The sequence below is a fragment of the Flavobacterium sufflavum genome (assembly GCF_004016525.1).
GTDB lineage: Bacteria > Bacteroidota > Bacteroidia > Flavobacteriales > Flavobacteriaceae > Flavobacterium > Flavobacterium sufflavum.
Genome location: NZ_SACJ01000007.1, coordinates 1 through 115343 on the forward strand (window position 1 = coordinate 1; position 115343 = coordinate 115343).

Sequence of the window (115343 nt, forward strand, 5' to 3'; positions counted from 1 at the left end):
ACTTCAATAATATTTTTTCCGCTCTGATTGCTTACAACTTTGCAGACAAAAAACCGTCTTTGAAAAATAATTTCCTAGACACAAAACAATTAGTACTTTTTCAATAAGTTTATATCGAACTCACGTTCATTAGTATTTTAGCCCCATTTGGAATCTTGTTTTTTAGACTATACAATTGTAATATCGACCAAAACATTACATTGCCAATGACACCGCTAATCAACGAATCTTTATTGTCTATTATCCATTTCATTATGTTTTCAAACATAGTTTCTCAATTTTATTTTCGGTTTGTGGTCACTCCTACTAAACTGTATGACAACTTGTATATACTCGCTACTTTATAGCTTATTATTTTTTTTGCTAATGTATAAATAAATCTTACAAAACAAGCTATGGTTTTATTATTTCTGTATTATTTCTCTTAAGGTTTCGAGCTGGATTTCCAGTTTTTGGATATAGTCGTTTTTTTCAGCCAGTTCTTTTTTTAGGGCTTTTTCCTGTATGGTTTCAAAACGGTACGGCAGGTATTCACCCAGTTGCGCCAAAAAATTATGTTTCAGCACCAGGCTTAGTTTCCACAAAACGGCAAACTGTAGTGTGTCTCTCTTAAAATAAGCCCTTAATCCTTTAGGGGCTATGCCCATTGCTTTGGCAATTTCGCTTTTGGTTTGGGTTATGAATTATTTGTCTCAGAATTTTTTGGAGTAAATACTTTATTGTAAACCCGCTGTGCAAAATTGGTTTTTGATACTTTGCTGTCCTTAGCTTCCGCAATCGAGTGTCAAATGTTTGAAGAATGCGTAAAAAGAAAAGCTGTTTGAGTCCCGAAAGCTTTCGGGACGAGTTCTTTTCTTTTAGCATTCGAAAACTAATTTGACCGATGAGGAAGCGCAAGACTTGATTTTTTTGTTTCTTTTTTGATCAAGCAAAAAAGAAAATTAATAAATCTAAATTTTTACTTTTAATAAAAATATCAATGGTAGTGATCCTGCTTTTTGGGCGGGATTGTATCGGAAACAAGAAAATTTATCATCAAAAACGGTTCTCGATACCTGCCTGTGGCAGACAGGCATTTTTTGCTTCTCCCGATAGCTATCGGGACATTACGCAAAAAACACTCGAACTGACGTTTTTGATAATTTCATCCAACGGATTTAATTGGGCCACAATCCATTTTTCAGGCTCATCAAATGGATTTATTTACCATTCCTATACAAATAATCCATGTATTAGCATAAATAATCCATACCCGGCTTTGGTTTAGATTCTATTTTTGTATAGATACGTTTTAAGTATTAGCTATTTAACCAAAAATAAACCAACCAATTTATGAATCCATTACAACCCGCAGATTACATTGTTTTTCTTATTTATTTTGTGATAGTCACCTCTTATGGGATGTATATTTACAGAAGTAAGAAAAATGCAGTTACAAGTTCGAATGACTATTTTTTAGCTGAAGGTTCTCTTACCTGGTGGGCTATTGGAGCGTCATTGATTGCTTCTAATATTTCGGCGGAGCATTTCATAGGTATGAGTGGTTCGGGTTTTGCACTTGGATTGGCTATTTCTTCATACGAATGGATGTCGGCAGCGACATTGATTATCGTGGCGATGTTTATTCTTCCGGTATATCTTAAAAACAAGATTTTTACAATGCCACAATTTTTGGCAAAACGATATAATGATACCGTGAGTGCAATTATGGCCGTGATTTGGCTGTTGATTTATGTGTTTGTCAATCTTACTTCTATCATCTATTTGGGAGCTTTGGCCATTTCATCGATTGCCCCGGTAAGCTTTGAATTTTGTGTTATCGGATTGAGTTTGTTCTCTGTTATAGTTACTTTAGGAGGGATGAAAGTAATTGGTTATACCGATATGTTTCAGGTAATAGTATTGATATTGGGAGGTTTGGTTACCACTTATTTGGCACTAACCTTACTTTCAGAGCAGTTTGGATTTGGAAAAGATATTTTTAAAGGATTATCAATTATAGCCGACAAAGCACCCGGTCATTTACAAATGATATTTGATAAATCGAATCCGCATTATAAAGAATTACCGGGGATGTCTGTAATTGTAGGAGGGATGCTTATCAATAATCTGGCTTATTGGGGATGTAATCAGTACATTGTTCAAAGAGCTTTGGGTGCCGATTTAAAAACTGCCAGAAAAGGAATTTTGTTCGCGGCCTTTTTAAAATTATTAGTTCCGGTTATTGCAGTTTTGCCGGGTATTGCCATGTATGTAATGCATCAAAACGGAATGTTTCAACAGGAAATGCTGGATGCAGCAGGAGTTTTAAAACCGGATCGTGCTTATCCAACCTTGATGAATTTATTGCCAGCAGGTCTAAAAGGAATTGCCTTGGCTGCTTTAACGGCTGCAATTGTAGCTTCCTTGGCAGGAAAAGCCAACAGTATTTCGACTATTTTTTCGTTAGATATTTATAGAAAATATTTTAATAAAAATGCCTCTGAAAGAAAATTGGTGCGTGTAGGAAGATTAACTGTCGTAGTAGCTATGATTATCGGCGCTATTGTTGCTCCTTCGCTAAAAACCTTAGATCAGGCTTATCAGTTCATTCAGGAATATGTAGGTTTCTTTTCACCGGGAGTACTTGCTATTTTTCTGTTGGGAATGTTTTGGAAAAAGACTACCGCTAATGCCGGACTTGCCGGTGCATTGCTGACAGTGCCTATTGCTACGGTATTAAAGTTCCTGCCAGTATGGACAAACGGAGCTTTCCCGGATTTTCCTTTTTTGGACAGAATGACGATTGCTTTCTTTATGATCGTATTTATAATGGTAGGAGTTAGCCTTTTAAAACCTGAACCGGTAGTGCTACATGAAAAACACAAGATTGAAGTGGATACGTCAATGTTTAAAGTGTCTTCAGGGTTTATTATTGGATCATTTATTATCTGCAGCGTATTAGTGGCATTATATACCGTTTTTTGGTAATTATTAAGTTTAAAAAAAAAGAGTAAAAGAAAAGATTGCTTAGATTATAGTTTAGTTTTTTAATTGAAAAAGGGTTTCACTTTAAATGGTGAAATCCTTTTTTTTGTTTTTATTCGAAATTATTTATTCTGAATCTGTGGCGGGAATGGCTTTGAGTCTTTTCATAAAGGCTCCAAAGGCAGGAGCTAATTCCTCAAACAAAGGATCTTTTCGGTTTTTGAGCATCACTTCGCTAAATAGTTTCAGACCAATGGCAAATTCGGTGGCTTGCTGTTTGTCACCAAATAAGTTCTTGTTTTTTTGTCTTTCGATAATCGAGAAAATATCGTCGTGGTTGTTGAAAGTTAATTCGATAGGATCTGCTGAAATGGGTTCTCCTTTTGAATCTTTCAGGTATTCCAGTGTGAGTTTATATTGATGGGCTCTTTTTTCCATGATTTTATTGTTGTTTTATATTGTCTCCTATAAAAGTAAAACATACTGATGAAATACTAAAGTTAAATCGGCCAAATCAGGAATAGCATCTATTAAAACACTATTATTTCTAAGATCCAACTGTCCTTAGCTTCCGCAGTCGAGTGTCAAATGTTTGAAGAATGCGTAAAAAGAAAATCTGTTTGAGTCCCGAAAGCTTTCGGGACGAGTTATTTTCTTTTAGCATTCGAAAACTAATTTGACCGACGAGGAAGCGTAAGACTTGAAATCGAAGATTCATGAATTCCGAAAAACTATAAGAACGCATGAGTATTTTTTTGTTTCTTTTTTGATCAAGCAAAAAAGAAAGTTAAATGGGCTAAATCAGAAATAGCATCTAAGCTAATTTTTAATTTTCATCAGCTCTAAAAAGGGAAAAATAGAAAATAGTATTATCTTTAAACAGGATTTTACCAATTAGGTAAAGCCCACTTTTAAAATTTTATAGAATTATGATTTCGATTACAGCTATTATAAAAAGCAAAAAAGAAAATATTGAAGTAGTGAAGGAGATGGTTCACAATCTGGTTACCAACACCAGAAAAGAAGCAGCCTGTATTCGTTATGACTTACATTACTCCGAAAATGTTTTTATTATTTGGGAAGAGTGGAAAGATCAGCTAGGGCTTGATATACACAATAGCCAACAGTACTTAATCGATTTTATTGCCGATAGCGAAACTTTATTGGCTTCTCCTATTCAGGTTTATAAAACGACTCAGGTTTTGTAATTCACAAGTTCATTGTTTAGTCTTAGTTTTTATATTTTTTACGATATTCACGAGGCGAAATTTCCATTTCTTTACTAAATGATTTTGAAAAATGATAAGGGTCGTAGTACCCCAGATAATAGGCAATTTCATTTATTTTCATGTTGCTGAATTGCAATAATGAACAGGATTTCTGGATTTTTAATTTGTTTAAATATTCAATTGGTGTAAATGATGTTTTTTCTAAAAACAAATTTCGAAAATAAGAATCGGAATAACCTACATGTTTTGCGATTTGGCTTAGCGTTAATTTATTAGTCAAGTTATCTCTCATAAATATAATACTCATCGGAATTGTATCGAGATCTGAAGTATCAATTGATTTTGTTCTTATAAATTGATCTATGTATTTTATGCTGGATAAAAAATGTTTTAAGCAAATGCTTGAATATTCTAAGTTATCAGCATAAAATCCCATTTCTAAATTTTGGTACATTTCCTCAAACAGATCTAATCGGTTTGATATTCTCATATCATTTAAGCTTATTATTTTCTCAGCAGCAGGCGAATATACCGCAGATTTTGTTCCTCTAAAATGAATCCAATAGATGCTCCAAGGGTCTGAAATATCAGACTCATAAGAATGAGGTTTATTAGCAGGAATGATTAAGATTTGATTTTCTGTAAGTTTAAATTCTTCGTTTTCTATTGTTATCGTTCCTTTCCCTTTTTCACAATAGATTAAAATATCTTCAAGCGCTCCTTTTGAACGTTTTCGAAAATGGTTTTTTGCATTTGGATAATAACCAATATGGGTTATGTAAAGCGATTTAGTTAGTTCGTTATTTGTTTGGAAATTCCGAATACTATAAGGTAATACAATCGCTCTTTCTCCTTTAAAACCATCAGCTATATGTTCCATTTGTCTGAAATTTATATTTGTAGTAAATAAGTTAAAAAATACAGGTTTTTTATATTTTATTTTTATCTGTGTAATAATTGTTTTAAACAGTTCTTCGTTTAAAAATATGTTTTTTGAAATTATTATCGTTCAAAATTAGTTATTTATATCTAAAATCATTTAAAAAAAACACTATAAAAAATATTACTGGAAATTATTCAATACTGTATTTTAATTTAAGACAAACGATTACATAAGGTATAATAGTTGTTTTATACATCTTTTTATTTGTTTTTTGCATTTTTTGACTACTGTTATACCTCTAAATTTGTCTTAATAATATAAATTTTAAAATCATGAGTAAAAATAATTCTTCTTATTTGCTTTTCATCGCTTTAGTTTCTGCCTTAGGTGGTTTGTTATTTGGGTATGACTGGGTAGTTATTGGAGGTGCTAAGCCTTTTTATGAAGTTTTTTTCAATATAACTGACGCTCCTTCAATGCAGGGTTGGGTAATGGGAAGTGCTATTTTAGGTTGTTTATTAGGAGTGATGGTTTCAGGAAGTATGTCTGATAAATATGGGAGAAAACCATTGATGATTGTTGCTTCTATTTTATTCACATTAGCAGCTGTTGGAACAGGATGTGTGAATAGCATTAATATGTTTATTGTTTGGAGAATAATAGGAGGGATTGGTATCGGTATAGCGTCTAACCTTTCTCCGATGTATATTGCCGAAATAGCACCAAGTGAATCAAGAGGAAAATTTGTTTCGATAAATCAATTAACAATCGTTTTTGGTATTTTGGCCGCCCAAATTGTAAATATGTTATTAGCCGATCCTATTGTAGATGGCAGTATAGCATTAGATTCATGGAATGTACAATGGGGATGGAGATACATGTTTTGGGCAGGAGCGGTACCTTCAGTAGCTTTTTTTGCTTTAATATTAATTATTCCGGAAAGTCCAAGATGGTTAGCCAGTCAATATAATTACGAAAAAGCAAAATCTATTTTTACAAAAATAGGAGGAGTTCAATTTGCTTCAGAACAAATTGAAGAGTTGAAAGCGACAGCCACTTCTGTAAAAGAAACAGCTAGTTATAAAATGCTGTTTGAGGGTAAAATGCCTAAAATTCTTTTATTAGGTATTGTAATTGCTGCTTTTCAGCAATGGTGCGGAATTAATGTTGTTTTTAATTATGCCCAGGAAATATTTTCTGCAGCAGGTTATGGCGTTTCTGATATTCTGTTTAACATCGTTATCACAGGTTTGACTAACCTAATATTTACCTATGTTGGTATGTTGCTGGTTGATAAATTAGGCAGAAGAGCCCTGATGCTTTTTGGTGCTATGGGATTGGCATGTATTTATGCTCTTTTAGGTATCTGTTATTATTTTGCTGTAACAGGAGCTTCCGTTTTAATTCTTGTAATTCTAGCTATCGCTTGTTACGCTATGACATTGGCTCCGGTAACCTGGGTAGTTTTGTCAGAAATATTTCCCGTAAAAATCAGAGCTATGGCAATGGCTGTAAGTACCTTTTCACTCTGGACTGCCTGTTTTGTACTTACTTATACCTTTCCGTTATTAAATACTAGTTTGGGAGCTTACGGTACATTTTGGCTTTACGGAATAATTTGTTTGTTGGGGTATCTTTTTTTACGAGTTTATTTAACAGAAACGAAAGGGAAATCATTAGAACAAATTGAAATAGAATTAACTAAAGAGAAATCATTGGAACAAACAGAATTAGAATTAACAAAATAAATAATTGCATAATAAATTAAGATGGAAAAATTAACTTCAATTCGACCAAATAAAATAGAAGAAAGCGAATTACTTTCAAATTCTCAGCCTGTCACTATAGAAATACAAGACGAAGAAATTACTGCTTACCTGATTCAGTCAACTGTTAATGAGGATGGTGTTGTTCGCTCATGGGCAGAGGATATTATGCTGCCTACTTATGAAATTGGTAAAGAAGAAAAGAATCCAATATTTCTTGAAAAACGAGTATATCAGGGGAGTTCCGGTTCAGTATATCCTTATCCTGTGGTTGAAAAAATATCGGATATCAAACGTGATAAATTGTATCACGCCTTATTTGTAGAAAACAAATACATTAAAATCATGATTTTGCCGGAGTTGGGTGGTCGTATCCACATGGCTTATGATAAGGTAAAGCAACGTCATTTTGTATATTACAATCAAGTGGTTAAGCCAGCTCTTGTGGGACTTACTGGCCCATGGATTTCAGGAGGAATTGAGTTCAACTGGCCTCAGCATCACCGTCCGAGTACTTTTTTACCTACGGATTATAGCATTGAAGAAAATGCTGACGGAAGTAAAACGGTTTGGTGTAATGAAGTGGAAAGAATGTTTAGAACCAAAGGAATGCAAGGATTTACATTGCATCCTGATAAGGCTTATATTGAAATAAAAGTCAAAATTTATAATAGAACTGCTTTCCCGCAAACGTTTCTTTGGTGGGCAAATCCGGCTGTTGTGGTTAATGATGAATATAAGTCTGTTTTTCCACCAGATGTAAATTTTGTATTTGACCACGGAAAACGTGATGTATCAAATTTCCCAATAGCAACAGGAGAATATTACAAACAGGATTACTCAGCAGGTGTGGATATTTCAAAATATAAAAACATACCTGTACCTACATCGTATATGGCTGTTCATTCTAAATACAATTTTGTTGGAGGTTATGAAGATGGTGTACAAGCCGGTTTGCTGCACGTTGCCAATCATCATGTATCTCCTGGTAAAAAACAATGGACTTGGGGTAATGGTGATTTTGGTCTTGCCTGGGACAGAAATCTGACTGATAAAGACGGACCTTATATTGAATTAATGACAGGGGTTTTTACCGATAATCAACCTGATTTTTCTTGGTTACAAGCTTATGAAGAAAAGTCATGGGTACAATATTTCATGCCTTATACCGAAGTGGGTTATGTTAAAAATGCTACTAAAGATGCAATAATCAACATTGAAGTAGATGGAGATAAAGCAGATTTGATTTTGTTTACAACCAGTCTTTTTGATAATTTAAAATTAGAATTAAAAGATGTTCAGGGAAATGTATTGCATCAGGAAGTAATTAGCATTTCGCCATACAATCCGTATAAAAAGAGTGTATTAATAGATGATACTTTATCAGAAAATTTAATTTTTACCATCTATACCGAAGAAGGAAAAATTCTTGTTGATTATCAGGAGGAAAAACCGGAAATTAAACCTGCACCGGATCCGGCAAAAGCAGCTCTTGATCCTAAAGAAATAGCTTCGATCGAGCAATTATTTCTAACAGGTTTGCACCTTGAACAATACCGTCATGCTACTTATAATCCTTTAGATTATTACCAAGAGGCTTTAAGCAGAGATCCTAAGGATGTACGTTGTAATAATGCTGTTGGTTTATTGATGCTAAGACGCGGACAATTTAAAAGGGCAGAAGGGTATTTTAGAACTGCTGTTGAAGTACTAACAGAACGCAGTCCGAATCCTTATGATGGAGAGCCACATTATAATTTAGGGTTTTGTTTAAAAATTCAAGGGAAATTGGATGAGGCTTATACCGCTCTTTTTAAATCTACCTGGAATGCCGCCTGGCAAGATGCCGCCTTTTTTGCTTTGGCACAAATAGACTGTATTAGAGGAGAATGGAAAGAAGCCTTAGAACGCATAGATTCTTGTTTGATACGCAATTGGCACAATCACAAAGCACGTCAATTAAAAACTTCCATATTAAGAAGATTAGGAAAAACGAATGAAGCTTTGGCTTTGGCAGAAGAATCAATTGCTATTGATCGTTTTAACATGGGATGTCGTTTTGAGAAGTATTTGTTAACTGGTAACGAATCTGAACTTGATGAAATGAATACAATCATGCGTAAATGGTCGCATGGGTATATCGAATATGCACTTGATTTTGCCGGAGCAGGATTATATAATGAAGCCATTCAGTTTTTACAGGAATGTACTCAGGAAGTTGATGCTGTTTATCCAATGGTTTTCTACACAATAGGTTATTTTGAATCTATGAAAGGAAATAAAAATGAGGCTGTTAAATGGTATAAAAAAGCCTCAGTATTGTCTCCGGAAAAATGTTTTCCTAATCGAATAGAAGAAGTCAATGTTTTACAAGACGCCATTTTATTGAATCCAAATGATGCAAAAGCTCCTTTTTATTTAGGTAATTTTTGGTATGCGTTCCGTCAATATGACAATGCCATACAATGTTGGGAAAGTTCAGTGAAAATTGACAATCAATTCCCAACAGTTTTAAGAAATCTGGCTCTTGCTTATTATAATAAATTAGAAAATAAAGTTCGTGCTCAGGAAGTATTAGAGCAAGCATTTGAAATTGACACAACAGATTCCAGAATATTTATGGAGTTAGACCAGCTATATAAAAAAATCGGAAAATCTCCTATTGAAAGACTGGCTTTTTTTGAAAAGTATAGTAATTTAACAGAAGAAAGAGATGATTTGTGCATTGAGCGTATCGGCTTGTATTGTCAGATTGGTAAATATGAAGAGGCAAAAAAACATATAGCGGCCAGAAAATTTCATCCCTGGGAAGGCGGCGAAGGTAAAGTGACAGGCTTATATACTTTGTGCAGAGTTGAATTAGCTAAAATAGCTATTACAGAAAAACGTTTTTCGGATGCCATTCAATTATTGAAAGAAACAGAAGTATATCCTCATAATTTAGGCGAAGGAAAATTAAAGAATGCTGAAGAAAACGAAGTCCATTATTACAAAGGGCTAGCTTATAAAGGACTGGGTGATAAGGAAAATGCCAAAGCAAATTTTATGCAGGCGACACTTGGATCACCGGAACCGGTTCAGGCATTTTTCTATAACGATCAACAGCCGGACAAGATATTTTATCAGGGATTGGCATGGCGTGAATTGGGAGATGAAGACAAGGCTCGCAGTCGTTTTAATAAGTTAGTTGCACATGGTGAAAAGTATTTATTTGAAAAATGCCGTATCGATTATTTTGCAGTTTCGCTTCCGGATCTCGCTATTTGGGAAGATGATTTAAGTATTCGTAACCAGGTACATTGCAATTATGTAATGGCATTAGGGCATAGCGGTTTAGGGAATGAGGAACTTTCAGAAAGCTTTTATCAAAAAGTGAAGCAATTAGACATAAACAAATACACGTTTAGAAAATAATTATTTCTGCCGGCAATTTAAATTTTAATTATCAAAATATTCAAAATGAAAAATATTTTAGTGTTAGTCCTTGCGTCATTTTTGCTTTGTTCATGGAGTGTCATAGATAAAAAAGTAATTGATATTTCGGGTCAATGGACAGTACAATTAGACAGTACCGATATTGGGTTGCAAAACGGCTGGCAAAATACCATTTTTAAACAAATAGTAAATCTGCCGGGAACAACAGATGATTTTGGTATCGGAATTCCTAACAAACTAAAACCAGGACTGTCAAAACCTCAGTTAAGTCATTTAACCCGAAAAAACAGTTATATCGGAGCAGCCTGGTATACTCGCGAAATAGAAATTCCTAATGATTGGAAAGGAAAGGAATTGCTATTGAAACTGGAACGTGTGATTTGGAAAACTAATGTTTGGATAGATGGCAAAGAAGTCAAATCGGAACAAAATAGTTTGGTTTCCCCTCATTATTTTGACTTGTCCGGTTATTTAATTCCGGGTAAGAAGCAAAGAATTACAGTGCGTGTTGACAATAGAAAGCAGTTTGATATTAGCCTGGACAATATGGCACATGCTTATACCAATGAGACTCAGATTATTTGGAATGGTATCATTGGTCAAATGAATATTGAAGCTGTAGACCCGATTTGTATTTCTAATCTACAGGTCAATCCGGATATTGATTTAAAGAAAATTAAAGTAGCTGTTACTTTAAATAATGGCTCGAAAAGTGCTCAAAAAGGAGTGCTGAATATTATTGCTGTAAATAAAAAAAGTAATGAATCAATTACTGCTGTAACGCAAAAAGTTCATTTAGAGAAAGGGCAATCTGTTGTAAATCTTGATTATAATATGGGCAAGGATGTAAAGCTTTGGAGTGAATTTTCTCCGGAGCTGTATGAATTAAAAGTCCAATTGAAGGTAAAAAAATCCATATCAGAAAAAACAGTTGATTTTGGAATGCGAAAGTTTTCAAAAAATGGAACTGTTTTAACAATAAACAATAAAGCTGTTTTTTTAAGAGGAACCTTAGAATGCAATATTTTCCCGCTTACCGGGCATCCTCCAATGGACAAACAAGGATGGCAAAAAGTATTTAAAACCGCTAAGGAATGGGGTTTGAACCATCTTCGTTTTCATTCCTGGTGTCCTCCGGAAGCTGCTTTTGAAGTAGCAGACGAAATGGGTTTTTACTTGCAGGTAGAACTTCCGGTTTGGGTTTTAGATATTGGAAAAGATAAAAAAGTAACTGATTTTCTATATGCTGAAGCGCAACACATGATTGATGAGTATGGAAATCATCCTTCGTTTTGTCTTTGGTCTATGGGGAATGAATTACAAGGAGATATGGCGCTTTTAACCGAAATGGTTAAAAATATTAAAGCACAGGATTCAAGACATTTGTACACCAGTACTTCTTTTACTTTTGAAAAAGGACACGGTGCTTTACCGGAAGCACAAGATGATTTTTTTATTACACAATGGACTAACAAAGGCTGGGTGCGTGGGCAAGGGGTTTTTAATAGTGAATCTCCAACGTTCAATAAAGATTATAAGGTTGCTTTACAAGATGTTACTGTGCCTTTGATTACACATGAAATAGGTCAGTATGCGGTTTATCCTAAAATAGATGAAATTTCTAAATATACCGGAGTTTTAGAACCATTAAATTTCATGGCGGTAAAAGAAGATTTAGAAAGCAAAGGATTAATTAATAAAGCTGCTGATTATACTAAAGCTTCCGGAAAGCTGGCTGCGATACTTTATAAGGAAGAAATAGAAAGAGCGTTGAAAACTGCAGGAATTAGCGGATTTCAGTTGTTGGATTTACATGATTTTCCGGGTCAGGGAACTGCATTGGTAGGATTGTTAGATGCTTTTTGGGATAGTAAAAATTTAATTTCGGCAGCAGAATTCAGACAATTTTCTTCTCCGGTAGTTCCTTTGCTTCGTTTCCCTAAAGCGACCTATACTAACAACGAATCTTTTGTAGCAAGTTTAGACGTAAGTAATTTTTCAGGTGATGTTTTAGATAATAAAGTAATTGAATGGAGTATCATGGATGATGTTACTGTAATTGCTTCTGGAACTGTAAGCAAAACGATTACTTCAGGTTATAATCACGAGTTATTTACTATTAGTGAAAGTCTTCAAAAAATAAAGAAAGCTACTAAACTTACTTTCAAAGTAAGTATAAAAGATACCGATTATAAAAATCAATGGAATATTTGGGTTTATCCTCAGCAACAAAATATTAATTATGGAGAGGTAGTTTATACAAGAAGTCTTGAAGAAGCCTACAAATCATTAAAGGAAGGACGCAAAGTATTATTAAATCCTGATTGGAAAAAAATAAAAGGAATTGAAGGGAAATTTGTCCCTGTTTTTTGGAGTCCTGTTCATTTTCCAAAACAGGCAGGAACTATGGGAGTACTTTGTAATCCGACACACAAAGTTTTTACTGATTTTCCAACAGATATGAATACTGATTGGCAATGGTGGGATTTGAATGTAAATTCTACAACCCTAATTGTTGATAGTATTGATGGTGGTAGCCCTTTAGTCGAAATGGTAGATAATTTTGCAAATAATCGAAAATTAGCATCGCTTTTTGAAGGAAGTATAGGTTCGGGAAAACTGGTGATCGCTTCTTTTGATTTATCAAAGGATATAGAAAAACGCCCGGTTGCTAAACAAATGTTGATTTCGATCCTTAATTATATGAATAGTGATTTGTTTCAACCTGCAGCTATAACAAATCCTGATTCTTTAAAATTGATTTTATCTGAAGAAAAAGAAAAAGCCAAAGAATCAGCAACCAGTATTTATTAGAAAAACACAATCGTATATAGAATAAAATCCAAGCCATAAATTTAGTTCAGTAGCAAGTCGTTACTAGCAATCATTACGCTATTACTACCGCTAATCTATCACAAGATTAGTCAGCTAGTATATAAGCGCAGGGTACTTATTTACTAATTTTTAAATAAAAATTTCAAAATGAAAAAAGCATTTCGTTTCATTCTGTTATCAATTTGTATGTTCTTTTTGGCTTCTTTTTACAAAGCTGATAAAGAAATAGTACGAAAAACAATTTCTTTAAATGGAAATTGGAATTTTTCTGTTGATTCCTTGTCATTAGGAGAATCGAATCATTGGGAGACCATTGGATTGCCTAAAAATACTTCCAGAATTGTTAGTGTACCTCATGTTTGGAATGTTGAGAAAGGATTAGAAAAGTATTGGGGTAACTGTTGGTATGAGCGTGAATTTGAAGTTTCTGAAAGCGATTTACAAAAAACGGTTCGTATTCAGTTTGATGCCGTTTATCATGATGCTGTTGTGTATATCAATGGCAAAAAAGCGGGTGAACATATTGGTTCTGGTTACAATCGTTTTTTTATAAACATTTCGCCTTTTGTTAAAAAAGGAAAAAATACGCTTAGAGTTCGTGTAAACAATGATTTTTCACGCAATAATATTCCGTTTTTAAAGAGTTACGATTGGGCTAATGATGGCGGGATTTATAGAAATGTGTCTTTGGTTATTACCGAGCCTCAAGCTGTAAAAAATATAAAAGTAGTTGGAACACCCAATGGCAGCAAAGGGACAGCGGATATTAACGTTAGTTTTATTGATAACAGTAAAATAGATTTTTCTAAGCTGAAATTAATGGCTACAATAACCGAGGAAAATCAAACTACAAATAAAGTTATTTTCAATTCTGAGTTGAAAGGTAAATTAGAAAAAGATGATTTTAAAGCTTCATTAAACTTTGATAAAATTAATACTTGGCATTTTGATACACCTAATTTGTACAAATTGACTGTACAGTTATTTGTTGATGGAACTTTAAAAGATGAATACACAACGGTGTTTGGTTTCAGAAGTATTAAAGTTGAGAAAAACCGATATGTTTTAAACGGAGAACCTATTCGTTTGATGGGAGTAGAATGGATGCCGGGTTCTAATATGGAGCGTGGAATGGCTGAAACAACTGCTGATTTTGAAAGAAACCTAAAGTTGATGAAGAATGCCAACTGTATTTTTACCCGTTTTCATTGGCAGCAAGATGAAGCTGTTTTTGATTGGTGTGATAGAAACGGAATTTTGGTTCAGGAAGAAATACCATTTTGGGGTGGTGCTACAATGATTAATGACACTTTACTCGCATTAGGAAAAAAACATTTAGATGAAATGACTGAGAATCATTACAACCATCCTTCTATAATAAGTTGGGGAATAGGTAATGAATTAGAAAGCCATAATCCTGAGAATGTAAATAGGCTAAAAACACTCTACAATGAAGCTAAAACAATAGACGCTTCAAGGCTGGTTAATTTTGTTTCCAATAAATTACACAAGGGAAAACCAATTCAAAAAGACTATGTTCCTGATGCCTCGGGTGAGTTTGATATGTTGATGTTTAACGAATATTATAGCACTTGGTTTGGTAAAAGTCTGGATGTGATAGGAAGTGAATTAGATCGTATTTCAGCTGAATATAATAACAAACCCATGACTATTTCAGAGTGGGGATTGTGCGAGCCTGCTCATAAAGGAGGAGATCCACGTCGAATAAAAGAAATGGCTGAACAATTAAAAATCTACGGTTCAAAAGACTACGTTGCTGGAGCTATTTATTTTTGTCTCAATGATTACCGCACCCATATGGGCGAAGATTTTACCTATGCTTATCCTCTAAGAGTACATGGTGTTTGTGATATTTTTTCAAATCCAAAACCTTCTTACTACGCATTAAAAAAAGAAAGTTCTCCTGTTATTATTAAATCAGTTGAGGTAAAAAACGGGACTGCAACTATTACGCTATCCGGCAAAACTACAATCCCAAGTTACACTTTAAGAAATTATACAATTGTTTGTGGAAACCAAAAAATCACTATAGACAAACTGGAACCAGGCAGTGAAAAAACTTTTAAAATAAAGGCTAGCACCAATCAGTTTTCAATCTTAAGGCCAACAGGTTTTGAGGTGATTAATTATAAATTTTAAAAAATGAAATACAATTTTAATTAACCATTACACACTATTAACTAAAACTCTATTAATTATGAAAAAACTAAAATTATTACAATTACTAATCCTGTTTTCCGCCTTTGTAGGTTGTGAAAATAATGACCCGGAATTTCCAGCTTCGGATAATCCCAATATGGAATTAGCGACAAATGAAATATACGGAGGTCCAAATAGAAAATTTGAAATAAAAGCTGCATTAAATGACGACATAGGACTAAAAACAATTGAAATTAGAATTCCGGAATTAGATTTGATTAAGACAATTACATTCACTAAAGATCCATTAGTTACAGAATTTGATCTTAATTATAAATTTTTAGTACCAAGCGATAAAGCTATAACCGAAAAGTTTCAAATAGAATTGATACTTACGGATGTTTCTGAAAATGTAGTTACAAAAAATATCAACTTAAGACTTGATGGTGATTTTGTAGCTCCAAAATTAACGAACATAAAACCTGTAAATAATAGCGTGGTTTTTAAAACCAGCAATACTAAAGTGCCGGTTAGTTTTCATGCAGAAGATTATACAGGAATTGATAATATTGTTGTTAGTTGTCCTGAATTAGGAATTAACGATGTTGTTGCAGTAGGTGGTTTAAAATCATACGACTATAATAAAACATTCTCGATTCCTTCAGTTCTTAAATCTTATGATATATCAATAACGGTTAAAGATAATTTCTTGTCTCCAAATCAGGAAACAACAAAAGTTAGTTTTACTGTTGCCGATGGATTAACCTCTATGTTTTTAGCTGATGTACCGGTGGGTTCAAGTTTAACTAATGATGCTTTTGGAGTGCCAATGCTGTTTCATAAGAAAGTTGGAAATGTATTTACTTTTAAATATTATGCCGATTCTAATAATAAGAAAATCTTTTTCCTTGGTCAGGATGTTTCTTTTGAACCACATACATTTGGATTATCTTCAACAGGTACATTACAAAATAGTACTACTTCTAATCCTATCATTTTACCTACAAAAGGCTATTATGAAATTACAGTTAATCCAATTGATTTAGTTTATACGGTAACACCATATACACCAACTTCAACTCCTATTAATTTGAGTACAACACCTATAACTATATGTGGTAATGGTATTGTAAATGGCGGTTGGGATCCTAATTCTACGGCACTTGCGGTTTCTGCTGATCCGTCAAATCCATATCGATTGACAAGAGAGATTACATTAAATGGAACAACTGTGGCTATGACTATTACCGGTAATGGCTGGTATCCTTTCTGGAGGTTAGACAATTTTGCTGTAGCACCTTATTTAGGCGGAGGTAATGCTAACTATAGCGGAGTGGCTGCAGGTACCTATATTTTCACACTGGATACAGAATTAGAGCGAACTACATTGGTAAAAAAATAATTAAAAAATAGATTAAGATGAAATTAAAAACGATATGGTTTTTCACAATGCTTTTGTGTAGTGTAATGTCTATTGGACAAAACACAATTAAAGGTACTGTGTCTGACTCAAAGAAAGAACCCCTTATAGGTGTAAATGTTATTGTAAAAGGCACAAAGATTGGAACAGTCTCAGATGGTAATGGTAATTATTCTATTAATGTGTCTAATAAGCAAGCAGAAATAGAATTTTCTTATTTAGGCTTTACTACTAAATTAGTTAAAGTAGGAGAAAATACGACGATTAATGTGGTACTTGAAAGTTCTGATAATAAATTAGATGAGATTGTGGTTGTGGGTTTTGCCGCTATCAAGAAAAGTGATTTAACCAGTTCCATAGCTACCGTTAAAGGTAAGGAGTTAAAGACGATGACTGTAGGTAATGCATCTGAGTCTTTACAAGGAAAAGCAGCAGGTATTCAGGTTGTAAACAGTGGAGGACCAGGTTCAGTGCCTAAAGTTTTTATTCGAGGAATATCAACCATTAATTTAAGTACTGATCCACTTTATGTTGTTGATGGTATACCAATGGGAACCAATATTAACTTTCTAAATACAAATGAAATAGAAAGTATGGAAATCCTTAAAGACGCATCAGCAAGTGCAATTTATGGTAGTAGAGCTTCTAATGGTGTTATTTTAATTACAACTAAAAGAGGTAAATCGGGGGCAATTAAGTTTAATTTGGATACAAGTTATGGAGTTCAATTAATGAAAAATCCATACAATATGGCAAATGCCGAAGAGTATGCAACTATCTTTAATACAGCAGCAGTTCAATCGGGATTTCCGGCTGAGTTTGGAGATCCTGCTAGTTACAGAGGAAAATCAACTGACTGGTGGAATGCAGGGATTAAAGAAAGAGCTGCGGTTAGCAATGTAAGCTTTGGATTGCAAGGCGGAACTGACACTCACACTTTTGCTGTAAGTCTAAATTTTTACAAACAGGATTCTTTTTATGAAAAAGGAGGATGGGAAAAATTTACTTCACGTATCTCATCTGATTATAAATTTACAAAAAAAGTATCAGCAGGATTTTCATTGAATCCAAGATATGAATCATGGGGAAATCCTGGAAATTGGGCTGATTTTGACAGAATTGATCCTATTACACCAATTTACAAACCAGCAGATCAATTGACAGGAACGGAGAATGAATACAGTATCTATGCCAGGTCGCCTACTTATGTATGGAACCCTATTGCAGCTGTTAAACGATTCAATTCAAAGAACAAACAATACTCACTTGCTTCCAATGGATATATTCAATTAAGCCCTGTAAAAGGTTTGATTATACGTTCACAAGGTTCTTATGAGATAAATTCAACGATTTCAGATAATTTTAATCCTGATTTTATAATTGACGTAGCCCACGAGAGTTTGTTGATTAATAACATTTCCCGCAGTACTAATTTGACACGTTCATGGAGTTTACAAAATACTGCAACTTATAGCAATACTTTTGCTCAAAAGCATAATGTAAGTTTGATGGTTGGTAATACAGCTGAGGAGTATAATGGTGCTAATTTAAGCGGAACAAGATCAAAATTGCCTAACAATAGTGATGAATTAAGAGAGTTGAATGCAGGTACTTTAAATCCTCAAACTTCAGGTACTTCATATACTAATTCAATTGTGTCTTATCTAAGTCGTTTGACTTATAATTTTGATAACAAATATTACTTAACAGCTACTTACAGACGAGACGGTTCTTCTAAATTTTTAGCAAATAATAAGTGGGCTTCTTTCCCTTCTGCTTCTTTTGCATGGAAAGCTTCTAACGAGAGTTTCATGTCTAAATATTCAGATGTTTTGAGTGATCTTAAATTCAGAGTAGGTTGGGGTAAAGTTGGGAATCAAAATTTACCGGCAAGTGTTTATTTATCTAAGTTAGGACAAAACTATTACACTTTTGGAGATCTTGTAGTGAATACAACCTATCCAAGTGCTGTTCCTAATAAAGATATTAAATGGGAAACCGTTGAGGATTTAAATGCAGGTATTGATTTTGGTTTTTTCCAAAACAAACTTACGGGTACGGTAGAGTTTTATACTAAAACTACTGAGAATATGTTGTTCCAAAAATCATATCCTAATTATAGTGGTTATCCAAATGATGCCCGAATCTGGTCTAATGTAGGTTCTATGAAGGCTCAGGGTCTTGAATTTAGTTTGTCTTATAAAAACAAAGTAGGTGATTTTAATTATGGAGCTAATTTGAATTTTACAAAATCTAATGTAAAAATGACCAAGTTAAGTGTTGATAATGAGCAGTTATTTGGAAATGGAGAAAGAACATTGACCGTTGAAAACGATGAACCAGGTTATTTCTATGGTTATAAAGCGGATGGATTGTTTCAGAATAATGTGGAATTAAATGCCCATACAAATAATAGTGGCGATTTATTGCAACCTTATGCAAAAGCAGGTGATGTACGTTTTGTAGATGTAAATGGAGATGGTGTTCTTAATGCTGACGACAGAACTAAAATTGGTTCTCCTTGGGCAAAATATACTGTAGGTTTGAATTTAAATTGTTCTTATAAAAGATTTGATTTCATTGCTAACATCTATTCAAGTATTGGTAATGACATCGTAAATCAAAATAAAGATGAGCTTTATAATGCCTTATCGAGAACTAACAAAATTAGTGGTTTGTCTGATTTGGCGTGGCATGGCGAAGGAACTTCTAATTCAGTTCCGCGTTTGTCACAAACGGATAACAATCAAAATTTCTCAAAATTTTCATCCTACTATGTTGAAGATGGATCGTTTGCCCGTTTAAAGAATATTCAACTGGGATATACAATTGAAAACAAATTAGGGTTTGATAAAATTAGATGTTCTGTTTCAGGTCAAAACTTGTTGACTATAACAAAATATTCAGGAGTAGAACCTGAGGTGGGTGGTGATGTACTTGGATTTGGATTTGGAGGATGGAATTATCCGGTTCAAAAAACGGTTTTATTTGGCTTAAATCTAACATTTTAATTTAACAATCATGAAAAAAATATTTTTATCAATCATAACCTTATGTATTATTTCAAGCTCTTGCAGTGATGAATTTATAGTACATGATGAGAGAGGGACACAAACTCTCGACAATTACTTTTCAACCTCTGAAGAATGCCAGACTTTTGTAAATGATTTATACAAAAGAGCCTTTTTACACTACGATTGGTACCAATTGATTCCAGGGAGACTGGCTAACGAAACGGCGACAGATGATGCCTGGATGGGGAATACCGGACAAGATGCGTCAGGTTTTATACCGGCAGCGCAATACTTGATGACTCCCAATAGAATGGGATATCTTTCAGACTTGTTTAAAACACGTTACGAAAATATCGGAGCATGTAATGTTGCAATAGTGGGGATTGAGAAAGCTCCGATTAGTGATGCTTTAAAAAATCAATATTTAGGTGAAGCATTATTTCTACGTGCTTATAATTATTATGATTTAGTAAACAATTTTGGAGGAGTACCTTTGGTTTTAAATCCTTTGAGCACATCTGAATTAAAATTAGAAAGAGCGACTAAAGAAGCAGTTTATGCAAGCATTGAAGCTGATCTTTTAAAAGCTGCCGATTTATTAAAACCATCTTATTCCGGAGCCGACAAAGGTAGAGTAACTAAGTGGGCAAGTTATGCATTACTGGCTAGAGTTTCTTTATTTCAGGAGAAATGGGAAAATGCTAAAACGTATGCAAACAAGGTAATTACTGAAGGAGGATTTACTTTAGAAAGCAATTTTTTGAATATTTGGAGTGTAAACAATCATAATGGAGTAGAGACTATTTTAGAAGCTCAAACCAGCAGTGATTCCAGTAAACAATTAGGAAACATCATGTCTACATTCACTGGAGCCAGAGGAGAATCTAAAGATAATTTCCCAAGTCAAAGTGCAGCAGATGTAATGGATGGCTGGGGATGGTGTGTACCAACAAGTGACTTGGAGAATGTATATCTATCTGAAAATGATGTTATTCGTCGTCGTAGTACAATAACAAAAAGTGGTGATGCTGCTTATGGCGATGAAGTTAATAACCCTACTCATATCTGGGATTTAAAACAAAGTAAGTCAGGTCGTATCATACGTAAATATTATATTCCTATTGCAACCCGTCGTACACTGGTAAGTACTTATGGTAATGCTCCTCTTAATGTACCGGTACTACGTTTAGCTGAAATGTATTTGACCCGTGCTGAAGCAAATTTTCATTTAGGCAATTTGGCTTTAGCAATGGATGATGTCGATTTAATTCGTAATCGTGTTCATCTTACTCCAAAGAAAGGTTTAGTTTCTGGTAACAATATACTTAAAGCTATTTGGAAAGAGCGTCGTATGGAATTGGCTTTTGAAGGTCTTCGATTGTTTGATATCAGACGCGAAATAGATCCTGATACTAATAAGCCAGTAATTGCAACTCTCATGGGGCCTACAGGAAGTTTTGTGCTTTACAACACTACTTTGTCAACTGATAAGAATGAAACTTCTAATTTGAAAGAACTTCAGGACAAGGGAATTCATTTTGACATAAGCAAGAATCTTGTTTGGCCTATACCTCAATCTGAAATTGACAGAAGTGGGGGAGTAATCAAACAAAATCCAAATTATTAAAATTATGAGAAAATTAAAAATAACTTTAACAAGCCTGTTTTTTTCAGGCTTGTTATTTTTATCCTGTTCATCTGAAGTTAATTTAGATCCACCGCCAAAGGCTTCTGAAGTTAGGGACATAAATATTGATTTAAGTCAGGAGTTGCAAACCATGGATGGTTTTGGTGCTTCTGATGCCTGGCGAACGCAGATGGTAGGAAAGAATTGGCCCATTGACAAAAGAAATGCAATAGCCGATTTACTTTTTAGTAAAGAATTTGATGCTTCCGGTAATCCTAAAGGAATTGGACTTTCAATTTGGAGATTCTATTTAGGTGCCGGTAGTATGGAACAAGGAGGCAATAGTAATATTACAGATGAATGGAGAAGAGCCGAATGTTTTCAAAAAACGGATGGAAGTTACGATTGGACTAAACAAGCAGGACAACGATGGTTTTTACAAGCCGCTAAAAGTCGTGGGGTAGATAAATTCCTGGCTTTTACTGTTAGTCCACCAGTGCAAATGACAATAAACGGAAAAGCTTTTTCACCACAGAAAAACAATATGAACATCAAACCGGGAATGCTTACTAATTATGCTGATTTCCTTGTTGATTGTATTGATAATTTGCAACGTAATGAAGGGGTGACTTTTGATTATTTGAGTCCAATAAATGAGCCTCAATGGGATTGGATGGCAGGAAATAATGGACAGGCCAGTCAGGAAGGAACACCAGCGACTAATCAGGAAATGTTTGATTTTACTAAGTTGCTATCGGATAAAATGAAAGCCAAATCACTAAACACCGAAATTGTTCTTGGTGAAGCTGCTCAGGTTAATTATTTATATGAAAATGTGAATGGGGAAAATAGAGATGATCAGATAAATGCTTTTTTTGGTACTACTTCAACAAATATTGCACAACTCCCTAATGTTAAAAAAGTAATTTCGGGGCATAGTTATTTTACTTCCTGGCCCGTAAATGATATGATAAGCCATCGTGAAAAATTAAATTCCAGAGTGAAACAAATGGGGAATTTAAAATATTGGCAAACAGAATACTCTATATTAGAAAATCCGGGAGCTGCTGAAATTCCAGGTGGTTCAGGTAATCAACGCGATCTTGGAATGAAGACTGCATTATTTGTCGCGCGAACCATTCATAATGACATTTCAGTAGCGAATGCTTCCTCATGGCAATGGTGGACAGCCCTTAGCCGATATGATTATAAAGATGGATTGATTTATTTAGATAATGGTGCTAATAATGGTCTTAGTACCAGTGTTGCTGCTGATGCGAATTATTGTAAAACGGATGGTTTTTATCATGATTCAAAACTGCTGTGGGCTTTAGGGAATTATTCTCTTTTTGTTCGTCCTGGAATGATCCGATTGCAAATAGCGAACCAAAACGCTGTAGCTGCGGCTACTGATGTAATGTTGACTGCTTATAAAGATGTTTCTAAAAAGAAACTGGTAATTGTAGCGGTTAATTACAGTGATTCATCGCGATCGTATAAACTTAATTTGAATGGAACTACAGTAAAGAATAACGAATTAACTCCTTATGTTACTTCTGAAAATTCAAATTTAAAAAAAGCAACAAATGTTACTGCAGATAAGTTTGAAATTCCGGCTCGATCCATCGTTAGTTATACAGCGACTTATAATTAATTTGTTATTTGAAACAATACAAGAAAGTAAGCTAAAAAAACAGGGCTTTGATTTTATAATCAAAGTCCAGTTTTTTTTAAATGTCTTAAGTAATATTTATTCTAAAAAATAAAAAAGTGAGCTTTGGTTACTGTATTTCTTTCCATTCTAAAGGTGAGTTTGTTATCAGTAGTATTTATTTTCTCATATCATTTATTTCTTTATAAATGACAAATGTAAAAGTATTTTCTAATGGAAATCTGTAAGCTCCTTTTGCTTTCATTAAATAAGCAGAGATTGCGGTCATTTCCCAGCCATCATATTCATCACCAAACCATTTTCTCTTTGTCAAAGATTCTAAATTATTCACTTCACCATAGTTTTTCACAACTTCTATTTCAGTTTTTATTTTTGGATCTAAATGTTGATTAGCCCAACTCCAAAGCCAAGTTTGACTAATTTTAGAAATACTCCCAACTTCTTCATATTGTATTTCTACAATTTTATTTTGATTTTCTGAATTTGAAAATGTTAGTATTCCAGTTTCTTGATCATAAAACCAATTTTCGTAATCATGGATTCCATAAGTTTCTTCAACGATTTTTTGCTGTTCATTCAAATACTCGTATGCTCTTTTACTCAGTACTTCAAATTCTGGAGTTCTGTTTGGAGTTTCTAAATTTATATCTTCAACATTCATTTTGAATATTTTTTATAGTTTAATTAAATTTCACGGTTAAGGTTTAGAGCTTGGTAAAACTAAGTATTTAGGGCTAAACGGAAATATAAGTAAAAATGGCATTTCCACTAAATTTGCAAATATCTATAAACGTGTGTTGGTGTTAGTTTTTATACACTTACTTGTGTTTGTTCAATTTCATTTAAAGACTGACCATTTTTATCTTTCCATATATTCCTACCATTTGCTGAATATCCCAAAATAACTGCAGCGGCGGCAGAAGGACTTTCAAAAAGATAGTTTTTAGCGAAATAAAGATTTTCTTTTTCGTCTTTCAAGATAGTTTGTTCTTTAATTAATTTTTCTCTTAATGTACTGTATCCAAAAGGTTTTGTTTTGTCAGCAACTTTTGAGTTTTCAAGTACAACGATTCCTTCATCTGTTTGGACGGCTTTTGCCATAACACCTTTAACCTTTAGTTCTAATTTTAAATTCCCTAATGAATTTATAATTGTTGAACTTTCAGTCATTGCAGTCAATGCTAAATCAATAATTTTTGTCTCATTTACTGAAATCGGATTTTCTAAAAATTTATGTCCTAGAGTTCCATTCAGTAGCTTAAGATTTATAAGAAAATCTTCCATTGAATCTTGGTCTGGTAGAGGCAATGAACTTAAGCTTGGAAAGTTATAATTTTCAACCTTGTATCGGTTAGCATTAATAGCTATGTTGATTAACCTGCTTTCTAAATATTTGACATGTGATTTAGTTACATTATCATCTTTACTTGAAAATAATATTACTTCATTCCAAAAATCTTTTTTTGTATCATGAGTTTTTAATCGTTCCCAAACATTTTCTGCTTCACCAATATATACTTTGTTTTGATTGTTTTCATCTTCTCCAATTAAAAAATAAACTCCAGGTCGATTAACTTCTTTTGAAAAGAACCTATTCAAATCAGAAATCTTATTTCTAGGACAGGAAAGCGCCTGAATTGTATAATTTACGACTTCTCCTAATTTGATTCCTGATACATTACCGTCTTTTAAATATATTCTTACTGATTTTCCTAATGTCATTTTTAGATGTTTTTTCTATAAAAAAATTATCGCCAAATAGCTTATAATTGCTATAGGTAATACTATACGCCCAAATAATATGTCGATATTTGCTACATAGCATGTTTTTTCAAATGTAGTATTTTTACTTAATTAATTTTTATGAATTGAAAATAAAAAAAACAAACCCGACAGCTTTTTAAAAGCTGTCGGGTTTGAATTAAACTAAATAACCAGAATATAAAATTATAATACCAATTCGCTCAGAGCTTCTTTATTAAATCCTACCAATTCCTCTGTTTTACCAGCTTTTATTTTAGCAACCCAATTTGGGTCAGATAATAAAGGTCTTCCAACGGCAACCAAATCAAAATCGCCTCGGTCGAAACGTCTTGTTAGTTCATCTAAAGAGGCTGGTTGCGAACTTTCGCCTGCAAACGCTCCAAAGAAATCACTAGAAAGTCCAACAGAACCCACAGTAATTGTTGGAGCGCCCGTTAGTTTTTTAGCCCAGCCAGCAAAATTTAAATCAGAATTTTCAAATTCAGCTTCCCAGAAACGGCGTTGTGAACAATGCAAAATATCCACTCCGGCATCAACAAGTGGTGTAAGCCAGGCATCTAATTCCTGAGGCGTTTTCGCCAATTTATAATTGTAATCAGAAGGTTTAAATTGAGAGAAACGCATGATAACCGCAAAATCATTTCCTACTTGTCTTCTAATTTCTTTCACCACTTCAATTGCAAAACGGCTGCGTTCCTTCAATGTTTTTCCACCATAAATATCAGTACGTAAATTGGTTTCAGGGCTAAAGAATTGGTCAATCAAGTAACCGTGTGCACCGTGAATTTCGATAGTATCAAAACCCAATCTTTTCGCATCGGCAGCAGCTTTTCCAAAAGCAAGAATGGTGTTTTCAATGTCTTTTTCAGTCATTGTAGTTCCGTTATTGAAACCGGGACGGTTCAATCCGGACGGACCTTCAAAAGGAACTGGAGGAACCCAACCAGAATGATGATTGTCCATAATGCCCATGTGCCAGATTTGCGGTCCCATTTGCCCTCCGGCAGCATGAACTTCATTGATTACTTTTTCCCATCCTTTTAATGCCTGATCGCCATAAAAATGAGGAACATTTCCATCATTGGATGAAGAGGGTCTGTCGATAACCGTTCCTTCAGATAATATTAAACCCACTTCGCCTTCGGCTCTTTTTTGATAGTAAGAAGCAACTTCATCAGTTGGAATTCCGTTTGGAGAAAAGGAACGCGTCATAGGTGCCATTACAATTCTGTTTTTAAGATTTAATGTCTTAAAATTAAAGGGTGTAAATAAATTAGTGGTACTCATGCTATTTTATAATTTAGATTTTATTAAACTGTTTGTATTCGACTATATATCAAATGTTGTTGTTTTCAGATTATCCCGTCCTTAGCTTCCGCAGTCGAGTGTCAAATGTTTGAAGAATGCGTAAAAAGAAAATCTGTTTGAGCGTAGCGAGTTATTTTCTTTTAGCATTCGAAAACTAATTTGACCGACGAGGAAGTGTAAGACTTGATTTTTTTGTTTCTTTTTTGATCAAGCAAAAAAGAAAATGGATAATCTAATTTTTTCCTTTTATATCAATTGAATATATTATTTCCAACCACCCCCCAAAGCTCTATACAATTCAGTGTTAGCAGAAAGTTGTTCTCTTTTTATATTTGCCAGTTCCAATTCACTTTGCAATAAATTGGCCTGTGCCGATAAAACTTCAAGGTATTCCGCCATTCCGTTTTGGAATAACAAATTGGCATTTTTTATCGCTTGTTGCAAAGTTTTGACACGCTGTTGCAAAAACGATTCCTGTTGTTGTAATTTCTCCACTTTTACCAAAGCATCTGAAACTTCACTCACAGCCACCAAAACAGCCTGTCTGAAACTCAACACCGCTTTTTCTCTTTCGACTTTCGCAATATTGTATTGTGTTCGCACTTTTTTAGAGTTCAATAAGGGCTGGGTTAAACCTCCTGCCACTGTTCCAAATAAAGAAGCCGGAATGTTGAACCAATTGCTGGTTTCGAATGAATTTACGCCACCTTGCGCCGTAATTCTAAGTGCAGGATACAAGTCGGCTTTTGTGATTCCAACATTGGCATTGGCTACTTTTAAGGCTAGTTCTGCACTTTTTACATCCGGTCTTCGGCTTACTAAGGATGACGGAATTCCGGTTGATACATTGTTTTTTACTTCAACTGAACCCAAACGAATCGTTCTTTCTTTCGAATTAGGGAATGAACCCGTCAACACACTCAAAGCATTTTCCTGAATAGCAATGTTTTGTTCCAATAGCGGAATCAATTGTGCCGCGTTTAATTTTTGTGCTTCCGATTGTTGAATTGCCAATGAAGTTACCTGTCCCGCATCGTATTTTAACTTGATGATTTTGCTGGTACTATCGTTTAATTGTACATTTTTCTTTGCAATATCCAATTGCGCGTCCAGCATCAACAGATTGTAATATCCTTTGGAAACATTGGCTACAATAGTAGTTTGCAATGCTTTTTTCACTTCTTCGGATTGCAGGTAATTTGCATACGCACCTTTTTTCTGATTGCGGATTTTACCCCAAATATCAGCTTCCCACGAAAGGGAAACTCCGGCCGAATAATCATCAATGTGTTTTTGTCCCAAAGCCTGATTCAGATTCATTCCTGTGAAACTATTGTCAGAAGGATTGCTGGTACTGGCATTGACAAACAAATTTGCCTGAGGGATATTTCCCCATTTGGATTGCGTAAAACGAAATTGCGCAATTTCGATGTTTTTAGTGGCGATTTGCAAATCGTTATTTCTGGTCACCGCGCTATCGATTAACTGAATAATATCTTTTTCGGTAAAGAAGTTTTTCCACTCCAAATCGGCTATACTTTTTGTGTCAGTTGAAACCGATGCATTCCTGAAATTTTCAGGAAATGCATCTTTTGGAGTTTCAATATCCTTCGAAACCTTACAGGATACTAGGGTGGTGATCAAAATGGCGACCATCACTATTTTACTTATATGTTTTCTCATTTTATAGATTGTCATTAAATTTCTGTACAAGTATCTTTTCCCGCATCAAGATCTTTTGACACTTTATAGGCTATGTACGTGAGGCTGATGATTATTGTCAGCAGAATTGTTGTGATATAATTTTCCATTTTTATTTTCTTGATTATGAATTACGGCTACTGGTTTTCCAGAAAGCTTTTCCTGTAAATGTTGGAATACGATGAATAAAACCGGGATGATTAACAGCCCCAGAATTACTCCTGAAACCATTCCGCCCGCAGCTCCAATACTGATGGAGTGATTCCCTTGTGCCGAAGGCCCTTTGGCGCTCATCATCGGGATTAAACCAACAACAAAAGCCAGTGAGGTCATGATAATTGGTCGCAAACGCAGTTTGGCGGCATCAATCGAAGCTTTGACCAAATTCTGTCCTGATTTTCTTTTTTGCAATGCAAATTCGACAATCAGGATGGCATTTTTGGCGAGTAGTCCAATAAGCATTACTAAGGCAACCTGTACGTAAATGTTGTTTTCAATTCCGGTTAAACCAATGGCTGCAAATACTCCAAAGATTCCCGCAGGTATGGAGAAGATTACTGCCAAAGGCAAAATGTAACTTTCGTATTGCGCTGCCAGTAAGAAGTAAATGAATATCAAACACAGCAAGAATATCGTTGCCGACTGACCTCCTGACGAAATTTCTTCTCTCGTTTGTCCTGAGAATTCATAGCTGTAACCGGCTGGCAATTGTTGGGCTGCGACTTCTTCGATTGCTTTGATGGCATCTCCTGAACTAAATCCGGGTTTCGGAATAGCATTTATCGAAATAGAGTTGAACAAATTGTATCTCGATGCCGTTTCTGAACCATAAATACGAGTCAGTTTTACCAAGGTATTGATTGGAACCATTTCGCCACGATTATTTTTTACAAATACACGATCGATTGCAGATGGATTCGCTCTGTCGGCAATATCAGCCTGAACAATAACACGGTAGTATTTTCCAAATCGATTAAAATCGGAAGCTTGCGCACTACCAAAATAAGCCTGCATGGTTTGCAGAATGTCTTTGACTTTTACGCCCAATTGATCGGCTTTTTCATCATTGATATCCAATTGCAATTGCGGATAATCGGCTTTGAAAGAGGTAAAGGCCACCGCAATTTCGGGACGTTTCATTAATTCTCCAATGAAGGTTTGAGAAATGCCACTGAACTTATCCAGTTTGCCTCCGGTTTTATCCTGCAAGACTAAATCTAAGGCTTCAACGTTACTGAAACCGGGAACAGTTGGGAAACTAAATACGAAGAAGCTTCCGCCAGAAATAGCGCCTAATTTGCCACGAACCTCATTCATGATTTCGTCTATATTTTTCACCTCGCCACGTTCTTCATTTGGCTTAAGCAAAACAAAAACAACTGCCGATGATGGGCTTGTAGAATTTGTCAATAAGTTGAAACCTGAAATAGCAGTTACAAATCTTGAAGATTCCAAACCTCTTAAGGTATTTTCGGCTTCGGTCATTACTTTTTGAGTTCTGTCTAACGAAGTTCCCGATGGCGTGTTAACCGCAATGGCAATAAATCCCTGATCTTCTGTTGGGATAAATCCTGATGGAGTTGTTTTTACCATTACAATGGTTGCAACAGTTATTAAGGCCAATCCGCCTAAACTCAACCATTTTTTACGAATTAAAAATTGTAATCCACCCACATAACGATTAGTTAAAGAGTTGAAACTCGTGTTAAAGGCAGTGAAGAATTTTTCTTTAAATCCTTTTTTCTCGTAAGTCGCATTTTCATCATGTGCGGCGTGATTGTCTTTTAAGAACAAAGCGGCCAGGGCAGGGCTCAAAGTCAAAGCATTTACAGCCGAAATTACAATTGCAATTGCCATAGTAAAAGCAAACTGACGATAGAAAACCCCAGTTGAACCTTCCATGAAACCAACAGGCAGGAATACCGCGGCCATTACCAGGGTAATCGAAATAATTGCACCGGTAATTTCGTGCATCGCTTCGTGTGTGGCTACTTTTGGAGACAGATGTTTGTGTTCCATTTTGGCATGTACCGCTTCGACCACCACAATCGCATCATCGACCACAATACCAATCGCAAGAATTAAAGCGAATAAAGTCAATAAGTTTATCGAAAATCCGAATAACTGCATGAAGAAGAACGTACCCAAAATCGCTACCGGAACCGCAATTGCCGGAATTAAAGTCGATCTAAAATCTTGCAAGAAGATAAACACCACAATAAATACCAATATAAAAGCTTCCAATAAAGTGTGTTTTACCTGATCTATCGATTGGTCTAACGATACTTTTGTGCTATAAAAAATATTGTGTTTGATACCGGGAGGAAAATCTTTAGCAGCTTTAACCATCAATTTATTAATCGCAACCTGAATGTCATTCGAATTAGAACCAGCCAATTGGATTACACCAATTACAATTCCTTTTTTACCATTTAGACGGGTTAAACTGTTGTAAGAATAAGAACCAAGTTCGACTCTGGCAACATCTTTTACACGAAGTACTGAACCATCAGAATTAGAACGAATGGCAATATTTTGATAATCTTCGGGTTTGCTTAGTTTTCCTTTGTATTTGATTACGTATTCAAAAACTTCCTTACTTCTTTCCCCAAATTTACCCGGAGCAGCTTCTAAACTTTTGTCCTGAATGGCTGCCATTACTTCATTTGGCGTCACATTGTAAGCAGACATCTGGGTTGGATTTAACCAAACACGCATCGAATAATCTTTTACACCACCAAAAATACTGGCGGCACCCACTCCCGGAATACGTTTGATTTCAGGGATAATATTAATCTGGGCATAATTGGCAACAAAAGTTTGGTCGTATTTTGACTCGTCATCGGTGTACATTCCGATGGCCATGATAAAACTGTTTTGTTGTTTTGCGGTGATAACACCTTGCTGAACAACTTCGGCAGGCAACTGACTTGTAGCCTGAGCCACCCTGTTTTGAACGTTTACTGCAGCTCGGTCAGCATCGGTACCCAGTTTGAAGAAAACCGTAATGGCTAAAGTTCCGTCGTTACTGGCTGTTGAGCTCATGTAGGTCATATTCTCAACACCATTTATCGATTCTTCAAGAGAAGGGGCAACCGAACGCAAAACGGTTTCGGCATTCGCTCCCGGATAAACTGCCGTTACCAAAACCGATGGAGGCGCAATATCAGGAAACTGTTGTAAGGGCAATTTGGTAAGTCCCAGTATTCCCAAGATCACCAGTAAAATGGAGATAACGGTGGCGAGTACTGGTCTTTGTATAAATATTTTGAACATCTGTATAGAAATTATATTTAGTTAATGATTTGAGCAATTTGTGCTTTTGGTTTCTCAGGCTGGATCAGTTGCCCTTCCTGAAGTTTGTCGATACCGCTTAATACAATTTGGTCACCTGATTTTATTCCGTCTTTGATTAAATAATTTGTACCGCTTTTTCCGCTGATGTTAATCGGCATTTTGTTGATTTTGTTCTGTTTATTTACGGTGAAAACAAAAACTTTATCCTGCATTTCAATTGTAGCCGATTGTGGAATTAAAATCGCATCGTCATGTTGCACTCCTAATCGGATTTTCCCGGTATTTCCGGAACGTAATGTTCCGTTTTTGTTTGGGAAAGTAGCTCTAACTGTGATGGCTCCTGTGTTTTTATCAAACTGACCATCGACCATATCAATTTTTCCTGATTGTGGATAAGCTGAATTATCGGCAAGGACTAAAGTAACGGGAGGTAATTTTTTGATTTTATCGCCAAGGGTATTTCCGCTGTACGCTGATTTGAATTTGATAAAATCGGTTTCGCCTAATGAGAAGTAAGCATACACTTCATGTACATCGGATAAGTTCGTTAAAGGCTCAACATCAGTTGCAGCAACCAAACTTCCTTGTTTTTTAGGCAATCTTCCTATGTAACCGCTCACCGGGGCTGTAACATTGGTATATCCTAAATTAATTCTGGCCGAACCCACCATTGCTTTTGCTTGCTCAATATTGGCAACTGCAATTTTTTGTGTTGCTTTAGCGGTTTTCAATTGATAGTCTGAAACTACTTTGTTGTGTACCAAAGGAGTCAGTTTATCGACTTCCAATTGAGCGTTTAAGTAAGCCGCTTCTGCCGCGTGAAGATTAGCCAGGGCATTGTTTAATTGCTCACGAAAAGGACGCTCGTTTATTTTAAAAAGTGTTTGACCTTTAGTTACATAAGCTCCTTCATCAACATAAATCCTTTCCAGATTTCCGCTAACCTGCGGACGAATTTCAACATCTACAGCACCTTGCAGGGAAGCCGGGTATTCATTTTCTGTAGTAGCTTCCTGTGATTTAATGTTCATTACTGGAAGGCTAGGGGCTGCAGTTGCTGGGGGAGCGGCATTTTTATCGTTGCAACTGATAACGAATAATGCTAGTATGCTTATTAGGGTAATCTTTTTCATAGTTATTGTTTTCCTTAAATTAATATTTGATTTAGAACTTCTTTTTGAAATAAACGTTTCAGAATTCATGCTGTTTTTTATTAAATTAATGTTTGATTTTAGTATTCATTCTGGAATAATCGTTTCAGAATGAATACTGTAGTTTAAAAAATGGGTATGCGTAATAAATATTATATCTGAAATAAACGTTTCAGAATTGGTGTAAAAAAAATTACTTGAATATGTTTTTTATCAGGAATTCTGACATTTTTTTGATTTTGATAGGATTTCCATTAAGGATGTACGATTGCTTCCATCCTGTAAAAGAAGTGGCAATGTATTCAGCCATTAATGCTGCATCTTCCGAATCATCCATTTCTCCATCATCCATGGCTTTTTGAACTATAGTAGCTAAGAATTCAATGAATATATCATTGTTTTTACTCATTACATTTCGGACAGTGCAATCATCCGGAGCAATTTCGAAAATCGTTTTCATCCCCAGACATCCTTTATCACAGGATATAATCCAATCTGCTTTATCAGAAATAACCTTAATCAGCGCAGCTTTCGCCGATGTTTCGTTAGCCACTTTATCTTTTAATTCCTGCATAGCATTATCAAAATAATTGCTGATGCATTTCATAAAAAGCTGATGCTTGTCGCCAATGGTATTGTACAAACTACTTCTGTTGATCTGCATAGCATCCACAAGGTCCTGCATTGAAGTAGCATTATATCCTTTTTCCCAAAAGACATTCATTGCTTTTTCAATTTTTTCGACTTCGTTAAATTCTACACAGCGAGCCATAAGATTTAATTTGAAGGGCAAAGATATAGTTATTTTAATTCTGAAACAAGCGTTTCAAAATTATTTTTTTATTTTTTTAAATTCTAGCTGTATTATTTTAGTTATCATGTTACCAAAAGTGTTGAGGAAAATGATGAGCTTTTAAGCTTTTCTAATTCAGGTTTCTATATTCATTTGGCGTATAGCCTGTATTCTTTTTAAACATCCGGTTAAAATGCTGGGGATATTTAAAACCCAGTTCAAAGGCTATTTGGCTAACCGACTTCCCGGTGTCAAAAATGCGTTCTTTGGCCAAATCTATTAATTTCAATTGAATGTGTTCCTGAGCTGTTTTTCCGGTTTCTTTTTTGATTAAATCACCAAAATAATTTGGGGAAAGATGCAAACAATCTGCAAAATAACCAACAGAAGGAAGTCCCATATTCTGTGGTGTTTCAGACAGGAAATAGTCATTCAATAAGTTTTCAAATTTTGATAAAATATCAGTATTGATGTTCTCACGGGTTACAAATTGTCTGTCGTAAAATCGGACGCAGTAATTTAGCAGTAATTCGATATTATTGGTTATGATACTTTTACTGTGCTTATCAATAGACTGGCTTAGTTCATATTCCAGTTTACTGAATAAATCTTTTATAATTTGTTGTTCTTTTAAAGACAAATGTAGGGCTTCGTTCGATTCATAAGAAAAGAAGGAATACTGGCTCATTTGTTTTCCAAGTGTTGTTCCTTTAATTAAATCAGGGTGAAAAAGAAGCGCTAATCCGGTAGGTTTGTAATTATCGACATTGTTAACTTCCAGAACTTGTCCCGGTGCAACAAAAACCATCGTTCCCTCATCATAATCATAGTTGTTGCGGCCATATCTCAGCTCTCCACAGTGTCCGGCTTTTAAGAATATGGCATATAAACCAAAGTGTATACGGCTATTATTAGGTAGGTTTTCAGTACCTGTATTATCAAAAACACTGATTAAAGGATGCTGGGTTTCAATACCTTTCAGTTTATTGTATTGATCAATTTTTTCAAGTTTTATAATAGTATCCATCTTCGTATTCTTTAAATTTATAGGACAAATATACTACCCAGATTGTTAGGGTGTTAGCCTGAATGCCTAAATCAGTAATAATGGTACTAACATCCGTAATATGTATACCAAACAGCAGTGGTTCTTGCAGGAACTTTGTACCATTCTAAAGAAATCAGGAAACAAGATAGAATGAAGGAGTTTTAGGTTTATCTGAAGAATAATCAAAAAGTTACTATTATTAATCGAAACATTTATCTAACAAAAAAAATTATGAATCGTAGAAACCTATTAAAAACAGCAGGTTTGGCAATGGCCGGAAGTGCATTATTTCCTTTTGATTCTTTTGCTCAATCTACAAATTCAGAATCTAATCTTTTCGAAAACAATAATGCTTCGCAACGAATTTCTGGTAAACGAAAATTAGGTAATACTCTTGAAGTTTCCATTGTAGGTATTGGTGTTCAGAACATGAGCCGCACTTATCAAACGACAATTCCATCCCGACCTGAAATGTTCAATATCATCAGAACTGCTTTCGATAAAGGTGTTACTTTTTTTGACGCTGCCGAGGCTTATGGTCCTCATGAAGTGGAACGAATTCTTGGCGAAGGGATTGCCCCTTTCAGAGATAAAGTAGTCGTAGCAACAAAGTTCGGCTGGAATATTGACCAGGAAACAGGAAAGCGGTTACCAGGACTAAATAGCCAACCTGAACATATCAAAAAGGTAGTGGATGGAATGTTGAAACGCCTTCGCACCGACCGTATTGATTTGTTATATCAGCATCGTGTTGATCCAAATGTTCCAATTGAAGATGTTGTAGGAACTATAAAAGATTTGATTGCAGCGGGGAAAGTACTCCATTATGGACTTTCAGAACCGGGAGTACAAACCGTAAGAAGAGCACATGCCATTCATCCCGTTACAGCTATTCAAAACGAATATTCGTTGCTATGGCGCGGCCCGGAAAAGGAGATTATTCCGCTCTGTGAGGAACTCCATATTGGTCTCGTTCCGTGGAGTCCGCTGGGAGTGGGGTTTCTAACAGGAGCCATTGATGCCAATACACGATTCGCTCCTGGAGATATTCGTGCCATTGAGTCTAGGTTTTCGCCAGAGAACCTACCACACAACTTGGCACTTTTGGATTTATTGAAAAACTGGAGTGAAAAGAAGCAAGCTACTCCTGCCCAAATTTCGCTGGCTTGGTTACTATCTCAAAAACCGTGGATTGTGCCCATTCCTGGTACAACACAAATGCCTCACATGCTGGAAAATATTGGAGCAGAAAAGGTGAAATTTACTGCTGCTGAATTATTGGAATTCAATAAACAATTAGATGCGATTCAAATTATAGGAGAAAGATTGCCGGCTGGACTGTTAGCTTTTTCGGGAGTAGAAGCGCCAATGAAAAAGTAGAAAAACTAAAAATTATAATCACAATCTAACTTTAAATTATACCAAATGAAAACATTAATTATGAGTCTCATTGCTGTAGCAAGTTTCCAATATTCCTTTGCACAAGAAAATAAAACAACTACGGCGGCTACGAGTTATACAGCCGCTGAACAAGAAGTTATTCAACTATCTAAAGATAAATGGCAATGGATGGCCGATAAAAATGTAGACAAACTGAAGCTTCTCTTTGATAACAAATCAAAATTTGTTCACATGAGTGGTACTTGGAAAAAAGACGAGGAACTCGATATTATAAAAACAGGAAGAATTTGGTACAAGAATGCTAAAGTACATGATGTAGCAATAGAGCTTTTTGGAAAAACAGCCATTTTATGGAACCGAATTACACTAGAGGCTATAGTTCGAGGAAGTGAAGTAGTGACTGAATTTACTGTAACAGAAACGTATCAAAAACAAGGTAAAGAATGGAAATTATTAGCTTTAACATTCAGCAGTGTTCGAGATACTCATCAGATTCAGAAATAAGAAAAACAAAATATACTCAATACTAAATTATTACTACTATGAAAATGGATAATATAGAGGATGATAAATCACAAGTATTGGATGTAACTCGCCAATTGACACAGTTGATGATTGACATGAACACGGTAGTAATGAACAAGTTTTTGGATACACATTTCACGCTCACCCACATCACGGGTTATGTTCAGTCAAAAGCCGAATGGTTCGATGAGATTGAAAGCGAGCAAATGAAATATTATTCCTTTAAAGAGGTGAAAATATCCGTGAAAATAGAGGAAGATAAAGCCACATTTGTTGGTCAAAATCTTCTCGATGCCCGAATTTGGGGCACAAGAAACAACTGGCGTTTGCAACAAACGATGCAGCTTGAAAAACTCAACGGAAAATGGATTATCCTGAAATCGGTTGCCACCACATTTTAAAAAATAAAAAATTATGAAAACAAGAATATTAGGAAACAGCGGACTGGAAGTATCGGCTTTGGGTATGGGCTGTATGGGATTGAGTTTTGGTTACGGCCCAGCAACTGATAAACAAAAAGCGATACAACTAATCAGGGAAGCCTACGAACAAGGAGTTACTTTTTTTGACACGGCAGAAGCTTATGGCAAAGCAAATGAAGAATTGGTTGGTGAAGCCTTGGCACCGTTTAGAAAAGAAGTGGTTATTGCGACCAAATTTGGATTCAAAGAAGGGGATTCCAGCAAGGGACAAGACAGCAATCCAAAACGCATCAGGGCAGTTGCCGAAGAATCTTTAAGAAGATTAAAAACTGATGTGATTGATTTATTCTACCAACACAGGGTAGATCAAAATGTTCCAATGGAAGACGTTGCCGGAACCGTTAAAGATCTCATTCAAGAAGGAAAGGTAAAACACTTTGGACTTTCGGAAGCGGGAGTTGAATCCATTCGAAAAGCCCACGCAGTACAACCCGTAACGGCTTTACAAAGTGAATATTCCATTTGGTGGAGGGAACCTGAGTTAGAAATTTTACCAACATTGGAAGAACTGGGAATCGGTTTTGTGCCTTTCAGCCCATTGGGAAAAGGATTTTTGACGGGTGCCATCAATGAAAATACCCAATTTGACGCTTCCGATTTTAGAAATATCGTACCCCGTTTTACTGAAGAAAACCGAAGAGCCAATCAAAAACTGGTTGAACTTTTAGGCGTAATTGCTGCGCAAAAAGGAGCAACTCCGGCACAAATTGCCTTGGGATGGTTATTGGCACAAAAACCGTGGATTGTTCCTATTCCGGGAACTACAAAATCACATCGATTGACCGAAAATATTGATGGTGCTTCCATTATTTTATCTGCAGCTGACATTCAGGAAATCGATGAAGCATTTGCTAAAACTAATGTTCAAGGTGACCGTTATCCGGCGCATTTGCAACAAAGAGTTGGAAAATAAATTTTGAATTCGTGTCTATTCAATAATTTTACGAAAAAGTAAAATTTATATCTTTATCAAATGAAAATATTTAATGACTTCGCTTCATATAACGAATACATAGGCTTGCCCGAACCCTTGGACAATGATATTGATGTGGGGTATTACGACCCACCAAATATGCTTTTGAAGTCTGAAGCAGTTGCGGTAGATTTTTACAGAATTTCTATAAAAGTTGGGTATAGAGATAAATTTGTCTCAAATGCAAAACCAGTGAACGCTGTATTTTTCAATAGTCCAGATATGCCTGTTGGATGGGATGTTGATCCAACTTACACTGGAATGTATTTGCAACTTTCTAAAAAAATTATTGAAGAAAACAGATTCTTGTTTAAAACTTATCTGGATTATGGGCAACACGAAGCTTTGTATTTAACAGAGGGTGAAGTGGAAGAAGTGAGTGCTGTTTTTAAATTAATGATTAAATATTATGAAAGAGACAAAAAGCATTTTGGTGTTTTACTTTCGTATGTAAATGTATTGGTGTCATTGGTGGAAGCATTTTACAAAAGACAGTTTTCAACTGATCCCAAAGAGTACAATCGAATTGTATCTGATTTTCAACAAAGTCTAATTGATTATTACAACCAACCTGTTAAACAGCTTCCAAACGTTCAATATTTTGCCGATAAATTAGGATTGACAGCCAATTATTTGGGTGATATTGTAAAACATTTTACACAAAAATCGGCTCTTGAAAATATCCACGATTTTGTAATTAAGAAAGCAAAAGAACTATTGGTAGAAAATAAAACTTTAAACACTACCGGAGTGGCTTACGAATTGGGTTTTGAATACCCGAATTATTTTTCAAAATTCTTTAAAAAGCAAGTCAATCTCACTCCGAAAGAATATCGATTGCAAGCCATTCATAAAAATCAGATTCAATGAAACGCCTTTTAACAAGGCGTTTTTTTTTTATATCAGTAATTTGTATCTTTTTTTCTGGTAGAATGTTTCCTTTAGCTGTTATACTAGGTTTTACATTTGTCTTATCATTTAAAACATAAAACAATGAGAGCAAAAATCATTCTTATAACGTTACTAGCGATGTTGTCATTTGGATCAAAATTAACAGCGCAAACCTTTTCAAAGGTTACATTTAATAATAACAATTTAAAAATGGCAGGAAATCTATATATACCTAAAGATTTCAATGAAAACAAAAAATATCCAGTAATTATTACGGTTCATCCAGGTGGAGGAGTAAAGGAACAAACTTCGGGATTGTATGCTCAAAAAATGGCAGAGCAAGGTTATGTTGCATTAGCATTTGATGCTTCACACCAAGGTGAAAGTGAAGGCTTGCCAAGATTTTTAGAAGACCCTACCCAAAGAGTTGAAGACATCAGAAGTGCTGTTGACTATGTAACGACACTTAAATTTGTAGATGCTGAAAAAATTGGATTAATTGGAATTTGTGCTGGTGGTGGTTATTCTATAAATGCTGCTCAAACTGATAAAAGAATTAAAGCAATTGCTGTGGCAAGTCCTGTAAGCACAGGAAACAAAAAAGGTTGGGACGGAAAAACAGCTGTTATGGAGTCTTTAAAAACATTGGCAGCAGTAGCAAAACAGCGTACCGCAGAAGCAAATGGAGCTGAACCCATTTATGTGAATTATGTGCCTGAAAAACCAGATGCAACTACACCAAACGATTTGGTTGAAGCATACGATTATTACAGAACACCAAGAGCACAACATCCTAATTCTACTAATCTTTTGTTGTTTACAAGTTTAGATAAAATGATAGCATTTGAAGCATTTGCAAATGTTGAAACTTTTCTAACTCAGCCAACCCAAGTAATTGTTGGGAGCAAAGCAGGTTCACGCTGGCAAGGAGAAGAAGTCTATAAAAGGATAACTAGTCCAAAAGAATTAGTGGTTATAGACAATGCAACACATATGGATTTATATGATATACCCAAATTTGTAAAGCAAGTTTCAGAAAATATGACTGCTTTTTTTGGAAAAAAATTAAAATAATAAAAACATATCAAATATGGAAAAAACAAAAAAAGTATTGCTTATCAATACCCATTTAACTTATCCAAATTGGACCGAAGGAACGTTAAATAATTCCTTTATTCAAAAAGCAAAAGACTTTTTTGAAGCAAAAGACTTTGAAATTTTAGAAACAAAAATCGAAGAAGGTTACAATGCTGACGAGGAAGTAGAAAAACACCTCGAATCAGATATTGTGATGTTACAAACTCCTGTAAACTGGTTTGGTGCACCCTGGATTTACAAAAAATATGTGGACGAAGTTTTTAATTGTGGTTTGTTTAGCAAAAAGTTTCTTTCGGACGACGGAAGAACAAGAGATGATGCAACCAAACAATATGGAACAGGTGGCCATTTACAAGGTAAAAAGTTTATGATTTCGGCCACTTGGAATGCTCCAGCAGAAGCTTTTAATAATCCTGCACAACAATTGATGCAAGGAAAAGGAACAGCTGATCTTTTTCTTTCTATAACCAGTAATTACCGTTTTTGCGGTGTTGAAATTTTACCTGATTATAATTGTTTCGATATTTTTAAAAATGACAATATTGCTAAGGACCTTGAAAATTACCCGAAGCATTTAGAAAAAGTTTTCGGATTGTAAATAAAATCATTTTGTTCTAAGGAAGCTGGAGTAATTACTTCAGCTTTTTTTGTTTAATAAATTAAAGAACAAATTATCAATCCGTAAAAATGGTAAGTAACACAGTAATCTGTATCATGATGCATTTGTGAATTCATCAGACCTTTGCTAAAGAAATAAATTGGGTAAACATAAAATTAAACAATATGGCATCATTTACAGAAAAAGGAATAGCAGCATCTACATCCTATTTTACGGGAACGGTGTGGGTAAATATGAATGTAAAACCCGAAGAAGGTTATAATATCAATATGGGAACCATAACATTTGAACCCAAAGCAAGAACCAATTGGCATACCCATACCAGCGGACAAATATTATTCGTGATAGAAGGAATGGGCTATTATCAGGAAAAAGGCAAAGCTATTGAATTAATTCAAGAAGGCGATGTGGTTAAAATCCCTAAAAATGTAGAACATTGGCACGGAGCTTCGCACAGCAGTTCGATGCGCCATATTTCCCTTGTTCCGGAATTCGATAAAGATAAAACCGAATGGTTAGAACCTGTGAGTGAGGTGGAATACAATAGTTTTAAAGTCCCAGTGTATGCTGTAGAGAACAGTTTGACACCGGCAGCGATAATGAATCACGAAGAATTGTGGCCTAATTACATTTCTAAAGCCAAAGAAACTGATCCCGAATTGATAGAGATATTTGACAACTTTGCGTTTGATGAGGTGATTAACCATGATGCAATGGATACCAAAACCCGAGTGTTGTTCATTATGGCTTCCACTGTTGGCAGCCAGGCTTTAACTGAATATAGAATGTTTGTCAATGCCGCGTTAAACGTAGGAGTTGCACCAACAGCAATCAAAGAAGTAGTGTACCAAGCGGTACCTTATGTGGGAATTTCAAAAGTGATTGATTTTATACATGCGACCAATGAGATATTTATCGAACGAAATATTCCATTGCCTCTCGAAAATCAATCTACCACCGCAGCCGAAACCAGAATAGAAAAAGGTTTGGCAAAACAAAAGGAAATCATTGGTGACAGAGTGGACGAAATGTATAAAAATGCTCCTAAAGATTTGTTGCACATTCAACAGTATTTGTCAGCGAATTGTTTTGGGGATTATATCAGCCGCAATGGTTTGGATGTAAAAACAAGGGAAATGCTTACCCTTTCATTCCTGATTGCAATGGGTGGCGCCGAAAGTCAAATTAAAGGTCATATTACAGGGAATGCCAATGTTGGTAATGACAGACAAACACTCATTAATTTAATGACACAATTAATTCCTTATGTGGGTTATCCCCGAACATTGAATGCAATTGCTTGTTTGAATGAAGTATTACCTCTAAAAAATTAAAAAATAAAATAGTTATGGAAGCAACAACAGTAAAAGCTTTTGGGACAAAGGCTGCCGACCAGTCTTTAGAAACAATCAATATTAAACGCAGGAAATTGCAAGCTCATGATGTAGAAATGGAAATTTTGTATTGTGGAATATGTCACTCTGATTTACACCAAATCAAGAATGATTTCGGAATGACAGTTTACCCAATTGTTCCCGGACATGAAATCGTGGGAAGAGTAACCAGAGTAGGTAGTCACGTTAAAAATTTTAAAGTTGGAGATTTATCCGCAGTGGGTTGCATTGTCGATTCTTGTCAGGAATGCGAGAGTTGTCACGAAGGTTTGGAACAATTTTGTGATCAATTTCCAACTTTCTCCTTCAATTCTCCTGACAAATATCTGGGAGGAGTTACTTATGGTGGTTTTTCTGAAACCTATGTTTGCGAAGACAAATACGTGTTGCACGTTCCGGAAAGCTTGGATTTGGCTGCAGCCGCTCCCTTATTGTGTGCCGGAATCACGGTGTATTCCCCTTTAAGACATTGGAATGCAGGACCGGGGAAAAAAGTAGGTGTTTTGGGTATTGGCGGATTAGGTCATTTGGCCATTAAAATAGCCAAAGCCATGGGGGCTGAAGTAACGGTATTTACCACTACGCAATCAAAAGTGGAAGATGCCAAACGTCTAGGTGCTGATAATGCTGTTTTATCATCTGATCCAGAACAAATGAGTAAATATACAGGAAAACTGAATTTTATTATTGACACAGTATCGGCCAAACACGACATCAATTCGTATTTGAATCTTTTAAAATACGATGGAACGGTGGTTTTAGTTGGATTGCCACCTGAACCTTTAGAAGTAGGTGCTTTCAATGTGGTAATGGGCAGAAAAAGTTTTGCCGGTTCTAATATTGGAGGTATCGCAGAAACACAGGAAATGCTCGATTTTTGTGCAGAACATAATATTACTGCCGACATCGAATTAATCAAAGTGCAGGAAGTAAACGAGGCTTTGGAAAGACTGGAAAAAGGCGACGTAAAATACCGTTTTGTCATTGATATGGCTTCACTGAAAGAATAGATTTAAAATTGTAATAATCCCAAGCATAGAAAATATGTTTGGGATTATTTTATTTCCCGAAATGACATAAAAAAAGTCTAATTTGAAAAAATTAGGCTTTTTTGTCACTCAGAGATACAAATAATATGCTAGGTGAAATTTGTTTTGACGATAATTTCATTTAATGGATTATTTTATTTTTTTTTAAGAAAAAAAACAACCGATTGCACAAATATTATATATTTGTGGGATAGTATTATTGCTACACTTTTTTGGGATTAAAAATCAATAGTACTATTAATCTAATTTGTTTATAGATTCTTGCTTTACCTCAGAGATGTTAACGGTATTTCTCCAAGAAGTAAATTAGATTGACATTAATATATTGGAATAATAAAATTTAAAATATGAGATTTATTAAAAACTTTTTTGTTGTCCTTATTTCGTTTTGTTTATTGGTTTCCTGTGCTTCTTTGGGTAAAAAAGAAAATTTAAATAACATTAGTGAAAAATGGGTAGGGACTTGGGCGACAGCTCCACAATTGATAGAACCTAATAATCTGCCTCCTGATCCGGGTTTATCTAATAATACGCTGCGACAAATTATTCGGGTATCCTTGGGAGGAAATAAAATCCGTTTGAGGTTATCTAATATATATAGTAAAGATTCACTGTTCATAAATGCAGTTTCTATCGCTGAGCCTTCTGACAGTTGTCAAGTAATTCCAGCCAGTCTGAGCAAACTTACTTTTGGAGGAAAAAAGGGAGTTGTACTTTCTCCGGGATCTGACATATACACCGATCCGGTTAATTTCAAATTAAAAGCAAATTCGCTATTAGCCATAACTATCTTTTACGGTAAAACAACCAAATCACTCACAGGGCATCCAGGATCCAGAACTACATCTTATTTGCTAAAGGGAGATCAATCAGGAAATGCAGTATTTAAAAATTCTGTAAAGACAGATCACTGGTATTCTATTATGAATGTAGATGTAAGAACTGAAAAATCATCTGCAGTTGTTGCGGCATTGGGAAATTCAATTACAGATGGACGAGGATCGGGGACAAATAGGCAAAACAGATGGACGGATATTCTGTCTCAAAGGTTGTTGGCAAATTCTTCAACTGAAAATGTTGGAGTTTTAAATTTTGGTATTGGTGGCAATTGCGTTGTGAGAGGAGGATTAGGACCTACTGCTTTAGATCGTTTTGATTACAACATCCTTAACCAGAGCGGTGTGAAATGGCTTATTATACTTGAAGGTATTAACGACATAGGAGGAATTAAAAAAGCGGAAGATGCTCCAGTCATGGCAAAGGAATTGATTGATGCCTATCAGCTTATGATTGACAAAGCGCATGCCAGAGGAATTAAAGTATATGGTGCTACAATATTACCTTTTGCTAAATCTTTTTATGATGCACCTTTTAGACAGGAAGCACGCTCAATTGTAAATAAATGGATTAGAACCAGCGGGAAGTTTGATGCCGTTATTGATTTTGACCGTTTGATGGAAAGCAGCGAGTCTGGAGTGATATTGCCAGATATGCACGACAAGGATTATTTGCATCCCAATCAGGAAGGTTATAAAAAAATGGGAGAATTTGTGAATCTGGATTTGTTTAAAAATTAATAAGTTGTGTGATTTTATTAAAGCGAATTGTTACCACGATAAAGATGACGCTCCTGCAAAAGTCAGATGACGGGTGAATACCGACTTTTTATTACTATTGATAGAAATCAACTGGATTCATCGAGTAGTTGTATTGAAAATAAGCCAGATTTCTTGGTCTGAAAAAGATGCTTATTAAAAGAAAAGGAAAATATATATTTTGAATTACGATTGCCTCAATCCTTTATTTTATACAAACAGTTAATTTAATATTTCTTATTGTTATTTGTTTATAGTAGTTGATTGTTTAAAAAATAGTGAATATTTTTTTTAAAAATAAAATAAAAAATAAATTGCAACCGATTGTGTAATTTTTATATATTTGTCATGTAGAATTATTGTGACTCTTTTTTGATTTTAAAAAGGGCATTAATTAGATATTCTGATTTAAAGACAAATTAAGGAAATGGTATAGTAGAATTAGGTTTCCCAAATCTAAATAAATCAACCAAGTTTTCTAAGTATTATAATACGATTCATTCATTAATACACGACTTAATTATTGAATGAGTTTTTTTTGGCAGAATTTTTTAAGTGTGTTTTAGACACATGTAAAAAAATAATAAATAGTACATAAAATAATTTATTTAAATTGAATTAAGAATCAGACCAATCATCATAATGAAAAACTTTTTTTTAACATACTTGGTTTTAGTGTTTTCATTGGGATATTCCCAAGAGAATAATAGACTGAAACTTTGGTATAATCAACCTTCAGGTAAAACTTGGGAAAATGCTTTGCCTATTGGTAATGGTTTTTTAGGAGCTATGATTTATGGAAATGTGGAGAGTGAAATTATCCAACTGAATGAAAATACTGTATGGAGTGGTGGACCTAATAGAAACGATAATCCAAATGCTTTAGCTGCGTTGCCGGAAATTCGGAAAATGATTTTTGAGGGAAAGCATAAGGATGCTGAAAAATTAGCAAACCAGGCTTTTATTTCAAAAAAATCACAAGGGCAAATGTTTCAGCCGGTAGGGAATCTTAATTTGAGTTTTGAAGGGCATGAAAAGTATTCTAATTATAGGAGAGAACTAAACATAGAAAATGCAATTTCAAAAACCAGTTATGAGGTTGATGGTGTAACTTATATGAGAGAAGCTTTTGTTTCATTTTCAGAAAGAGTGATTATAATTCATCTTACATCGAATAAAAAAGGGAGTATTTCATTCACTGCTAATTATACTTCGCCCCATAAGATTAAGAATTTTGCAGTAAGCAATTCAAAAGATCTTGAAATTACAGGTACTACCAGTGATCATGAAGGAGTAAAGAGTTTTATTAACTTTAAAGGAATAAGCCGTATTAAATTAGATAGCGGAAAATTAGAACAAACTGATAACTCTCTTATTGTAAAAAATGCCAATGCTGCTACTATTTTTATATCGATAGCAACTAATTTTAATAACTATAATGATGTAAGTGGTAATGAAGCGAAACGTGCTGCTGATTATATGAATACCGCTTTTGGTAAATCTTATGAAACACTTAAGAAGAAACATATTGCTGCCTATCAAAAATATTTCAATCGGGTGAAATTAGATTTAGGGACAACTCCAGCAGCTGATTTGCCAACAGATGAACGTTTGAAAAATTTTAGAAATACAAATGACCCACAATTTGTAGCATTATATTATCAATATGGTCGTTATTTGCTTATATCATCTTCGCAGCCTGGAGGACAACCAGCTAATTTACAAGGGATTTGGAATAATAGTCTTACTCCGGCTTGGGACAGTAAATACACTATTAATATCAATGCTGAAATGAATTATTGGCCAGCTGAAAAAACCAATCTTTCAGAACTACACCAACCTTTTTTAGAAATGGTAAAAGATTTGGCTGTTACGGGACAAGAAACTGCCAAAACCATGTATGGTACAAGAGGATGGATGGCACATCATAATACTGATATTTGGCGAGCTACTGGTGCTGTAGACGGTGCTTTCTGGGGATTATGGACCGCTGGAGGCGGATGGGCGAGTCAGCATTTATGGGAACATTATCTTTATAAAGGGGATAAAGAATATTTAGCTTCTATATATCCTGTACTAAAAGGTGCAGCCTTATTTTATGTAGATTTTCTGGTAGAACATCCTAAATATAAATGGATGGTTGTAAATCCCGGGAATTCTCCGGAAAATGCACCACAGGCTCATAATGGTTCATCGCTTGATGCAGGAACAACAATGGATAATCAAATCGTTTATGATGTTTTTTCAACCACAATTCGGGCAGCACAAATTTTAAAAGAGGATGCTATTTTAATAGATACATTACAACAGTTACGCAGTCGATTGGCTCCAATGCATGTGGGGAAATACAATCAGCTCCAGGAATGGCTTGACGATATTGATGATCCTAAAGATAATCATCGACATGTGTCTCATCTTTATGGATTATTTCCTTCTAATCAAATTTCTGCCTATAGAACACCTGAATTATTTGCTGCTTCAAAAAATACCTTACTTCAGCGTGGCGATGTGTCCACGGGTTGGAGTATGGGCTGGAAAATTAATTGGTGGGCAAAATTGCAAGATGGGAATCATGCTTTTTCGCTTATAAAAAATCAACTCACTCCTTTAGGTGTAAATCCAGGAGGCGGGGGAACTTATAATAATCTTTTTGATGCACATCCTCCATTTCAGATTGATGGAAATTTTGGTTGTACTTCGGGAATTACAGAAATGTTAGTTCAAAGTTCTGACGGAGCTATTCATTTGCTTCCGGCATTAGCTGATGTTTGGCCAGATGGTAGTGTTGAAGGAATACGTGCTCGAGGTGGTTTCGAAATTGTAGAGATGAAATGGAAGAATTTTAAACTTACTAAATTAGTTGTAAAATCAACTTTAGGAGGGAATCTAAGGTTGCGTTTACCAAATAGTATTAAAGAAAAATCAGGTGCTGAATTAACAATTGCAAATGGAGAAAATCCGAATCCTTTTTATTTTGTTGATGAAACGGCAGCAGCTATTATATCTGAAAAATCCAATATAAAACCACTTGAACTTAAACCTACAATATTGGTTGATTTTGCAACAAAAAAAGGGAATGTTTACACATTCGTCAGTAAATAAAACAATTTTATAAAAATTAAAAATAGGACTAAAATGAAAAAAAAATTAAATCTACTTTTTGCTTTCACACTATTATTTTTTGGAACAAATACATTTGCCCAAAATCCTAAATTTCATATTTATCTCTGTTTAGGACAGTCTAATATGGAAGGCTATGCTAAAATTGAACCTCAGGATACTATAGTAAATAAGCGTTTTCAGGTTTTAGAAGCAGTAGATTGTGATAATTTGAACAGAAAAAAAGGACAATGGTATACTGCAGTTCCGCCTTTGAGTCGTTGTACTACAGGACTTACCCCGGCAGATTATTTTGGAAGAGAAATGATTGCTAATCTTCCTCAAGATGTAAAAGTTGGTGTTATCAATGTAGCTGTGGGAGGATGCAAAATTGAACTTTTTGACAAAGATAATTATGAAGCTTACGTGAGTACAGCACCACAATGGTTGAAATCAACAGTGGCTCAATATGACGGAAATCCTTATGCCAGATTGGTAGAAATGGCTAAAATTGCTCAGAAAGACGGAGTGATAAAAGGGATATTATTGCATCAGGGAGAATCGAATACTAATGATACCCTTTGGACAAAAAAAGTAAAAGTAGTTTACGATAATTTATTGAAAGATTTAAATCTTAAAGCTGAATCTACTCCTTTACTGGCTGGGGAAGTGGTTCATGCCGATCAGGGTGGAATTTGTGCCAGTATGAATAAAATCATTGCCACTTTGCCACAAACAATCCCCAATTCCTATGTGATTTCTTCCAGCGGATGTCAGGATGGCGAAGATAATCTTCATTTTACTGCCGAAGGATATAGAGTGTTAGGAAAACGATATGCTTCAAAGATGCTTGAGATAATGAAGAAATAAGAAATAAATTTTTCTTTGTCGCTAAGAATATCCGATTTCCAATAAAAAGAAGATTATAAAAAATGAATCATTTAAAATCATGAAGTTAAAAATTATTTTAGTGTCTTTTGCTGTACTTAGCTTTTGCCATGCATGGTCGCAACAAATAGTATTACTGTCACCCAATAAAAAAATTGTGGCAGCGCTGCATGCTATGGATGCTAAAAATAATGGGGAATGGTATTTGAAAGTATCTTATCAAACAGATAAAAATACATCTGAGATACTTCCAAAAGTAAATTTAGGATTATCAAGAAGTGACCAGGATTTTTCAAAAGAACTTCTTTTTTTAAAAGCAACTAAACCAAAATTGGTAAAGGAACATTATGAACTTCCTTTTGGTAAAAAGTTAGTGCGTGATAATGAAGCCAATGAAGTTGTTGTTTCGTTTGAGAATCCCGGTAAAGCTAAATTAAATTTAATTATAAGAGCTTATAATGATGGAGTTAGCTTTCGATATGAGTTTCCTGAAAAAAAAGGTTCTTATGTTGTTAATGATGAATTTACTGCTTATCAAATACCAAAAGAAAGTAAACGATGGTTAGAGAAATGGAATCCGGCCAATGAGGGTTTATATGCTGAGTCAAGCGAGGATAAAATACTTCAACAAGAGTGGTGCTATCCGGGATTATTTAATTCATCAGATAAATCATGTTGGTTTTTGTTACATGAGGCTGATTTAGACCGTAATTATTGTGGGACAAAATTGAGTAATACAAAAGACAGCAATACTTACAAACTTACTTTTCCCGATCCAAAAGATGGCAGAGGTACTGGAGAATCAAAACCAAGTATTTCACTTCCATGGCAATCGCCTTGGAGGGTAATTACTATTGGTAGCCTGTCTGATATTGTTGAGAGTACTTTGGTTGAAGATGTGTCAACTCCAACTCATTTTAAAACGACTGACTGGATTAAGCCGGGTAAAGTATCGTGGAATTACTGGTCCAATAATCATGGGACTAAAGATTATAAAACTGTATGTGAGTTTGCCGATTTAGCAGTAAAAATGAATTGGCCTTATACGCTGTTAGATTGGGAATGGGACGCTATGGCTAACGGTGGAAATCTAGAGGACGCCTTAAAATATATCCATTCAAAAGGAATAAAACCATTGATGTGGTATAATTCGGGAGGAGATCATACATGGGTATCTTCTACGCCAAAAGACCGAATGCTTACTCATAAAAATAGAGTTGAAGAATTTACAAAACTTAAAAAACTGGGTGTAGTTGGAGTTAAAGTTGACTTTTTCGAAAGTGAAAAACAAGATATGATAAAATATTATCTTGATATTTTGGAAGACGCTGCCCAGTTTGAGATGATGGTATATTTTCATGGTTGTATTGTACCCCGTGGCTGGTCACGTACTTATCCTAATTTAATGACTTACGAAGCAGTACGAGGTGCTGAATGGTATAATAATGGACCTGAATTTTCGACCACAGCGCCAGAGCATAATACGATTTTGCCTTTTACCCGAAATGTAGTGGGAGCAATGGATTATACCCCTGTTACTTTTACTAATTCTCAATATCCACATTCTACTTCTTATGGTCATGAATTAGCGCTATCTGTACTTTTTGAGTCTCCTTTGCAACATTTAGCAGACAGACCAGAAGGTTATTATGATTTACCAGAAGAAGCTAAAACTTTCTTAAAAGAAGTACACACAGCATGGGATGATACAAAGCTTCTTGATGGTTATCCAGGTCAGGAAGTAACTATGGCACGTCAAAAAGGAGATATTTGGTACATTGGAGGTATTAGCGCATCTGAGCGTAAAGAAATAACAAAAAAGCTTAAGCTGGAATTTTTAAAAGAAGGAGTTAATTATCGTGCGATTTTAATTGCTGATGGCAAACATGATAAGGCTTTTTCTTCACAAGTTATGGTAGTGAATAAAAATTCAACTATTGAGGTAAAATTACTTCGTAGAGGAGGTTTTGCAGTTTCTTTAATTCCAATGGAAAAATAGTTCCCCTTTTAAAAACATTAATATGCAAAGATTAGTTTACATTTTATTTTTAGGCTTGCTGTGTACTTCAATTAGTGCACAGCAGTACAAAAAATATGTTTTGACTAAAGATAAATTAGCTATCGATTTATCAGAAGGAGTGCTAAACATAATTCCTCTTACGGATAAATCAATACGGGTACAATATCAGATTGGAAATGCAAAAGAAACACAAGAATTTGTTTTGATTAATAAACCGAATGTACCCGGTTTTGCATTGAAAGAAACTGCAACAAGTTTAAAACTTAGCACAAAAGCAATAACAGTCGCATTCGATAAGAAGAGCGGAGTTATTCAGTATAGTGATAAATCCGGAAAAGTATTTCTTAGTGAAAAGGCAAATACCAGATTGATGAAACCTAGTTCTATTTTGGGAGAATCTTGCTTTGTAGCTGAACAAGGTTTTGAATCTCCTCAGGATGAATATTTGTTCGGGTTAGGACAATTTCAGGATGGTTTTTATAATTTAAAAAATATAACCCGAAAATTAATTCAGGTCAATACACAAATTGCAATTCCGTTTTTAGTGTCTAATAAAGGATATGGATTGTTGTGGCACCAGTACGGTTTGACTTATTTTAATCCAAGCAATCAAAATATTTCTTTGGTTAAAAATGCCGTAAACGAAGGAGAAAAACGAGAAGTGGAAGTGACAACTACTTCGGGTACGCAAAAAGTATCACAACAGCAATCAGTTTATTCGGGTAGCTTTTCAGTAGCTAAAGACGGTGAATATTCGTTGATGCTGGACCTTGGAGAGATGGATAGTCGTCATTTAGTACTGATTGACGGTATCGATGTAATCAATCAATCTAATTTATGGCTGCCACCGGCAGTGAGTCAATTAGTTCAATTAAAAGCAGGGGAACATACTGTAAAAGTAGTTTGCAAATCGAGTAATACACCATCTCTCAGTTTAAAGCTATCCAATAATGAAACGGTTTTTAATTCGCCTAATGCTAAATCACTTGATTATGTAGTTTTTGCAGGTAATGATACCGATGAAATTATCGCTAATTACCGAAACTTAACGGGTAATGTACCCATGTTGCCTAAATGGGCATTTGGGTTTTGGCAATGTCGTGAGCGATATACTTCAGGTGAACATTTGGTTTCTACAATTAAAGAATTTAGAAAACGCAATTTACCTGTAGATGTAATTGTGCAAGACTGGCAATATTGGGGAAAATATGGTTGGGGAGTACCTAAATTTGATGAAACACATTATCCTGAACCAGAAAAATTTATAAAAGAAATTCATGATTTGAATGCTCATTTTTCTGTTTCTGTTTGGGAAAATCTAAATAAAGAATCTGAAATTGCGAAGGAATATGTATCGAAAAATTTATTTATCCCCAATAGTCCCTGGATTGATATTTACAACCCGGAAACCCAAAAAACGCATTGGAATGCACTCAACAAAAACTTATTTACTCTTGGAGTAGATTCCTGGTGGATGGATGCGACTGAACCTGAAAATGATGCGCTAAAAGGCAAACAAACTTACTTTGGTTTAGGTGATTTTTATCGATTGACTTATCCTTTATTTGTTAGTAAAGCCGTTTATGAAGGTCAAAGAAGTACTAATCCAGAAAAAAGAGTAGCCATACTTACCCGTTCTGCTTTTTTAGGGCAGCAACGTTATGCTACGATTAATTGGTCGGGTGATATAGGTTGGAACTGGGATACTTACAAACGTCAAATAGTAGCAGGTTTAAATTATAATCTTACCGGAATGCCTTATTGGACTACCGATATTGGTGGATTTTTCCGTCCGGGATCAGGACAATATAAAGATGAAAAGTATCACGAAATACTGACTCGTTGGTTCCAATGGGCTGTTTTCAATCCCATATTCCGTATGCATGGATATCAAACGGAAACAGAGCCTTGGAAATATGGAGAAAAAGTAGAGAACAATATGCGTTCTATGATGAATCTTAGATATCAATTGTTGCCTTATATCTATTCAGAAGCCTGGCAAATTTCTAAGAATAATTCAACTTTAATGCGACCATTAATTATGGATTTCAATAAGGACGCAACTGCTGTAAGTCAAGCCTATCAATATATGTTTGGAAAAGCATTTTTAATTGCTCCGGTAACAGCAGCTAATGTTACGGAATGGAATGTTTATTTACCAAAAGAAAATGCATGGTTTGATTTCTGGACAGGTAAACGATTTGAAGGTGGGCAAACAATAGTTACGCCAGCTCCATTAGATAAAATTCCGGTTTTTGTAAAAGAAGGTTCAATCGTACCTATGGGAAATATAATTCAGAGTACTCAAGCTAAACAGGAAGAACTAGAAATTCGGGTGTATACAGGTAAAGATGCCACGTTTACACTTTACAATGATGAAGGGGACAATTACAATTATGAGAAAGGGAAATATGTTGAGATTCCTATTATTTGGAATGAAAAAAATCAAACCCTAACTCTGGCGAATCAAATAGGAAATTATAAAGATCAAACAACTACTTACACGGTGAATATTAAATGGATATCAGGGAATGAAAATGATACTGATACTGTTGTAAAAACAATAAAATATACTGGTAAAAGAGTAGTAATAAAAAAGTAAATAAACTGAATTTGAAATAGATATAAAACTATTATCCAAGAATTAAAATAACCAACCAAAAAACTATAAATATGAAATTGAATACCAAGATTCTATTGGCATTTTGTTGTTTGTCGATGATTGAAATTACAGCACAAAATCCCATTATAAAACACATTTTTACTGCTGATCCTTCGCCTATTGTACATAAAGACACTCTGTTTTTATATACAGGGCACGATGTCGCTACCGAAGCTGATACAAATTATAAAATGGCCGATTGGCATGTGTTTTCTACAACCGATATGGCAACCTGGAAAGACCACGGTGCACCACTTTCGCCGAGTACTTTTTCGTGGGCTACGGGTGATGCCTATGCAGCACAGTGTATCGAAAGAAACGGCAAATTTTACTGGTTTGTTTCGACCTTTCATAAAAAAGATGCCGTTAGCGGGGGCGGTGCAGCCATAGGTGTTGCCGTTTCAGATACGCCTACAGGTCCTTTTAAAGACGCCATTGGTAAAGCTCTTGTGATAAACGAAATGACCAAAGATTTACCTCACGCTTGGGATGATATTGATCCTACCGTATTTGTGGATGATGACGGACAGGCTTATATGTTTTGGGGTAATGGAAGTTGTAAATGGGTGAAATTGAAAGAGAACATGACCGAAATAGATGGCCCTATTACCACTTTCAATCCTAAAAATTATATCGAAGGTCCTTGGGTATATAAAAGAAAGGGACTTTATTATTTGGTATATGCCAGTGCAGGAACTAAACCAGAAATGATAGAATATTGTACCGCAACAAATCCCGCTGGACCATGGACCTACCAGGGTATTATTCAGGAAAATGTACCTAACAGTTTTACGACACATCCGGGGATTATTGATTATAAAGGAAAATCATACTTCTTTTACCATAACGGAACTTTGCCTACAGGAGGTAGTTACAGACGCTCTGTTTGTGTAGACTATATGTATTATAATGAAGATGGAACTATTCAAAAAATAGTCCAAACTACTGAAGGTGTAAAGGCTATAAAATAAAAATTAAGATGAAAATAACAGATACTTTTTTTTATATTGTTTTGCTAGTTGGTTTAACAACGATTAATAATTATGCACAGGAAAATAAAGCTAAAAATCCATTGATTTATGCAGATGTTCCTGATTTATCAATGATTAGAGTGGGTGATACCTACTATATGAGCAGTACTACAATGCACGTTAATCCAGGAGTTCCAATTATGAAATCTACTGATTTAGTAAATTGGAAACTTGTTAATTATGCTTATGAAACATTAGAAGATAATGATGATAGACTCAATTTGGATAATGGAAAAAATGATTATGGTAGAGGTTCATGGGCCAGTAGTTTGCGTTATCATAATGGTATTTATTATGTCAGTACCTTTTCTGGAACAACAGGCAAAACATATATTTTTTCTACAAAAAATTTAGAAAAAGGACCTTGGAAAAAAAATGTCTTAAATGCTTCTTACCACGATCACTCCATTTTTTTCGATGATGATGGAAAAGTGTATATGGTTTGGGGAGCAGGAAAACTTCAAATTACAGAGCTAAACAAGGATCTTTCAGGTGTAAAAGAAGAAACCAAAAGAGTCTTAATAGAAAATGCGAGTGCCCCTGCAGGAAACAATATTATGTTACAATCTGAAGGTTCTCAACTTTTCAAGGTTAATGGGAAATATTATTTATTTAATATTTGCTGGCCAAGTGGAGGAATGCGAACTGTAGTTATCCACAGAGCTGATAATATCAATGGTCCTTGGGAAGGAAAAGTAGGTTTTCAGGATTTAGGAGTGGCTCAGGGAGGACTTATAGATACACCTGATGGACGTTGGTTCTCTTATCTTTTCCGTGATTTTGGAGCGGTTGGTAGAATTCCTTATTTAGTTCCTGTAAAATGGGAAAATGGATGGCCTGTATTAGGTGAAAATGGTAAAGTTCCTGAGACTTTAGATTTACCAGCTAATAAAAGTTTAATTCCAAATTTAGTTGATTCTGACGAATTTAATAGAAAAAAAGGAGAACCAGCACTACCGTTAGCATGGCAATGGAACCATAATCCCGATAATTCTCTTTGGACAATAAATGACAGAAAAGGATACTTGCGTCTTAAAACAGGTAGAATTGATACTGATTTTCTTTTAGCAAGAAATACATTAACACAACGTACTATTGGGCCAACAAGTACTGCTTCCACTTTATTAGATGTTTCTAAAATGCAAGAAGGTGATTTTGCAGGATTAAGCGCTTTACAAAAAGATTACGGATTAGTAGGAGTGAAAATTGAAAATGGTCAAAAATCAATAGTGATGATTGGGGCAAATAAAGGAAAGTCTACTGAGGAGCAACGTATTGATTTAAAACAAAATCAGGTTTATTTAAAAATTGATTGTGATTTTACAAACAAAAAGGATGAAGCTAATTTCTACTATAGTTTAGATGGTAAGAAATGGGAAGTTATTGGAAAAACTTTAAAAATGTCCTACACAATTCCTCATTTTATGGGTTACCGTTTTGGCTTGTTTAATTATGCAACAAAAGAAGTGGGAGGATATGCTGATTTTGATTGGTTCAAAATTAAATAGTTGATTTAATATTATGATTAGAAAAAGTAAAAATTTAAACGATTAAAAAATTATGAAACGGTATTCAATTTTGTTATTAGTATTATTAATGCTTAATATTTCTTTAAGCATAGCACAAACAGCTCAGGCAACAATTGTAGAAGATTTTAAGCCTTCAACAGTCAATCAACCAGGACAGGAATATCCACAAGTTAATTCTCAGGGATATGCTCGATTTAAAATTTTAGCTCCAGAAGCACAATCGGTTGTTGTAAGTCTTGGATTAGGAGGAGCAAAGGGAGGTACTGTTCTTACCAAAGGAGAGAATGGTTTTTGGATGGGAACTACAGCAGGCGCAATGGATGAAGGATTTCACTATTATCATGTAACGGTTGATGGAGGAGTTTTTAATGATTCTGGAGCCTTAAATTTTTATGGTTCTACTCGTTGGGAAAGTGGAATAGAAATCCCAGCTCATGATCAGGATTTTTATGCGTTAAAAGCTGTTCCTCATGGTAATGTACAGCAAATTCTTTTTCCTTCAAAAAGTACCAATACCTCACGCCGTGCTTATGTTTATACACCGCCGAGCTATTCTAAAGAACAATCTAAACGTTTTCCTGTGTTGTATTTGCAACATGGTTGGGGCGAAGATGAAACAGCCTGGAGTAATCAGGGACGTGTCAATTTAATTATGGATAATTTAATTGCCGAAGGGAAAATAAAACCATTCATTATTGTAATGACTTATGGAATGACCAATGAAGTTAAATGGGGAGGTATGGCTAGTTTCAAAATTGATGGTTTTCAAACTGTTCTTGTAGACGAATTAATTCCTTATGTGGATTCAAATTTCCGTACGGCAGCCAATCAGGCTCATCGGGCAATGGGTGGTTTATCAATGGGAGGAATGGAAACACATAGTATTACACTTAATAAGCCTGATGTTTTCTCCCATTTTGCACTGCTTAGTGGTGGAACTTATAAACCAGAAGAAATTAAAGATAAATCTAAGGTGAAACTTATCTTTTTAAGTTGTGGAAGCAAAGAACGTCCTGATGGTGTAAAAAATGCAGTAACTAGCCTAAAAGAAGCAGGATTTAATGCCGTTTCCTATGTTTCTGAAGGAACTGGTCACGAATTCCAAACTTGGAGACGTAGTTTTAAAGAATTAGCACCATTACTTTTTAAGGATTAAAAAAAGATTTATATGAATTACAAATCTATTATTTATTTGGCGTGTGTTTTGACAACAACAATTGGTATTGCTCAAACTAAGTCGCTTAATGTTGTTGAAGATTTTAAACCATCGTCTGTAAATCAGCAGGGGAAATTATATCCACAAGTCAATTCAGAAGGTCGGGTGAGAGCAAGTATTCTGGCACCTCAGGCAAGTAAGGTTCAGCTTGATCTTGACGGTATAAAATATGACATGGTTAAAGATGAGAAAGGGATCTGGACAGGAGTATCTGAACCTCAGGATGAGGGATTCCATTATTATCAACTCAATATTGACGGAGCATCAGTTCCTGACCCCGGAACAGTATATTTTTACGGTGCTGGAAGGTTGGGAAGCGGTATAGAAATTCCAGCTGCTGATCAGGAGTTTTTTGCTATGAAAGATGTTCCACATGGACTTGTTAGCGAAAATATCTATTTCTCTAAATTAACGAATTCGTTTAGACGCTGTTTTGTTTATACGCCTGCAAATTATAATGAAGATTCAAAAACTCGTTTTCCAGTACTTTATTTACAACACGGAAGTTTTGAGGACGAAACAGGATGGGCAGTTCAAGGAAAAGCCAATTTAATATTGGATAATTTGATTGCTTCAAAAAAAGCAAATCCTATGATTATAGTTATGGATAATGGTTATGCTTATAAACCTCAAAACAATAGTGCTCGTCCAGAATCAATATTCGAAGAGGTTGTAATAAATGAAATAATTCCTATGATTGATGCTAAGTTTCGCACCATTGCAAACAGAGAAAATAGAGCAATTGCAGGACTTTCTATGGGAGCCAATCAAACTATGAGAATCATGATGAATAATTTAAATACTTTTTCTCATTATGGAGGATTTAGCGGAACTTCCAATTATCCAAGTACAGATGCAATTGATGCGTCCACATTTATGAATGGAAAATATAAAGATGGGGCATCAATCAATAAAAAAATAAAGCTTTTTTGGCTTGGATTAGGAACGAAAGAGCCTATCCCATTTCCAGCATCCGTAGGTGCATTTAGAACGATGCTAGAAAAACAAGGAATTAAATATGCCTATTATGAATCTATTGGAACTGCTCATGAATGGCTCACCTGGCGCAGGTGTTTAAATCAGTTTGCAACTCAATTATTTAAATAAAGAACGAATTATCAACCAACCTAAAAATAAAATAATGAAAAAAATTATTGTTACAGCAACAATGCTTTTTATGTGTAATCTAATTGTTGTTGCACAAAAAATAGAAAAAGAAGGTCCAAAAGGATTTGATCAGCTAAGAGCAGCTATTGCTCACGGTAAAATAGATACAATATCGTATGCTTCAAAAACAGTAGGTACGACCAGAAAAGCTTTAGTCTATACGACTCCGGGGTTTTCAAAAGACAAAAAATATCCTGTACTTTATTTACTGCATGGTATTGGAGGTGATGAAAAAGAGTGGTTAAAAGGAGGTACTCCACAAATAATTCTGGATAATTTATTTGCCGAAGGAAAAATTAAGCCAATGATAGTAGTGTTGCCAAACGGACGTGCCATTAAAGATGACAGGGCTACTGGAAATATTATGGCTCCGGACAAAGTTCAGGGTTTTGCCGTTTTTGAAAGAGACCTGTTGGATGATTTAATTCCGTTTATCGAAAAAACATATCCAACTCTGACTGATCGAGAGAACCGCGCTATTGCAGGACTTTCTATGGGAGGTGGACAATCACTTAATTTTGGCTTGGGGAATTTAGACAAATTTGCCTGGGTTGGAGGTTTTTCTTCTGCGCCAAATACCAAATTACCAGAAGTTTTGGTACCCAATCCGGAAGAAGCAAAGAAAAAATTAAAATTGCTTTGGATTTCCTGTGGAGACAAGGATGGCTTAATTACTTACGGCAAGCGTTTACATGATTATTTATTGGAAAAAAACGTACCACATGTATATTATTTAGAGCCAGGCGGACATGATTTTAAAGTTTGGAAAAATGGTTTGTACATGTTATCACAGTTTTTGTTTAAGCCTGTTGATGTAGCTTCTTTAAGCCAATATACAGTATTGGATACGGCTTCTGTTGAGAAGTAAAAATAATCAGATATTGGATTAACAACAGTCTATAAAAAACAATTATGACCAATTATTTAAAATTGCAGAATACAAAGACATTATTGGCTTTTGGGATATTTTTTCTTTTGAATCTTTCAACTGTAAAAGCTCAAAAACCAATAATCCAAACAAAATATACGGCTGATCCCGCACCAATGGTGCATAATGACACCATATTTCTTTATACTTCACATGATGAAGACGATGCAAAAGGTTTTAAAATGCTCAATTGGTTGCTTTATACATCAACCGATATGGTCAATTGGACGGAGCATGGAGTAGTTGCCTCTTTAAAAGATTTTAGTTGGGCTAAACAGGATAATGGAGCCTGGGCAGTTCAGTGTATTGAGCGTAATGGCAAATTTTATTTATACTGTCCTATGCATGGTGGAGGTATAGGAGTTTTAGTTTCAGATAGTCCGTATGGTTCATTTAAAGATCCTCTGGGTAAGAAATTAATTAATTCAGATCATGTTTGGAATGATATTGATCCAACTCCATTTATTGATGATGACGGTCAGGCGTATTTGTATTGGGGGAATCCCGATTTATATTATGTGAAACTTAATGAGGACATGATATCTTATTCAGGTGAAATTGTTAAAGAGCCTACTAAACCTAAAAATTATCAGGAAGGACCATGGGTTTGGAAAAAAAATAATCATTATTATTTGTCTTATGCTTCTACCTGTTGCCCGGAGGGAATTGGTTATGCGATGAGTAATTCGCCTTTAGGACCTTGGGAATACAAAGGAATGATTGTAGATGCGAGTGAAAAGACAAGAGGAAATCATCCGGGAATTATTGACTATAAGGGGAAATCCTATGTTTTTGGACATACTTATGATTTGCTTAAAAGCGAAACTTCTACATTTTATGAAAGACGTTCTGTAGATGCTGAGCGTATGGTTTATAACGAAGATGGAACAATCCAAAATTATAGTTATTTCACAAAAGATGGGCCGGAACAGATAGAAACATTAAATCCTTTTAGGCGTATCGAAGCAGAAACTATGGCTTGGAGTAAAGGTGTTAAATCAGATAAAAGCAAAGAAACAGGAGTTTATGTAACTCAAATTCACAATGGTGATTTTATTCAGCTTAGAGGAGTTGATTTTGCAAAAGGCGCTAAAAATATTGACCTTATTGCTGCGTCTTTAAACGGGGGAACAGTTGAGATACGCTTGGATAATGTTGACGGTGCTATTATTAGTACCAGTAAAATAGAAAACACCGGTGGATGGCAAAATTGGAAAACATTTAAAACTAAAGTAAAAAAAGTAAATGGCGTACATGATTTGTTTTTCGTTTTTAAGGGAGAACAAGGAGAGTTATTCAATTTTGACGCATGGAAATTCAGTAAATAAATGAAACAGACTTATAAAATAGTAGCAATACTTATTACCATCTTAAATTATTCAATAGGAGAAGCACAAAATCCTATTATACAAACCAATTATACAGCCGATCCGGCTCCAATGGTATATAATGGGAAAGTGTATTTATATACGAGTCATGATGAAGATGATTCTACCTGGTTTACCATGAACGATTGGAGATTATACACTACAGAAGATATGGTCAATTGGACTGATCATGGAGCGGTATTGTCGTATAAAGAGTTTGCCTGGGCAAAAATGAATGCCTGGGCACCTCAATGTATAGAACGAAAAGGGAAATTTTATATGTATGTACCCATAACCACTAAAGAAGGAAAAGGATCAATAGGAGTTGCGGTTGCCGATAGCCCGTATGGACCATTTATTGACCCGTTAGGGAAGCCTTTAATTTCGAATAGCAATGCTGATATAGATCCAACCGTTTTTATAGATGATGATGGTCAGGCTTATTTAGTTTGGGGGAATCCAGTATGCTATTATGTCAAGTTGAATGAAGACATGATTTCTATTGAAGGAGAAATTAAACAATTTCCTAATACAGAAGAAGCTTTTGGTAAACGTACAGGAGAAAAAAATGATTTAAGACCTACCACTTATGAAGAAGGACCGTGGTTATACAAACGCAATAATCTCTACTATTTATTATTTGCTGCAGGACCTATATCAGAGCATATTGGATATTCAACCAGTAAAAGTCCACTTGGACCCTGGAAATACCAAGGTGTTGTGATGCCTACACAAGGAGGTTCTTTTACCAATCACCCTGGAATTATTGATTTTAAAGGGAAAAGTTATTTTTTCTATCATAACGGTGCATTGCCAGGAGGCGGAGGTTTTACGCGTTCCGTTAGTGTAGAAGAAGCTAAGTTTAATAAAGACGGTTCGATTGTACAGATGAATATGACTGAAGGCATAAAAAAGAGTTTAGCTCCATTGAATCCTTATGTGAAAACTGAGGCAGAAACTATTGCCTGGTCTGAAGGCGTGAAGTCGATGAAGAATAATGTGGTTGGTAATTTTATTACAGCAAAATATAATAATGCCTATACCAAAGTTAAAGAGGTGGATTTCCGTCAAGAGGGAGCTTCTAAATTTACAGCCCGAATAGGTACAACGCATAATAGTAATGTAACTATGGAGGTACGATTGGATAGTAAAGAGGGAGAGTTAGTTGGAACTGTAAATGTACCAATGACTGGAGGAAATGACAGATGGGCAATACAGACAATTGATGTAAAAAAGGTTTCCGGAATTCACGATCTATATTTCGTTTTTAAAGGGAGAGCTAAAAATGATATTATGTATTTTGATTATTGGAAATTCTCAAAATAAATTTATTTTTTTTTACGGAAAAAGCAATCGGTTGTCTAAAAGTTTTTAATTTAGGATTCGAAAGATTCATTAATAAAAAATGGATGTAAGTTGATTTTCTGAGTATCCTAAATTAAGCCTAGAAATAAAATAATTAACCAATAAAAAATAAACAATTAAAAAATAAACAATTAAAAAATAAACAATTAAAAAATAAACAATTAAAAAATAAACAATTAAAAAATAAACAATTAAAAAATAAACAATTAAAAAATAAACAATTAAAATTTAAACTAATGAAAAAAACACAAGTGCTACTGTTATTAAGTATCGTTTTGTTCCCATTTACTGGAGCAAACAGCCAAAGTAAGCAAAAAAATAATCCTCCTTTATTTTCTAATTTCAGTTATCAGGGTAATGATCAGGTATATACAGATAATCCATTAAAATCAGATGAGTTTTATACTCCAATTTTACAAGGATGTTATCCTGATCCTGCTATCACAAGAAAAGGGGATGATTATTATATGGTATGTTCTTCGTTTGCCATGTTTCCCGGAGTGCCTATTTTTCACTCTAAAGATTTGGTCAATTGGACTGATCTGGGAGGAGTATTAAATGATGTTACACAATTTAATCCTCATGACACCGGTATTAGTGCAGGAGTTTATGCGCCAGGAATTACTTATAATCCTCATAATGATACATTCTATATGATTGTAACAGCATTTTCAGGAGGCTTAAACAATATTATTGTAAAGACAAAAGATCCTAAAAAAGGCTGGGGAAATCCAATAAAACTAGGTTTTGGGGGTATCGATCCTTCTATTTTCTTTGATGATAACGGTAAAGGTTATATCGTTCATAATGATGCTCCTGATAATGGAAAAGAGCGTTACAATGGTCACCGTGTTATTAAAATTTGGGAATATGACGTGGAAAATGATAAAGTAATTCCTGGTTCAGATAAAATTGTAGTTGATGGAGGAGTAGATCCTGCTAAAAACCCAATTTGGATTGAAGCTCCTCATTTGTATAAAAAAGACGGAAAATATTTTTTAATGTGTGCTGAAGGAGGTACAGGAGGCAATCATACAGAAGTTATCTTTAAAAGTGATAGTCCAAAAGGACCTTTTATTCCTGCACCAAGCAATCCAATTTTAACACAAAAGTATTTTGGAAGAGATAGAAAAAACAAAGTAGATTGGGCTGGTCATGCCGATTTGGTTAAAGGACCTGGGGATAAATATTATGGTGTTTTCTTAGCGGTTAGACCAAACGAAAAAAATAGGGTAAATACAGGTCGTGAAACTTTTATTCTTCCTGTAGATTGGTCTGGTGAATTTCCAGTTTTCGAAAATGGATTGATTCCATTGGAACCAAAAATGAAAATGCCACAAGGAGCTACTGAAAACAAAACAGGTAAAGAAGGATTCTTCCCAAATGGGAATTTTACTTTCAATGATAATTTTACTTCAAACAAATTGGATAATCGTTGGATTGGTCTAAGAGGACCTCGTGAAAAATTTATAGCAATTACCAAAAAAGGATTGCAAATTAATCCTTTTGAAACCAATATAAAAGATTTAAAACCAACATCTACTTTGTTTTATCGCCAACAACATAATAGATTTTCATTGACAACTACTATTGATTACAAACCAAAATCAGATAAAGATTTAGCAGGGGTTGTAGCCTTACAAAATGAAGGTTCCAATTATGTTTTTGGAATCACAATGAAAGATAAAGACTATTATGTAGTGCTGCAAAAAAATCAAAAAACAAGAAGAGATGCAGCAATAAACTCAACAATTGTAGCAAGTGCTAAAATAGATATTAAAAAGCCAGTTCAACTTCAAATGAAAGCCAATGGGGATAATTATGAATTTGCTTATTCTGTAAACGGAAATGATTTTGTTAATGTAGGAGGAATTGTTTCTGGAGATATTTTATCTACCGATGTAGCAGGAGGATTTACAGGTTGTTTATTAGGATTGTATGCAACTGAAAATAATGATGCCCGACCTTAATTAAAGTAATAGACATCATTTGATAAACAGATATACTTATAAAATAATGGAGTTGTAAAGCTCCATTATTTTTTCATCCAAAGAAAATAAGTTATCTTTTTTGAGCTATTCGAGTGGTTTTAAAGAATTTCAGATTAATAAAGGTATTCAATACGGTGGAGAAAGCAATGTCAAGTATTAATTAAAGTGGAAGTTATTGACTTAAAATAGGAAAGTAGCTGTTTATTTCATTAGAGAATTCAACTGCTTATTTTAATTTAATTGCTTTTTCAGTAATTAAATAAGAGTATAAATACTTAATGTGAATTTTAATTCACATTTTTTTATAAAATAAATACGCAATCGGTTGTGTGTAACATTATTTTATTATATATTTGTTTAGTTCTTAATCTTTTGTTAAATAAAAAGTGTGTTGTTTTTATTTCATAAGTTTTATTCGGTAGAATATTTCAAAGAATTTTTAGTTAGTGTGGTTTTTTATATTTAAGCCGAGAATTGGTTACTCTCGGCTTTTTAAAAATTATACAATTAAAAAGCAAAATCAATTTCCATTTATATATAAGTTAACAATAAATTATGCGGCTTAATTTGCTTATTTTTCGCAATCGGTTGCTTTTTTTAAGATTTTTCATAATAAGTTTCTTTTTAAGAAAACTAAACATTTAATGAATGACAAGTAAAACAATCAATTTTAAAAAATATAGTACCCTATTTTGGGGTCTATTAAAATCTAAAAGGATGTCCCGTAACTTCCGTTAGATATAATTTTTAAAAAATAGTAATAATAAGTTCAAAAACTAAAAAATAACCAAACAATAAACTATTAACTAACAACTAAATAAACCAATAAAGCCTATGAAATAACCATTCTTTTTTAAAAAATTTCACTGTTTATTTTTTGATTTAGTGTGATTTTTTATAAATAAAGCCATAAAATTGAATTCACTATAAATAGGATTAATTATATCAGGAAGTCTTTGAGATATGATGATTTATTAAAAATTCTTTGTAATGATAAAGTTATATGGTAAAAAAGTTAAGTTCTAATTTGTAACAAATTAAAAAATGTCAAAATATTAATATGAAAATACAATTAATAAAAATTCCACGAAAAGCTAAGTTCGTGGTAATGGGAGTTTTGTTTCAGTTTCTGTTTTCGAATGTATTGTTGGCTAGTGAAAAAAGCCAATATAGTCAACAAATAACTGTTTCAGGAACAATTACTTCAGCAGAAGATAAAATGCCAGTTCCCGGTGTCAGCGTATCGGTTAAGGGGAATCCTAAAATTGGTGTGGTAGCCGATTTTGATGGAAAATATAAAATTAATTTACCGTCTCCCAATGCTGTATTAATCTTTAGTAGTATTGGTTTTAAAACCATTGAGAAACAAGTAAATGGACAATCAACAATTAATGTTGTTATGACTTCTGATCAGACTTCTCTAGAAGAGGTTGTTGTTGTAGGTTATGGAAAACAGAAAAAGGAGAGTTTAGTTGCTGCAATTTCTCAAGTTTCTGGAGCAACATTAGAGCGCGCAGGTGGTGTTTCAAGCATTGGTGCGGCTTTAACAGGTAATGCACCTGGTTTAATTACTTCTGCCAGTACTGGTATGCCTGGAGAAGAAGATCCCCGTATTGTAATACGTGGAGCTAGTACTTGGAATGATTCATCACCTCTTATATTGGTTGATGGTATAGAACGTCCAATGAATAGTGTAGATATTGGATCTGTAGAGTCAGTTTCTGTTTTAAAAGATGCTTCGGCAACTGCAGTATATGGTGTTAGAGGGGCAAACGGCGTAATTCTTATCACTACTAAGCGTGGAAGTATAGGGAAAGCATTAATTAGAGCTAGAGTTAATACAACCATGAAAGTTCCTTCTCAATTGCCTAATAAGTTTGATGCATACGATGCGTTGATGGTTAGAAATCAAGCTATTGAAAATGAGTTAGCATTAGCGCCAGCAGGCTGGAATGATTATCTTCCACAGGCTATCATTGATAAATATAGATATCCTGCAAATCAAGAAGAAAGAGAGCGTTATCCAAATGTGGATTGGGCAAAGACTTTATTTAAGGATTATACAATGTCTCATAATGCCAGTTTGAATATAAGTGGTGGTACTGAATTTGTTAAGTATTTTACCAGTGCAGATTTTTTACATGAAGGCGATCTTTTTAGAAAATATAGTAATAATAGAGGATATGACCCTGGTTATGGTTTCAACCGTTTAAATGTTAGAACTAATTTAGATTTTCAATTTTCTCCATCTACAACTTTTAAAGTAAATCTTTCAGGTTCTCATGGTGTTAAGAAAAGTCCTTGGGGAGCTTCAGGTGGTGAATATACAATGTGGGATGCAGCTTATTCAACAGCACCCGATGTGTTTTTACCTTATTATGAGTCTGATGGTTCATGGGGGTATTTTGCACCAAATGAAGGTAAGGCATCTAATTCGGTTCGTAATTTAGCTATTAGTGGTGTGCAATATAAAACTACAACAAGAATTACTACTGATTTTACATTAGATCAAAATCTAGATATGTTTGTTAAAGGTCTTAATTTTAAAGGGACAATAGCATTAGATAACACTTTTATAGAAGGAGATCGAGGAGTTAATGATTTATTTAATGATAATCAACAGAAATGGATTGATCCGGTGACTGGAATAGTTACTTATAAAAAGAGTTACGATTCTAATAATAGGTTTGATTTTCAGGAAGGAGTGAAATGGTCTCCAAGTGCAGGAACGGTTCAGGATGGGGCAACAAATAGAAGAATTTTCTATCAAACTCAATTGAATTATAGTGTAAAACTAAATTCTAAACATGATATTACAGCCATGGGACTTTTTAATCGTAATCAAAGTGCTTCTGGAAGTGAGGTTCCGCATTATAGAGAAGACTGGGTATTTCGTACTACTTATGGTTATGGAGGAAAATATTTTGCTGAATATAATGGAGCATATAATGGTTCTGAAAAATTTAGCAAGGATAATCGTTTTGCTTTCTTTTCATCAGGAGGTATTAGCTGGATAGTCTCTAAAGAAGGTTTTATGAAAAAAACGGAGTCTTTCCTAGACTTGCTTAAAATTAGAGCAAATTATGGTGAGATTGGTGATGATAATGTTAGCGGTAGATGGCTTTATCTAACCCGTTGGGGTTATGGAGGGCAATCTCAATTAGGAACAAGTGGTGAAGGAGGAGAGTTAAGTCCTTATACATGGTATAAAGAGAGTGCTGTTGGAAATCCGGATGTACATTGGGAAAAGGTAAAGAAATCTAATTTAGGTGTTGATTTTGGATTTTTCAAAGGTTTTGTAAAGGGATCTTTGGATTTCTTTAAAGAAGATCGATCTGATATTTTGTTATCAGGGGGGAGTAGAGCAATCCCGTCTTATTTTGGAACTACAGCTCCTGTCGCAAATTTAGGAAGAGTTACAAACCAAGGTTATGAATTTGAGATTAAATTCAATTATACCTTTGCTAATGGTTTGAATTTGTGGTCTGATATGAATATGACTCATTCCAAAAATAAAATTATTGATGCTAATGTTCCGGCATTATTGCCAGATTATCAAAAATCTGAAAACAAACCAATTGGGCAAGCTTATTCTTATGTAGCTCAAGGTTATTATAATACTTGGGATCAATTGTATGCAAGTACTATTCAGAATACAAACGATAATCAAAAATTACCGGGTAGCTACAATGTACTTGATTATAATGCAGATGGTGTAATCAATTCTTATGATAATATTCCTTATGGTTATTCTGGTACACCACAAAATACTTATAATGCTACAGTTGGTTTTAATTGGAAAAATTTTAGTGGGTTTGTTCAGTTTTATGGAGTTAATAATGTTACAAGACAAGTAGTCTTAGGTAGTTTAGGTTCCCAAAATCACGTAGTGTATGATCAGGGAACATTATGGTCTAAAGACAATATTAATGCCGATGTTCCTATGCCTCGTTGGCTTTCTACGCCAAGTGGTTATAATGATGCTCAGCGTCATATGTATGATGGATCTTATGTGCGTTTAAAGAATGCTGAAATAGCTTATACTTTTGATGGAAGCAATTCTTTAATAAAATCGTTGGGTCTTCAAAATATAAGAGTATTTATAAATGGTGATAATCTTTGTTTTTGGTCAAAAATGCCAGATGATAGAGAAAGTAATTATGCAGGAACTGGTTGGGCATCTCAGGGTGCATATCCAACAGTGAAACGTTTTAATGTAGGAGCAAATATTATTTTTTAAATTAAGAATTATGAAAAATTATTTCAAAACAATAGTAAAGTATAGTCTTTTATTTGGCTTGTTTGTTAGTTCAATATCCTGCGAAAATTATCTTGATGTGTCAGATGATACTTTGATTTCGGAAACTGAAGCATTTGAGAATTTTACTAAATTTCAGGGATTCACTGAAGAGTTATATCAATCTATTCCAGATTTCACTAATGCATATTGGACAAATTCTTGGAATTGGGGAGAAGATGAGATTCAGTCTTCAGCTCGTGATTTTCATTTTGTATGTAAAATTGATAATGGAGATTTATGGGGTTGGCAGTCTGAATATGATGGTTGGCAAGCAGGATGGATGAATCGAAGAGGTGTGTCTACAAATAACGACCGTTTTGGTAAAGATTTATGGACTTTAGGTTGGGCTGGTATCCGTAAAGCAAATATTGGTTTAGCCAATATTGATCAATTAAAAGATGCTACTCAGGAAGAAAAAGATTTAATAAAAGGGCAGCTTTTGTTTTTTAGAGGATGGTTTCATTTTCAGTTTATGCAGTATTTTGGGGGACTTCCGTATATTGACAGTGTACTTCCTAGTGATCAGGCATTGACTTTACCTAGGCTTACTTATGCCGAATGTGCTGAGAAAGCAGCGGCCGATTTTAGATTAGCTGCTGATTTATTACCTGTTGATTGGGATAATACCACTGTAGGTAAAAGAACTTTAGGTAAAAATGCTTTGCGTATCAACAAAATTATGGCCTTAGGCTACTTGGGTAAAAATTATCTTTGGGCAGGAAGTCCGTTGATGAATAAAGTATCTACGGGTAGCGCGACTTATAATATAGAGTTCTGTAAAAAAGCAGCAAAAGCTTTTGCTGAATTACTAACCAATACAGAGAGTGGTGATTCTAAATACGCTTTACTACCATTTGCTAATTATAGTGATAATTTTTATACAACGGGGAAAAACTGGGCAATACCTGGAGGGTCTGAAGCTATTTTTAGAGGACCTTATTTTGGAGCTAATGGATCTAATTGGGGTACAAGTAAACAATACCAACCTTCGCCTGTACTAGCAGATGGAGATGTTAAATTTTTACCAACTGCTAACTATGTTGATAATTACGGTATGGCAAATGGTTTTCCTATAACAGATATTACTAAAGCAGATGCAGAATCTGGTTATGATCCAACTCATCCTTGGCAAGGTCGTGATCCTCGTTTTTATAATGATATAGTTTATGATGGTGTAAAATGTGTCAAAGGAACTTTGCCTGCTAATATTGAGTCAGATCGCTATGCTAATTTGTTTACCGGAGGAAGTTATCGCAATATAAGTACAGGAAGTAGAACAGGTTATTTGCTTTATAAGTTTATTCCAATAACTGCTAATAAATATGATGGTGGGTATGATTGGGGTAATAATTTAAATATTCATATTCCATGGATGCGTTTATCAGACATTTATTTGATGTATGCCGAATCAGCTGCTGTAGGTTATAATTCTCCTACAGGTAAAGACCCATCATATAGCAGAACTGCTGTGGATGCTATAAATGTTGTTAGAGATAGAGCTAGTGTAGGTCATGTTGCTAGCAAATTCTTAGGTTCAGTCGATTCCTTTATGAATGAAGTGAGACGTGAACGTGCAGTTGAATTAGCTTTTGAAGGTCACCGTTTTAATGATCTTCGTAGATGGATGTTATTTATTCAAAGTCCATATACTTTAAAGAAATCAATTGAATTTAATCGTGATGCAAGTTTTAATACCGCAAATCCTAAAACTAATAAAGTGCTTAATATTCGTGAAACTGTTATTCTGGAACGAAATTTTAGTGAAAAGCATTATTGGTTACCATTGAAAAATGCCGATGTAAATATGTATTTGGAATTTCAGCAAAATCCAGGATGGTAATTATTCAGATTATTTTAAAAATTATAAATACAAATTAGAAAATAATGAGATATATACAACTAAAAATAGTGTTATGTTTTTTAATTATTGCTTTTTCTCCCACAATTTTAATTGCTCAAGTTGTTCGTAAAATTGATGTCAATGGTATTGTTAAGAGTACTGAAGGGAAGCCTGTTATTGGTGCAACTCTGGTTAGTGAAAAAGACAATGTTTCCACAAATACGGATTTTGAGGGTAAGTTTTCACTTAATGTACCTGTAAATTCAAATTTATTGATTAATGCAAAGGGTTATATTACAAAATCAGTTGTAGTTACATCAGGATCTACTGAAATTAATCTGATTTTGGATAAGGATCAATCAGTACAGGTTGCTTTTAAGAAAGTACAAGAAAGTGAACTTTTAGGTGGGGTATCGTATGTTAACTTACCAGAAATTTTGAAAAAGAATTATTCAACATATAGTTTGGATGGTTTGCAAGCTTTTGTAGGTGGTTTTAATGGTAATATATGGGGATCAGGTGGATACCTAGTATTAGTTGATGGTATTCCTCGTGATGCTGGTACTATTTTACCTGTAGAGATTGAACAAGTTTCATTCTTGAAAGGAGTTGCTGCAGTAGCATTGTATGGAAGCCGAGCTGCTAAAGGTGTAATCTATATCACTTCTAAAAAAGGTAGTATTCAAAAACAACAAATTAGTGTTAGAGTTGACGCAGGTATTGATGTTGCAAAAAGCTTCCCTAAGTATTTAGGTTCTGCAGAGTACATGCGCTATTATAATCAAGCTCGTGCTAATGATGGTCTATCACCATTATATTCAGATGAGACTATTTATAATTATGCTTCCGGAGTTAATCCTTATAGATATGCCGATGTAGATTACTATTCATCTAAATATTTAAAAGATTTTTCTAAAAGATATGATGCTAATGTTGAAATTAAAGGGGGGAATAATGTAGCCCAATATTACACAGTAGTTAATTTCTCTAATTCAGGAGATTTATTAAATTTTGGTGAAGCTAAGAATAATAACACTAATCGTTTTAGTATAAGAGGAAATGTAGATCTTGCAATTAATGATTTTATTTCTTGTACAATTGGTACAAATGCAATCTATTACAATGGAAGAGGTGTAAATACAAATTATTGGAATAGTGCAGCAACTACAAGACCAAATCGCTTTACTCCTTTATTGCCAATAGATTTGATTGAACAAAATGACGATACTTCTCAAGCTATGGTAAATAATAGTAACTATCTTATTGATGGTAAATATTTATTAGGGGGTACGCAATTAGATTTAAATAATTCTTTTGCTGCTATTTATGCAGGAGGTTATAATACCTATACTAATCGTCAGTTTCAATTTAATACAGGTATAGATGCAAAGTTAAATAGTTTTATTGACGGATTGTCTTTTCACTCTAAATTTGCTGTAGATTATGAAACTTCATATAATCAAGCCTATAATAATACCTATGCAGTATATCAAGCTGATTGGAATACCTATGCTGGATTTGACCAAATAACTTCTTTGACTAAATTTGGAGAAGATGCTAAATCAGGAGTTCAGAATATTTCTAATAGTGCTTACAAACAAACGATAGCTTTTTCGAGTCAGTTTGATTATGTGAAAAAGATTAATGGAGTTCATAACTTTTCGGGTATGTTGATAGCAAATGGATTTCAACAGTCACTTTCGGAAGTTTATCATAAGGTAAGTAATGCTAATTTAGGACTTAACTTAAGTTATAATTATGCAGGTAAATATTATGCAGAATTTAATGAGGCTTTAGTTCACTCTGCTAAATTTGCTGAAACCAAAAGAAATGAAACTTCACCTACATTATCTTTAGGTTGGAGACTTAGTCAAGAGAATTTCTTAAAAAACTGGACAGCCTTAGATAATTTAAAACTTACAGTATCTGCAGGTATATTGAATACAGATTTAGATGTTTCAAACTATTATTTGTATGAAAGTATTTATTCACAAACTGATGGGGCTTGGTTTAGTTGGAGAGATGGGTCTTTAAATAGAAGTACTGACTCTCGCAGAGGTGAGAATTTAGGTCTTACTTATGCTAAAAAACATGAAATAAACGTAGGCTTAGAAGCATCATTTTTAAATAAGTTAATAACTTTTAATGGTTCATTCTTTGCTAACAAAATTAAGGGTAATGTAATACAAGCTAATGTTTTATATCCTAATTATTTCACAACAGGTTTCCCAAATTCTTCTTTTATACCTTATATCAATTATAATGATGATAAGCGTATTGGTCTTGATTTCAATGTTAGAGTAAATAAAAGAGTTGGGCAAGTAGATTTGTCTCTAGGAATTACAGGTAACTATTATGATACTAAGGCTTCTAAAAGAGCAGAACAGTTTGAAGACCAATACCAAAATAGACAAGGAAAACCATTAGACGCTCTTTGGGGCCTTAAAAATGAAGGTTTCTTTATGGATAATGCTGATATTGCTAATCATGCTTCACAAACATTTGGTCAGGTTAAGCCTGGGGATATTAAATACAAAGATCAAAATGGTGATGGTATTATTAATTCTCAAGATGAAGTGTACTTAGGTAAAGGAGGTTGGAGTGGTGCTCCATTTACAGGAGGTGTTAATTTTACAGCAAAATGGAAAAATCTAACATTTTTTGCATTAGCTACTGGGCAGTTTGGTGCTTATGGTATGAAGAACAGTTCTTATTTTTGGATAGATGGAGAAGATAAATATTCAGTTATGGTTAGAAATAGCTGGACTGTTGAAAATCAAGCTACCGCAACTTATCCTAGGCTTACTACAAATACAAATGACAATAATTACCGTTCTTCAGACTTCTGGATTTATAGTACCAATAGAATTGATTTATCCAGAGTTCAAATTACCTATGATTTCCCAAAAAAAATGATTCAAAATTCATTTATTAATGAATTAGGAGTTTATGTAAATGGAGCTAATTTGTTAACAATATCTCCAGAACGTGAAACTATGGAGCTAAATGTAGGTGGTTCTCCACAAACTAGATTTTTCAATTTAGGCGTAAAAGCTTTATTTTAAATTAACAAATCATTAAAAAATAAATGATATGAATAAAAGATTTTTAATAGTATTATCAGTCATCTTTATGTGTATTAGTTGTGATGATCTCATCGAACCAGCTATAGAAAATAACAGAGGACTTAGTGATATGTATGCGGAAGCAGAATATGCACAGGGAATCTTACTGAATGCTTATACTAGGCTACCCGGTAATGGATGGACATTTAGTGATGTAGCAACCGATGATGCTGTATCAAATGACGTTTCTAATAATTATCGTAAAGTTGCTACAGGACAATGGGCAGCTAATTTTAATCCATTAGATCAATGGACAAATTCTAAAGCAGCCATTCAATATTTGAATATTTTTCTGGCAGAAGCCGATAAAGTAAAATGGGCAAAAGATGAGAATGTTAGTTTGCTATTTAGAAAACGACTTAAAGGGGAAGCTTATGGATTAAGAGCACTTTATATGTATTATTTATTACAGGCTCATTCAGGTGTGACAGAAAAGAATGGGTTATTAGGTGTTCCTATAGTATTAGAACCTGAAGTAGCAAATTCAAATTTTAATATACCTCGTAATACATTTGAAGAGTGTATGACTCAAATTTATAGTGATGTAGCAAAAGCTAAAGAACTACTTCCTTTAGATTTTGAAGAAGCAATTAGTTTACCTCCGGGTTATGACAACTTGAATGATTATAATCGAGTTTTTGGGGATTATGCTAGACAAAGAATGAGTGGTAGAATTGTAATGTTTGTAAAAGCACAAGCTGCTTTATTAGCTGCAAGTCCCGCTTTTAGTAATGGTAATTCAACAACTTGGAGCAATGCAGCTGATTATGCAGGGCAATTATTGGTTCTCAATGGAGGTATTACAGGATTAGATGCAAATGGTCTAACGTGGTATAAAAACACTGCAGAAATTGAAGCATTAGGCTCTGGAAAAAACCCAAAAGAAGTGCTTTGGAGAACAGATATAGCTAATAGTAATAATTTAGAAGCAGATAATTTTCCTCCTACACTTTATGGTAGAGGACGTGTTAATCCCACGCAAAATTTAGTAGATGCCTTTCCTGCAGCTAATGGATATCCTATTACAAACGCATCAAGTAATTATGCGGCATCTAATCCTTATGCGAATCGTGATCCTCGTTTAAAGGCTTTTATTTTGGTTAACCAAGATGTAGCGGGTGTTAGTTCAACCGTTATTACTACTGCTAGTAATGGAACTACAAATGATGGGCTTAATAAGACAGCAACTTCTACAAGGACTGGCTATTATATGAAAAAATTACTAAGACAAGACGTGAATTTGAATCCTTCGTCAACGAGTACCCAAAGACATTATAGACCACGTATGCGTTACACAGAATTATATTTAAATTATGCCGAGGCTGCTAATGAGGCTTGGGGACCTTTAGCTGCTGGGAGCTATGGTTTTTCAGCATACGATGTGATAAAAGCGATAAGAAAACGTGCGGGTATAACCCAACCAGATAATTACCTGGAATCTATCAAATCAAGCAAAGACGCCATGCGTGATTTAATTAGAAATGAACGCCGATTAGAATTATGTTTTGAAGGGTATCGTTTTTGGGATTTGCGTAGATGGAAATCAAGCTTAGTTGAATCAGCTCAAGGTATGAACATTCAGGGAACTACTGCAGCACCTACATATACTAAAATCCCTTCTGTTGAGGATAGACTTTTTACGAGTGATATGTACTATGGTCCAATACCATATAGTGAAACGCTTAAGTTTAATGCATTGATTCAGAACAAAGGATGGTAAGTTTTGTAAGACTTATATATAGTGCTATTTATTTTTAATATAATATCAAAAAAAATGAAAAATAAGATATTTTTAATGTTCGCAATTTTATTTATCACTTTAACATCTTGTTCAAATGAAGATGTAGTGTTTGATAATTTTGATTACCAGTCTGTTTACTTTGCTTATCAATTTCCTGTTAGAACAATAACTTTGGGAGAAGATGTTTTTGACACATCTTTAGATAATGAACATAAATGCAGAATAATGGCTACTTTGGGAGGTGTTTATAGTAATGATAAAAATGTTACTATTGATGTGCAAGTAGCTAATCCGCTAACTACAGGATTGTTGTTTAAAGCAGCAGGTGATAATATTCTTCCAATGCCTAGCAATTATTATACATTATTGTCTGATAAAATTGTTATTTCCAATGGACAGATAACAGGTGGTGTTGATGTTCAACTGACAGATGCTTTTTTTGCAGATCCACTTGCTGTAAAAAACACTTATGTGATTCCTCTTAAGATGACTAATGTTATCAATGCTGATACTATTTTATCAGGCAAGGCATTAGTTGCTAATCCTAATAGAGCTATTGCTGGTGATTGGGCTGTTGCTCCGAAGGATTTTATATTTTATGCTGTAAAATATGTTAATCCTTGGGATGGTTTTTATTTGCGTAGAGGAAAAGATGTTATTGTAGGCAACAATGGAAATACTTCGTTGAATAAAACAATTGTTAGACATAAAACCTATGTTGAGAATGATGAGGTATTCAAAATTAATACCCTTTCGTTGACTAATATAGATTTTCCGGTTGTCTACAAAGACGCCAGTGGCAATAATATCAATTGTAAATTAATACTTTCTTTTGATGGGACTGGTAATTGTACAGTTTCTTCTTCTAGTCCGAGTAGTTATACAGCAACCGGTACGGGTAAATTTGTAAAAAGAGGAGAGAAAAATAGCTGGGGTTCTAAAGACCGTGATGCACTTTATCTTAATTATACGGTTAATTTACCGAGTTTTAATGTTGCAACAAATGATACATTGGTATTAAGAGATAGAGGTGTTAAGGTGGAGACATTTAACCCTGTTCTTAAATAATTTATTATGATAATTTTTATCTATTAAAAAATTAAACGATATGAGAAAAATATACAAAATTGTACCATTTGCTGCGTTTTTAGTAACCTTAGCATCATGTACAGAATCACATCTGCTTTCATACGATGTTGAAAAACCTATAACTATTGCTAACCAGGAACAAATTAATGCTTATTCCGATTTAAAGACTTACGTTGATAGAGCGACTAATCCTGATTTTAAATTAGGTGCTGGAATTTCTTTATCTGATTATACAACTAAAAGTTTGATGTATAGGTTAGTCAATAGAAATTTTGATGAGATTACTTTGGGGTATGAGATGAAACATGGTGCAATAGTTCAATCGGATGGGAGTCTTTCCCTTGATAATGTCAATAAATTATTAAAAACTGCTCAAGAGGCTAATGTGTCGGTTTTTGGTCATACCCTTTGTTGGCACGCCAATCAGAATGCGACTTATTTAAAAAAATTGATTGCCCCTGATGTTCTATCAACAACAGGTCCAGGTTGGGATTTGATAATGGAAAATAATTTTGAGACCGATAATAGTTCAAATTATCAGGTTAATTCAAATGTAACTACTGGTTATACTACAGTTGGTCAAGGGGCAAACGGAACAGGAAGAGCACTTAAATTAACTAATGCCAGCGTTCGTGCTAATGAGTGGGATGCACAGCTTTACATAAAGTTTTCTCCGGCTGTACAAGTGGGCGAGAAATACAAACTTACTATGGATGTGCGTGCTGATGCTGTAGGATCTTCCCCTACTCAGGCACAATTAAACCCTGGTGGTTATAAGCATTGGGATTTCTTTGGCTCTGTTCCCTATACTTCCTCTTGGGCAACTTATGTTAAAGAGATTACGGTTACCGAACAAATGAAAGACTGTAATACAATTGCCTTTAATCTTGGAAAAACTGCCACTAGTTTTTATTATGATAATGTCAAAATAGAAAAGTATAATGCAACGGGTAGTATTCAAACAAAGGAGAAAACGCCTGAGCAGAAGAAGACTATCATTGGTCAAGCCCTTGATAAATGGATAACAGCTATGGTTACTAATTGTGCTCCTTATGTAAAAGCTTGGGATGTTGTCAATGAGCCAATGGATGATGGACAACCGTATGAGTTAAAAACAGCTGTAGGTAGAACAAATATGGCTGCTGATGAATTCTACTGGCAAGATTATTTAGGAAAAGATTATGCTGTAGAGGCTTTTAGACTTGCCAGATTACATGGTAATTCAACGGATAAGTTGTTTATAAATGACTATAATCTAGAGTACAGTACGGATAAATGTAAAGGTCTTATTCAGTATGTGAATTATATTGAAAGTAAAGGACAAAAAGTTGATGGTATAGGTACTCAGATGCATATTAGTATAAGTTCTAACAAAGATAAAATTGAAACGATGTTCCAATTACTTGCCGCTACTGGTAAACTTATAAAAGTTTCAGAACTGGATGTAGCAGCAGGGCTTAGTCCTACAGAATATGATCTTCAAAAGCAAGCAGAGATGTATAAATTTGTTGTGGATATGTATATGAAATATATCCCAGCAACTAAGAGATACGGAATTACTGTTTGGGGATTAACCGATAGTAAGGCAAATTCTTCTTGGTTACCAGGTCAGAATCAAGGTTTATGGGATGTTAATTTTACTCGTAAACTTTCTTATACTAGTTTTTCAGAAGGACTTAAATCCCTGAAATAAATTATATAATAGTTGATAATCTATTCAATTATTTACAATCAAGCTTAAATATCTAACTTGAGTTTACCCTTTGGGCGTACTTATTTTTTTAATTACGTTCAAAGGGTTTATTAATTTTAAAATCAGTCAAAATGAAATTATATAAATTATTTAGCATACAATTTGCTTTTTTGTTTTTGTTTTCCTGTTCTAAGGACGATACTCCTACTAAATCAGAACCTAAAGATGTACCAGTTGTAGAAACTATTGCCTGGCCATTAGCTACACCTAAGCTAAAAGTTGTTGGTAAATACCTAAAAGATCCTTGTGGTAATATAGTTAAATTACATGGTGTTGCAATGACTCCTAGTCCTTGGTTCAATGGTGGAGCTGTTGGCGAATGGCGTTGGAATAATTATGATGTGGCTGCATGTTTAGCCTATAATAAAGCTGTAATGAATAAGTTATCTGATGCCAATCAAGGTTGGTATCTAAACTATGTGCGATTGCATATAGATCCTTATTGGACAAACAATTTAGGGGTTTCAGGTATTCAAGAAAATGATATTTCACAATTCAATTTTGAAAGGTTTAAATCGGCCATTGATAATGTTATTCTACCACTTATTGCACATGCAAAAACCAGAGGAATGTACATTATTTTGCGTCCGCCTGGTGTTTGCCCTGAGCAAATAGCAGTAGGAGGTGCTTATCATGATTACTTAAAATTAATTTGGGATTATATATCGAAACATCCATCATTGAAAAATTCAGACCATGTGATGTTTGAATTAGCCAATGAACCTATAAGAATAAAACTTCCCGATGGTACTTATGGAGCCAATACCCAAGCTCATTTTGATCAGTTGAAATTATTTTTTCAACCAATAGTTGATTTAATTCGTGCCAATGGTGCCAATAATATTCTTTGGATTCCAGGTTCAGGATGGCAATCACAATATAAAGGCTATGCCGTTAATCCTATTGCAGGAGAGAATATAGGTTATTCAGTGCATATTTATCCAGGTTATTGGGGTAAGGATAATAATGATCCAGCCTTATTTAGAGCCAATTGGAATGAAAATATAAAACCTGTTGCTGATATAGCGCCAATCGCCATTACAGAAATTGATTGGGGACCAGACAAGTATGCTGTTTGGGGAAAAGGAGGAGTAACCGGAACTGCAGGCGGATGGGGATTTGGAGCTAATTTTAAACTTCTAACTGATGAATCAGCTAACGTAAGCTGGAATGTTTTATCTCCAGAAAACCTTATAGATAAAGGATCTGTAAATGGAGGTATCGCATATAATAATGATCCGCAAGCTTGTGCAAATCCAGTTTACAAATGGTTTAAAGAGTATGCTAAAAAAACGGTTATTTGCAATTAATGTTAATTTGTGTTATAACGAATCTTGTAGTAAAAGAGAATCCGTTTTTATTGAGGCTGCCCTTTTCGGGCAGCCTTTTTTAGGCTTATGTAGTACCTTGTAATTTATCCATAAAAAAACCGTCAAAAGTAAATTTTGACGGTTTCGTTTTATATTTCAGAATCGAATTATTTTCTAGCAATAACTCTTTCTACAGCTTCAACAATTGCTTGATTGTTTAATTTGTATTTTTCCATTAATTGCTCAGGAGTTCCAGATTCACCAAAACTATCTCTAACAGCTACAAATTCTTGTGGAGTAGGATTGTTTACGGCTAATACACCTGCAATACTTTCTCCAAGACCACCAAGGTAGTTGTGCTCTTCAGCTGTAACGATACATTTAGTTTTAGCTACCGATTTCAAAATAGCTTCTGCATCTAATGGTTTAATCGTGTGGATGTTGATTACTTCAGCAGAAATTCCTTTTTCTTCTAATTTTTCAGCAGCAATTAAAGCTTCCCAAACCAAGTGACCTGTAGCAACAATAGTTACATTAGTACCTTCGTTTAATAGGATTGCTTTACCGATGATGAAAGGTTCGTCAGTAGGAGTAAAGTTAGGTACAACCGGACGTCCAAAACGCAGGTAAGCAGGACCGTGGTGATCAGCTAATGCAATTGTAGCGGCTTTTGTTTGGTTGTGGTCACAAGTGTTGATTACAGTCATTCCTGGTAACATTTTCATCAAACCGATATCTTCAAGGATTTGGTGAGTTGCCCCATCTTCTCCTAAAGTTAATCCGGCGTGAGAAGCACAGATTTTTACGTTTTTGTCAGAGTAAGCAACTGATTGACGAATTTGGTCATAAACCCTTCCTGTAGAAAAGTTAGCAAAAGTTCCTGTGAAAGGAATTTTTCCACCAATAGTTAAACCTGCAGCAATTCCAATCATGTTTGCTTCAGCAATACCGATTTGGAAAAAACGCTCCGGGTGATTTTTCTTGAAATCATCAAATTTTAATGATCCAATTAAATCCGCACAAAGTGCTACTACATTTTCATTTTTCTGACCTAATTCAGTCATTCCCACTCCAAAACCTGAACGGGTATCTTTACTTCCTGTATTTATATATTTTTTCATTTTTTAATTTAGATTTTTGCTAGCATTCTACTGAATACTAAATTACTGAATACTGAACACTTATTAGTAATCTGAATTGCCTCCAGTATTATAATTTTGTCCTAAAGCGTTTTCAAGTTGAGCATCGTTAGGTGCTTTACCATGCCAAGCATGACTGTACATCATATAGTCAACTCCATTACCCATTTCAGTATGCAACAATACACAAACTGGTTTCCCTTTTCCAGTTCTTGCTTTTGCTTCATTCATTCCAGCAATGATTGCTTCAACATCATTTCCTTTAGTGATTTCAACCACTTCCCAATCAAAAGCTTCAAATTTAGCACGGATACTTCCTATACATAAAACTTCGTCAGTAGTTCCGTCAATTTGTTTTCCGTTTAAATCTACTGTAGCGATAAGGTTGTCAACATTTTTAGCAGAAGCATACATGATAGCTTCCCAGTTTTGACCTTCCTGCAATTCACCATCACCGTGAAGTGTATAAACGATATGATTGTCTTTGTTTAATTTTTTAGCTTGCGCTGCTCCAATTGCTACTGATAATCCTTGACCTAGAGAACCAGATGCAATACGTACTCCCGGCAAATTGTCGTGAGTAGTTGGGTGTCCTTGTAATCTTGAATTTAACAAACGGAAAGTTGCTAATTCAGCTACTGGAAAATACCCGCTTCTTGCCAGAACACTATAAAAAACAGGAGAGATATGACCGTTTGATAAGAAGAACAAATCTTCTCCAGCTCCGTCCATGTCCCAACCTTCTTTGCGGTTCATTATATTTTGATACAAGGCTACCAAAAATTCGGTACAACCTAGAGAACCTCCTGGATGACCTGAATTAACAGCGTGTACCATTCGAAGGATGTCTCTTCTTACTTGGATAATTAAATCGTTTAATTGTTGAGTGTTAGGTTTCATTTTATGTTTTTAGGATTAATCTCTTTAGATTTATTTTACCCAAACGCTACTTTTTTGCAATAGAAAGTTTCAAACATCAATTTTTTTATAAATTGATGTTTAATGGAATCCATTATATTAAGATTATTTACTTTGAGAAAGTAGTGATACAAAAAAAAAGGTAAAACAATAATAAACAGAAAACTAGTGTTTTTATTTTTTTGGAAATTTAGAAGTTTATTCTCGATAGGGATTTATAGGAACTATTGTACCGTCTTCATTGTAAGTAATTTTAGTCACTTTAATAGATCTCAAATGAGTTACTCCTTTAGAAAGGCTGGAATCATGATAAAATAAATACCATTTTCCTTCCACTTGACAAATAGAGTGATGTGAGGTCCATCCAATTACGGGTTTAAGAATTATTCCTTGGTAAGTGAACGGTCCGTAAGGAGAATCACCGGTTGCATAACAAATAAAATGAGTATCACCGGTAGAGTAGGAGAAGTAATATTTTCCGTTGTATTTATGCACCCATGAAGCTTCAAAAAAGCGACGTTTATTATCTCCAGCTAAAATTTCTTTTCCGTTTTCATCCAGAATTTTGATTTCTTTAGGTTCTTCGGCAAATTCCTTCATGTTATCTGTCAATAAGGCTACAATTGGTCCCAGAGCAGCTTCATTGGCTGAAGGTTCTTCGTTTTCTTCAGCATATTTGTTGTTTCTGTATTTTTGAAGTTGACCTCCCCAAATTCCGCCAAAGTACATGTAATATTTACCATCTTCATCTTCAAAAACGGCTGGGTCAATAGTATAACTTCCTTTGATAGCTTCGGGTTCTGGAAGAAAGGGACCTATTGGCGAATCACTGATGGCAACACCAATTTGGAAAATTCCATTGGCACGTTTGGCTGGGAAATACAGATAGTATTTTCCGTCTTTATGCGCGGCATCAGGAGCCCACATTTGTCTTTCGGCCCAAGGAACATCTTGTACGTGTAATGCCACTCCGTTATCTATAGCTTCTGAGGTAACGCTGTCCATTGATATGACATGATAATCTTCCATTCCAAAATGATCTCCATTATCATTGAAAGGAATTCCTGCATCTATATCATGTGATGGATAAATATAAATTTTATCATTAAATACATGAGCCGATGGATCTGCGGTGTATATATTGGATACTAATGGCTGCGATATAGCTGTTTTTGCTAATTCTTGAAAGTCTATATGTTTTATAGTTTCTTCTGACATTTTATTTAATTTTATTGTGATGTAAAATGATTAAGCTCTTCTTCTTTTTAAATCTGATTCTATTTGGACTTCCATTTTTTTATTGATTTCATAGAAAAATAATAGCCCAACTCCTATCATAAAAGGGATTGCAGGGAAAATGCTTACTAATAATTTTATTCCGTTTATAGCTGTTGTTGATTGTTCTGCAGCGGTTGGGATATAGTTGAAATAACCCAATAATGAAGTGGTCAAGGCCCCACCAATACTTAATCCCGCTTTTAATCCAACCATCATTGCAGAGAAAATTATGGCAGTGGCACGGCGATTGTTTTTCCATTCTGAATAATCGGCAACATCAGCAATCATAGCCCAAAGAATAGGTATGGTGATGCCGTAGAAAAAGCCATGAAAGATTTGGGAAATAAACATCAAACTCACTGATTTTGGCGAAAAGAAATAGAAGGCAATAATGAATAGGGTAGAGATAAAAAGGAAAAATCCAAAAATGTCTCTTTTACCATATTTGTCGGCTAATCTTTTTGATAAAGTAATTCCAACGATCATAAAAATAATACCACCGGCATTAAACAATCCGAAACCGGCAGAAATAGGATCTTCCCCAAATTGATTCAATCCAATGGAGTTTAAAACGTCCAAAATAGGTTGGATGACAATGGCCAATTCTTGTTTATCTACATAATTTTCAAAATAATAAACATAGGCTCCACCTTTCATCGCGAGAGTGATAAATACTAAAGTGGTTAGTGATAGCATAATTAACCATGGCTTATTTTTAACTAAATCAGCTAAATCTTCACGAACACTTGATTTTTGTTCCGGCTTTGGGATAATTCGCTCTTTGGTTGTTAAAAAGGTAATTAGAAGCATAATAGTACCAACAATGGCTAATACAGTCATGACTTTTTCGATACCAATTGCCTTATCTCCATTTCCAGCGCTTTTAATGATTCCGAGCATAAAAACCTGCACAAAAAATTGGGCAAACATTACTGCAACAAAACGGTAAGAAGAAAGACTGTTGCGTTCTCCCATATCACCGGTAATAACGCCACTCAATGCCGAATAGGGAAGATTATTACCAGCATAGAATAATAATAATAGGGTATAAGTTATAACGGCATAAATCACTTTGCCTTTGTATGAAAAATCAGGAGTGGTAAAAGCCAATAAAGCAATGACTCCTAAAGGAACTGCAGTCCACAGAATCCAAGGGCGAAATTTTCCCCATTTTGAGCTGGTTCTATCGGCTATAGCTCCAATAATCGGATTAAAAATGAAGGCTGCTACTAATCCAACACTTAACATGATTATCGAAGAATCTGCCGGAGATAGGCCATATATATCAGTATAAAAGTAAGCAAGATAGGTCATCAAGGTTTGGAAAACCAAGTTGGCAGCAAGGTCTCCCAGGCTGTATCCAATTTTTTCTTTTATGGATAATTTTTGTGAAATAGATGTCATTTAATTTTTTGTTTTAGTAGGTGGATTTAATTTTTTGCTTTCAAAGAGATAACACTTTCATAGGCTTTCTTTGGTTGTAAATTGGAATCGAATAATAAAGGATAATCAGTTCTTCCTTTAATAGGGAAATCGTTTAACCAAGATTGTGTATCATTAACACCCCAAAATGTTACTCTACTTATTTTATCTTTGTGTTTTAAAAATAATTTAAAGATATCGTTATAACGTTGAGCGAGTTTAACTTGCATAGAATCCGGTAAAGTTTTAGGATATGGATTCATCTTTTCATTATTTGCAAATCTTTGGCTTATTTCAGCACCTTGTAATCCATAAGGACTTGGAAGTACAGAAATATCTAATTCTGAAAAAGCTACTTTTACTCCAAGGGCAGAAAAATCCAGAATGGTTTTTTCTATTTCTTCAAGAGTTGGTGTATCTAAATGCCAATGCCCTTGTTCTCCAACTCCGTCAATTTTAGCTCCGTTTTTTTGAAGATTTTTTACAAGTTCAACAGCTCCTTTTCTTTTTTTAGCATTGCATAGGTTGTAATCATTATAGTATAAATCGACTTTTGAATCAATTTTTGCGGCTGTTTTAAAAGCCAGCGTTAGAAAGTCTTTTCCGTAAGTATTTAAAAAGACTGATTTTCTTAAAGTTCCATCCTCATTAAGGGCTTCATTAACAACATCCCAGGAATCAATTTTTCCTTGATATTTTTTTACTACAGTAGTAATATGATTAGTTAGCATTTTAGCCATACTCACACTATCTTTTATTTTTGACATCCAAGGTGCCAATTGGCTATGCCATACTAAAGTGTGTCCGTGAATGAACATATTGTGTTTCTGTCCAAAAGCCACATATTTATCACTCAAATTGAAATCAAACTTATTTTCTTCAGGTTGAAGAAACATTGATTTCATGATGTTTTCGGGAGTGATAGCATTGAATTCTTTCGAAATAAGTTGGGTTACTTTTGCATTTTTTTCTTCAATTTGATTAACATCTAATGCCGTTCCTATGTAAAAGTCACCGTTGTAGGCACTTTTAAGGGAATTTTTTGCTGTAGATTGTGAATTGATTTTATTATTGCAACTACTTAATACAAGTACTGCCGAGAACAAGAATAAAAAGGATTTGGTTGGTTTCATATTTTTTGATTTTATATTTTTTTGATTAATTTTTTATGTTGGAACTCTCAGAAGGACCGAGTAGGGTTGGTTTTAATTCGCTTTTTTCTGTTTCGATAATAATTTTTTGAAGTACTAAACCTTCATCAATTCGATAATAATTCAAAGTATGATTTCCTGCTTTATCGATTTTAAATTCAGTTGTTATAACTTTGATATTATCCGTAACATTTTTGTCCCAATTCTTTGTCACCTTCCCATTATAATCAAAAATAACAGGGTCTGATGCATAGTTTACTTTGGTTGGACTTTCGTTATCGAATGATAATCCATAATGCATGCCTTCTCTCGTAGAGTAATTAATTGTAGGGGAAAAATGCATCTGAACTTTTATTGTTCCTGTGTTCTTGAAATGGACATTGTAAGATAGTTTGGGAGAGTTTTCATTTAATTCTACTCTTCCTTTTTTGATAGGCGATGAAATTACTGCTCCATCGGTTTTTCCTAAATTATCAACTACTTTCCATTTAAAAGAGTCAGGTTCATATTTATTGGAAAAATTTACGGCTTTGATGGCTATATATCCATTGTTTTCAACAAAACCTTTAGCGTTGTCTGTTTTTGTATTGTTTATTTTGATATTGATTGGAATTTCTTTTCCAGCTCCTGATATCATTACAGCAGTTGTTTGGCTGCCTTGAGGTGCTTTTTTCCAATCTATTGTTACCAAAATTCTTTCCTGTTTGTCAATGCTTTCTTTGGTTTTAGAAAATTTTATCCAATTTGATTTTGATGTAATTTTAAAATCAAAAGGGATAGTTCCTCGGTTAAAAACATCAATATAAGAAGTATTGTTTTCAGAAGAATTAAAGCTTGGTAAAGTAGCTTGTTCGTTAGCTTCTGGCCACCATTTTGTTGATCCTTCAATTGCAACGCCTAATTCAGCTTTAGCAGGAACTTCAATAGTTTTAGTGTTAGTAATAATATTTGTTTTTGGATCTTGCCAATTTTTATATCCAATATGCGTTTGGGACATCATATGATTCCATTTTCCATTCGCCATTGTTTTATGATAATATGTCGAAAATTCAGCATCCTTATCGAATAATATTTTTACTTTCTCAGCATATTCATTGGTTGCAGCCCTTCCTTGACTGGCAAATAAATTATTTTTTGCTGTAGTAACATACAATTCATTTAAATTGGCGCTGGCCAAAACAGGATATAAAATCAATTGATAAAAAGCATCTTTATATTCCGCTTTAAGCTGTGCATTGATTTCCTGGGCTTTTTGAGCCAATTTATTGTAGTCTGAAACTACGTTTTCAGCTTCGTTGTAATTAATTAAACTATAACTGGAAGGATCTAAAAGTTCCGGTTTTCTATTCGCATTGTATTTAGAATACATTTTTAATAGAGTAGCAATTTCTTCGGTATTTTGTCCTCCAAAATTAGCTGCAGCCCATTGGTAATAATAATCATTAAGATTACTTTCATTCCAATATTCCGGATTCCAGGCATAATCCAGGAAGAATTCTATAGGGAATTCCATTGGTTTAATATCACCCACATTTACAATCCATACTTTATCGACACCATGTTCATAGGCCAAATGCATTTGTTCCCAGGTACGTTCTATTTGGTTAGAGTTAATCCATTTGTAACTTCTTGGACCTCCCACATAATCAAAATGATAGTAAATGCCATAACCTCCTTTTCTAGGTTTTGCATCCAACGCAGGTAATTTTCTTAAGTTTCCCCAGTTGTCATCACATAGCAATAAAGTAACATCATCAGGAACTTTCATTCCTTTATCATAATATTCCTGAACTTCTTTGTACAAAGCCCAAATTTGAGGAGTTTCTTCCGCTGGTTTTTTAGTGACAGCGGTTATAATTTCACGTTGTGTTTTAACAATATTTTCTAATAAATCAATAGCTGTTCCTTCAGTCATTGGTTCGTCACCATCGCCCCGCATACCTATAGTTACCAAGGTTTCCTTATTTCCCATTCGCTCGATTCCAGCTGTCCAGAATTTCTTTAAACCTTCAGGGTTTTTATTAAAATCCCATTCTCCATTAACAGACTTATTCCATTCTCCATGCGCTTTTGCTAAAGGTTCATGATGAGAAGTTCCCATAACAATTCCATATTCGTCAGCCAGAATTCCGTTTTGAGGATCATCTGCATAAAACTTTTCGCTCCACATGGCTGGCCATAAATAATTGCCTTTCATTCTAAGGATTAACTCAAAAACTTTATCATAGAATTTAGCATTAAATTTTCCATAATTTTCGCGAACCCAACCCGTAAGGGCAGGGGCTTCATCATTGATAAAAATGCCTCGGTATTTCACCTTTGGTTCTCCCAAAGTATGAATGCCTGGAAGAACATGCAACTCTGATTGTTTTTTTGAAGGAACATCAGCCCAAAATCCCCAAGGAGAAACGCCAATTTGATTTGAAAGATCATAAATTCCATAAATAGTTCCTCTTTTATCTGAACCAGCAATAACTAATGCTTTTTGCACTCCTGCAATAGGATTTTTGACAATTTGGGTTGTGAATTTTTCCCATTTTCCTTGCAGTTGACTGGCATCAATTTTCCCTTCTCTGGCTAGTTGATCAATAATAGGACTTTTACCTAAAGTACCAATAATTACAAGGTAGTTTTCACTAGCAATTTTATTTATAATATTTGGTGAAATAGTTGTCACCAAACGAATGTCATTTTGAAGATGATTCACCACACGCAAAACTCCCGAAAAATCCACATCACTTACCAATAGAGAAGCTACTTTTCCATTGCAAGCCAAAGGAAAACTTTCTTTAGAAGCTTTATTGGTTACATATTTATTTGGATTTATGGCATAGCCAATGTCCATTATTGAAATCAATAATAATAGCGTTAAAAATGTATTTTTTCGGATTGAAAGTTTCATTATTATTAATTCTTTTTTTCTTTCGATGACAAAGATTTGGATTCTATTATTAATATTTTTTTGCTGTTTTAGGGTTTAAATTTGTATGTTAAATTCCCGGTGCAAACGGAAATTTTAAGGATTTAAAAAAGTTCAATGTTTGTATTGGTTTTTCAACTTCTTTTGGTAATTCTTTACCAGAGTATTGTTGAAAATACAATAGACAGGCATCACGCCACCATTTTGCTTCTTTATACTGTATGTTGAGTAGCATCTGAACTTCTTTAAATCTCGCTTCATCTACATAATTTTCCATTTTGTTCCAAGTTGAATTCATTGACGCCACTTGATTTACACCTTCCTGGTATTTCAATGCTAAAGAATTCCAAAGGGTTTTTCCATTTTTCAATTTGTAATCCCAAGGTAGGTGATGAAACCATAACAAATCTTTTTCCGGGCACGTGGTTGCATCATCAAATATGTTTGCTACTTCAGGAGCGTACTGTGCGGTTGCATTGCTTCCAGTTTTAGATCGGTCAAATCCTATTCCTTTGGTATCAGCTTTATGATAATAAGTTGGATTCCATTCAGGTCTGGATAAATTGCTTACCCAAGGTCCTGGACCATAATGATGACCGGTATCCATAATATGGTGTAAGCCCAAAGGAGTCATGTAATTAACTACTGCTTCTCTCGATTCCAGCATCATTTCTTTTACAGCTTTGATAAATTTTTTTTCGTTAGAAAAAGTCATTCGCAACCAGTCTTCAGCGATAGTTTCCGAATCCTGATACGGATTCCAGGCCAGTCGGCCAAATCCATACCAGTTGGCTTGTGCAAAAGGGTGCCCTGTCCAGTTAATATCATTTCCAATGTTAGCCACTCCGGCTATTCCGGTAATTTTATGATTGTCTAATGTTCCGTCAATTATTTTGGCAACAGTAGAACCTTTGCCTTTACTGTACGTATCAGATTCTAAAACTTCCTGATATAATTTAGGCAGATAAACTAAGTGAGAGCTAAAACCTAAATATTCCTGAGTTATTTGGAATTCCATCATCAACGGAGTTTTGGGCATGGCGCCAAATATCGGATGAAAAGGTTCTCTAGGTTGAAAATCAATCGCTCCATTTTTTACCTGAACAATTACGTTATCTCTGAATTGTCCATCATAGGGAACAAATTCGCTGTAAGCCTGTTTTGCCCTGTCATTAACATCGTGCTCAGAATAAACAAAGGCTCTCCACATCACAATTCCTCCAAAAGGAGCAACAGCATCGGCAAGCATATTGGCACCATCAACATGGTTTCGACCATAATTTTGTGGTCCTGGTTGTCCTTCTGAATTTGCTTTTACCAGGAATCCACCGAAATCGGGAATCCTTTGGTAAATTTCTTTTGCTTTTTCTTTCCACCAATTTTTGACATCTGTATTGAAAGGATCAGCTGTTTTCAATCCCCCAATTTCTATTGGTGCCGAAAAACGAGCCGTTAAATATACTTTTATTCCATAAGGTTTGAACGTTTTGGCTAAAGCCTCTACTTTTTCCAAATATTGAGGTGTTAATATCAAAGCATTGGCATTTACATTATTAATAACTGTACCATTTATACCAATAGAAGTATTGGCACGGGCATAATCTACATAACGTTGGTCAATAAAATCAGGTAATTTATGCCAATTCCAAAGTGAAAAACCTGCATAGCCTCGTTCTACTGTTCTGTCTAAATTATCCCAATGATTTAGTATTCGGATGTTTATTCGTGGAGAATCAGTAATTGCTAGATTTTCAATAGATTGATTGGTCTGGAGTAATTTTAAAAAATTATAAACACCATATAAAACTCCTATATCTGTTTTTCCAGTAATTAGGATGTGTTTTTTGTTTTTTAATTGAATGGTTTTGATAATATATCCTTCTTCATTAATTAAGTCAAATTCGTTTTTTATGTTTTTAAGGATATTTTCATCAAGTAATAATTTATTACCTAAAATCAGCATATTCTCCTTATCAGTATTTTGTTGAAGAGCGATTGTACTATCTAATAAACCAGAAAGTCCCAATTGTATTTCTTTTGTTGCAACTTGAATAGTTTCGGAATTTCCTAAGGCAACAATTCCATTAATTTTTGACTGATAGTTTGACGCTATTTTAGTGTGTTGAACTTTTTTATACTGAAGCCACAATTTATAATCCTCTTGTGCAGACATATTAAATGGAGCTATCAAAAAAGATAGTTGCAATAGGATATATAGAAATAGAGGGTGGTTCATGGGTATTAATTTTTGGCTGTCCAGAATTTTTTATTAAACTCTTCTTTAAAAATGTTTAGATATAGATTTTTGTATGTATGTTTTTCAGTAAAGTTTGCAATCGGTTGCGTAAAAGTAAAACATTGTATCATATAAAAAAAAAAATCTTGTATTTTTTTTTATATTCGTCAAAAAAATTTGTAAAACCTAAGATATGTCTATAAATAGGAGCAGTTTTTTAAAAATATCAGATGCTTATTAATAGCATTTGTTGTTCTGCCTGCCAGAGTGAGATGTTTTCTTTTTATTAAAATCGCTTTATAATTAATTCAAAGAATTTTGAGGTGAATCTTTAATTAATTTTAGAAGAAAAGTACAGTAAATGAAGGATGTTTGTACCTCAAATAAAAGATATTAGATTATATCTTAATTATTTAAAAATAGGTCATAAATTACATCAATGTTTTTTTTGAGGTAAAAAATACCTTAGGTGATTTACACTCAACGTGGTTTTTAGGGGTAATTGTTTTTAAATTCTTTTTGAAGATTCCCGAACAAGTACTTCGGTATTTAAAAAAGTAATTTCTTTGACTTCGTCTTTTTTATTGGATTTTATATTTTTTAATATTATCTCTGCCGATGCTTTTCCCATTTTGGCTGCGGGATGTGTAATAGTTGATAAATTAGGATCTATAATTTGTGAGATAGGGTCGTTATTAAAACCGATAATGGCTAATTCTTCAGGAATTTTAATTCCTCTTTTTTTGGCGCTTTGAATAGCACTTACAGCTATAATATCTCCAGAAGCAAAAATACCATCTGGTGGAAGATCTAAATCAAATAGCTTATTACTTGCTTTAGCTCCTTCTTCATAAGTAACTGTTTTTAAATTCACTATTAATTCTTCAATTATAGGTAAATTATGGTCTTTTAATGCATCTATATATCCTCTTTTTCTTTCGCTATACAAATTGCCAAATTCAGAACCAGCGGTAAGATGTGCAATACGGGTACAGCCTTGTTCTATAAGGTGTTTTGTGGCCTTGTATCCAGCTGCATGGTTGTCAATTATAACTCGAAAGGTATTGAAGTCTTTGGGTACACGGTCAACAAAAACCAAAGGAATGTTATTGCTAACAAACTGTTGGAAGTGTGAAGTATCGCGGGTTTCCATAGCAAGAGAACTAATTACTCCACTTACTCTACTGCTATACAAAGATTTAGCCATACTAACTTCTTCGTCATAAGAATCATGCGATTGCATGATAATTACGTTGTACCCCGATTTTTGGGCTGTGATTTCTATACCACTAATTAATGAAGAAAGGAAAGGTTGTGTGACAGTTGGTATCAATACTCCAATAGTATTGGTTTTGTTACCACGAAGTCCAGCCGCAAGAGTATTGGGTACATAACCCATTTCTTCGGCAGTTTTTTTTACTTTTTTTATCGTTTTATCGCTAATTGATGGATGATCTTTTAACGCTCTTGAAATCGTAGAGGTTGCAAGATTTAATTTTTCTGCAATATCATAGATAGTAATGTCTTTATTTTCTTCCATAAATTAAAGAGTGTGAATCACAAATATACATTTTTTTGGTTAATTGTGTTATGTGTTATTTAGGAGATATTTTGTTGAATTTATATTAAAAAAATAATTCATTGCAAATATACTATCTATTGCGTAATTTGATTTAGAGGAGGAAACATCAAAATTGGATTAAAGATGATTATTATCTCAAGGTATGTTTACTGTTTTGAAATTTAAACGGATTGAATCCTGTTAAGTTAACTCTACAGGACATCCAAACCGCTCTATTTTTATATGCTTATAGAGATGTAAAACATAGTGAAAAGGCATAAAAAAAAGCCCATTTCGTGAGAAATGGGCTTTTAATCTGTGACCTCGACTGGATTCAAACCAGTAACCTTCTGAGCCGTAATCAGATGCGCTATTCAGTTGCGCCACGAGGCCTTTTTTGCAGTCGCTTTGTAAGCGTGATTGCGGGTGCAAATATAGGGATAAATGTGTAACTTGCAAGCATAAATTTCAATAAATACTAAAAAAAATGAAGTTAGAAAATTATATCCGTGATATTCAGGGTTTTCCAAAAGAAGGGATTTTGTTTAAAGATATCACTCCACTGTTAAATGATGCCCAAGCAAGGAAAGAATGCCTTCAAACTTTAGTAAAATCACTCAACGGACAAAAAATTGATAAGGTTGTAGGGGCTGAAAGCAGAGGTTTTTTGTTTGGGATGTTATTGGCACAAGAATTAAATGCTGGTTTTGTACCGGTACGTAAACCTAACAAATTGCCTTATGAAACTATTTCGGCTTCTTATGATTTAGAATACGGAACTGATACTTTAGAAATTCATAAAGATGCTATCCAAAAAGGGGATAAGGTATTAATTCACGATGATGTTTTGGCAACGGGAGGAACGGCTAAGGCGGTTTGTGAATTAGTAGAAAAATTAGGTGGCGAAATTGTACAGTTAAATTTCCTGATGGAGCTGACTTTCCTGAATGGAAGAGAAAAATTAAATGGTTATGATATTTTTGCTGCGGTAAGCTATTAGTCCAATGCTCTTGAAGTAATATAGTAACGATACCCAATAATTGCCAATTGCCATTTCTTGGCTTTAGCCAAATCAAGTCCTTGTTTGGTAAAACTAGGAAAAATGAGTTTGTTGATTCGAGCCAGAATTTTAAACATCAGTGCTTTTTATTCAAAGATACAAAAAAGACGGTCTTGATAAGGGACCGTCTTTTGTTACTTTAGTTGTTTATTTGATATTTTTTGTATGAATCTCAACGACACCATTAATTGCATTCTCTCCATATTTTTGGATGACTGCTTCTTTCTCTTTTTGTGATGCATCTGTTATTTTTCGAACACTTATCGAAGCAATTTCATTAGGATTTAATTTGTTCAAAACCTTTGAAGTACTAACTTTTCCATCGATAATGACAACCGCTTTGTTATAGTCTGTATTTTTATCTTCAATAATGAATTTCTTCAGATTAGTTGTTACGGGGATTGCTTCAACTTTCGAATCATTAACTTTCGGGTCTTGTTTTAATATTTGAAATCCTTTGACAGTTTTGTGAGGAAGAGATTTTAATTCGTTTACATCATACTTATTATAAGTATAAGCTTCTAAAACTCCGTTTCGAGCTTTTTCCCCATATTTAGCGAGAATGTTTTTTTTCATTTCTTCGGATGCACTCTCAAAAGGGCCAACATTTACTATTTTAATTTTTTCGGTTTTCATTTGTAGAAAAGTTTCATAATCGCTTTCTTTTCCATCAATTAGAATTAGGGCTTTCTTGTAATCAAAAGCTGGAGTTGTATAACCTATCGTATTTTCTTCAACAACTTTATTTTTACCATTTTCTTTATTTTTATTAGTTGATTTGAATTCCTTTGTTTTTTTGGTTGAATCTATTGATTTGGTTTTATCACTAAAAGGAGATATGTTATTTTCGGTTGTAATTTCAAAAGCACCATTTTTTCCTAAAGTTCCGTATTTAGTAATTGCTTGTTCTTTGTTTAATTCTTTTATTGAGCTAATACGATCTATATAAAGATCTCTTGGGTCTCTATTTGTTGGTGTTCCATTTACTACGAGAAGTTCATCTCTAAACTCAAATTTTCGGTTAAAAATTTTGCTTTCTTTTGCACCACTTATGGTTAATTTTAATCTCCCTGTTTTTGTGTTTATTTTATCTTGCGTTTCTTGTTTTGGAGTTTCTTTCTCCTGTGCAACTACTTCAATTTGGAATAAAAATACAAAGGCAACAAGTGCTGGAAATACTGTAATATACTTCCACGAATTCCATTTTTTTGATTGATTTTTGTTTAACATAATAATTCGTTTTTTGATTAAAGATTGATAGAAATGATTGGTAAGCGCTACACAGTTTTCCTGTGTGGTTATTTTTAGTAAGGTAAACTGATAGGCTTTTTTGTCGGTTATTTTTTTAGCTGCTTCGCTATCGGCAATGAATTCCAGATTTTGAGCAATGGCTTTTTTGTACAACCAAATCAGTGGATTGAACCAAAAAATGATACAAAACAACCTCGAAATCAATACATCAACACTGTGTTTTTGCTGGCTGTGTACTTTTTCGTGTTCTAAAATATTTTCCAGTTCGGTAGTACTATATAAGGAGGAATTATACACGATGTAATTGAAATAGGAGAAAGGAGCAATATTCTCAGTAATATCAATCAGTTTAAAGTTTCCTTGTTGCTGAATTGTTTTTCCTTTTAATAAGCTGATTAAACTTTTCAAATCAAATACTAGTTTTAGAAATAAAATGGCAATTCCAGTAAAATAAACATAGGTCAGAATTAAATACCAGTCGATTTGAGGTTTTGGAGTAACTACAGAAGTCGTCACAGGAATATTGGACCAATCAATGTTGGTTGGTGTTGGTTCGACCCAAATTATTTTTGTGATGAAAAATAATGGCAGAACACTAGAGCTCATTAATCCCAACAGTAAAAACCATCGATTTCCCGAAAAAAAAGTCTCTTTTCGTAACAGTAATACATAAGCGAAATAAAATACGCCAATTAAGCCACTTGCTTTGATGAAGTAAATAAACAGATTTTCCATAGCTATTGCTTTTTTTCAATCATGGCTAAAATTTCCCGTAGTTCTTCGGCAGATATTTTCTCTTCTTTGGCAAAAAAGCTAACCATATTTTTATAAGAACTATTAAAATAGGTGTCAATGGCGGTATTCATGAATTTTTTACGATAGTCTTCCATTTTTACAATCGGAAAATATTGGTGTGTTTTCCCAAAGGCATTATAGGAAACATATCCCTTTTCTTCTAGATTTCTAATAATGGTAGAAAGTGTGTTGTAATGCGGCTTTTCGTCTTTGATTTCGGCCATTACTTCTTTTACAAAAGCTTTTTCCAGCTTCCATAAAATTTGCATTATTTCTTCTTCTTTGTTGGTAAGCTTTTCCATAGTAGTTTAATTTTAAATCAAAACTACAACTACGTTTCTAGTTTTGCAACTATTTTTATAGTTATTTAACTAAATTTTTAGTTTTAAAAATTTAGAGCTTGAAATATTATCCACTTTTGCCTTTGTGGCTTTATAACTTTTAAGCTATTTTTGCATAAAATTTTGAAGATGAGGTATATTCTATTATTAGTTGTTTTGTTGCAAAGTAGTTTTGGCTTTAGTCAGGAAAAATTTAATTGGGCTGCATCCCAAAAGTTTCAGCAAGAATTAAATAAGGAATATGCCAATCGTGATAGTAGTCCTTTGATGGCTGAGGATTTAGCAACTTTTAAAGGTTTGGATTTTTATCCTATAAGTAAAAAGTTTTTTGTTAATGCCCATTTTGTGAGAACTCCAAATGAGAAGCCGTTCAAGATGAAAACCTCGACAAACAGGACGCCAGTTTATGTTAAATATGGAGAAGTACATTTTGAAATTGACGGACAAAAATGCAAATTGAATGTGTATCAGGATCTTGAATTAATTCAAAACCCAAAATACAAAGACGATTTGTTTTTGCCTTTTTTTGATAAAACATCCGGCAAAGAAAGTTACATCGGTGGGAAATACATCGATTTAAAAATCCCGAAAGGAAATACAATTGCGATTGATTTTAATACTTCGTACAATCCGTATTGTGCTTATAGCTACCGTTATTCCTGTCCTAAAGTTCCTTTGGAGAACGATTTGAAAGTGGCTATTCGCGCAGGAGTTAAAAAATTTCATGATTGATGCAGTATTTTAATTTACATACGCATCAGTTTGAAAATCAGGAAACTATTCTGGAATTAGTTAATCAATATCCCTGGGAGTTTGATGATACAATTCCGTATTATTCTATTGGAATTCACCCTTTATTTATCAATATTAAAAGATTAGAAAGCGATTTTGAAATTCTGGAGCAAAAAGTTGGTTTGTCAGGATGTTTGGCTATTGGAGAATGTGGTTTGGACAAACGCAGCGAAACAGCCTTTGAAATTCAATTGAAAGTTTTAGAAAAACAATTAGTTTTAGCCGAAAAGCTTCAAAAAGCGGTTGTGATACATTGTGTTCATGCTTTTCAGGAATTGGTAGAAATGAAAAACCGATTGAAACTGACAACACCTATTATCATTCATGGATTTTCCAAAAAAGTGCAATTGGCCAAACAATTGTTAGATAACGGATTTTATCTTTCTTTTGGAAGATATTTACTGATGAATCCCGAATTGGAATCGGTTTTTAATAGTATTCCTGAGAATCGGTTTTTTTTAGAAACTGATACTTCAGACTATACTATCGAAGAAGTATATGCCTTGGCAGCAAAATATAAAAAAATAACAGTGACGGAATTGCAACAAATTATTTCTAATAATTTCAATACCGTTTTTAATAAATAAATTACCAAAATTAACGAATACCTTTATTATGGCTGAATGGACAGAAAGAGCGGAATTATTATTTAGAAAAGAAGGATTAGAAAAATTGCAAAATGCACACATACTTGTAGTAGGATTAGGTGGTGTGGGCTCTTTTGCAGCCGAATTTTTAGCAAGAGCAGGAGTGGGTAAAATGACTATTGTTGACGGAGATGTCGTTGATATTACCAATATTAACAGACAGTTACCGGCTTTGCATTCTACTGTAGGTCAGCCAAAAATTACCATTGTTGGTGATCGATTGATGGATATTAATCCTGAATTAAAACTAACACGCATACAGGAGTTTCTTTCTCCCGAGCGTGCTTTCGAAATTGTAACTCCCGATTTTGATTACGTTTTAGATTGTATTGACAGTATTACTCCAAAATTAAACCTGATTGTAGGAGCTAAGAAAAAAGGAGTGAAAATTATTTCAAACATGGGCGCCGGTGGAAAAATGGTAGCCAGTAAAGTGGTTGTAAAAGACATCAGCAAAACCGATGTGTGTCCATTAGCCAAAGTGGTGCGTAAGCGTTTGAAAAAAATGGGTGTTAGCCGTGGAGTGAAAGCGGTATTTTCTATTGAAAAACCAGATGAAGGCAGCGTGAAGAGAACCGATGGAACTAATTTTAAAAAATCTTTTTATGGAACGAATAGTTATATGCCATGTTTGTTTGGGTTACATGCAGGCGAAACTGTAATTCGATATATCCTTAAAAAAGAATCACAAAACTAAAACAAACAAAATGATAAAAACTGTAATTTTTGATATGGACGGTGTAATTGTGGATACTGAACCGGTACACCGTTATGCATATTACAAACAATTTTCGGAATTAAATATAGAAGTTAGCGAAGATTTATACACTTCTTTTACCGGAAATTCAACCCGGAATATTTTTCAAAAGCTAAAAGATATTTTTCAGCTGGAACAAGAGGTTGAAGATTTAATTCAAAGAAAAAGAAGCATTTTTAATGATGCTTTTGATACCAAAAAGGATTTGGAATTATTGGCTGGAGTTCGAAATTTAATTGAAGATTTACATCACAATGGAGTTCAGCTAATTTTAGCTTCATCGGCTTCAAAGGTAACTATCGAGCGTATTTTTAACCGATTTGAGTTACACGATTATTTTACACATAAGGTAAGTGGCGAAGATTTCCCAAAGTCAAAACCACATCCTGCTATTTTTGAGCATGCTGCCAGTTTATCAGTAGCTCCAAAAGAGAATTGTATTGTTATTGAAGACAGTACAAATGGAATTATTGCAGCAAAAGCGGCAGGGATTTTGTGTATAGGATACAATAGCGAGCATTCAAAAAACCAGGATTTGTCTGAGGCAGACAGTGTTGTGAATCATTTTGATGAATTAAATTACGCTACAGTTAGAGATATGGATTCTAAATTATGCAATAATTAACAGTTCTAGGGAGTTAGAAGTTGTAAATTTGGAAACCAATAAAAATACAGAGTTTATGAAAAGATTATTGATTGTTTTGTTCCTTGTTATTTCTCATTTTGCCGTTGAAGCTCAGGTAAGAATTCCTGAAACGAGTCCAAAAGCTGTTATAAAACAAGTGGTGGGTTTAACGGATGTTGAAATTGTGTATTCACGTCCTTCTGCCAGAGGAAGATCAGTTTTAGGTAATTTAGTTCCTTTTGGTCAGTTGTGGCGAACAGGAGCTAATGATAATTCGACAATATCTTTTAGTGATGATGTAGTGATTAATGGTAAAACTTTAAAGAAAGGTAAATATGCCTTATTTACTATTCCGAATATTCAAAGTTGGGATGTATTGTTCTATACCGCAACAGATAATTGGGGAACCCCTAAGGAATTTGATGAGTCTAAGGTTGCTTTGAAAACTACTGTAAATGAAGAAGCTTTGGTTAAACCGGTTGAAACATTTACATTGGCAATAGGTAATTTAGATAGCGGTTCGGCTACTTTAGATATTTCCTGGGAGAATTCGTTTGTTTCTTTAAAATTTGAAGTGCCTACAAAAAAAATAGCAATTGCCAGTATCGAAAAAACATTAGCAGGCCCTACACCGGAAGAATTTTATACTGCTGCCCAATATTATTATCAGTCTAATAGTGATATTGAAAAAGGAAGAGCTTATATTGATAAAGCGGTTGAATTGTCTAAAGATGTTCCGTTTTATTATTTGAGATTAAAATCTTTGATTCAAGCCAAACAAGGAGATAAAAAAGGAGCTATAGAAACTGCAAAATGGTCTATCGCGGCTTCGGAAGCTGCAGGAAATAAGGAATATGTTGAAATGAATAAAGCCAGTATTGAAGAGTGGAGTAAGTAATATTTCCAATCTTTAATAAATAAAAATCCCATTTGTCCGAAAGAGATAAATGGGATTTTTGTTTTTTATTTAATCGTTGCTTTCTTAAAGATAGTTACTTGCAGTATTGCCGAAAGTATAATTGTCATTAAAGCTCCAATAAAATTCAGCCACAAATAACCTAATTTTTCATCGCCACTTGGGTAGATGTAAATAGCAAAATAATAAATAACAAAGATGGTTAACTGGCTAATAAAAGCAGCATAAAAAATAGCTTTGGCTTTTACAAATTTGAAGTAAAAACCAACTAAGAAAATCCCTAATACGGTTCCGTAAAATATAGACCCGATGATGTTTACTAATTGAATCAAATTTTCAAAAAGAGTTCCCACACAAGCAAAAAGAATGGCTATGATTCCCCAAAACAAGGTAAAAAACTTAGTAGCATTCAAATAATGTTTTTCTGTTTTAGGGTCTTTTAAATTTCGTTTATAAATGTCTATAGCCGTTGTAGAAGCTAAGGCGGTGAGTCCCGAAGCCGTTGAAGACATGGCTGCCGAAATAATTACCGCAAGCAATAATCCAATTAAGCCTTTGGGTAAATAATGCAGGATAAAATGGAAGAAAACATAATCTTTGTCGTTTGTTTCACTTCCGCTATCAACTTTTAAAATAATATCTTTCGCATGATCTCTTAGATCTTTTTCTTTGGTCGAAATGGCAACTAATTCTTTTCTAAGAATCGGATTATCGTAGTCCTGATTCAACTGATCGATATACAAGAGGTTGATTACTTTTTTGTCTTCTGAGAGAAGTGCAAGTTTTTTTTCTAAGGCGTGGTATTCGTTTTTATATTTAGATTTTTCAATCAGTGTTTTATTATTAGGATTGAAATTTAAAGGAACAGGATTGAATTGGAAGAAAACAAAAACCATAACACCTGTCAGTAATATAAAGAACTGCATTGGAACTTTTAAGAAACCATTCATGATTAATCCCATCTGACTTTCACGAACTGATTTCCCCGATAAATAACGGCCTACCTGAGATTGATCGGTTCCAAAATAAGCCAAAGCCAGGAAAAAACCACCTGTTATTCCGCTCCAAATGGTGTATTTTTCTTCAGGATCGGTAGAAAAGTCAACAATGTCCATCTTACCATTCGCTCCAGCAATGTGTAGCGCATTAGTGAAAGTCATATCGTTAGGTAAGAAGTGGAGTATGAGAAAAAAAGTAATAAACATTCCGGACATAATCACAAACATCTGTTGTTTTTGGGTTACGTTTACCGCTTTAGTTCCTCCTGAAACCGTGTAAATGATAACTAAAATACCAATTACAATATTCATATAAGTTAGATTCCAACCCAATAATGCCGATAAAATAATGGCGGGAGCATAAATGGTTAATCCTGTTCCTAATCCTCTTTGAACTAAGAAAAGTATAGCTGCCAGAGAGCGGGTTCTTAAATCAAATCGTTTTTCGAGGTATTCATAAGCTGTAAAAACTTTGTATTTATGGTAAATAGGAATAAAAGTTACACAAATAACAATCATGGCAATTGGGAGTCCAAAATAAAATTGCACAAAGCCCATTCCGTCATGATAGGCCTGTCCCGGTGTGGAAAGAAAGGTAATGGCACTTGCTTGGGTAGCCATTACCGAAAGACCTACAGTATGCCAGGGAGTTTCATTACTTCCCAGGATAAAATCTTCCACGTTTTTACTTCCTTTGGTTTTCCAAGCACCATAAACTACAATAAAGAGCAAGGTTATAATAAGTACAATCCAGTCAAATAATTGCATGGCTTAAGAGTATAATTTCATTATTAAATAAAAAATCATGATGTATATTGCATTTGCAACTAGTACCCAGGTATAATTTATTTTCCAGTTTTTTTCTTTTTTTAGTCCCATTTTATTTCTTTATTATTCAGGGTTAACGGATTCAGGAGTTTTTAACGCAATCATGTTTGCCATTAATCGATAGGCTCCTGAGACTCCCATTGGCAATTCTCGAAATAAACTCAAACCGGTATAAATGTATTGTCCCTTTCCATAAGTTGCAATTAATAAAGCTCCTTTTTTAGGAGTTTCCCCTTTGTCATGAGAAGAGAAAATAGGAGTGAAGGCAGCATCGAATTCATTTGGGTAATACAAACCCTGTTCCTGTGTCCATCCTTTAAAATCTTTTGGTGTAATTTGATTTGGATAATTTAAAACAGTATGATTCGGTACAAGGAATTCCACTGCTGCATTTTCATCAGTGACTCTGTCTTGAGAGATAGTCAAAGGGTAGGGAGCAATGTTAGTAGGAATGTTTCCATCTGGCGTATTGTATTGTACAATCATGGTTTTTCCTTTTTTTACAAATTCAAGCAACAAATGTTGTCTGTTTTTTAAGCCAGGCAAGGTATTATAAGCTCGGATTCCAGTTATGATTACATCAAAATTAGTTAAACTTCTGGAGTTGATTTCTTCTGAAGTCAGTAAGCTAACAGTGTAGCCCATCTGGTTTAAACATTCAGGAACTTCATCGCCGGCTCCCATAATGTAGCCAATTCTTTCGTTAGTGGTTTTTAAATCCAGTTTTTTAAATTTGGCTTCGGCAGGCATCAAAACCTGTTGTTTTGAAATATGATCGTAATTGATAATAATTTGTTCTTTTTCGAGCTTTTTGTTATTGATAGTCACACTGCTTTTAGCTGTTATTTCCGATGGATTTTCAGGAGGAGTAACGTCAAAATATACCGTTTTTTCACTTTCTTTTTTGTCTAATTTTACAGCAATTGTTGCGGGAGATACTTGCCAATTATCCGCTAATTCTAATTGTACACTACCATCAATATTGTCTTTTCCCGCTTTGACCTGAACGGCCATTTTTTTTGTTTTTCCATCATTAAAAAAGGAAATCTGATCCAGAATTCGGGTGCTTACCTCAGGAATAATATCGAGGTAGTTATACATTTCTCCTTTTACTTTGTCATTGTATTTATAGACAATATCGCGCTCAAAAGGAATGTTTACATCGTTTATTTTAATGTTAAATTGTAGTTTAACATCTCTTATAATATCAGGAATTCCAATGTTTTGTTGTTCCGAAACCTGATACATTCCTGTTGTTCCTTTGTGTTTTAGCCAATAAGGTTGGCTGTATTCTAAATTTTCAGGTAATTCTAAATCGATAGAATTTTTTTCTGCAATATTGTTGTTTAATGGTTTGTTTAAAACGCTGTTTTTTTGATTCGGAAAAATGTCTATGCTGCTTAATTCCATCGGAACAGCACTTCGGTTAATAGCTTCTAATCGTAGTTTAATAGTACTTCCCGGCGTTGCTTGTTGTACATTGGAGACAGCTTCAAGATACAATCCGGTACAGCTGGCAATAATGGTTTTAAGTTCTTCGAGTTTTATTGGTTTCCAATGATTTTCGTCTAAAGAGGAAATCATTTGGTAGACTTTGATTAAATCAGGAATAGAAGCCGATGGATTAGAAAAATTGAATTGGGATTCAATTTGGCTAAGTAATTCACCAATTGCTTTCCCATCTTTTACGCGATTCCAGCTCGTGTCAATACCATCAAAAATATTTGATTTATCGTTTAATTTTTCTCCGTTAATGAGCTCTAAATATTCGGTTTCTTTACCGCGATTTCCGGTACTTCCAAAGCCCTGTGATTTATGACTGCTCCGACTTAAAGCGGCAATTTCTTGATTGGATTTTCCTAATTCAGGATAATAGGCACCAGTTTCGAGACTAATTAATTTAGATTTATCAGCCTGGTCAAATTTTTCCTGACTTCCGTAAAAGTTTATAGACGCATTAAAGAATAAGCGTTTGGGTTGCCACGGACTGTACCATTTTAATTGTTCTGGAAAACGTTTTGGATTATTGGATAATTTAAAACTTTCATAACTTAAAATTGCCGAAGCGGTATGATGTCCATGTGTGGTTCCTGAAGTGCGATGGTCAAAGCGATTGATAATTACATCAGGTTGGAATTTTCTAATTGTCCAAACTACGTCGGCTAAAACTTTTTCTCTATCCCAAATTTCGAAAGTCTCATCTGGGTTTTTAGAAAAACCAAAATCATTGGCACGTGAAAAAAACTGTTCTCCACCATCTATTTTTCTCGCTTCTATAAGTTCCTGAGTGCGAATAACTCCTAATAATTCTCTTAATTCAGGGCCTATTAAATTTTGCCCTCCATCACCACGAGTCAATGACAAATAAGCGGTTCTTGCCTTTTTTTCATTTGATAAATAAGAAATCAATCGGGTGTTTTCGTCATCGGGATGGGCTGCAATATAAAGTACACTTCCTAAAAAATTCAACTTCTGAATTTGGTTGTAAATTTCAACAGCATTCAATTTTTGAGGTTTTTGTGCTGATGTGAACTGAAAGAACAATAGGGATATGAAGATAAATAGAATTCTATTTTTAAGTGTTTTTTGCATAATTTATCACAATAAGCTCAAATGTAGTAATTATTTTTTTGGAATAAAATCATTCTTATTTTCTTTATAGAATGTCTTATCAAAGTAGAAAGGCGAATTCCAAATTGAAATTCGCCTTTTTTTGTTTTATAAGAATCGATTAGTGATTTCTGTGACCGTTGTGATTTCCTCTATCATGTCTGTCATCTCTGTCGTATCTATCATTTCTGTCATCTCTTCTATCATAGGATCTGTAGTTGTCAGCATAACGGTTGTTGTTATAACGACGACCCTCTACATATCTTGTATTGTAATTTCTGTTATCATAATATCTAACGTTGTGATTGTTGTAGTAAGTATAAGGTCTGCTTCCGTGGTAACCTCTTAATTCAATTCGACGTGCGTTATTTAAATCACAACCTCTGTATCGTACTGGAACGTATCTTGTACGACACCAGTTTCCGTTGTCTAAATAAACATATAATCCGGCACTTACATCATAATAAGATTCGATTTCAGGGATGTAATAAAAATCTACGTTTACGTGGTTTTGAGGTACCCAGGCTGGTCTAACTACTACTGCAGGTGTTCCTATGTTTACGTTAATTGAAACTTGTGCTTGAGAAGTACTAGCTGCAAATAAAATGATTCCTGTTGCGATTAATTTTAAAGTTTTCATGATTTCTGTATTTTAGAGTTATTTGGGGGATTTTAAATTATTTTATAAATATGTTAGTTGAATATCAATTACTGTGCCGAAAATATTTTATTAACTTTATTTTAACTTTTTTAATTAAAAGGATAAAATACTGTATCGAGTTTTTTTAGAATTTAAAACAATAAAAGTTAGTGTTTTTTGTTGCCTTTTTCATGTTTTTGATTTTCTTTATAATACTTTTTATATTCCTTGTCTTTTTTGTTGTCGTAATGGAAATCTTCTTTTTGTCCTATTGATTTTTGAGGTTTTCCTTTATAGCCTTTATAGTATTTTGCCTTGTGAATTTTATAATATACGTAAGGAGTTCTTCCGTGATAATCAGTTAAAACTACTTTGTAACCATGATACAAATCATAATTTCTGTAGTGTTTTGGAAGATATTGGGCGTGTATCCATCTTCCATTGTCAAAATAAATAAATTGTTCCAAACGAATATCATAATAAGATTCTATATCCGGGATATAATAAAAATCGACATCTGAATAGCCTACAGGACCCCAGGCCGGAGGAGTTCCTATATTGACATTTACCGATACCTGTGCTTGTATATTACTGTTTAATAAGAGAATAATTCCTGCGGCTAATAATTTTAAAGTTTTCATATTTTCTGCTTTTTTAAATTTATTCTGTGTTTTAAAATTTAATTCCAATTTGTGTGCCAATGTTGTTTTTGTTAACTTTTTTTTAACATTTACAAAAGGACTAAAAAAAAGAAACGCAATTAGCGTTTCTTTAGTATTTAGGGATTAAAATTTAATGTTTTCCTTTTCCGTTTCCATTACCATTTCCGCGGTCGTGGTTGTTGTTTCCTGAATTGTGTTTGTTATAATTGTTTCCTCTGTCGTTTCCTCTGTCGAAATCACGTCTATTGTCGTGTCCATAATCATTTCTATAAACGCCAATCGATTTTTGTGGTTTTCCTTTGTAACCTCTATAGTATTTTGCTTTATGGGTTTTATAATATACATAAGGTGTTCTTCCGTGATAATCATTTAAAACTACTTTATAACCACGGTATAGGTCATAGTCACGGTATCTTACTGGTAAGTATCTTGAATGTATCCATCTTCCGTTGCCAAAATAAATAAATTGTGCCAGACGAATATCATAATAGGCTTCGATGTCCGGGATATAGTAAAAATCTACATTAGAATATCCTACTGGTCCCCATGCTGGAGGAGTTCCAATATTTACATTTACTGAAACTTGAGCTTGAGTTGTTGTACTCGTCACTAATAATATAATTCCTGCTGCGATTAATTTTAACGTTTTCATAATTCTATGTTTTTAAAGTTATTTAAAATGTATTGCTATTAGCTAAAAGCCAATTATTGTGCCAAAAAAGCCTTTTAATGTTTAATTTTGAGTTAAACAAAACAGCTCATCCTTTTGGAATGAGCTGTTTTGTTGTTGTATTTTGTTGATTTTTAAAGTAATAGAATTAATAAAAGAACAATGATAATAATAGCGCCAACAGATAAATAAACCCCTTGACCAGATGATCTTAAATTCTTTTTAATGGTTTTAACCTCGGTTCTTAATTCTTTTTTTTCAGAAGAAGACAAGTTAGACTTGTCCATTTCTTTAATTTCATTCAATCGATTAAGCATTGTTTTAACTTCAGCAGGCATTTCTTTCGGAGTATCAGAAGAGTTTTTTTCTGCTGCATAAGTGCTTGTAGGGAGTACACATATTGATAGTATCATGACCATCAAATAAAAACTTAGTTTTCTCATACTTAAAATTTTTAAATTAAAAATTAGGATTCTTTTGTATAAATATACTGATTAATTAACTAATAATCAATTAATAAAATTTTATTTTGTTTTATTTGAAAGGAACTATTTTAGGTTTTGCTAACTCAAAATTTTGAAACCCAAAATCAGTAGTTTCAAACGCATTAGTTTTGAAAATATTATCTCCCTGAAATGGAATTTTGGGATAATAGGCTAATGATAACTGAAAAGCACTAAATACTAAAAAATCATTATTAATAAGGACTCCAATTCCAATTTTCGAATAGGTTTTGTTCGTGTGGATTTGGTTATTCTTATTTCCTAAAATGGCAAGCGTGTAATTAAAATAAGGATTGAATCGAAATCCCCAAATTGCTTTTGGTGAATACGATTGTGTTTGTAAGGTCAATATCATTTTTTGAGTACCATAAACTGGGCTGTTGAAGCCTTGGATGCCATTGTTTTCGTTAATTGTCAATAAATCGCCTAAGCTTTTTTCTCTATTAAAGCCAATGATTACTTGAGGTTTGATAAATTGTCTGAATTTCCAATTTCCAATTTCGATGAGATTGGTAAAATAATTGGCTTGAAAACTGATGGCACTTTGTTCTGTTTTAGATTGTTTAAAAAAACTGCCTATCTCAAAATTGGTGCTTAGAAATCCCCAAGGATGGTAATTACCAAAAGAAATTTGTGCCCCAAAATAAGGACGCCATTTGGAGTTTTTGTATTGATAACCTCCCGTAATTCCGTAGATTCTGCCTATGGGAACGTCTTCTGTTTGTCCGTTTTTAAAAATGTAACGGTCTTCAACAAATTGTCTGGTGTTGATTCCTATTCCCGTTAAAAGTAATTTTTCAGTATCGTAAAAATGTATGGGATCTAATGTTTCTGAAGGTTTAATTAGATAGTCCATGTTTAAGAATCGTGCAGAAACAATCAAATTGGTTGTACGCTCCGTAATCGTATCTGCTTTGATAATACGAAAAGCTCTTCCGCCCCAAAAATCATGAGTGCTGTATTTAAAATTTTGCGAAATATAGGTTTCGTCTACATCTTGAATACTGTCTTTTAGGTAATTTTGATTAAGTGCAATTCCGGCTGCCCATTTAGACAATGGAGAATAAAAAGGCCGCTCGATAGTGATGCCTTTCGAATAATAACGATCAAAATCGACACTGTATTTAAATTCGGTTCGAATGAATGTATTTTTGATATTGGGAATCAGATAACTCATGTTATTAGCATCTTTTCCATCACTTTTTCGGTTGGAGTAGTAATAATCCAATTGATGTCCTAATCCAAAAAAATTGCGCTCTTTGAGTCCGAGGCCTGTTTTTGAATTCGAAATATTGAATTTAGGAATTGAACTCCAGGAGTCCAGAACCCGAACAAAAACATCGACTGAATCTGATTTTGGAGCCGTTAGTTTTTCAGTAATACTTACTCTGTTTATAAAGTTTTGACTTCTTAAAATACGTTCCGATTCTTTTATTTCCAGTAAGCTGTAAGGCTTGTTTTTCGAAAAAAGCAACATGTTTTTGATTGATATTCTTTTTGATTTCAGGTGTGCCCAGTTTCCTGTTTTTTCTGACCATTGCGTAGGTATTCTATTAGTATCAATTTCAGAATACCCAAAAGGATCGAGTGTAGTAATAATAATATTTCTAATAATTTTACCTTCTACCTTTAAATGCTTGGGAACAATAATCTTTTTACTAACTTTTTTAGACTTTGCAGGTTTGAATATTAAGCGATGGAAAAACTTAGCCGTTTTGTTTTTTGGCGTAGTTAATACGCTGGTAAGTACAGCGCTACTGTCTTTCTGCGTTGTTTTATCTTGTGAAAAAGAAAGTTGACAACAGAGAAGAATTATGACAAAAACAATTATTTTATTACTAAATAGCATGATATAATTGTTTAAAAGGTTTTGTGAAGAATAGCCTATTCTATAAAGTTACTATAAAATAATAAATGAACCATTCTTTTTATAGGAATTAATCCACGAATTCTTTTTCGTCATAATGGTTTGGTAATATAGAAACCCCTTTTTGAAAAAATAGATTGTTAGGGTAAATAATCGTTTCGCCTTCTTTGTTTTTTAAGGTTACATGAAAAGCTCCAATATCTTCAATTTCGCCAATAATAGGAAAGTCTTTGTCCAGAATTTGGATCACATCGCCTATTTTAAAGGGAAAGGAAAAGAATAAAAGAACCCCTGAGGTAATATTACTCAAAATAGACCATTGGGCAATCATGACAACACCGGCTACACCTATCACAGTAGCGACCGAAGCAATGCCTGAAATAATTTCTTTTGGGCGTACTCCCCAAATAATAATCAAAGCAATAACTACCAGAATGTTTATCAGCAGGTGAAAGTATTTAATAACTAAATTAGTTCTGTTTTCAATGATGTGAGTGCTTTTGGCAAATTTGCGTACTAATTTCGTAGACATAATTCGTGAAATAATCAGAATTAATACTACTATACCGGTCGCAATTGATTCGTTTGTAAAATTATTAAAGAAATTCATGTGTTTTGTTTTAAGCTAAATTACTCAAATATTGGTATACTTTGTCTACTGGAAGTCCGATAACATTGGCATAAGAGCCTTCAATTTTTCTAACTCCAATAAAGCCAATCCATTCCTGAATTCCATAAGCTCCGGCTTTGTCAAAAGGTTTGTAATTTTCGATATAATAAGCAATCGCTTCGTCGCTTAATTCGTTGAAAGTAACTTTGGTTATTTCGTATATAACCTCTGTTTTAGTGCTGGTTTTAAAGCAAACCGAGGTAATTACTTCGTGAGTGGCATTCGATAATGATTTTAAAATTTCAAAAGCATCCTGACTGTCTTTTGGTTTTCCTAAAGCTTTTTCGTTGTGCCAAACCAGGGTATCGCTGGTAACTAAAATTTCGTTGTCTTTTATTTGGCCTTCGAAAGCTGCGGCTTTTAGTTCTGCCAAATAATTAGTGATTTCCTCTCTTTTTAATTCCGGGGGAAAAACTTCTTCAATTTCTTTTAATCGAATTTCGAAATCCAAATCCAAATCCTTGAAAAATTGTTGCCTTCTGGGAGAACCCGAAGCTAAGATGATTTGGTATGATTTTAATTTATTTCGAAGCATGGTATTTTATGTTTAAGGTGATAAATAGAATCGATAGAATTCCGAAGAATAAGATCCATTTTAGGACTTTGCTCAATGCGTGAAAGTCGGTTTTTGATTGTGCAGTCCAAATTTTAATGCTAAAATAGAGCATTGGCCCTAAAATAAAAATAAAACTATAAATAGTAGCTGCTATCAAATTATGAGCAACCAGATAATTGTTGATATAAATAAGCAATGCAATTATGGGAATAAAACTCAAAACGAAAACTAATTTTGCTGTTCTTGGGACACCAAAAACAATCGCTAATGTGCTCATTCCCTGTTTGAAATCACCGTCGAAATCTTCTAAATCTTTAACGATTTCGCGTAGCAAATTAATCATAAAAGCAAAAATGGCATAATCTAAAAGTATCGAAAACATACTGGCCATTACTTCCTGATTAGCAGTATCGGTTGCCGGAAAAAGGTCGAAAATTCCAATGATAATTACACTTAACGACAATAATAAAGCCACAACAATATTTCCCAAAAGCAACATTTGTTTTAAACTCGTAGCATAAATGTAAAGGGTTGCAGCTATCAAAACAAAGATGGCGGCAAAATTAGGCCTCATAATCACATTGGATAAATAAAATCCAATGGCAACTCCGCTAACATTTAACAAGGCATAAATATTATAGGCTTTGGCTTCTGAAATAGATTTGCCTACAATTACCTTATCGGGTTTGTTTTCTCTGTCGGTTTCCTGATCAAAAATATCATTGATTACATAACCCGCCGCAGCGATTAAAACCGTACTTAATACCAATAAAGCATATTGCCAATCGGCCAGAGCCAAATCAATATTTTGTAATTTCAAAAAACCATATCTGAAAATGATTTGCATCAAAGCGAGCATCAGTAGGTTTTTATATCTAATGAGATTTAGGAAGGACATTCTGTGAGTTGTGGGTTATGGGTTATGGGTTATGGGTTTTTGAAATCTGCAATCTATCCCGATAGCTATCGGGACTGCAATCTAAAATCTAGTCGTATTTTGCGTCAAAACTTTCCATCCATTTACCCTGTACTTTCATGACCTGTTCAATCACATCACGAACGGCGCCTTTTCCTCCATTTTTATGTGAAATGTATTTGGAAATCCCTTTGATTTCGGGGCAGGCATCTTGAGGGCAAGTAGGTAAAGCTACTAATTTCATCACATGATAATCAGGAATATCATCGCCCATGTATAAAATGTGTTCCTGTTTAATTTGGTGAATATCGATGTATTCGTCAAAGGTTTCCACCTTGTCCGGTGTGCCTAAATGAATATTGGTAATTCCCAGATTACGCAAACGCACACGCACGCCTTCGTTGCTTCCGCCCGATATGATGCAAACATTATAGCCGCTGTCTACAGCTGCTTTCAGCGCATAACCATCGCGAATATTCATGGTTCTCAACATTTCGCCATCAGGGTTTACAAATACGGAACCATCGGTAAGTACGCCATCGACATCAAAAATAAAAGTAGTGATGTCGTTCATTATTTCTTTATAACTTTTTGCCATTATCTTGTATGGATTGGGTTAGGATTTTATATATAGTTAATTGATTTTCATTGGTTAAAAAGGCTTCGTGAGCTGCAATTGTTTTCTGATCCTTGCGAATTGCCGGTCCTGTTTGTGCCTCATAGGGAGAAAGCGTCATTATTTTTTCAACTGTTTCCTGTATCAAGGGTTTTAAAATATCAAATGGGATTCGGTTTTCCTGGCAAATGTTATTCCCAATCGAATAAAGGTGATTGGCAAAATTATTGACAAAAACGGCTGCTACATGCAAGGCCTTTCGTTGTTCTGAATTTATTGCGTGTACTTTGTCCGAAATGCTTTTAGCTACCTTGTCTAATAGCTGATAATCAGTTGGATTTTCAGCTTCCAGGCAAATAGGAATGTTCTTGAAATTGACTGCTTTTCCTTTGGTAAAAGTTTGTAAAGGATAAAAAACGCCTTTTCGATTATTGTCATGTAAAGCTGTTAAAGGCATGCTGCCGGAAGTATGCACCACCAAACGATTTTTAAATGGAAGTTGGCTGGCAACACTGTCGATAGCATCATCAGAAACGGCAATGATATACAAATCAGCTTCCTGTAAATTGTTGTAATCGGTGATAATTTGTTCCGGGCTGAGTAAGTGTGTCAGTGCTTCCTGTTTTCTGGAAAACACCTGTGCCAACTCGATTTCGCTACCCGATTTTTCAAGGTTTTGAAATGTAGTGATAAGATGTTGGGCTACATTTCCGGAGCCAATAATACTTACTTTAATCATGTGGTAAAATTAACAAAAAAACTCGTTTTTCAAATCAATTAAAAAAGGAGCACAGATACCACGGATTAAACAGATTATCACAGTTTTAAATTAATAAGTACCGCAAATTCGCAAATTATTTTTTGTGCTTTGTGAACTTTGCGAAAAGCTTTATAATCTTTGCGTTTAAAATTTTACCGCAAAGAACACAAAGATTAGTTTTTTTATTCAACGCAAAGACCGCAAAGCTTTGCGAATCTTATGAAATAATCATTGTGCCCTTTGCGAAAAACTTTGTGGACTTTGTGTTTAAATTTTTTTGCGGTTAAAATCATTACAATCCATTTTGAACCATTTCTCTAATTTTGACTGCTTTTTCAAAATGATCCAGTTGGTGTTTCATGATCCACCACTCGGCAACTTCCATTAAAAGCTTGGGATTATCGTTTTTATTAGCAAAAAAAGCATAAAATGAAAGTCCTACGTTTTCTCCTTTCTTTTCAATTTTTTCGTTACAAATGGCTATTATCTTTTGGCTTATTGAGGCGTTCATTTTTACAGGAGTTTGTTTTGGTTATTTGCGTTGCAAAGGCTGTGAATTATCCTTTAACTTAAGTAGGTATTTGATGTAATTGAGCTAGAAAGGATGAAAACCAATTTTTCATTAAGCCGATTGCCCAAATCCGTTGTAGCTGTTGTGTCTAGTGTTTTATTAATTTTTCAATGATTTTATAGACATGTGAACCTAATAATGTTGGAAACTCTTCATTCTTTGAATCTAAATTTTTAGCTTGTTCAATAGCATTTTTTAAGTGAGGAATAAATTGTTCTGGTTTTGGATTACTTTTATTATAAGCCCCAAGTATTTCAGTTAGTTTAATATCTATATAATTCTTTTTTGAAGTTACTTTGAGATTTTTTAGGATTAATTCCAATTCTTCTTCAGTATAATCTGAAATATTCTTAACGTGAAGTAATAACCAAAGTTCGAAACATGGATTACTTACCGCAACAAACATATTGTCTAGTTTCTTACATTCATTAATGATTTCAGGAATGTTTTTCCATCTGTCAGTATCAATAATCATCCACAATTCATCATGTTCATTAAAACTATACTCATCTTTAGCTTCTTTTTTTAATTTCTTAAAGACATGATTAGGTGCGCTGTTTGTATTCCTTTTTGGTCTTTTTAGTAAATGTAAATAGATTAACTCGTCATTAAATTTTTCCGAATCTTTAAATTCTTCAAAATATATTTGCTCTGTATCATTACCTTCAAAAGCTAAAACTATAATTTTTTCTTTTTCAATGGTATTACTTTGTCTAAATAATTCTACTCTTTCTCTTGGCATAATTTTAAGACTGATTTGGTAATACAGTAAGTTTATTTCTATTTCCTATTTTTGGAATTGCCTTAAATCTTCCGAGTAGGTAATCTTTTCGTATTTCTTTATCAAATCTAATATTGTATTCTTCAAGAGAATGTAATTTACTTGATCCATTAAAATCTTTAACAACAAACCATACTTCGTCTTTTCTTAATAATTTTTGCGTCAACAAAGATGACTCATGACTTGCAAGGATTAACTGGCTATTAACATTTTTGCCTTTTGACATAAATAAGTCAATTAAATCATAAATAAGATTAGGATGAAGGCTTCTTTCCATTTCATCTATAATAAAAACATTGTCACCTTTTAATAAATCCATCATTAATGGAATAAAGTCCATTATTCTATTTGTTCCATCTGATTCATCACTGGTGTCGAACTTTTCAAATTCTTCATTACCTAAGACTTTATGCTTTGTCATAAATTTGTGCACAATCAAATCTTCATCTTTAATAGTTAAAAAGTATGTAGTGTTTTTATTTGATAATATAGATGCTCTAAAGTTTTCTGATTTTTTATTTAATAACTCTTCTTTAATTTTATTTAGAATTAATTTTGGTATATCAACACTTTCATAATCAATTTTTTCTAAACAAACACCATTTATTCCCGTGTCAAAATATTTTAAAAACTCTTCGAAAGTTGTTAAAAGTGTTTCATCTTCTTTTAGTTCAAACTTTAATCCTTCATTGTATTTATCATCTGGAAAAATTATTTTTAATGAATTTTGAAACCAATCAATTACATTTAAAATATCATCAATTTTAGAAACATTTTCTTTTACTTTTCTCGTTCTAATCTCGTTTAAAAAAAGCTGATTGTTTGGTGTTCCTTTAGCTATAAATTTTATAAATTGTTTTTCTTCAATTTTTTTATTGCCTTTTAATAAATAATCAAGGTCAAAAACTTCTTTAGAATCTTTATTCCTTTCAAATATTTTTATGTCAGATTTGATTCCAATTTCATACAACCATTCTTCTGTAATTTCATTATTGTTAAATACAAAACCATATGCATAGTTTTTTCCACTATGCTGAATTTCATATTCAATTCTACTATTCTTATCTTTTAAATTACTATCTAATCTAAATTTTTGAAAATCAATTTTTGTATCAATTTTTGTACCTCTCAAAACTAACTTCTTGCCAAAATCGATAGCTTTTATTAGATTTGATTTTCCGGAAGCATTAGCTCCAAATAAAACAGCAGTTTTCAATGCCGAAACACCTTTGACTTTTTTTGATTTGTGTTCACTTTTAAGTGTACCTTTTCCTGGTAAAAGTGAAAAATATTGTTTGTCACTAAATGACAAAAAATTCTCAACTGAAAATCTGATTAGCATAATTCTATTCTTTTAGTTATGCAAATGTAGTGATTTTTTCACATCTCTAGTTGTTTTGCGCTTTTTTAATATTAGGCATAACTAGTGTATAGTTGCTACAAAGTATCGAGAATATACCCAAAAGGAGGTTGGTTCTCGCCATCAACTAGCACATTTTCTTCAAATATAGAAATAATATTTTTATTATAAATTATTGAACAAAACTTTCCTTTGAGTAGAGTTTGCGTGAGGGGGAGGAGCGGCATCTTTTTTATTTTGTCTTTCGGCAAGCTTAGTAGGACAAAATAAAAAAATAGAGCGTATCACCCGACCTTGTTGCTGAAAAATAGAGCAGTTTTCCAGAAATAGTTCCGCGACAAGGGCACGCCCAAAAAAAGAAAATTAAAAGCGATTTTCAGGGGTTAATTTTGGATATAATTAACAATTGCACGGCGGTAGAAGTCAACATTTTTAAGTACTTTTGTGGCGCTTTTATAAAATGTAATCCCTTACAAATGGATAAAAAAATCTACGCTTTTTTATTTTCTACTCGCTTAATGGCTTTTCTTTTCCTGGCTTTTGCAGTGGCAATGGCAACCGGAACTTTCATCGAAAGTAAATACAATACTGATACGGCTCGAATTTGGGTTTATAATACCTGGTGGTTTGAGGGAATTATGGTGTTTTTCATGATTAACTTCATCGGGAATATCAAACGTTATCATTTGTTGAAAAAGGAAAAATGGGCTACTTTATTGCTGCATTTGGCTTTTATCCTGATTCTTTTAGGTGCTTTTATTACCCGTTATATCAGTTATGAGGGCGTGATGCCTATTCGCGAAGGTGCTGCCGAAAATAAGTTTTATTCTGATAAAACCTTTCTGACTGTTTTTGTGGATGGAGAATATAAGGGCGAAATGAAACGCAGGACTTTTGAACAAAAAGTATTGTTGTCGCCTGTAACCAATAATGATTTTTCTGTTTCGGGAGAATTTGACAAAACGCCTTTTGAGGTGAAGTATAAAAACTTCATTATGGGTGCCAAAGAATATGTGAAACCTGATGCTAACGGAACTTTGTACATGAAATTAGTCGAAGCAGGTTCGGGTGGACGTGAGGAGCATTTCCTGAAAGAAGGGGAGGTACAGAATATTCACAATGTGCTTTTTGCCTTGAATAAACATACTGATGGTGCTATCAACATTACTTTTGATGGTAAAGATTATACTATTGAAACGCCATTTGAAGGAAACTTTATGCGAATGGCTGATAAGTTACAGGGGGCAGTTGCCAAGGATAAAGTACAGCCGTTGATGAGACGTTCGTTGTACAGCATTGGCGATATCCGAATTGTTTTTCCTGATCCTGCCGTAAAAGGAGTGATTGATTATGACTCGAATAATGATTTTAAGGCTAAGGAACATGAAGATGCTTTAGTCCTGACTGTTAAAGCCGAAGGAAAAGAAAAAGAAGTAACCATTTTAGGTTCGAAAGGAAAAGAAGGAGAGCCTAAAACAGTGAAAATTGGAAACATTGAGTATTCTTTATTCTACGGAAGTAAAGCTTATATTTTGCCTTTTAAAATTAAATTGAACGATTTTATTGCTCAAAAATATCCGGGAACTGAGAAGAGTTATTCTTCGTTCGAGAGTAAGGTAAGTGTTCAGGATTCGGCTGCCAAACCATTTGATGCCCGAATTTACATGAATCACGTTTTAGACCATGAAGGCTATCGTTTTTTCCAATCTTCTTTTGATCCTGACGAAAAAGGAACTGTACTTTCGGTAAATCACGATTTCTGGGGAACTAATATTACTTATGCTGGTTACTTTTTATTATTCTTTTCGTTGATGTCGATTATGTTTACGAAACACTCCCGTTTTGCCGATTTAAAAAGAAAATTAGAAGTGGTTAAGGATAAAAAAGAAAAACTGATTCCGATTTTAATTTTATTACTGAGTTTTAATGGTTTTGCCCAAATGCATGACCACGAACACGATCACAATCATAATCACACTGAAGAAGCCCAGTCAGGAAAAACTGCGCA

The 115343-nt window shown here is 34.1% G+C and carries 84 protein-coding genes, 1 tRNA gene and 1 pseudogene (1 of these 86 running past the window's edge); 47 read left to right on the top strand and 39 right to left on the bottom strand.

Annotation, left to right across the window (positions count from 1 at the left end):
* A pseudogene (locus EOD40_RS18370) lies at positions 1–107 on the top strand (IS982 family transposase); the annotation flags it as partial.
* A 2-nt stretch (positions 108–109) separates the two neighbouring features.
* On the opposite strand, the gene EOD40_RS17965 reads toward EOD40_RS18370, so the two are convergent.
* Together EOD40_RS17965 and EOD40_RS11770 are read right to left on the bottom strand one after the other, a co-directional pair.
* Positions 110–268 carry a hypothetical protein gene (locus EOD40_RS17965; protein WP_164905477.1) on the bottom strand — a complete coding sequence of 53 codons (159 nt, stop codon included), beginning with the start codon at positions 266–268 and terminating at the stop codon, positions 110–112.
* A gap of 136 nt (positions 269–404) precedes the next feature.
* The gene (locus EOD40_RS11770; RefSeq protein WP_128195762.1) at positions 405–647 is read right to left on the bottom strand and encodes a hypothetical protein; all 243 of its coding nucleotides are present in this window, start codon (positions 645–647) and stop codon (positions 405–407) included.
* A 685-nt stretch (positions 648–1332) separates the two neighbouring features.
* Here EOD40_RS11770 and EOD40_RS11775 point away from each other — a divergent pair.
* The gene (locus EOD40_RS11775) at positions 1333–2970 is read left to right on the top strand and encodes a sodium:solute symporter family transporter (protein WP_128195764.1); all 1638 of its coding nucleotides are present in this window, start codon (positions 1333–1335) and stop codon (positions 2968–2970) included.
* Between the two features lie 123 nt (positions 2971–3093).
* On the opposite strand, the gene EOD40_RS11780 is transcribed toward EOD40_RS11775, so the two are convergent.
* Complete coding sequence (locus EOD40_RS11780) at positions 3094–3405, bottom strand: DUF3861 domain-containing protein (protein WP_128195766.1); 312 nt, start codon at positions 3403–3405, stop codon at positions 3094–3096.
* A 491-nt stretch (positions 3406–3896) separates the two neighbouring features.
* On the opposite strand from EOD40_RS11780, the gene EOD40_RS11785 reads away from it, so the two are divergent.
* Positions 3897–4175 (top strand): putative quinol monooxygenase, encoded by a 279-nt coding sequence (locus tag EOD40_RS11785; protein WP_128195768.1) that lies wholly within the window; start codon positions 3897–3899, stop codon positions 4173–4175.
* A 22-nt stretch (positions 4176–4197) separates the two neighbouring features.
* Here EOD40_RS11785 and EOD40_RS11790 read toward each other — a convergent pair whose 3' ends face one another.
* Complete coding sequence (locus EOD40_RS11790) at positions 4198–5076, bottom strand: AraC family transcriptional regulator (RefSeq protein ID WP_128195770.1); 879 nt, start codon at positions 5074–5076, stop codon at positions 4198–4200.
* Positions 5077–5411: 335 nt separating this feature from the next.
* Here EOD40_RS11790 and EOD40_RS11795 point away from each other — a divergent pair, with 335 nt between their 5' ends.
* The 8 genes from EOD40_RS11795 to EOD40_RS11830 all read left to right on the top strand — a co-directional run bounded on the left by EOD40_RS11795 (position 5412) and on the right by EOD40_RS11830 (position 22990).
* On the top strand, positions 5412–6827 hold the full coding sequence (locus EOD40_RS11795) for a sugar porter family MFS transporter (protein WP_128195772.1): 1416 nt from the start codon (positions 5412–5414) through the stop codon (positions 6825–6827).
* A 21-nt stretch (positions 6828–6848) separates the two neighbouring features.
* Positions 6849–10259: a tetratricopeptide repeat protein gene (locus tag EOD40_RS11800; protein WP_196781437.1), complete on the top strand. Its 3411-nt coding sequence runs from the start codon at positions 6849–6851 to the stop codon at positions 10257–10259.
* Between the two features lie 45 nt (positions 10260–10304).
* Entirely contained in the window at positions 10305–13094 is a 2790-nt protein-coding gene (locus tag EOD40_RS11805) for a glycoside hydrolase family 2 protein (protein ID WP_128195773.1), read from the top strand.
* Between the two features lie 168 nt (positions 13095–13262).
* A complete protein-coding gene (locus tag EOD40_RS11810; protein WP_128195775.1) occupies positions 13263–15275 on the top strand; it encodes a glycoside hydrolase family 2 protein in 2013 nt (670 codons plus the stop codon).
* 58 nt (positions 15276–15333) lie between these two features.
* Entirely contained in the window at positions 15334–16677 is a 1344-nt protein-coding gene (locus EOD40_RS11815; protein WP_128195777.1) for a hypothetical protein, read from the top strand.
* Between the two features lie 17 nt (positions 16678–16694).
* Positions 16695–19706, top strand: coding sequence for a SusC/RagA family TonB-linked outer membrane protein (locus EOD40_RS11820; protein ID WP_128195779.1), 3012 nt, complete (start codon positions 16695–16697; stop codon positions 19704–19706).
* Between the two features lie 10 nt (positions 19707–19716).
* Positions 19717–21336 carry a RagB/SusD family nutrient uptake outer membrane protein gene (locus EOD40_RS11825; protein ID WP_128195781.1) on the top strand — a complete coding sequence of 540 codons (1620 nt, stop codon included), beginning with the start codon at positions 19717–19719 and terminating at the stop codon, positions 21334–21336.
* Between the two features lie 4 nt (positions 21337–21340).
* A complete protein-coding gene (locus tag EOD40_RS11830; protein WP_128195783.1) occupies positions 21341–22990 on the top strand; it encodes a glycoside hydrolase in 1650 nt (549 codons plus the stop codon).
* 175 nt (positions 22991–23165) lie between these two features.
* Here the strand turns inward: EOD40_RS11830 and EOD40_RS11835 are convergent, their stop codons facing one another.
* From EOD40_RS11835 to EOD40_RS11870, 8 genes are all read right to left on the bottom strand, one after another.
* On the bottom strand, positions 23166–23669 hold the full coding sequence (locus EOD40_RS11835) for a DUF6882 domain-containing protein (RefSeq protein ID WP_128195784.1): 504 nt from the start codon (positions 23667–23669) through the stop codon (positions 23166–23168).
* A gap of 149 nt (positions 23670–23818) precedes the next feature.
* A complete protein-coding gene (locus tag EOD40_RS11840) occupies positions 23819–24730 on the bottom strand; it encodes a GIY-YIG nuclease family protein (RefSeq protein ID WP_128195786.1) in 912 nt (303 codons plus the stop codon).
* 225 nt (positions 24731–24955) lie between these two features.
* The gene (locus EOD40_RS11845) at positions 24956–26059 is read right to left on the bottom strand and encodes an NADH:flavin oxidoreductase (RefSeq protein ID WP_128195788.1); all 1104 of its coding nucleotides are present in this window, start codon (positions 26057–26059) and stop codon (positions 24956–24958) included.
* Between the two features lie 285 nt (positions 26060–26344).
* Positions 26345–27763 carry a TolC family protein gene (locus EOD40_RS11850; RefSeq protein ID WP_128195790.1) on the bottom strand — a complete coding sequence of 473 codons (1419 nt, stop codon included), beginning with the start codon at positions 27761–27763 and terminating at the stop codon, positions 26345–26347.
* 63 nt (positions 27764–27826) lie between these two features.
* A complete protein-coding gene (locus EOD40_RS11855) occupies positions 27827–31057 on the bottom strand; it encodes an efflux RND transporter permease subunit (RefSeq protein WP_231129621.1) in 3231 nt (1076 codons plus the stop codon).
* Positions 31058–31074: 17 nt separating this feature from the next.
* A complete protein-coding gene (locus EOD40_RS11860) occupies positions 31075–32211 on the bottom strand; it encodes an efflux RND transporter periplasmic adaptor subunit (protein ID WP_128195792.1) in 1137 nt (378 codons plus the stop codon).
* Between the two features lie 211 nt (positions 32212–32422).
* Entirely contained in the window at positions 32423–33001 is a 579-nt protein-coding gene (locus EOD40_RS11865; RefSeq protein ID WP_071185967.1) for a TetR/AcrR family transcriptional regulator, read from the bottom strand.
* Between the two features lie 151 nt (positions 33002–33152).
* Complete coding sequence (locus EOD40_RS11870) at positions 33153–34049, bottom strand: helix-turn-helix domain-containing protein (protein ID WP_128195794.1); 897 nt, start codon at positions 34047–34049, stop codon at positions 33153–33155.
* Positions 34050–34301: 252 nt separating this feature from the next.
* On the opposite strand from EOD40_RS11870, the gene EOD40_RS11875 reads away from it, so the two are divergent.
* The 29 genes from EOD40_RS11875 (at position 34302) to EOD40_RS12015 (ending at position 78518) form a co-directional block, all read left to right on the top strand.
* The gene (locus EOD40_RS11875; RefSeq protein ID WP_128195796.1) at positions 34302–35450 is read left to right on the top strand and encodes an aldo/keto reductase; all 1149 of its coding nucleotides are present in this window, start codon (positions 34302–34304) and stop codon (positions 35448–35450) included.
* A 45-nt stretch (positions 35451–35495) separates the two neighbouring features.
* Positions 35496–35975 (top strand): nuclear transport factor 2 family protein, encoded by a 480-nt coding sequence (locus EOD40_RS11880; RefSeq protein WP_128195798.1) that lies wholly within the window; start codon positions 35496–35498, stop codon positions 35973–35975.
* A 44-nt stretch (positions 35976–36019) separates the two neighbouring features.
* The gene (locus EOD40_RS11885) at positions 36020–36397 is read left to right on the top strand and encodes a nuclear transport factor 2 family protein (protein WP_231129622.1); all 378 of its coding nucleotides are present in this window, start codon (positions 36020–36022) and stop codon (positions 36395–36397) included.
* A 13-nt stretch (positions 36398–36410) separates the two neighbouring features.
* The gene (locus EOD40_RS11890; protein WP_128195802.1) at positions 36411–37391 is read left to right on the top strand and encodes an aldo/keto reductase; all 981 of its coding nucleotides are present in this window, start codon (positions 36411–36413) and stop codon (positions 37389–37391) included.
* A gap of 60 nt (positions 37392–37451) precedes the next feature.
* Positions 37452–38321, top strand: a complete 870-nt coding sequence (locus EOD40_RS11895) for a helix-turn-helix domain-containing protein (RefSeq protein WP_128195803.1) — start codon at positions 37452–37454, stop codon at positions 38319–38321.
* A 123-nt stretch (positions 38322–38444) separates the two neighbouring features.
* A complete protein-coding gene (locus EOD40_RS11900) occupies positions 38445–39416 on the top strand; it encodes an alpha/beta hydrolase (protein ID WP_231129623.1) in 972 nt (323 codons plus the stop codon).
* 16 nt (positions 39417–39432) lie between these two features.
* Complete coding sequence (locus EOD40_RS11905; protein WP_128195805.1) at positions 39433–40038, top strand: NAD(P)H-dependent oxidoreductase; 606 nt, start codon at positions 39433–39435, stop codon at positions 40036–40038.
* Between the two features lie 185 nt (positions 40039–40223).
* Positions 40224–41393, top strand: a complete 1170-nt coding sequence (locus EOD40_RS11910) for a cupin domain-containing carboxymuconolactone decarboxylase family protein (RefSeq protein WP_128195807.1) — start codon at positions 40224–40226, stop codon at positions 41391–41393.
* Positions 41394–41407: 14 nt separating this feature from the next.
* Complete coding sequence (locus EOD40_RS11915; protein ID WP_128195809.1) at positions 41408–42463, top strand: NAD(P)-dependent alcohol dehydrogenase; 1056 nt, start codon at positions 41408–41410, stop codon at positions 42461–42463.
* A 386-nt stretch (positions 42464–42849) separates the two neighbouring features.
* Positions 42850–44079, top strand: coding sequence for an SGNH/GDSL hydrolase family protein (locus EOD40_RS11920; RefSeq protein WP_128195811.1), 1230 nt, complete (start codon positions 42850–42852; stop codon positions 44077–44079).
* A 660-nt stretch (positions 44080–44739) separates the two neighbouring features.
* Positions 44740–47199 (top strand): glycoside hydrolase family 95 protein, encoded by a 2460-nt coding sequence (locus EOD40_RS11925; protein ID WP_128195813.1) that lies wholly within the window; start codon positions 44740–44742, stop codon positions 47197–47199.
* A 33-nt stretch (positions 47200–47232) separates the two neighbouring features.
* Positions 47233–48066 carry a sialate O-acetylesterase gene (locus EOD40_RS11930; RefSeq protein ID WP_128195815.1) on the top strand — a complete coding sequence of 278 codons (834 nt, stop codon included), beginning with the start codon at positions 47233–47235 and terminating at the stop codon, positions 48064–48066.
* A 79-nt stretch (positions 48067–48145) separates the two neighbouring features.
* Entirely contained in the window at positions 48146–50083 is a 1938-nt protein-coding gene (locus EOD40_RS11935) for a glycoside hydrolase family 97 protein (RefSeq protein WP_128195817.1), read from the top strand.
* Between the two features lie 22 nt (positions 50084–50105).
* A complete protein-coding gene (locus EOD40_RS11940) occupies positions 50106–52706 on the top strand; it encodes a glycoside hydrolase family 31 protein (protein WP_128195819.1) in 2601 nt (866 codons plus the stop codon).
* Between the two features lie 71 nt (positions 52707–52777).
* Positions 52778–53737 (top strand): glycoside hydrolase family 43 protein, encoded by a 960-nt coding sequence (locus EOD40_RS11945; RefSeq protein ID WP_196781438.1) that lies wholly within the window; start codon positions 52778–52780, stop codon positions 53735–53737.
* A gap of 8 nt (positions 53738–53745) precedes the next feature.
* Entirely contained in the window at positions 53746–55305 is a 1560-nt protein-coding gene (locus EOD40_RS11950; RefSeq protein ID WP_128195821.1) for a glycoside hydrolase family 43 protein, read from the top strand.
* 52 nt (positions 55306–55357) lie between these two features.
* Positions 55358–56482, top strand: coding sequence for an alpha/beta hydrolase-fold protein (locus EOD40_RS11955; RefSeq protein WP_128195823.1), 1125 nt, complete (start codon positions 55358–55360; stop codon positions 56480–56482).
* Positions 56483–56494: 12 nt separating this feature from the next.
* Entirely contained in the window at positions 56495–57649 is a 1155-nt protein-coding gene (locus EOD40_RS11960) for an alpha/beta hydrolase-fold protein (protein WP_128195825.1), read from the top strand.
* A 34-nt stretch (positions 57650–57683) separates the two neighbouring features.
* Positions 57684–58577, top strand: coding sequence for an alpha/beta hydrolase (locus tag EOD40_RS11965; RefSeq protein WP_196781439.1), 894 nt, complete (start codon positions 57684–57686; stop codon positions 58575–58577).
* A gap of 44 nt (positions 58578–58621) precedes the next feature.
* On the top strand, positions 58622–59965 hold the full coding sequence (locus EOD40_RS11970) for a glycoside hydrolase family 43 protein (protein ID WP_128195827.1): 1344 nt from the start codon (positions 58622–58624) through the stop codon (positions 59963–59965).
* Positions 59966–61330: a glycoside hydrolase family 43 protein gene (locus EOD40_RS11975; RefSeq protein WP_128195829.1), complete on the top strand. Its 1365-nt coding sequence runs from the start codon at positions 59966–59968 to the stop codon at positions 61328–61330.
* A gap of 275 nt (positions 61331–61605) precedes the next feature.
* Positions 61606–63339 (top strand): glycoside hydrolase family 43 protein, encoded by a 1734-nt coding sequence (locus EOD40_RS11980; protein WP_128195831.1) that lies wholly within the window; start codon positions 61606–61608, stop codon positions 63337–63339.
* Positions 63340–64420: 1081 nt separating this feature from the next.
* Positions 64421–67600 (top strand): SusC/RagA family TonB-linked outer membrane protein, encoded by a 3180-nt coding sequence (locus EOD40_RS11985; RefSeq protein ID WP_128195833.1) that lies wholly within the window; start codon positions 64421–64423, stop codon positions 67598–67600.
* Between the two features lie 10 nt (positions 67601–67610).
* Positions 67611–69500, top strand: coding sequence for a RagB/SusD family nutrient uptake outer membrane protein (locus tag EOD40_RS11990; RefSeq protein ID WP_128195835.1), 1890 nt, complete (start codon positions 67611–67613; stop codon positions 69498–69500).
* A 44-nt stretch (positions 69501–69544) separates the two neighbouring features.
* Positions 69545–72565, top strand: coding sequence for a SusC/RagA family TonB-linked outer membrane protein (locus tag EOD40_RS11995; protein WP_128195837.1), 3021 nt, complete (start codon positions 69545–69547; stop codon positions 72563–72565).
* Positions 72566–72593: 28 nt separating this feature from the next.
* Positions 72594–74345 (top strand): RagB/SusD family nutrient uptake outer membrane protein, encoded by a 1752-nt coding sequence (locus tag EOD40_RS12000; protein WP_128195839.1) that lies wholly within the window; start codon positions 72594–72596, stop codon positions 74343–74345.
* 54 nt (positions 74346–74399) lie between these two features.
* Positions 74400–75434 carry a DUF5627 domain-containing protein gene (locus tag EOD40_RS12005; protein WP_128195841.1) on the top strand — a complete coding sequence of 345 codons (1035 nt, stop codon included), beginning with the start codon at positions 74400–74402 and terminating at the stop codon, positions 75432–75434.
* A 40-nt stretch (positions 75435–75474) separates the two neighbouring features.
* Entirely contained in the window at positions 75475–77148 is a 1674-nt protein-coding gene (locus EOD40_RS12010) for an endo-1,4-beta-xylanase (RefSeq protein ID WP_128195843.1), read from the top strand.
* Positions 77149–77279: 131 nt separating this feature from the next.
* Positions 77280–78518, top strand: a complete 1239-nt coding sequence (locus EOD40_RS12015) for a cellulase family glycosylhydrolase (RefSeq protein WP_128195845.1) — start codon at positions 77280–77282, stop codon at positions 78516–78518.
* Between the two features lie 167 nt (positions 78519–78685).
* Here the strand turns inward: EOD40_RS12015 and EOD40_RS12020 are convergent, their stop codons facing one another.
* From EOD40_RS12020 to EOD40_RS12060, 9 genes are all read right to left on the bottom strand, one after another.
* Positions 78686–79639: a transketolase family protein gene (locus tag EOD40_RS12020; RefSeq protein ID WP_128195847.1), complete on the bottom strand. Its 954-nt coding sequence runs from the start codon at positions 79637–79639 to the stop codon at positions 78686–78688.
* Positions 79640–79702: 63 nt separating this feature from the next.
* A complete protein-coding gene (locus EOD40_RS12025; RefSeq protein ID WP_128195849.1) occupies positions 79703–80557 on the bottom strand; it encodes a transketolase in 855 nt (284 codons plus the stop codon).
* 216 nt (positions 80558–80773) lie between these two features.
* A complete protein-coding gene (locus EOD40_RS12030) occupies positions 80774–81793 on the bottom strand; it encodes a glycoside hydrolase family 43 protein (RefSeq protein ID WP_128195851.1) in 1020 nt (339 codons plus the stop codon).
* A 30-nt stretch (positions 81794–81823) separates the two neighbouring features.
* Positions 81824–83257, bottom strand: coding sequence for an MFS transporter (locus EOD40_RS12035; RefSeq protein WP_128195852.1), 1434 nt, complete (start codon positions 83255–83257; stop codon positions 81824–81826).
* 26 nt (positions 83258–83283) lie between these two features.
* A complete protein-coding gene (locus EOD40_RS12040; RefSeq protein ID WP_128195854.1) occupies positions 83284–84408 on the bottom strand; it encodes an endo-1,4-beta-xylanase in 1125 nt (374 codons plus the stop codon).
* Between the two features lie 25 nt (positions 84409–84433).
* Positions 84434–87328, bottom strand: coding sequence for a glycosyl hydrolase 115 family protein (locus tag EOD40_RS12045; RefSeq protein WP_128195856.1), 2895 nt, complete (start codon positions 87326–87328; stop codon positions 84434–84436).
* Positions 87329–87416: 88 nt separating this feature from the next.
* Positions 87417–89582, bottom strand: a complete 2166-nt coding sequence (locus EOD40_RS12050) for an alpha-glucuronidase family glycosyl hydrolase (protein ID WP_128195858.1) — start codon at positions 89580–89582, stop codon at positions 87417–87419.
* 508 nt (positions 89583–90090) lie between these two features.
* Positions 90091–91122 (bottom strand): LacI family DNA-binding transcriptional regulator, encoded by a 1032-nt coding sequence (locus EOD40_RS12055; protein ID WP_128195860.1) that lies wholly within the window; start codon positions 91120–91122, stop codon positions 90091–90093.
* Positions 91123–91462: 340 nt separating this feature from the next.
* Positions 91463–91536, bottom strand: a tRNA-Arg gene (locus EOD40_RS12060).
* A gap of 94 nt (positions 91537–91630) precedes the next feature.
* Here EOD40_RS12060 and EOD40_RS12065 point away from each other — a divergent pair.
* Complete coding sequence (locus EOD40_RS12065; protein ID WP_128195861.1) at positions 91631–92143, top strand: adenine phosphoribosyltransferase; 513 nt, start codon at positions 91631–91633, stop codon at positions 92141–92143.
* Here the strand turns inward: EOD40_RS12065 and EOD40_RS12070 are convergent.
* The 3 genes from EOD40_RS12070 to EOD40_RS12080 all read right to left on the bottom strand — a co-directional run bounded on the left by EOD40_RS12070 (position 92140) and on the right by EOD40_RS12080 (position 94551).
* Positions 92140–92280 carry an SsrA-binding protein gene (locus EOD40_RS12070; protein ID WP_128195863.1) on the bottom strand — a complete coding sequence of 47 codons (141 nt, stop codon included), beginning with the start codon at positions 92278–92280 and terminating at the stop codon, positions 92140–92142. The genes EOD40_RS12065 and EOD40_RS12070 overlap by 4 nt on opposite strands.
* Positions 92281–92350: 70 nt before the next feature.
* Positions 92351–94189 carry a M56 family metallopeptidase gene (locus EOD40_RS12075; protein WP_128195865.1) on the bottom strand — a complete coding sequence of 613 codons (1839 nt, stop codon included), beginning with the start codon at positions 94187–94189 and terminating at the stop codon, positions 92351–92353.
* A gap of 2 nt (positions 94190–94191) precedes the next feature.
* The gene (locus tag EOD40_RS12080; RefSeq protein ID WP_128195867.1) at positions 94192–94551 is read right to left on the bottom strand and encodes a BlaI/MecI/CopY family transcriptional regulator; all 360 of its coding nucleotides are present in this window, start codon (positions 94549–94551) and stop codon (positions 94192–94194) included.
* A 168-nt stretch (positions 94552–94719) separates the two neighbouring features.
* Between EOD40_RS12080 and EOD40_RS12085 the strand changes: the two genes are divergently transcribed.
* From EOD40_RS12085 to EOD40_RS12105, 5 genes are read left to right on the top strand one after another with little or no spacing between them, the layout of a single operon-like run.
* The gene (locus EOD40_RS12085; RefSeq protein ID WP_128195869.1) at positions 94720–95322 is read left to right on the top strand and encodes a DUF1684 domain-containing protein; all 603 of its coding nucleotides are present in this window, start codon (positions 94720–94722) and stop codon (positions 95320–95322) included.
* On the top strand, positions 95322–95969 hold the full coding sequence (locus tag EOD40_RS12090) for a TatD family hydrolase (RefSeq protein WP_128195871.1): 648 nt from the start codon (positions 95322–95324) through the stop codon (positions 95967–95969). Before EOD40_RS12085 ends, EOD40_RS12090 begins: the two co-directional genes overlap by 1 nt.
* Positions 95970–95997: 28 nt before the next feature.
* Positions 95998–96726: a tRNA threonylcarbamoyladenosine dehydratase gene (locus tag EOD40_RS12095; protein ID WP_128195873.1), complete on the top strand. Its 729-nt coding sequence runs from the start codon at positions 95998–96000 to the stop codon at positions 96724–96726.
* Between the two features lie 10 nt (positions 96727–96736).
* Positions 96737–97411 carry an HAD family hydrolase gene (locus EOD40_RS12100; RefSeq protein ID WP_128195875.1) on the top strand — a complete coding sequence of 225 codons (675 nt, stop codon included), beginning with the start codon at positions 96737–96739 and terminating at the stop codon, positions 97409–97411.
* Between the two features lie 55 nt (positions 97412–97466).
* A complete protein-coding gene (locus tag EOD40_RS12105) occupies positions 97467–98309 on the top strand; it encodes a DUF2911 domain-containing protein (RefSeq protein ID WP_128195877.1) in 843 nt (280 codons plus the stop codon).
* 65 nt (positions 98310–98374) lie between these two features.
* On the opposite strand, the gene EOD40_RS12110 is transcribed toward EOD40_RS12105, so the two are convergent.
* The 15 genes from EOD40_RS12110 to EOD40_RS12180 form a co-directional block, all read right to left on the bottom strand.
* Entirely contained in the window at positions 98375–100093 is a 1719-nt protein-coding gene (locus EOD40_RS12110) for a sodium:solute symporter (protein ID WP_128195879.1), read from the bottom strand.
* 123 nt (positions 100094–100216) lie between these two features.
* Entirely contained in the window at positions 100217–102745 is a 2529-nt protein-coding gene (locus EOD40_RS12115; RefSeq protein ID WP_128195880.1) for a PIG-L family deacetylase, read from the bottom strand.
* A 139-nt stretch (positions 102746–102884) separates the two neighbouring features.
* Positions 102885–103403 carry a hypothetical protein gene (locus EOD40_RS12120; RefSeq protein ID WP_128195882.1) on the bottom strand — a complete coding sequence of 173 codons (519 nt, stop codon included), beginning with the start codon at positions 103401–103403 and terminating at the stop codon, positions 102885–102887.
* Positions 103404–103570: 167 nt separating this feature from the next.
* Complete coding sequence (locus tag EOD40_RS12125) at positions 103571–104044, bottom strand: hypothetical protein (RefSeq protein ID WP_128195884.1); 474 nt, start codon at positions 104042–104044, stop codon at positions 103571–103573.
* Positions 104045–104195: 151 nt separating this feature from the next.
* Positions 104196–104717 carry a hypothetical protein gene (locus EOD40_RS12130; RefSeq protein WP_128195885.1) on the bottom strand — a complete coding sequence of 174 codons (522 nt, stop codon included), beginning with the start codon at positions 104715–104717 and terminating at the stop codon, positions 104196–104198.
* Positions 104718–104869: 152 nt separating this feature from the next.
* Complete coding sequence (locus tag EOD40_RS12135) at positions 104870–105178, bottom strand: hypothetical protein (protein ID WP_128195887.1); 309 nt, start codon at positions 105176–105178, stop codon at positions 104870–104872.
* Positions 105179–105269: 91 nt separating this feature from the next.
* The gene (locus tag EOD40_RS12140; protein ID WP_128195889.1) at positions 105270–107087 is read right to left on the bottom strand and encodes a BamA/TamA family outer membrane protein; all 1818 of its coding nucleotides are present in this window, start codon (positions 107085–107087) and stop codon (positions 105270–105272) included.
* 88 nt (positions 107088–107175) lie between these two features.
* Positions 107176–107715, bottom strand: coding sequence for a mechanosensitive ion channel domain-containing protein (locus tag EOD40_RS12145; protein ID WP_128195891.1), 540 nt, complete (start codon positions 107713–107715; stop codon positions 107176–107178).
* Between the two features lie 10 nt (positions 107716–107725).
* Positions 107726–108310 (bottom strand): Maf-like protein, encoded by a 585-nt coding sequence (locus EOD40_RS12150; protein WP_128195893.1) that lies wholly within the window; start codon positions 108308–108310, stop codon positions 107726–107728.
* The gene (locus tag EOD40_RS12155; protein ID WP_128195895.1) at positions 108297–109229 is read right to left on the bottom strand and encodes a geranylgeranylglycerol-phosphate geranylgeranyltransferase; all 933 of its coding nucleotides are present in this window, start codon (positions 109227–109229) and stop codon (positions 108297–108299) included. Before EOD40_RS12155 ends, EOD40_RS12150 begins: the two co-directional genes overlap by 14 nt.
* Before the next feature lie 88 nt (positions 109230–109317).
* Positions 109318–109845, bottom strand: coding sequence for a KdsC family phosphatase (locus tag EOD40_RS12160; protein ID WP_128195897.1), 528 nt, complete (start codon positions 109843–109845; stop codon positions 109318–109320).
* Positions 109829–110602 (bottom strand): Rossmann-like and DUF2520 domain-containing protein, encoded by a 774-nt coding sequence (locus EOD40_RS12165; RefSeq protein ID WP_128195899.1) that lies wholly within the window; start codon positions 110600–110602, stop codon positions 109829–109831. The genes EOD40_RS12160 and EOD40_RS12165 overlap by 17 nt, the downstream gene beginning before the upstream one ends.
* Before the next feature lie 313 nt (positions 110603–110915).
* Entirely contained in the window at positions 110916–111134 is a 219-nt protein-coding gene (locus EOD40_RS12170; RefSeq protein ID WP_128195901.1) for a DUF6500 family protein, read from the bottom strand.
* Between the two features lie 148 nt (positions 111135–111282).
* Positions 111283–111936, bottom strand: coding sequence for an RloB family protein (locus EOD40_RS12175; RefSeq protein ID WP_128195903.1), 654 nt, complete (start codon positions 111934–111936; stop codon positions 111283–111285).
* Between the two features lie 4 nt (positions 111937–111940).
* On the bottom strand, positions 111941–113317 hold the full coding sequence (locus tag EOD40_RS12180) for an AAA family ATPase (protein ID WP_128195904.1): 1377 nt from the start codon (positions 113315–113317) through the stop codon (positions 111941–111943).
* A gap of 494 nt (positions 113318–113811) precedes the next feature.
* Between EOD40_RS12180 and ccsA the strand changes: the two genes are divergently transcribed.
* Positions 113812–115343, top strand: partial view of a cytochrome c biogenesis protein CcsA gene (gene ccsA, locus EOD40_RS12185; protein ID WP_128195906.1) — the start only. The gene runs 1669 nt beyond the window's last position; the window shows 1532 of its 3201 coding nt (coding positions 1–1532); the start codon lies at positions 113812–113814; its stop codon lies beyond the right edge, outside the window.

Excerpts from the sequence above, each read along its gene's own strand:
- EOD40_RS11870 (WP_128195794.1), bottom strand. The coding sequence starts at position 34,049 with ATGGATACTATTATAAAACTTGAAAAAATTGATCAATACAATAAACTG.
- EOD40_RS11830 (WP_128195783.1), top strand. The coding sequence starts at position 21,341 with ATGAGAAAATTAAAAATAACTTTAACAAGCCTGTTTTTTTCAGGCTTG.
- EOD40_RS12035 (WP_128195852.1), bottom strand. The coding sequence starts at position 83,257 with ATGACATCTATTTCACAAAAATTATCCATAAAAGAAAAAATTGGATAC.
- EOD40_RS11775 (WP_128195764.1), top strand. The coding sequence starts at position 1,333 with ATGAATCCATTACAACCCGCAGATTACATTGTTTTTCTTATTTATTTT.
- EOD40_RS17965 (WP_164905477.1), bottom strand. The coding sequence starts at position 268 with ATGTTTGAAAACATAATGAAATGGATAATAGACAATAAAGATTCGTTG.
- EOD40_RS11995 (WP_128195837.1), top strand. The coding sequence starts at position 69,545 with ATGAGATATATACAACTAAAAATAGTGTTATGTTTTTTAATTATTGCT.
- EOD40_RS11920 (WP_128195811.1), top strand. The coding sequence starts at position 42,850 with ATGAGATTTATTAAAAACTTTTTTGTTGTCCTTATTTCGTTTTGTTTA.
- EOD40_RS11930 (WP_128195815.1), top strand. The coding sequence starts at position 47,233 with ATGAAAAAAAAATTAAATCTACTTTTTGCTTTCACACTATTATTTTTT.
- EOD40_RS11905 (WP_128195805.1), top strand. The coding sequence starts at position 39,433 with ATGGAAAAAACAAAAAAAGTATTGCTTATCAATACCCATTTAACTTAT.
- EOD40_RS12110 (WP_128195879.1), bottom strand. The coding sequence starts at position 100,093 with ATGCAATTATTTGACTGGATTGTACTTATTATAACCTTGCTCTTTATT.
- EOD40_RS11810 (WP_128195775.1), top strand. The coding sequence starts at position 13,263 with ATGAAAAAAGCATTTCGTTTCATTCTGTTATCAATTTGTATGTTCTTT.
- EOD40_RS11850 (WP_128195790.1), bottom strand. The coding sequence starts at position 27,763 with ATGAGAAAACATATAAGTAAAATAGTGATGGTCGCCATTTTGATCACC.
- EOD40_RS11875 (WP_128195796.1), top strand. The coding sequence starts at position 34,302 with ATGAATCGTAGAAACCTATTAAAAACAGCAGGTTTGGCAATGGCCGGA.
- EOD40_RS12020 (WP_128195847.1), bottom strand. The coding sequence starts at position 79,639 with ATGAAAAAATATATAAATACAGGAAGTAAAGATACCCGTTCAGGTTTT.
- EOD40_RS12150 (WP_128195893.1), bottom strand. The coding sequence starts at position 108,310 with ATGCTTCGAAATAAATTAAAATCATACCAAATCATCTTAGCTTCGGGT.
- EOD40_RS12015 (WP_128195845.1), top strand. The coding sequence starts at position 77,280 with ATGAAATTATATAAATTATTTAGCATACAATTTGCTTTTTTGTTTTTG.
- EOD40_RS11945 (WP_196781438.1), top strand. The coding sequence starts at position 52,778 with ATGAAATTGAATACCAAGATTCTATTGGCATTTTGTTGTTTGTCGATG.
- EOD40_RS11960 (WP_128195825.1), top strand. The coding sequence starts at position 56,495 with ATGAATTACAAATCTATTATTTATTTGGCGTGTGTTTTGACAACAACA.
- EOD40_RS11955 (WP_128195823.1), top strand. The coding sequence starts at position 55,358 with ATGAAACGGTATTCAATTTTGTTATTAGTATTATTAATGCTTAATATT.
- EOD40_RS11975 (WP_128195829.1), top strand. The coding sequence starts at position 59,966 with ATGAAACAGACTTATAAAATAGTAGCAATACTTATTACCATCTTAAAT.
- EOD40_RS11880 (WP_128195798.1), top strand. The coding sequence starts at position 35,496 with ATGAAAACATTAATTATGAGTCTCATTGCTGTAGCAAGTTTCCAATAT.
- EOD40_RS11790 (WP_128195770.1), bottom strand. The coding sequence starts at position 5,076 with ATGGAACATATAGCTGATGGTTTTAAAGGAGAAAGAGCGATTGTATTA.
- EOD40_RS12005 (WP_128195841.1), top strand. The coding sequence starts at position 74,400 with ATGAAAAATAAGATATTTTTAATGTTCGCAATTTTATTTATCACTTTA.
- EOD40_RS12000 (WP_128195839.1), top strand. The coding sequence starts at position 72,594 with ATGAATAAAAGATTTTTAATAGTATTATCAGTCATCTTTATGTGTATT.
- EOD40_RS11820 (WP_128195779.1), top strand. The coding sequence starts at position 16,695 with ATGAAATTAAAAACGATATGGTTTTTCACAATGCTTTTGTGTAGTGTA.
- EOD40_RS11815 (WP_128195777.1), top strand. The coding sequence starts at position 15,334 with ATGAAAAAACTAAAATTATTACAATTACTAATCCTGTTTTCCGCCTTT.
- EOD40_RS12025 (WP_128195849.1), bottom strand. The coding sequence starts at position 80,557 with ATGAAACCTAACACTCAACAATTAAACGATTTAATTATCCAAGTAAGA.
- EOD40_RS12145 (WP_128195891.1), bottom strand. The coding sequence starts at position 107,715 with ATGAATTTCTTTAATAATTTTACAAACGAATCAATTGCGACCGGTATA.
- EOD40_RS12030 (WP_128195851.1), bottom strand. The coding sequence starts at position 81,793 with ATGTCAGAAGAAACTATAAAACATATAGACTTTCAAGAATTAGCAAAA.
- EOD40_RS11900 (WP_231129623.1), top strand. The coding sequence starts at position 38,445 with ATGAGAGCAAAAATCATTCTTATAACGTTACTAGCGATGTTGTCATTT.
- EOD40_RS11845 (WP_128195788.1), bottom strand. The coding sequence starts at position 26,059 with ATGAGTACCACTAATTTATTTACACCCTTTAATTTTAAGACATTAAAT.
- EOD40_RS11885 (WP_231129622.1), top strand. The coding sequence starts at position 36,020 with ATGGATAATATAGAGGATGATAAATCACAAGTATTGGATGTAACTCGC.
- EOD40_RS11860 (WP_128195792.1), bottom strand. The coding sequence starts at position 32,211 with ATGAAAAAGATTACCCTAATAAGCATACTAGCATTATTCGTTATCAGT.
- EOD40_RS11925 (WP_128195813.1), top strand. The coding sequence starts at position 44,740 with ATGAAAAACTTTTTTTTAACATACTTGGTTTTAGTGTTTTCATTGGGA.
- EOD40_RS11965 (WP_196781439.1), top strand. The coding sequence starts at position 57,684 with ATGAAAAAAATTATTGTTACAGCAACAATGCTTTTTATGTGTAATCTA.
- EOD40_RS11895 (WP_128195803.1), top strand. The coding sequence starts at position 37,452 with ATGAAAATATTTAATGACTTCGCTTCATATAACGAATACATAGGCTTG.
- EOD40_RS12055 (WP_128195860.1), bottom strand. The coding sequence starts at position 91,122 with ATGGAAGAAAATAAAGACATTACTATCTATGATATTGCAGAAAAATTA.
- EOD40_RS11805 (WP_128195773.1), top strand. The coding sequence starts at position 10,305 with ATGAAAAATATTTTAGTGTTAGTCCTTGCGTCATTTTTGCTTTGTTCA.
- EOD40_RS12180 (WP_128195904.1), bottom strand. The coding sequence starts at position 113,317 with ATGCTAATCAGATTTTCAGTTGAGAATTTTTTGTCATTTAGTGACAAA.
- EOD40_RS11840 (WP_128195786.1), bottom strand. The coding sequence starts at position 24,730 with ATGACATTAGGAAAATCAGTAAGAATATATTTAAAAGACGGTAATGTA.
- EOD40_RS12170 (WP_128195901.1), bottom strand. The coding sequence starts at position 111,134 with ATGAACGCCTCAATAAGCCAAAAGATAATAGCCATTTGTAACGAAAAA.
- EOD40_RS11865 (WP_071185967.1), bottom strand. The coding sequence starts at position 33,001 with ATGGCTCGCTGTGTAGAATTTAACGAAGTCGAAAAAATTGAAAAAGCA.
- EOD40_RS11835 (WP_128195784.1), bottom strand. The coding sequence starts at position 23,669 with ATGAATGTTGAAGATATAAATTTAGAAACTCCAAACAGAACTCCAGAA.
- EOD40_RS11915 (WP_128195809.1), top strand. The coding sequence starts at position 41,408 with ATGGAAGCAACAACAGTAAAAGCTTTTGGGACAAAGGCTGCCGACCAG.
- EOD40_RS12160 (WP_128195897.1), bottom strand. The coding sequence starts at position 109,845 with ATGGCAAAAAGTTATAAAGAAATAATGAACGACATCACTACTTTTATT.
- EOD40_RS11800 (WP_196781437.1), top strand. The coding sequence starts at position 6,849 with ATGGAAAAATTAACTTCAATTCGACCAAATAAAATAGAAGAAAGCGAA.
- EOD40_RS12045 (WP_128195856.1), bottom strand. The coding sequence starts at position 87,328 with ATGAAACTTTCAATCCGAAAAAATACATTTTTAACGCTATTATTATTG.
- EOD40_RS11770 (WP_128195762.1), bottom strand. The coding sequence starts at position 647 with ATGGGCATAGCCCCTAAAGGATTAAGGGCTTATTTTAAGAGAGACACA.
- EOD40_RS11985 (WP_128195833.1), top strand. The coding sequence starts at position 64,421 with ATGAAAATACAATTAATAAAAATTCCACGAAAAGCTAAGTTCGTGGTA.
- EOD40_RS12120 (WP_128195882.1), bottom strand. The coding sequence starts at position 103,403 with ATGAAAACTTTAAAATTAATCGCAACAGGAATCATTTTATTTGCAGCT.
- EOD40_RS12175 (WP_128195903.1), bottom strand. The coding sequence starts at position 111,936 with ATGCCAAGAGAAAGAGTAGAATTATTTAGACAAAGTAATACCATTGAA.
- EOD40_RS12100 (WP_128195875.1), top strand. The coding sequence starts at position 96,737 with ATGATAAAAACTGTAATTTTTGATATGGACGGTGTAATTGTGGATACT.
- EOD40_RS11935 (WP_128195817.1), top strand. The coding sequence starts at position 48,146 with ATGAAGTTAAAAATTATTTTAGTGTCTTTTGCTGTACTTAGCTTTTGC.
- EOD40_RS11795 (WP_128195772.1), top strand. The coding sequence starts at position 5,412 with ATGAGTAAAAATAATTCTTCTTATTTGCTTTTCATCGCTTTAGTTTCT.
- EOD40_RS11940 (WP_128195819.1), top strand. The coding sequence starts at position 50,106 with ATGCAAAGATTAGTTTACATTTTATTTTTAGGCTTGCTGTGTACTTCA.
- EOD40_RS12040 (WP_128195854.1), bottom strand. The coding sequence starts at position 84,408 with ATGAAACCAACCAAATCCTTTTTATTCTTGTTCTCGGCAGTACTTGTA.
- EOD40_RS12140 (WP_128195889.1), bottom strand. The coding sequence starts at position 107,087 with ATGCTATTTAGTAATAAAATAATTGTTTTTGTCATAATTCTTCTCTGT.
- EOD40_RS12090 (WP_128195871.1), top strand. The coding sequence starts at position 95,322 with ATGCAGTATTTTAATTTACATACGCATCAGTTTGAAAATCAGGAAACT.
- EOD40_RS12125 (WP_128195884.1), bottom strand. The coding sequence starts at position 104,044 with ATGAAAACTTTAAAATTATTAGCCGCAGGAATTATTCTCTTATTAAAC.
- EOD40_RS12105 (WP_128195877.1), top strand. The coding sequence starts at position 97,467 with ATGAAAAGATTATTGATTGTTTTGTTCCTTGTTATTTCTCATTTTGCC.
- EOD40_RS11980 (WP_128195831.1), top strand. The coding sequence starts at position 61,606 with ATGAAAAAAACACAAGTGCTACTGTTATTAAGTATCGTTTTGTTCCCA.
- EOD40_RS11990 (WP_128195835.1), top strand. The coding sequence starts at position 67,611 with ATGAAAAATTATTTCAAAACAATAGTAAAGTATAGTCTTTTATTTGGC.
- EOD40_RS11785 (WP_128195768.1), top strand. The coding sequence starts at position 3,897 with ATGATTTCGATTACAGCTATTATAAAAAGCAAAAAAGAAAATATTGAA.
- EOD40_RS12050 (WP_128195858.1), bottom strand. The coding sequence starts at position 89,582 with ATGAACCACCCTCTATTTCTATATATCCTATTGCAACTATCTTTTTTG.
- EOD40_RS11910 (WP_128195807.1), top strand. The coding sequence starts at position 40,224 with ATGGCATCATTTACAGAAAAAGGAATAGCAGCATCTACATCCTATTTT.
- EOD40_RS12135 (WP_128195887.1), bottom strand. The coding sequence starts at position 105,178 with ATGAGAAAACTAAGTTTTTATTTGATGGTCATGATACTATCAATATGT.
- EOD40_RS12095 (WP_128195873.1), top strand. The coding sequence starts at position 95,998 with ATGGCTGAATGGACAGAAAGAGCGGAATTATTATTTAGAAAAGAAGGA.
- EOD40_RS11970 (WP_128195827.1), top strand. The coding sequence starts at position 58,622 with ATGACCAATTATTTAAAATTGCAGAATACAAAGACATTATTGGCTTTT.
- EOD40_RS11780 (WP_128195766.1), bottom strand. The coding sequence starts at position 3,405 with ATGGAAAAAAGAGCCCATCAATATAAACTCACACTGGAATACCTGAAA.
- EOD40_RS12075 (WP_128195865.1), bottom strand. The coding sequence starts at position 94,189 with ATGGAAAATCTGTTTATTTACTTCATCAAAGCAAGTGGCTTAATTGGC.
- EOD40_RS12115 (WP_128195880.1), bottom strand. The coding sequence starts at position 102,745 with ATGCAAAAAACACTTAAAAATAGAATTCTATTTATCTTCATATCCCTA.
- EOD40_RS12085 (WP_128195869.1), top strand. The coding sequence starts at position 94,720 with ATGAGGTATATTCTATTATTAGTTGTTTTGTTGCAAAGTAGTTTTGGC.
- EOD40_RS11825 (WP_128195781.1), top strand. The coding sequence starts at position 19,717 with ATGAAAAAAATATTTTTATCAATCATAACCTTATGTATTATTTCAAGC.
- EOD40_RS12065 (WP_128195861.1), top strand. The coding sequence starts at position 91,631 with ATGAAGTTAGAAAATTATATCCGTGATATTCAGGGTTTTCCAAAAGAA.
- EOD40_RS12010 (WP_128195843.1), top strand. The coding sequence starts at position 75,475 with ATGAGAAAAATATACAAAATTGTACCATTTGCTGCGTTTTTAGTAACC.
- EOD40_RS12165 (WP_128195899.1), bottom strand. The coding sequence starts at position 110,602 with ATGATTAAAGTAAGTATTATTGGCTCCGGAAATGTAGCCCAACATCTT.
- EOD40_RS11890 (WP_128195802.1), top strand. The coding sequence starts at position 36,411 with ATGAAAACAAGAATATTAGGAAACAGCGGACTGGAAGTATCGGCTTTG.
- EOD40_RS12070 (WP_128195863.1), bottom strand. The coding sequence starts at position 92,280 with ATGTTTAAAATTCTGGCTCGAATCAACAAACTCATTTTTCCTAGTTTT.
- EOD40_RS12155 (WP_128195895.1), bottom strand. The coding sequence starts at position 109,229 with ATGTCCTTCCTAAATCTCATTAGATATAAAAACCTACTGATGCTCGCT.
- EOD40_RS11855 (WP_231129621.1), bottom strand. The coding sequence starts at position 31,057 with ATGTTCAAAATATTTATACAAAGACCAGTACTCGCCACCGTTATCTCC.
- EOD40_RS12130 (WP_128195885.1), bottom strand. The coding sequence starts at position 104,717 with ATGAAAACGTTAAAATTAATCGCAGCAGGAATTATATTATTAGTGACG.
- EOD40_RS12080 (WP_128195867.1), bottom strand. The coding sequence starts at position 94,551 with ATGGAAAAGCTTACCAACAAAGAAGAAGAAATAATGCAAATTTTATGG.
- EOD40_RS11950 (WP_128195821.1), top strand. The coding sequence starts at position 53,746 with ATGAAAATAACAGATACTTTTTTTTATATTGTTTTGCTAGTTGGTTTA.